Raw genomic sequence first — 115,343 nt, 5'->3', positions numbered from 1 at the left:
CCCGGAGGCGATCGAGCTGTTCCACGCCGCCCCCGGCGGGGTACGCACCACGGAGCCGTTCTCCACCACCAACCGCTGGTCCACACTGGACACCGACGCGGCCGGGGGCTGCATCAGGGACCGGGAGCACGCCTACACCGCCGACGGCGGGCTGGCGATCCTGCACGGCAACCTGGCCCCGGACGGCGCGGTGGTGAAGACCGCCGGGGTGCCGGCCGAGTGCCTGACCTTCCGGGGTCCGGCCAAGGTCTACGAGTCGCAGGAGGCCGCCGTCGAGGCGATCCTCGGCAAGCAGGTGGTCGCCGGTGACGTGGTGGTGATCCGCTACGAGGGCCCGAAGGGCGGGCCGGGGATGCAGGAGATGCTCTACCCCACCTCGTTCCTCAAGGGACGCGGCCTCGGCCGGGACTGCGCGCTGATCACCGACGGCCGGTTCTCCGGCGGCACCTCCGGGCTCTCCATCGGGCACGTCTCCCCCGAGGCGGCCGGCGGTGGACTGATCGCGCTGGTCGAGCCGGGCGACGAGATCGTCATCGACATTCCCAACCGCAGCATCGAGCTGGCGGTGGCGCCGGATGTGCTGGAGGCGCGCCGGATCGGGCAGGAGAAGCGGGAACGGCCGTACACGCCGGTGGACCGGGATCGGCCGGTCTCTGCCGCGCTGCGCGCGTACGCCTCGATGGCGACCTCGGCCAGCGACGGCGCCTACCGGCGCGTCCCGGAGTGAACGCTACGCCGGGTGTGGGGTCTCCGGTCGGCCGGTGACCCCACACCCGGTGGTCGAGATCAGCTCAGCCGGGCCCGCAGGGTGTTCACCATCGCCACCGCGGTCGGCACGTCCCGGCAGGTGACCAGTTGGCGGCTGCCGTCGGTCAGCCGGAGCGCCAGCGCCGGGCCGGGCAGCAGCGGCACGTCGGCGGCGGTGGCGCCGCGCAGGAACGAGCGGAGCAACCAGTCCTCCACGGCGAGGTGGTCCGGCTCGGCGGCGGCGATGGCCGAGATCGGCACCCGCCGCCGCAGCGGGCCGACCGCCACCCGGACCGCCTCGCCGTCGATGACCAGCCGGTAGCGGGTGAACGGCAGCATCGCCAGGGCGGAGACCGTCGGTGCGGCACCCGCCCAGCCGACGACGCCGACCAGCGGCACCAGTACGGCGACCATCAGCACCCCGGTCAGGGCCAGTACGCCGGTCGTCCAGAGCACCGGGCGCAGCGCCCGGATCTCCCACCAGAGCAACCGCTCGTCGGCACCGGCCGCCAGCACCGGTCCGACCGCCGGCTCCGGGATGTCGGAGCCGACCGCCGCCCGGGTCGGCGCCGGGGAGCCGGTGCCTGGTGACACCGGGGGTGCCGCGCCGGCCAGCAGGTACGCCAGCAGCCCGGCGACCGCCGCCGCGACCATCGGCAGACCCATCAGCGCGGCGAAGTAACCCCAGGAGAGGCGTACGTCGGCGGCTGTCGGCGCGTCAAGTGCGGCGGCCAACGTCATCAGCAGCACCGTGCCGGCCGCCGCGGCGGTGCCGTTCACCGCGACCTGGGCGCCGAGCCGGAGCCAGTGCCGCCCGGTGCCGGGGAGTCGACGGGACAGCGCGAAGACCAGCAGCCCGGCCATCCAGACGGTGAGCGCGGCGCCGAGCAGCACCCCGGCCAGGGTGTCGACACCGATCGTGCTGACCATCGGCCGGTCACCGACGCCACCGGAGTTGGGCAGGCTCTCCGGGAGGCGGCTCCGCCAGGCGAGGGTCACCGCCACCGCACCGCCGATCAGGGCCGCCGGCAGCAGGCCGCTGCCGATCGTCCACCGGGCACTCCTCATGCGCTCACCTCTCTCGAATACTGCTGCCGCACCAGCGCGACGGCCTCGTCCAGGCCGACGCCGGCCCGGCGGGCAACAGTCACCAACTCCCGTACCGACTCGATCACCCGGGCTCGCTCGTGCGGCACCTCTCCGGTCACCACCGCACCCCGGCCCCGGCGCAGCTCGATGAGGCCCTCCTCGCGCAGCGCCGCGTACGCCCGGAGCACGGTGTGCATGTTCACGTCGAGCGTGCCCGCGAGCTCCCGGGCGGCCGGCAGCCGGTCTCCCCGGCCGATCGCCCCGTCGGCCAGTGCCCGGCGCACGCTGCCGGCGATCTGCTCCGCCAGCGGTACGCCGCTGCCCGGTGACACCCGAAACAACATGTTCGCATTCTACTAGAACAATGGGCACTAGCCGCAAGGGGAGCCGGCTGGATCGATGTCGCCGGTTTCCTGCACCTAGCGGGCGAGGAACTCCGTGACCAGGTCTGCCAACTGGGCCGGGCGCTCGGCCACCATGGCGTGGCTGGCACCGTCCAGCGACACCACCTCCAGCCACGGGTTGTCCCGGACGGTCGCCAGCCGCTCCAGCACCCGACGCCGGTGTGCGGCGTAGAGGTCGCCGAAGGGGCGCTGTTCGGGCATGTCCACAGTGGCCAGTACGAGCAGCAGCGGGCAGCGGACGGCACGGTAGGCAGGTACGAGGTCCAACGACTCGATCGCCACCCGCAGTTCCTCGGTCAGTTCCGGATCGGGGCGCAGCCGGCTCGTCCCGTCCTCCGCCGGCACGAGGTTGCGCCGGAACGCCCGCTCCCAGACCTCCTCCGCGGCGTCGTACCGCCGGGCCATCGCCCGCTGCCCGGCGAGCGCCGCCTCGACCTGCTCGGCGCCGAGCGGCCGGGCCATCGCGGCGGACATCCCGGCGAAGACCTCGCGGAGCCGGGCGAGTTCGGCCGCCGCCTGGTCCGGGTCCAGGCCGGCGAGGTCCTCCGGCCGGCTCGGGGTGGGATTGCCGTCCAGGCTGACCGCGCCGGGACAGTCCGGGTGCCTGGCCGCCCAGAGGCTGGCGAGCATGCCGCCCAGCGACATCCCGACCACAGTCGGACGGGTCAACTCCAGCTCGTCGGCGACGGCGTCGAGGTCGTCGAGCACCTCGTCCCACTTCCACGGGCCGTCGCCGGAGCGGCCGTGACCGCGCAGGTCCACCGCGACCACCCGGTGCGCCGGGCGCAGCGCCTCGGCCAGCGCGGTCATGGTGACCAGGTTGCCGCCCGCACCGTGCAGCAGCAGCATCGGGGCGCCGGAGCCGCCGAAGTCGCGGGCGACGATCGGCACCGGGCCGGAGTGGATGGATATTTCGCTGTCGTGGGACACGTCAGACACGGCGGGGCCGCCCTTCCTCAAGTAACCGGTCGCGGACGGAGGAGGGCAGCACACCACCTTCCGGATGACGGACCAGCTTGCCCCGGTTGACCAGGTCGTGGACTCCCTGCCGGGTGATCCCGAGCATCGCCCCGGCCACCGCGTACGTCACCGAGTCGGCGGTGGGGTGCCCGACCCGCCGCGCGACGACCTGGCCCAGCGGGCTGCGCCACCAGTCGAGCGGGGGCTCGAACGGCCCGTCGCCGGGATAGAGCGTCGAGACGATCCGCATCGCGGTGCCAACCGCCTCCCGGTCGTCACCGTCGAGCAGCCGGCGCGCCCACGACTCGGCCCGGACCCGCACCACCGTGCGCAACGCCTCGACCGAGTCGTCCCCGTCGAGCAGGATCTCCAGCGGATCGAGCAGCCGGACGTCCATCGTCCGGAGGAGCTGCGCCACGAGTTCGTCACGGGTTGGCGGCATGCCACCCTCCTCACTTGACATCCAGTGTCAAGTACTTGACGAGCACTGTCAAGTACTTGTCGAACGGTGGACCGGATTGAGCAGCGCGACGAGCACCCCGTCCACCCGGGCCAGTAGCGGGCCGGTCGCACCTTCGGTCAGGGCGCTCTCCAGCACTCCGTGCAGCCCGTGCAACAGGAACTCGACGGTGAACGCGGGATCCTCGACCGCCAGCTCACCACCGCATACTCCCTGCTCGACCAGGTCGAGCAGGCCGGCCCGGATCGGCCCGAGATCGTCGCGTTCCTCGATGCCGGCCTCGTGGAACAGCAACGCGACAAGCGCGGCGTTCCGCACGCCGTACTCCGCAGCTACTCGGTCTGGGCACTTGACCGCGATCGGGGCAGCCTCGACCTCGGGGTACTCGACCACGGCGAGGGTCCGGGGGCATCCTGGGCACGCAACGCCCGGCCCGGCCAGTCGATCACCCTGTCCCGCCCCGAGGGCCGGCTGACCCTGCGGGAGTCGGCGTACCACCTCTTCGTCGGTGACGAGACAGCCGCCGTCGCCTTCGGAGCCATGCTGCGAGCGCTGCCCGCGCAGACCCCGGCGTACGGCGTGCTGGTCACCGACCGCCCCGGCGGAGAGGTGCCGCTGCCCGCCGGACGACAACTCCACTGGGTGTACCGGGGCGACGCCGACCCGGCCGACAGCGGGACACTGCTTCCGGCGTTACGCGCACTCGAACTGCCGGAGGAACCGGGCACCGCCTACCTGGCCGGCGAGGCACGCACCTGCCAGGCCGTCCGGGACCATCTGGTCCGGGACCGGCGCTGGTCCCGGCGCCAGATCGCGGTCAAACCGTTCTGGGCCCCGGGGCGCCGGGGCCTCGACTGAGGACCCCGGGCCACAGAACCCGCCCGAGCCACAGAATCGCCCTGGGCCACAGAAACCCGCCCAGGGCCACCAGAACCCGCCCGAGCGCCCGCCGGGCCGACCGGCTGGCCGGTGCCGGTCAGTAGCCGGGGAAGACCCGGCGCAGGTCGTCCAGGCCGAGCGGTCCGGTCACGGTAAGCGTGTCGGGGGTGTGCTCGGGCGCCAGCCGGCCGGCGGCCAACCGGAGGAACGCCTCGGCCGGCCCGCTGATCTCGCCGGCCGGCTGCTCCGGCCGCTCCACCAGCTCGACCCGATCGGTGAGCCGCAGCCCCAGGGAGCGCTCCGGGTCGGTCAGCAGCACCGCCAGTTCCACCGGCCGGTCGCCGACCGCCTCCGGCCGGCCGATCCAGCCGAGCAGGCCGTCGAGCCGGTCGAGCACCAGCGGCACCGCCTCCGGCGCCACCGTCGCGTGCCGGTTGAAGGCGACCTCCACGTCCCACTCGTGCAGGGCGAACTCGCTGAGCCGCATCCCTGCCGCCGTCGCCAGGTCGACCGGCTCGGGCAGGAAACCGAGATCGATCCGTACGCTGGACCGGGTGGCCGCGTCGAGCGACTCGTACCGCTCGACGAGCCGCCGGTTGGCCTCCAGGAAGCCCTCGGCGTGCTCGATAGGGGTCATCGCGTCCCATCGGGCCCAGACCTGCTTGTTGAAGTCCGCCTCCAGCGCGGGGCGACTGCCCAGCGCCACGTCGAGGGTGGCCTCGTTGATCTCGGCGCCGCTGCCGAGGTGGCTGAGCACCTGCGAGACCTGCCACTCGCTGGCCCCGGACGGCCGGGTCAGGTCGGTCGGGCCGAGGTCGCGGACCAGTGCCGCGAGTTCGTCGTGGCCCGAGCGGAGGGCGGCGATGGCCGTGTCGGCGGTAGTGGACATGTCTTCCTGTCTCCCGGGTCGTACGTCGCCGGCTCCGGATGGGCCGGCACGACACCCGCCCATCATGCCCGCTGCCCCCGACCGACCGCCGCCCTCCGCCCGCCGTGCCGTCATGACGACCTGCCGTCATGACAACGTTCCGTCGTGCCGTCATGACGACCTGCCATCGTGGCGGCCTGCCGTCAGCGCCGACGGGTCAGCCGGCGCACTCCTTGTCGATCCTCGTGCCCACCTGCACGAACTCGCCCTGGAGGAACTTCACCGGGTCATCGGCCTTCGCGCCGGACTCGATGTCGGCGACGATCCCCTCGACCAGCGCCTTGACCTTCGGGTCGGTCGCCTTGGCGGCCTCGGCCTCCAACTGTCCAGCGAGTCCGGACAGCGTGGTCTTGAGCTGCTTGTTCTGCTGCGCCACGGTCAGTCCCTTCTCGATGGCCTTCACCGAGTCGTCCGCGATCTTGACGCTGCCGTCCAGGAATATGTCGGTGACCGCCTCGCAGACCTCGCTGGTGTTCGGCGCGGCGGTCGGGCTCGGTGCGGCCGTACTCGGAGCCGTGGTCGGCGTGCCGGCCGCATCGGTAGCCGGCTCGTCCGGCTGGCAGCCGGCGCCGAGTACGGCGACAGCCGCCAACGAGATGGCGACGAGGCCGGTCCGGACAGATCGAACATTCATCGAAAACCCCCGTGATCGTGAGCAACGGCGGCGAGCGTAGCAAGAGTGATCTACCCAGGCTCGGGAGTATTTCGGTCTGTGACGGGCGGCTGCGGCTTGCTAGGAACGCTCCGCCGCGTCGTCTAGCCAGTACTCCAGCAGCAGCCGGTCGATCGAGTCCGGGTTGCCGAGCCGGCCGCGTACCGCCCGCCGGTCCCGCAACTCCGCCCGGCTGAACCACCGGGTCTCCAGCAGCTCCTCACCGTCCACAGTGGTCGACTCGTTCCGGGTGGTGGCGAGGAAGCCCACCATCAGGCCGGCCGGGAACGGCCACGGCTGGGATGCGAAGTAGCGCACCGAGTCGACGACGACCCCGGCCTCCTCGGCCACCTCCCGGCGTACCGCGTCCTCCAGGCTCTCGCCGACCTCCAGGAAGCCGGCCAGCAACGCGAACGAGTCCTCGTCCGCACCGGCGTGCCGAGCCAGCAGGCAACGCGCCGGCGATCCGGGCAGCTCCACCAACATGATTACCGCAGGGCTGATCCGGGGGAAGTGCACCTGCCCGCACCCGGTACACCCGCGGGCGGCACCACCCTCGACCGACCGGGTCGGGTCGCCGCACGTGCCGCAGAAACGCTGGTTGCGGTGCCAGTAGCAGATACCCCGGGCGTAGCCGAGCACCGCCGCTTCGGCCGGGTCGAGCCGCTGCACCAGCAGGCGTACGTCCACGGTCCGATCGGCACCGACCGCGTCGAGCGCCTCCTCCTCCGGTACGCCACTCAGGTCGACCGCGAAGACCGGCCGGTCGCCGTCGAGACCGAGGAAGACCGGCTCACCGAGCCCGGCCGGTAACCGGCGCTGGTCACCGCCGGTCAACCGGGACACCGCGTCCCGCACCACCAGACAGCGGTCCCGCCAGAGCGGTACCACCTGGGCCCGATCGCTGGCGAAGAGCCTGCGCAACCCGTCGGGGTCCCGTCGCACCCCGCACGCACGGTCGAGGGCCCCGCCCGCGTAGGCGGTGACGACGCCGCCGCTCAACATCCGGCACCTGCGGCGCGGCGGGCGGCCGGAGCAGGATCGGCCGGCGGGAATTGGCACATGATCAGCAGCACCATCGCATGGTATGCCCGCCCCCTGCGCCGCCAGCTGATCCGGGCGGGACGGGCCGCACGGTGATCCGGTCGGGCGATGAGCCGGCCACGCGATGATCCGGCGAGCGGCGCACGGCAGTCCGGGCAGACGGCAGTCCGGGCAGACGGCCGTCCGGGCAGACGGCGGCAACGGCGGGGAGCCGTCGGGCGCCGCGCGGAACAAATCGGCTGGACAGCGGCGGGATCATGAACGCGTGACGTTGCGGCTGGCCGGCGGGGTGTTGCCCGGACCGGACCGACGGATCTGGGCACCCGACCCTCGGGGCCGGGCCGTCGAGCCGGGCACCGAACTGGTGCCTGGCAGCCCTGTCGTGCTCGGACCACGCTCGGCCGGCCCGGAGGCCGCCGATCGGGCGATCACCGAACTCGCCCGGCTGGTCGCCGCCGGTGGCCCGCTGGCCGCCGGTGCCGACGTCGACCTCGGGTACGGATTCCGGTCCGCCCGCACCGAGGGTGCCGCCGGAGACCGCCGGGACGCCGTACTCGCCGCCCTGACGGTGCCGGGCTCGGCCGGGCGGCTCGGCGACCGGCGGGCGGTACTCGTCGCGCTCTTCGGTCCGGACGCGACGAAGCCGCTCGGCGCCGCCGCACAGGCCGCGCTCGACGAGGGCCGGTGGCCGGTGCTGCGTTTCGCGGTCGCGGCGAGCGACGTGCTCGGGCCGGAACAGCTTCTCCGGGTACTGGAACTGCGTGCCCCGGACGGGGTCGACCCCTTCCCCGGCGGCCTGCCGTCGGTGGTGGGCGGGCAGCTGACCCGGGTACTCCGGGAGGTGCCCCGACCACGCCGCCTCGTCCTGCTGACCGACCTGTGGCAGCGGGTCTGCGCCGACGGATCGGGTCGAGTGCGCCGGGAGCGGCTGCGCGCCTCCCAGGGCAGGGAGGACCGCATCGCCGACCTGACCGCGCGCCGCCGTCGGCACGAGGATGACGCCCTGATGGTGTGGTTGCGCTACCAGTTCGGCCCGGAGCCGACCGTGCTGGAGGCCGCACTGTGGCAGCCGCCGGCCGGGTACTGGCTCGACAGGGCCGGGCGGATGCTCCAGGACGTACTGGCGGCGACGGTGCTGGCCCGGCTCGCGGTCAGCACGGTCGATCACGGCCTTGACACCGCCCTGGCTCGACACCGACACGAGGTCGAGGCGGCCGTCGCCGGAATGTCCCAACCGGAGTCTGCGCTCTCGGCCCGCCGTCAGCCCGGCCTCACCGGCCTGCCCGCCCGCCCCGGCTCCTACCTGCGGGACATCCTCGCCCGCAGCCGGCCCGGTGAGCCGCTCAGCCCCGCCGATGTCAGCTATATCCGCCAGCGGCTGGCCCTGGCCCGTGACTACGGCAAGGTGGTACTCGACGCCGCCGACGACCTCGTCGACGCGCTCGTGACGCAGGACTCGTTGTCGCTGCGGGAGCAGCTCGCCGGGTGGGCCGGCCGGTCGCTTCGGGACTGGCGGGACGGGGTCGGCTACCTGTCGCCGGGCCGGGCGGAGTGCTGGGACCAGAATCCGCTCCTCGGTGCGGAGCCGTCCCCCACGCCGCTGGCGGAGCGGCTTCGGGCTGACCCGCAGCGCCCGGTGGTCGAGATCGAGACCACCGGCGACCTGCTCTGGTACGCGGAACTCGCCGACGCGCTCGCCCAGCTCAACGGTCACCCGCAGGCCGTACTCGTCGCGCAGCAGCATTACCCGATCGCCGACACCGACCCGGCGCAGCCCGACGAGCCACTCGTGCCCCGGTCGCAGTCGATTCCACTGGCTGTGGCCGGCGCCGCGCAGTTGGTGGACCTCGGTGCGAAGGTTCCACCCCGCTGCCGGACCTGGCCTGAACTCGTCGCCGGGCTGGTCGACGACACCACCATCGCCACCGCGCTGACCGGTGTCTTCGCCGTGCCGGCCCCGATGGCGCACCTCGACGGTACGGTGCTGCCCGGCACCGACGCCCGGATCGAGCTGGCCCGCAGCGTTCGGCATTTGGCGGACTGGGCGCAGTACATGGGAAACTGCATCGCCGCTCCGCACTACGTCGACGACGCGACCCGGGGCCGCAGTGCGCTGATCGCGCTCCGCGCGCCGGACGGCCGCATCCTGGCCAACGCCGAGCTGCGGCCGAGCGCCCGAGGTTGGCGGCTGGCGGAGATCCAGGCCCGCTTCAACACGGATCCCGACCCGACGCTCGTACGGCAGACCGGCAGCTGGCTGGCCACTCTCCCCCTGCCCGAGCCCGCGAGCCCGGCGCCGCGCCGGGTGGCCCGGCACGCCGACACCGGACCCGATCGGCCGGCCCGGGGCGGCCCGCCCCGACCCGCCGTACGGGTGCTGCGCGACCTCGGCCGCCACCTCGACGAGTTGGCGGGGGCGACGCTCGCCGAGCCGGAGTCGGCCCGGTCCGCCGAGCTGCTGGCGGTCCTCGCGACCCGGTTGGCCGGCGCGTCGCCGACGGCACCCGCCGCCGACCCGCACGACGCGCTGACCGCACTGCGCCGGGCGAGCGCGGCCACCCTGGCCCGCGCCTGCCGGCTCACTCTGGCCGATCCGGCCGGGCCCGGTCTGTCCGCGCTGTGGCAGGCGAGCGGGTACCGCCCACTGGCCCGCGCGGTGCGCACCCTGACACCGTCCGGGCCCGACACACCGGCACCGCCGACGGCGGAGCGGCTCGCCCCGCTGCTGGTGGACTCGCCGCTGCCCGGCTCGCTCCGGCCGCTGGCCCGGGTCGGGCAGGTCGCCGTCGCCCGTACCGCCGATCTGGTCGCGCTGCGGCTGCGCGCCGCCCTGGGTACGCTGCTGCGCCAGGACGCGGCCGAGCTTGCCGGAGCGGTACGGGCCCGGCCACACCTCGGACTGCTCCGGGCCGCCGCGCTGACCGTGACCACCTGGGGTGGACTGCCGGACACCGGGCACCCCGGCGCCGAGCCGTCCACTTCGGACGTCACTGTCGTGGTGCCGCGCCGCCGGGTCCGGGTGCCGGGCTATCCACAGTCGTCGCTCCGGGACGAGGGCTGGCGGTCGAGCTGGCCCGACGCGACGGAGCTGGGTGCCGTACCCGACAGGTTCGCCGACCAGATCGCCGCGCACGGGCTGCTGCTGCCCTCGTCGTGGCTGACCGACGGCGGCTGGATTCCACTCTGGGCCCGGGCCAGCACCCCGGAACGCTAGCCACGGCCCGGCGTCGCTTGCTATGGGGTCGCTGGCCCGGGGTCGTCGGCTCTGGGATGGCTGGCTCTGGGGTGCTGCCGGCTAGGGCCGGACGAAACCGGCACCGCTGATCTCCAACTCGTGGTCCGGCGGCGAGGTGAACCGCTGCCGTTGCTCGTCGAGGACCAGCAGCAGGCCGGTCGGAATGTCGAAGAAGAGCCCCTGCACCGACACCTTCCCCGACTCGATGCCACGGGCGGCGAGGAACTGCCTGAGCACGGTGACCTGGCGGGCGACGTTCACCATCGCCAACTGGTCGACCTCGGCCCGGCCGTCCCCGGCGGCGGCCAACCCGACCGGATGACCGGCCCGCCACGCCGCCAGGCTCGGTCGTCCCCACCGCAGCCACCGCCCGACGTGACTCTCCTCCTCGTCGCGCCCGCCGAGCAGCCCCTGCATCGCCCCGCAACCGGAGTGCCCGCAGACCAGCAGCGCCGGCACGGAGAGCACCTCCACGGCGTACGAGATTGCGGCGGTGACCGAGCACTCCGTCGGGTGGTCGGCGGGGACGAGGTTGCCGAGGTTGCGCACCGTGAAGAGGTCACCCGGCCCACTGCTGGTGATCACGTTGGGCACTATCAGGGCATCCGCACAGGTCAGAAAGGCGCTGTACGGCCTGTGCCGACCGTCCAGTTCGGTGAGAAACGGCCGCAGCCGGGCAGCCGAGCGACGGTGGTATTCGCGTACCCCGACGTGCAGCGGCCGGAGCGCGGCCTGCGCCGACCCGGCGACCTGCCCGGTGTGGCTCGGCTCTCCCGCTCCGTCCGGATGCCGGGCCTGCCAGCTCGACCAGGGCGAGAACCAGCGCGGCGGCACCAGCGCGTGGATCCGCCGGGACGGCCGGGGCTGGTCGCCGCGCAGGGCCGCCGGGCCGACCTCGTCGAGGCGTACCCGTCCGCCGGTGGTCTCGTGCTGGCGTACCCACGAGTCGAGATGGTCGTAGGCGGCATGGTCCAGAAAGTCGGTGACCAGTTCCAGGTCGACGGTGCTGCCCGGCGGCACCCGCCCGAGGACGACGGAGAGCCGTGGGATGGCGAGGAAGCTGAGTGTCCCCTCGACGTGCACGGACCAGTGTTCGCCTCCCGCCGGACCGCCACGCACCCGCTCGGCGTGCACCCTGGCCCAGACCACCCGGCGCAGGATCAGCACGACCGCCAGGGCGAGTCCGACAAGTACCCCCTCCAGCAGGTTGAGGACCACCACGCCGAGGGCGGTGACGACGTAGACGGCGAGTTCACGGTGCCGGCGTACCCGTCGGATGTCGGAGATCTTCACCAGTTGCAGGCCCACCACGACGAGCAGCCCGGCGAGCGCGGCCAACGGGATCCGCTCGACGAGTACGACGAGCAGCACCGCGAAGAGCAGTACCCACACCCCGTGCAGTACGGCGGAGGCCCGGGTCCGGGCTCCCGCGTTGACGTTCGTGGAGCTGCGCACGATGACGCCGGTGACGGGAAGCCCGCCGAGCAGCCCGGAGACGCCGTTCGCCAGCCCCTGGCCGATCATCTCCCGGTCGAGGTTGGTCGGACTGGTCGGGTTGCTCCGGCGGTCGTCCCTGGCCCGGTCGGCAGCCAACCGGTCGACGGCGGTGGCGGAGAGCAGACTCTCCACACTGGCGATCACGGCGACGGTCAGTACCGCGGCGGCGACCGCCGGCCAGTCCCCGGCGGGCAGCGTCGGCAGGTGCACGGCGGCGAGCAGCGACCCCGGCATCTCCACCCGGGCCAGATCGACGTCGTTCCAGACGAGCGCGGCGAGGGTGGCCAGGGTGACGGCGACGAGCGGGCCGGGTATCCGGCGTACCGGTGCCGGCAGCCGGGGCCAGATCACCAGCAGCCCGATCACCGTGAGCCCGATCAGGGCCGCGTGGTCGTGCCGGGTCGCCAGTTGGGCTGGCAGGTCGATCAGGTTCCGTACCGGCGTGCTGCCGGGTTCGCCACCGAGCAGTACGTGCAGTTGCCCGAGCACGATCGTGAGGCCGATCCCGGCGAGCATTCCGTGCACGATCGCGGGCGAGAGGGCGAGCGCGGTCCGGGCGATCCGGCACAGCCCGAACCCGACCTGCAACAGCCCGGCGGCGGCGGTGATCGCGCAGGTGGTCGCCCAGCCGAACCGGCTCACCAACTCGGCGACGACCACGGTCAGCCCGGCCGCCGGGCCGGTGACCTGGAGCGCGGACCCGCCGAACAGGCCGGCGACGATCCCGCCGACGACGGCGGCGATCAGGCCGGCGGCCACCGGGGCGTTGGAGGCGGCCGCGATGCCCAGCGACAGCGGTACCGCGACCAGGAAGACGACGAGCGAGGACGGCAGGTCGTACCGCGCGTCGTCGCGGAACCAGCGGCGGAGTCGATGGGATGCGCTCGGGGCGCGGATCGGCCCCCTCCGGTTGCCGCCGGCCAGGCCGATCGAGGTGGGCGACATGGTGCCTCCTCCGGCTCCGCCGGCCGCGCTGACGGCAGAGGGATTGTTGCCGGGCCGGCTCGCGTCCCGATTCCGGGTGCGCTGGTCGGGCTGTGGAGGGGGAACGTCGCTGTCCACGGTAATTGTAGCGTTAAGGCATCGAAAATCCCTATAGCGATGAATTGTCACTTTGGCCAATAGTGCTTCCAGGGGCAAACAAGGACGCCCGGTTGTCCGACCGGCTGCGGCCGCACCAACCGGCTGGTGGGGAATGGGAGCGAACGATCCTGCTGCCGTTGCCTGCCGGACCGAGCAGGTCGGCGGCGGTCGCGTTGACGCCGCGCAGGAGATCAGCCGGTGAGCAGCAGCCCGGCGCTGAGCAGGAATCCGGCGACGAGCATCGCGCGGATCAGCCGCTCGTGCGCGATCCAGACCAGATCCCAGCTGTTGTCGTCGCTGTAACGCAGGTTGCCGATCGTCATCGCGGACCGGCCCAGCCCGAACCCGACTCCCGCCGCCACCGCACCGAGCGGTCCGGCGAGCAGGGCGACGGTCAGCGCGGCGGCGTGTGGCAGCGCGCTCGGGGTGTACGTCCGCACGCTTGTCCCCATCTCGAAGCCGAACTGGAGCGGCCCGAAGACCCGTCCGTGCCGGTTGACGTGCTCGGGGACCAGCCGCTTGTTCTGCGGCAGCCAGAATCGGAGCACCCGGAACTCGCGCAGCGCCAGGGCGACGATCGCCACGGCGAGCACGTAGCGCCAGAGGGTCTCCGGCGCGACCAGCCGGAGCAGCGACCCGGCCAGGAGCAGGCCGAGCGCGGTGGTCAGCGCGCCGAGGACCAGCCCGGTGCAGAAGAAGTACCTAGCTTCACGACCTCGCCAGACCGACGAGTTCAGCATGAACGCCGAGTTGCGGCTTCAAACCGAGCCGCTGGTCGCGAAGCCGGCGGTCGCGCCGAGCATCGTCCACAGCAGAAAGGTGGGACCGGTGTCACGGATCGCCGTGACGGCCGCGAGGGCGGCGAGCCCGGCGAGGCAGCCGGCGACGAGCACCGGGTGCCAGCGGCGGCGTACGGGCCGGGGCGCCGGAGTGGCGCTCATGCCCGTACGTGGCGGGTGGCGTTCACACGAGTGCCCGACAGATGGTCAGGTACGGGCCGAACTTCTTGTTGTCGGACATCCGGAAGACGACGCTGTTCCCGTCCGAGCAGCGCCAGAGGCGCCCGTCGCCGGTGGCCCACCGCCACGCGTTCCGGGCCGGGTTGCCACAGACGTCGGATCTGGGGGTCATGTGCCAGCACCACTTGTTGTCGGCCGACCGGGCCCAGGTCGACCGGTGCCAGCCGGCGGAGGAGCACCAGTTCCAGCCCCGGTACGACCCGCCGTAACAGGCCGGCGGGGCGGTCGCGTAGATGCCGTGCGTGTCCGCGGTGGGGTTGTAGTTGATGCCGGCGCAGTCGTCGTGCCCGGTCAACCCGCCGGGCCCGGACTCCGCCCAGGCCAGCCTGGCGCGCCCGCCGAAGGGCCCCGCCAGGGCGAGCGCGCCGATGGTGATCCCGGCATAGCCGATGGCGCGCAGGAAGGATCGCCGATGGCGCTTCCCAGCGACGGCGGAGAGCACAGTGGTCGGCTCAGGGTTCTCCGGTGCCCTGTCGGCGTCGACGATGCTGTCCAAGGTCAGTTTCATGTCGCACTCCTCTCCGGGACCATCCCCCAGGCCGTCAGCGCGGCGGTCACGTCCCCGGGTTGTGTGGGCAGGGCCAACTCGACCACCTGACCCGTGGCGTCGACAGTCATCAGCACCGGCGGTGACAGGTGGGCGAGCAGCCGCCACGACTCCGGGTCCTGCCGGACCGTCAACGGGGTGCCGCCCCACTCCTGCGGCGCCTCGTGGGTGAGCAGTACGGACGACGGCGCCAGTTCACCGAGCTCGGCGGCGGCTCCCTGGCAGGCCGGGCAGGTGGAATCGACCGCGAGGACGACGGTCCTGCCGGGGTCGGTCGCGAACGCGGGAAGCGCGAGCCGTACGCCGGTGGCTCGGGCGCCGCCGTCGGCGCGGATCGCGGCCAGCTCGACACTGAGCCGGTTGACCCGGTGCAGCACGGCTGCCAGCCCCAGATAGAGGATGAAGAGCGCGACCCAGGTCAGCAGCGCGACCGCGAGCCAGGGGGACATCAGCCCTCCCAGCGCGGGTTGAGCTCGTAGAGCCAGTCGAGCAGGACCTCGTCCTTGACCTCCGGGTGTGGCGTTTCGTGCGGTTCGGAGGTGTCGGGGAATACGATCTCCGCGATGGCCCGGCTGGTGCCGAGCAGGTACACGTAGGTGTTGACCCCGTCGCCTTTTCTGTCCGGCAACTGGCCCTGCCGCTTCCACAGCTCCCCGTAGCGAGTCGGGGTGCCCTTGTATTCCGGTCGCAGATCGCGCGCGTTGTCGTTGGACGGCACGGTGATGGTGCCCCGGCCATCCACATAGACCGAAATCGCCTCCGCGCTCAACTCCAGATCGCCCCGGGGCTGCAGCACCATGCCCTCGGGTGAGTCCTTGAACTCGAACTGCTCGAAGAGCGAGATGATCTCCTCGCGCCGTGGTGGCGGGCCGCCGTAGATGGTGACTACCTCGTGATAGCGGTCGAGCAGTGCCACCGAGGCGTTCACCCCGTCGAGACCGATGGCAATCCGCACTTCCCGGCCGTCCACGACGAATCGGTCACGGACCTCGGCCGGCATCAGGCTCTCGTTGCCGGCCGCAAAGAAGCCCGACTGGCCAACCTGGAAAACCCGGGCGAACCTCCCGCCGACGAATCGTGCCGTCATGCTGAAAGTGGACACCGGGGGATCCGGGGGAAGTCCCAGCAGGAGGGCATTTCCGCTCGGCGCACGCAGCAGCAGATCCTGGGCCATCGACCCACCTCACTTCAGGAGTTGGCGAGATGTTAACGCAACAATCGCCAAGATCAGAATGCCTCGAATCTGCGTTGTTCCGAGCCCCGGTTGGGTGCCCTTTGTCAATTACGCGACCGATCCCTGGACATTGGACGGACGCGCCCACCGGGATCGGCTACGACGTGGCCAGCACGCCTCGAACAGACCGTTTCAGCAAGCGACTCGACCAGATACAACAGATCTGCGACAAGGATTCGTGGCAGGCACGACTTGTTCCGTCCGGCAGCTCTGATCGCTTTTGCTGGTATGCGGCCACCTTCGCCCACACCTGTTGCATTGCGCAGGCTACCGCTTGACGATTACGGCGGCGAGGCGGCGGATTCCCTCGTCGATGTCGGCCAGCGCGATGCCGCCGTACCCGATGACCAGGCCGGGCTGCGCGAGGCCTTCGGCGTAGTAGCGCGCCAGGTTCTCCACCGCGACCCCGCTCTCACGGGCCTGCGCCACCATCGCGGACGGGTCCCCGGTCGGGTCCGGGCCGGGCCGGACGGCGAGGTGGAGCCCGGCGGCCGAGGGCACCGGGTGCAGCCGTCCGGCGAGGTGTGCGGCGAGGGCGGCCAGGACCCGTTCACGGCGGGCCCCGTACTCCCGGCTGGTCCGGCGGATGTGCCGGGCGAGCAGGCCCTCGTCGATGAACTCGGCCAGCGCGCCCTGGGTGGTCAGGTCGCCGTGCCAGTCGGTGAGCTGCCGCGCGGTGCGCAGTGCGGGCCGCAGCGAGGCCGGCGCGACCAGGAATCCGACCCGCAGCATCGGCAGCAGGGTTTTGGAGAACGACCCGACGTAGACCACCCGGCCGTGCCGATCCAGGCTCTGTAACGGTTCCAGCGGGCGGCCGGCGAACCGGTACTCGCTGTCGTAGTCGTCCTCGACCACCACCGCGCCGTGCTGCCGCGCCCAGTCCAGCAGGGCGGTACGCCGGGCCAACGACATCGGTACGCCGAGCGGAAACTGGTGGGACGGGGTGACGTAGACCAGCCGGCTGTCGGCCGGCAGCGCGGCGACGTCGAGTCCCTCCGCGTCGACCGGCACCCCGGTCACCCGGGCGCCGAGGCTCCGGAACAGGCGGCGGGCCGGCGGATAGCCCGGTTCCTCCACCGCCACCCGGTCGCCCGGCTCGATCAGGACCCGACCGATCACGTCGAGCGCCTGCTGCGCGCCCTGGGTGACCAGGACGTCGTCGGCGCCGGCCCGCACCGATCGGGATACGCCGACGTGCCGGGCGATGGCCGCGCGCAGCCCGGGATGCCCGGCCGGTTCGGTGTAGGCCGGGTACCGGACGTTCGCGGCCCGCAGTTGCCGGGCGACGAGCCGCCGCCAGGTCTGCAGCGGGAACAGCGCCGGGTCGGGGGCGCCGACCCGGAAGTCGTACCTCGGGGCGGGGTGTCGAGGTGTCTCCGGTACGGAGTCCCAGACCGGACGGGGCCGGACACCTCGGCCGACCGGGGCGGTCCGGGGTCGCGCCTCGCCGATCAGCCGACGATCACCGACGTACGTCCCGGAGCCGACCCGGCCGACCAGGAAGCCCTCCGCGGTGAGCCGGTCGTACGCCGCCGTCACGGTGTTACGGGCGACGCCGAGCCGCTCCGCCAGTTCGCGGGTGGGCGGCAGCCGCTCCCCCGGTCGCAGTCGCGCGTCGAGCACGGCCTCCCGTAACTGTCGGTAGATCTGGGTGGTCAGATCGTCCCGGCCGACCAGCCGTACGTGAACCTCCACGATCCTCCAATTGGCCCAATCAGTTTGTCGAGAATTGGAGCTTAAGCACGGCCAATATGCCACCTAACGTCACGGGCAGCACAGCGAACCTCCCCGAAGGGATCCCGATGCCGCCGACCTCCGTCGACATGTGGTTCGACCCGATCTGCCCGTGGGCCTGGATCACCTCCCGCTGGCTGCTGGAGGTCCAGCGGGTGCGCGAGATCGAGGTGCGGTTCCACGTGATGAGCCTGTCGGTCCTCAACGAGGGCCGGACGGACCTGCCACAGCGGTACCGGGACCTCTTCGAGGTCGGCTGGGGACCGGTCCGGGTGGCCGTCGCCGCCGAGCGGAAGTACGGGGCGGAGGTGCTCGGTCCGCTCTACACCGCCCTCGGCACCCGGCACCATCACGACCGGCAACCGATCGGCCGGGACCTGTACGTCGCCGCGCTCACCGAGCTGGGCCTCGGGGTCGAGCTCGCCGACGCCGCCAACTCGACGGAGTACGACGAGGAACTCCGGCGTAGCCACCTTGCCGGGATGGAGCCGGTCGGGGAGGAGGTCGGCACGCCGGTGATCCACGTACCCGGGCCGGACGGCCGGCGGATCGCGTTCTTCGGGCCGGTGGTGACACCTGTCCCGCGCGGTGCGGCAGCCGGCCGACTCTGGGACGGTGTGCTGCTGGTCGCCGGAACCGACGGCTTCTTCGAACTGAAGCGGACCCGCACCCGGGACCCGGAATTCCACTGAGGAGGGTGCGATGACCAGGCGGGGTTGGCTGCTCTTCGCCCTGATGAGCGTGCTCTGGGGCATTCCGTACCTGTTGATCAAGATCGCCGTGGAGGGCGGCGTACCGGTGCCGGTGCTGGTCTTCGTCCGGACGGCGGTGGGTGCCGCCGTGCTGCTGCCGCTGGCCGTGCGCGGTGCCCGGGGACTGCACCGGCACTGGCGACCGCTGGCCGCCTTCGCGGCGCTCGAGATCATCGTCCCGTGGTGGCTGCTCACCGACGCCGAACGGCAGATCAGCAGTTCGATGACCGGGCTGCTGATCGCCGCGTCGCCGATCATCGCCGTGCTGGTCGGGCGGCTGGCCGGTGACGTCGAACGGCTGGGCGGGCGGCGCTGGGCAGGTCTGGGCGTCGGACTCGCCGGGGTGGCGGTGCTGGCCGCGCCCGGCCTGCGCGGCGGAGACGTGCGCTCGATCGTCGAGGTGCTGCTCGCCGCCCTCTGCTACGGGATCGCACCGCTGATCCTGGCGCGGCGGCTGGCCGACGTACCGGTGCTGCCGTTGACCGCCGTCTGCCTCGGCGGGGCCGCACTGGTCTACGCCACACCAGCGGCGTTGACCTGGCCGGCGGAACTGCCCACCGGCCGGGTGCTGGCTGCCCTCGCCGGGTTGGCCGTGGTCTGCACGGCAGCGGCGTTCGTGATCTTCGCCGCGCTGATCCGCGAGGTCGGGGTCAGCCGGGCACTGGTCTTCACGTACGTGAACCCGGCGGTGGCGGTCGTCGCCGGAGTACTGCTGCTCGACGAGCCGCTCACCGTCCCGGTCGTCGCCGCGTTCACGCTGATCCTCTGCGGCTCTGTGCTGGCCACCCGAGGCGACACCGCGCGACGCGACACCACCCGACGCGACACCAGCACACCGGCCAACACACCGGCCGCCGCCCCAGCCGCCGTCCGCTCAACGCCCGGCCCGACGGCAGCGCCTCCGCTCAGATGAGCCCGTGGGCGAGCATCGCCTCGGCGACGAGCCGGAAGCCGTCGATGTTGGCTCCAGCGACGTAATTACCGGGCATGCCGTACTCCTCGGCGGTGGCGTAGCAGCGCTCGTGGATGGTCCCCATGATCTCCCGCAGTCGCTGCTCGGAGTGGGCGAAGGTCCACGAGTCGCGGCTCGCGTTCTGCTGCATCTCCAGCGCGCTGGCCGCGACTCCACCCGCATTGGCCGCCTTGCCGGGCGCGAACCGCACCCCGGCCTGGGCGAAGGCTCGCACCGCCTCCGGCGTGGTGGGCATGTTGGCCCCCTCCACCACGATGGTGCAGCCACCCGCGATCAGGGTGAGCGCGTCGGCGGCGGTGAGTTCGTTCTGCGTCGCGGCGGGGATCGCCACCTGGCAGGGCACGTCCCAGACCGGGCGACCGGCGACGAACGTGGAGTGCGGCCGGGCCTCGACGTACTCGCCGATCCGTGCCCGGCGGACCTCCTTGACCTGCTTGAGCACCTCGACGTTGATGCCCTTCTCGTCATGGATGTAGCCGGACGAGTCCGAGCAGGCCACCACTGTGCCGCCGAGCTGGTGCACCTTCTCGATCGCGTAGATCGCCACGTTGCCCGAGCCGGAGACCACCACCCGTTTCCCGTCGAAGCTGTCGCCGCCGTCGACCCGGAGCATCTCCTCGGCGAAGAACACCGCCCCGTAGCCGGTGGCCTCCCGGCGCACCTGGGCACCGCCGTAACTGAGGCCCTTGCCGGTCAGCACCCCGGACTCGTACCGGTTGGTGATCCGCTTGTACTGCCCGAACAGGTAGCCGATCTCCCGGCCCCCGACTCCGATGTCACCAGCCGGTACGTCCGTGTACTCGCCGATGTGCCGGTACAGCTCGGTCATGAACGACTGACAGAACCGCATCACCTCCCGATCGGAGCGACCTTTGGGGTCGAAATCCGACCCGCCCTTGCCGCCACCGATCGGCATCCCGGTCAACGCGTTCTTGAACAGTTGTTCGAACCCGAGGAACTTCACGATCCCCAGATAGACCGAGGGATGGAAGCGAAGCCCACCCTTGTACGGGCCCAGCGCGCTGTTGAACTCCACCCGGAAGCCACGGTTGATGTGAACCTCGCCGCGATCGTCCTCCCACGGCACCCGGAAGATGATCTGCCGCTCCGGCTCGCAGATCCGCTCGATGATCTTCGCTTCGGCGTACTCGGGATGCCTGACCAGGGCCGGAACGACGCTGTCGAGCACCTCCCGCACCGACTGGTGGAACTCGCTCTCACCAGGGTTGCGCCGTACCACCGACGTGAAGATCGACTCTAGCTTGTCCTCTACCGACACGCATGCTCCTCGGCGTTGCACCCGTGGCCGCCGCACGGCAACGCGTCGGGCGACCCTCGGATCGCCGACACCGCCACGGCCACGTCAAACTCATAATGTCGCTCTGGGTAGCGACATGTCGCGGTACGGCTGATTCCGCCTTGTGGGTGAGAATCGCCGGCAGGGACGGATCTTCGCACCGACCCCGTCCCGCACCGCACCCGGCATGATCCAGTGTGACATTTCCGCTGCTCATCGGCGCCGGCGTCGGTGAGTTGGCGGGATTGGCGGGAGCGCCGACTGGCGGCAGGAGGCCGCCCGGTTGATCCCCCTCCATCAGCAGCGGCATCTGGAGGCAGGTCCAGCTCCCCCAAACCATAGCAGAGCTATGCTATGTAATGTGTTGGCATGGCGCGGACGAAGGATCCTGCGGTACGCGTACTGCTCATCGAACGCGCCGCACACATGCTCCGGACCCGCGAGCCCATCACCCTGCGCTCCCTGGTCGCCGGGACCGGCGTGTCGACGATGGCCGTCTACACCTACTTCGGCGGCATGGACGGCCTGTGGAAGGCCCTGCGTCAGGAGGGCTTCACCCGCCTGACGGCCAGGTTCGCCACGGTCGCCACGTCCGAGGATCCGGTGCAGGACCTGGCGGCCCTGGTCGCCGCCTACCTCGACAACGCCCTGGAGCACCCCGACCTCTACCGGGTCATGTTCGACGCGAGCTTCGACCTCGAAGACTTGAAGGCCGCGGACGCCACCCTGGAGTGTCTGGTCCAGGCCGCCCGACGGGCCAGAGACGTCAACCGCTTCCGCCCCGAGATCGAACCGCTGGAAGTGGCGATCCAGAGCTGGGTCATCGGCCATGGACTGGTCTCGCTGGTCGCCAACGGTCCGCTGCCCCGCGAGACGCTCGACCACGGCGTCTCCATGCTCACCGCGTTGTTCATCGGCATGGGCGACGAGCCCGACAGGTGTCGTTCATCGGTAGCGAACGGCTGGCAGCATCTGCACCCGCCCGAGCGCCTGCCGGGCGGTGGCCGGCACGGATCTGGGCTGGTTGAGGGGATTTAGATCCAGAACACCTTCGATCTGAGGACCGCCCGGCAGGCAGGCCGGAGATCCGCCCACTGCTATTGTGGCGCTGCTCGATGGGTGCTGCGCACACAGCGGGGGCTGATATGACGATCCGGGTCAACCCTGACGAGGTACGCCGCCTGGGCGGCCAGGTCATTGCCGTGGCTGGCGACCTGAAGAACAACGCTTCCTCGGTCGAGGGGAAACTGGCCCCGCCGCCGGGTCCCGGCTCGGCCGGCTGGTCCACCTCCACCGCCGCCGGCACCGCCGCCAAGGGCTGGCACGACTATCTGACCGGGCTGGTCGGCAGGCTGGAGAAGAGCGGTCAGTCCATGATCGACGCCGCGAACAACTACCGGTCGTCGGACGACCGGGCGTCGAGCCGTACCGGCGGAGTGCGGCCGAGCTGATGAGCGGACTGACCTTCGAAGCGCTGCTGAACGCCGACCCTGCCGTCTTCCGGGCCGCCGCCGTCGCCTGGGGCGATCTGGCCCAGGCCATCGACGACCGGGCCGACGCGTTGGACCCGACCGTGAAGCGGATTCCGGACGCCTGGGAGGGGCAAGCGGGCAGCAGCGCCTCCACGCACCTCCAGGGCGTCCGGAAGGAACTGGACCTGGCGTACGTTCCGGCGCTGACGATCTCCCAGGCCCTGTACCGGCATGCCGACGGGGTGGAGTCGCTGCGTTCCCAGGCCCAGGCGTTGGTGGCCAGCGGCAAGAAGGCCGACGTCACCATCAACCCGGACGGCTCGATGGTGCTCGGCCCGTCGGCGCGGAACGAGTCCGGCGCTCGCTCGCTCTCCGCCCTGGTGCATCAGCGAGACGAGCTGATGGCGGCTGCCGCCCGGCTGGACGGCGAGGTCGCGAAGACGATCGGCGAGAACACCGCGACCGGCTCCGGCGTCCCGGCGTCCCGAGTGGACCGGACGGCGGTGCCGGCCAAGGGCACCGACCCGAAGGCGGTGAAGGCCTGGTGGGACTCGTTGTCCCCCGCCGAGCGGCGCTACGTTATCGCGGAGTACCCGGAACTGGTCGGCAACCTGGACGGAATCCCGATCGCCTCACGCGACGTCGCCAACCGGATCGTGCTGGACCGCGACCACGACGCGCTCACGGCCCGGCGGGACGAGTTGGACGACCGGGAGGCGTACATCAAGAAGATGATCGACCAGGGGCGGGGGGCCGAACTCTATCCGAACGCCGGCAACCCGGCCGGGATGGCTTTCGCCGAGCTGGAGAAGCTCAAGGAGGAACGCGAGAGCATCGACGGCAAGCTACGCGGGATCGACGCCATCTCCAAGCGGCTCGACGACACTCCCGGCCGCCCGCCCGCGTTCCTGATCGGTTTCAGCTCGGCCGATGACGGCAAGGCGATCGTGTCGGTAGGCAACCCGGACTACGCGGACAACATCGTGACGTACGTGCCGGGCACCGGGACCGACCTCGCCACCGTCGGCGGCAACGTCGAGCGCGCCGACCGGATGGCCGCCGACGCCGCGAAGAAGGCGCCGGACGAGGAGACCGCGGCGATCATGTGGCTGGGGTACGACGCCCCGGACACCATCCCGGACGCCATGCTGGACAAGTACGCCGAGGGTGGCTCCGGTGACCTGCGCAACTTCCAGTCGGGGCTGCGGGTCACCCACGACGGCGAACCGTCGCACAACGTCGTGCTGGGCCACAGCTACGGCACCACCGTGATCGGGCACGGCGCCTCGGACGGCGCCACCCTGAACGCCGACGATGTGGTCCTGGTCGCGAGCCCGGGCGTGGACGTCAGCGGCGCCAAGGACCTGAGCATCACCGGAGGCGACCCGACCCAGCACGTCTGGGCGACCACGGCGAAAAACGACTTCATCCAGGACACCGGTCTGGACGACAACCTGATCCACGGCGAGAATCCGGCCGGTGCGGGCTTCGGTGGCCAGGTCTTCAAGAGCGCCGACGGTACCCCGTTGTGGAACTGGCGGGATCCGTTCGGCGCCGACTTCAGCGCCCACTCCGAGTACTGGGATCCGAACAACATCGCCCGGGACAACATCGCCAACATCGTGACCGGCAACTACGGGAATGTGACCCGATGACCGCTATCCGAGGGCGACGACTGCTGGCGACCGTGATGGCCGCCAGCCTGTTCGTCGCCGGCTGTAGTCAGGACGACGATCCGGGGGATGACGTGCGAGAGACGATGAGCCTCGCCCAGGCGACCGTACGCGTCGAGGAGAGTGTCCGGGAGGCGCAGGCGGCCCTGCCGCCCGGCACCGAACTCAAGTCGCATTTCGAGGGCTCGATGCCCTGCGACGACCCGGACGACAACGGCCCCAAGGGACGTGTCTTCGCCGAGAAGCAGTACCAGCTCGTCTATCCGGCGGGCTGGCCGGTCGACGAGGCGAAGCCGAAGCTGACGCAGTACTGGCAGCAGCGCGGTTATCGGGTGATCACCGACGAGCAGGCCGGTGAGGAGGACAAGTTCTCGGTGGAGAATCCGGCCGACGGCTTCCGGACCGGCATCGAGATCTACTCCCGCAACAGCGGCCGCACAGACATCTTTCTGATCGGCAGCTCGCCCTGCGTGTGGGAGAACGGCAGCCCACCGGCCGAGTAGGCACGCCCAATTGGAATTGAGCGAAAGCGTTGGCCGGAGCGGCATGCCACTCCGGCCAACCATCTTGCTCAGCCTCCGAGCCAGTTCAATCCTTGGCGGGTTGTGCGGTATCTACCACCACGCGCCGCAGCGTGGCCCCGGCGGTGTGGGCTGGGGAAGGCAGATCCGGAGGTAGGCGCCACGCACACCGTAGTAGTAGCGCGTCTGTGGCAGCGGGTCCTCGGGCCAGTAGAGCCAGTCGACGGCTCCATCCAACGAAAACTGTACGCCGATGTAGCGATAGTTCGTCGCGGTGACGTTCAGATATCCGTTAAACCTGCCACCGCCTGCCTCGGTCCACGACTTGCAGACATCGGCGGTGTAGCTGTCTACGCGGAGTCTGGTGCATGCTGTTCCTCCCGCCTGAGCAGCCGTCGGAGACACCAGGACCAAGACAGCCGCCACCAGCACAGCGGATGCGAACGCACGTACCCTCATGGCGAACCGCCCTTCCGCTATTGGGTGAGCCTGAAGCTGACCGCGCCCTGGTAGGCATTGATTTCGTACGCCGAGAGTGTGATCTTGGAATTGTTCGGGAAGTAGGCGTTCACGGTGATGTCGACGTGTCCGAGAAACGCCGTGCAGCCACGGGCGATCGCGCTCTTGCGCTGGAAGATCTGCGACCCACCGCTGTTGTAGACGGTGACGACCCCTTGCAGGTCGCATACGTTGGTATCCGGCGGCCACGTCTCCCTGTGCCGTTCGACGGTGACACTCGAGACGTAGAGTCCACTACCATAGACACTGCCGCACACGAAGCCGGTACCCCTTCCGGCGGTGCATCCATACACGCTGGCTGACGCCGGAGCGGCCAGACCGACAGTGGCGCACATGACCACTGCCGCAACCACCGTCATGGCTCGGATGAGCCTCGACCTGATTGACCGGACCCGGCCGGTGACGCTGTCGCGTCGCATCTTCATGGTGCTCCCTCCTCTGACCATCCCGATATCTGTTCACTATTCCCGCATACGAGGTTGCCGACCCAGCCACCCGTTACGGTTGCCGAATCCGGGAACGCAGTGACGAGCTTCGTTGTACGAATAACGTTCGCGCAATGTCTGGGCGCAAGTTCGTCCAACCTCGAACGACCTCGAACAGGTCGACTCCACGAGGGATCGCCGGCTGGCCGCAGCCCTGCGGCGGCCGGCCGGGACAGCACCGCGTCCACCGGAGCGTGACCGTCACCGACCTGACCGGCCGGCTCGCCCACGCCGGCGACGTCAAGATCGTCCATGCTGTCCGCGTCGGCGAGCATCCCGACCACGATCGTGGCGACTTTCCCGGCGGGTTGGCGCCCTTGTCCGTCCCGACCGGGTCCGGCTACCGACGGAGGCTGGTCGGTCAGAGGCCGAGGGCGCCGATGGCGGCGGGCAGGGTGGGTGCGGTGGCAAGCTGGCGTACGTCGTCGTGCTCGCGGAGCCACACCTGACAGGTGACGCTGTCGTAGTGCACGGCGACGGGTTGGCCGGGGTGGTGGCGGGCGATTCGGCGCAGCAGGGGTACGGGGTCGTCGACCGCGATCGGGATCGGGGTCTGCGGCACCGGGATCGGCTCGTCGGGGTTGTCGGGGACGTTGCCGGCGATGGCGAGTTCGAGGTATTCGAGACAGAACGCGATCGCGGCTTCCGGGGTCGATCGGGTGGGTGGGTTGGCCGGGGCGGGGAGCCGGCCGAGGACGTCGACGGTGACGTCCCAGCTCTCGCCCTGGACGAGGCGGAGGTCGCCGGCATTGCGGCTGTGGTCGGTGAGGGTGATCGTGACCGTCAGGCGCAGCCCGAGGACGAGTCGGACCAGGTCGGCCAGGGGCGGCACGTCGGGTCGGCGGGCCAGGATGAAGAGCCGGCCGCCGGGTCGGCCCCGGGCAGCCCAGCGCAGGTATTCGGTCAGCGGGTCGGCGTCGGGGCGGTGCAGGGTGACGGTGCCGTCCCGTAGGTCGTGGTCGAGGCTGCCGCCGCCGTCGAGTTCGACCAGGTCTTGCGGGCGTACGCCGAAATGGTCGGCCCAGCCGGCGAGCCGGAAGTGGTCGGGGAGCTGGTGCAACGGCTTGCCGCCGGGGTGGGTCGCCACGTGTGGGGCGGGCACGTGTCGGCCGGCCCGCCAGGTCTCCTCCCCCACCGGCCGGGCCGGGCCGTCGCCCGGTCCGGCACGATCGGCCGGGCGGCCGGCGGGGTCGTCCTGCCAGGCGAATTCCCCGGTACGCCAGCCGGACGCGTCGTTACGCCAACTGAGGTGTACGACCCGGCCGGCCAGATCGGTGATCGTGATCGCCGCCTCGGCGTGGAGCCGGCGACCGCTCCGACAGGTGAAGCAGCGCAGCAGCGACGGGCTGCGGCCGGAGCCGGCACACTTCGGGCACTCGGGATCGGCACGATCGGTGCCGAGTCGACAGACGCAGCGCCGGAGTCGACTGTGCGGGTCGCAGTCGGGGCAGTCGACGTACGGGATCGACGAGTCCTGCCACGACGGTGCCGGCGGCTGCCAACCTCGGCACAGTTTCGTCGCACGCCGGCTGTAGATCTGCCCGGTCGACCACTCGGTGAGGGTTTCCGTGGTCCCGGCGGTACGCAGGCTGGTGTGCCACCAGCGGCCGTCCCGCCAGATCGCCTGCGCCCCGGCGGTCGGGTCGCCGGTGGTCAGGTCGAGACAGTCGGCGAGGATCCGCCGTTCGAGCTGGTCCAGGTCGATCGTGGGTGGGTCGGGTGGCGGCTGCCCGAAGGTCACGTGATGGGCGGGGGCGGTCAGGCCGCGCTCCTCCAGCCCGTAACAGGCGTCGAGCGCGGTCGTGGTGGTGATCGCGGCGGCCAGGTCGTCGGCGTAGCCCTGGGCCTCGGCCGGCACCGGCCCGCCCGGCATCTCGAACCGGATCGCCCAGTTCAGCCCGGCCGTGGCGATCAGACGGCGGGCCTCGACCACCAGGTCCAGGCAGAGCAGGTCGGCGAGTCGGCAGAGCCGGCCCAGCTCGGCCGCCGCCTCTCGGGGCGGCGCGGCCTCGGCCCGGCCGAGATAGAGCCGCCACGCGTCGGTGCTCTCTCCCGCGATCGCCTCGGCCTCCAGGACCTCCCGGACAGTCGCCGAGTGCTCCGGCCGCCAGGCGCGGGGCAGGAAGACGAGCGGGCCGTCCGGATCACCGGGCTGGCGGACATCCATCCACGAACCGGCGCCGACACCGACGGCGGCGGCCAGGTCGCGCAGCAGCGGAGCGAGCGGCAGATACCAACTCCCACCGCCGTCGCCGGTCCACGGCGCCGGTTCCACCACCCGGGGTACGACGTTCGCCGAAGCCACCGCCCCGGTGTCCAGGTTCGCCATCGTGAGGACGAGTTGGGCGCGGCGCCGCCCGGTCTGCCCGCAGTCGTGGCAGGGCCGGCCGACCGTGCCCACCCCCTGACACTCCAGGCAGTCCTGGTACGCCTCCCCCGCCGCCCGCCGGTCCGGCTCGCTGTCGCTTTCGTTGATCAGCAGGCGGTTGCCGCCGTAGGTGCAGCGGCACGGGTCGAGGGTGAAGGAGAGGCCGTCACACGACCGGCACTGCACCACCGGGAGCCCGGCCATCAGCGCCGCGCCAACTCGTGCGCCGTCGGCGCCTGCCGGGCCTGCCACCGCCGCAACGCATCCTTGATTCGGGCGTTCTGCTCCCGGACACCGGCCAATTCGGTGTACGCCCGGGCGAGGTCACCGGCGACCTGGTCAAGGAACTCGTTCACCTCGTCCGGATCGACTCCCCGCCGACCGAAGCCGACCGGGGTGAACCGGCGCAACCGCACCTGCGACGGCAACAACGGCCGGTACGTCACCGACCGGTACGCCGAGCCGAGCCGCCGCAGCGGCTGCCCCTCCCGCCTTCCCCGCCGGAACAACCACCGGAGCAGAGCATGCATGACCTCTCACCAGCCTCTCGGGAAAACAGGACGTGGGTGGGTGGCCCCGGCCCGACCTTCGGGTCGCCCTACCCAGGCCGAGGCCACCCCCGCCCCACCGCCGCACGCACGAGCAACACGTACGGCAGCAGGGCGTGACTCAGAAGCCGGGACGGACAACCCGTACGAGCCGGCCGTCCCGGATGGAAGATGATCACAAAGTGCTACCTAGGGATCACCCGGACAGCAACATATCGCGGTATGCGGGAGAAGTACAAGTAGTTGAACCTGGCGACCTTGCGTGATCGAATCGACCTGCTACCTAGGGAGATACGCACACATGGTCACGCCGAACTACCAGCGTGTCGCCGACGACCTGCGCGACCAGATCAAGTCTGGAGCGCTCGGTCCAGGCGATCAGCTGCCTTCGATCCGGCAGCTTCAAGCCAGGTACGGAGTCGGCAACAACGCCGTCCACATGGCGATCGTCATCCTGAAGTCCGAGGGCCTCGTCTATGGACACCAGGGCAAGGGTGTCTTCGTAACCGGGTCAAAGTAGGCGCCGCCACGACGCGATGGCAGGGAGCGACCGGCAGGGCTGCGCCCTTTGCCCCTCTCGGATAGTGTTCGATCGGCCACCTAGGAGTGATACGTCCAAGGGTGCCGTCCTTGCTGGCCCATGCACAGCTCCGGAGAGCAGGCTGCAATCCCGAGGTATCACGCAGTCGGGGTGGAGGGCCAAGGGCAGCGCCCTGGAAGGGCTCAGAACACGCGGGACTTCAAGGCTCCGAACAGCCGATCGGGTGAGGTGCGATGAACGTCGGAGATGTGAAGATCACAGTTCGACGAGGGCTCCAGTCGACTGACGCGGGACGGCGCACGATCGAAACGGTTGGGGTTGACATAGCAGACGTCACGAGTCGCGCCGGCTACACCGTGTACGACAGCAAGCACCCCGAGGTCGAAAAAGCAATGGCCTGTCTGCGGGAGGCGGCTCGCGAGGTGGGGCTCGCAAACCGTCGAATCGACGCAACCGTCGAGGAGGCCAACGAGTTCTTGAAGGCGCTGGGATGAGCAGCGTTGGCGAAGTTGTCGCTCAGCTCCGCGAGGTGATCGAGCACCTGGACCGGACCGCCATGGCAGCGGACCGCGCCCAGACGGACCTGGCGACTGGACATTCGTCGCTCATCGACGCGGGACGTGGAAGTGACCACCCGAAGATCCGCCTGGCAATCGCCGAAAGTGAGGCCGCCCGAGCGAAGGCCGGGAAGATCGCCCGCTTGTTAGCCGACGGCGCTGGCCACTTCGCGAGCTACGCCAACGTCATCGCACCCGGAAGCGCACCGCCAAGAGGTCGGGCAACTGATTCCCTACCATCGGGTGAGGACATCGTTCGGGACGCAGCCAAACGCGCCTCGATTTTCCGCAAGGCATCCAGGGCGACGACCCACAATGCAGAGCAGGTGGGTGACTACGCCAAGAAGCTTGCCGACTTCATCGACGCAGCCCGCCCGAAAGGCGCGACATCGCAGACTCAGCGCCCCGAGCCACCCCCTGCCGCGTCCTCACCCCCTACTCACGGGGAGACTGCGCAGGCACTGGTAGTGACGAGCGCCGTGCTACTAGCGGGCGCACTGCACCTCATTGACAGGTTCAGGCAGAAGCGAGAGGAAAGCCGTGACCAACCGAAGCGCACACCTCGAACTGATTCGCTTGATAGCGAAGGGTGACGCAGATAGCTATCGCCGACACTGCGCAGAACTTGATGCCAGAGGCTGGGAGGGGCTCGGGGAGGTAGTCGGCGCCGCCTTCTTCATTGCAGCCGATCGCGCCTTTCCCGCCGACGTCTCAGCCGGCGACGTAATTCGCTTTGTTGCCAATGCTAGGGCAGAGATCCAGGGTACAGGGTTTGATCTCGACCCGAAGGCGGCCGAGACGCTGATACTCGCCGCCAAGACCGGACAAGCAGAGAGGCTTGAGAAACTGGACCAACAGGCAATCATCGAAAACGAGATGCTGCTCCTCTGGAAGTTCCTCGGAGATCTTGATGACGAGAACCTTGATGAGTTTCTGACCGAGGTTGACACGCTTGCCGAGCAATGGAGCAAGGAGTAACTCCCCCACCCACCTACTACCGTCGCCTAATTGAGTTGGCTTACTTGGTGTTGTTGGTGCGGGGTCTCGTCGCGGGTACGCTTCTCGGCCCTGCCCCGGCGAGGAGGGGCTCGGACGACGACCGACCTACTTGGACGGGCGCAGCGGACCCATGGTGTCGTCGTACCGGAGTGGTGACGGCTTCCGGCGCTCCTGCCGCCACCAGTGGACCCGCAGCGCGAGCATCCCGCCGAGGAAGGTGACGAGAGCGACGAACAGGACCCAGTCCTGCGTCCTCCCGCCCTCCAGCGCCGCCCCCAGCATGGCCGCGAGAAGGGCCAGCCCAGCTACAGAGAGCCATCCCGCCCGTACCCGGTAGTAGGTGACGGGGAGCTTGCGGTTCGTGTAGCGGGCGACCGCTTCCATGACCAGAAACACCGGTGCGACGGGTACGCAGAGCAGGAACAGCACGAAGGCGTAAGTGATCCACACCGGCGGCGTACCTTTCTGGAGCCTGGTATCGCCTTGCACGGTACGTGAGCATCCAGCTATCGACACAGCCACGACCAGGACCGTCCCCGCACTGCCGGCGGACGCGACCGTCGAAGTTCCGGTGGACCACAAAACATGGAATCATATCGATGGCTTCGCACGGGGTAGGGCACGCGGATCCGCGTCGCCGGTGACTCCGGCGGTGCCGCCGTGACGTCCATTCCTGACCGAAAGGTTTCCGATGCCCGTCATTCCCGTACGCCGCCTGTCCGGTGCGGCCGGCGCGCTCGCGCTCGCCGCCGCCGCGATGGTCGCCCCCGCCGGACCGGCACAGGCCGCTGGTGCCCTCGACGACGAACTTCCGAGGGTGATCGCCGAGCCCGCCGAGACCCTGATCCCGGAGGGCACCGGCGGCTCCTTCCGGGTGCGCCTGAGTCACCGGCCGGCCGAGGCGGCCTTCCTCCAGATGAGGATGCGGGGCACCGGCAGGTGGTACAGCCAGCCGGTGATGCTCCAGTTCACTCCGACGAACTGGAGCAACTGGCAGGGATACTCGTTGGGGAGCGGTCAGGATCCGGACACGGTCGACGACGTCCTCGTCATCACCCTCAGCTTCCCCGAGTACCGCCCCGACAGCGTCACCTTCACCCAGATCGACGACGACTGACCGCTGCACCGTTGGCGACGCTGGCGTACGGTCACAGCGGCCCCAGTACGGCGTCAGGGTCCGCGTCCAGCGCCAGCGTCTCCAGCACCGTCAGAAGCTGACGTTCCTCGTACCTGAAATGCGACTCCATGATCGCCGCGACGCCCTCCAGATGCCGAGCCAGTTCCGCTGGCGGGGCGCCCCGAGCCACCGCGGTCTGAAGGCCGGTCAGCAGGTACCCGATCATCGAATGGTCCTGCCGCAGGTAGCGCAGCGTCTCCCGCAGCTCGGGATGCTGCTCGGCGATCGCCGGGAAGAGGTCCCGGTCCTCGCCCTCGTGGTGCGCGGTGAGCGCGGTGCAGAACCCGTGACAGAAGAGCAACAGCTCTCGGGTCGCCGGCTCCGCCGGCTCGCCGTCGGCCACGGCCTGCCGGGTCACGCGCAGCGCTTCGCGGAGCCGCTCATGGACGCGACGTAATTCTCGACTCCAGGCCACCAGCCTGGTCTGCTCGCCCTCACCCACAGGTGGAAGGCGAAGGGACGACTGACACGTCGTGATCCCTTCGGTCCGGCGCCTCCATGCCTGACACGGCCTGCCACCGGCACGCGACGCTGCGAGCGAAGCTATCACGAAAGCGTGGCCCGGACCGAGCCGCCGTTCGGGTACGCCAGCGTCCGGCGGGCGGACGGGTCACCCGTCGACCACTGCCCGGCTCCGAAACATCGGCAGCCGATGCACCGAAACTTTCGGTCAATTGACCGTCCGGTGGAGAGGGAACGCCCGGTCGGACAGGGCATTTCGACGAGCCCGCGTCACCCGGCTAACATTCGCGCGACTGGATCCGCGAAAGCGATTCGGAGACACCGCCATCGCCTCGTCCCGCCCGGGTAGGGAGCCCTTGATGCGCATCGGACGTAGATCTCGCGTGGGGTACCGGTCGACGGGGTGGGCCACCAGTTCCACGTCTCCCTGTCCACCCCGACCGCCAGCCTCGGCACCGCACTGGCCGCGTTCGAGAACCTGCCGGTGACCCAGGCCGTCACCGAGTTCGACGTCACCACGGGTACCCCGGTGACTAATGCGAACCTGATCGAGCAGGGCTACTACTTCCGGGACGCGTTCCGCATCTTCCGGGCGTACGCCGACGACCTGTTCGTGGTCACCGTGTGGGGCCTCACCGACGGCCGGTCCTGGCGGGTCGGCAACGGTGCCCCGCTCGTCTTCGACGACAACCTCCGGGCGAAGCCGGCGTACCACGGCGCGGTCGACGGTGAGCTTCCGGCCCGGCTGCGCACGGCGAACGTCTTCGCCGGCGACGTTCCGCTCTCCGGCACCGCCACCTCCGACCTGACCTGGAGCAAGCTTCCGCTGCACCCGGTGGAGGACCTGGCAAGGTTCCAGCTCCGCTGGGCTCCGGACCACCTGACGGCCTTCGTCACCGTCTCCGACGCCGCCGCCTCGGCCGGTGATCAGGTCAGCTTCGTGCTGGGTGAACAGACGTACACGGTGGCGCGGGACGGCAGCGGGAACGTGCCCGCCGTGGCGAAGGAGCGCAGCGGTGGCTACGACATCGTCGCCCACCTGCCGCTGACCGATGCGGCCGAGGGCGACACGCTCACCCTGGACGTCCGGGTCGGCAACGACGGTCGCACGGCAGCCTGGAACGCCCCGGGCGCGCTGGGCACCCTGGGCCTGGGCGAGGAGTTGTCGTATCTGGAGGTCACCCAGGCCCGTACGGCGCCGGTGGTCGACGGTGCGGTGGACACCGCCTGGGCCGACGCCCGCGCGGTCACCACCGGGAAGGCGGTCTCGGGCGCGGACGGCGCGGTCGCGACGGTCCGTACCCTGTGGCGGGACCAGACGCTCTACGTGCTCGCCGAGGTCGCCGACCCGGTCGTGGACGTCTCCGGGTCCGACCCCTGGACCCGGGACTCGGTGGAGATCTACGTCGACGGGGGCAACTTCAAGAACGGCCCCTACCGCTACGACGACACCCAGATCCGGATCAACGCGGATAACGGCGTCTCGTTCGGCACCGGTGACGAGGCGTTCCAGCGGGGCCGGTTGACCAGCGCGGCGGTCCGCACCGAAACCGGATACACCGTCGAGGCGGCGATCAGCCTCCTGGAGTACGGCGGCCTCGGCACGTTCCACGGCCTGGACTTCCAGGTCAACGACGCCACCGGCGGCACCCGTACCGCGATCCGGAACTGGGCCGACCAGTTGGGCACTGGCTACCAGACCACCTCCCGCTGGGGAGTGGGCCGGTTGGTCGGCCCGGCCGGCGGCAACGTCGACATCGTGGTCAAGAACTTCACCCAGTGGAACTCGGACGATGGCGGCGGCTACTGCGCGACCATCGTCGCCACGAACAGGACCGACAAGCCCGTCGACTGGTACGGCTATGTCGAACTCGACGGCGAGATCTACACGGCCTGGAACTTCGCACGGCAGATCCAGGGTGACGGCAGCTACCGGATCCACGGCGAGGGGTGGAACAAAACCCTGAAGCGGGGCGCCAGCACCTTCAGCGTGGGCTACTGCGCCAACCGGTGACCCGGGCGTGAACCGGAGCGCCGGATGCGGCGGCCGGTGAAGAGCGGGCCCTTCCTCCGCACATCGCGGCAGGAGGGGCCCGCTCCTTCCAACTGCTGCCCCTGCTATCCGCCACCGACCTGGTGCGGTCGGGCCGCCGGTGGTTGCACCAGACGGCTGGCAAGGAACGGGCTCGGCGTACCGTGCCAGAAGACGGCCAACTCGTCACGTGCCCGAGTGGCGGCGACGAAGAGCAGTGACCGATCGCGTTGACGCTCCCGCTGGTAACGCTTTGGATCAGTGCTCTGGTGTCGGCTGATCATCTGCCTGGGAACCAGTCCGTCGCTGACTCCGGCGATGATGATCCGCTGATACTCGAGTCCCTTGAACCGGTGCATCGTGCCGATGTGCACGCCATCGGGTCGCTTCGGACCGTCGGGCCCGATCTCGACCGCGGATATCCCGTCGGTCTCCAGCCGCGCGGCGACCTCGCCGGCCAGTTCCCGCGTGGGCACGGCGATCGCCACCGAGCCATCGGCCGGATTACCCCACGCCGCCAACTGCCCGACGATCAGCTCGCGCTCCTGGTGCCAGGATCCGGCGCCCCGGAATGTTGGCGCCCCGCCCCGGAGCAGCGACCGGTAACCGGCGAGATCCTCTGTGCCGCCGTCGAGATCGTCGTACGTCTCGCCGCTCATGATCTCCAGGGCCGCGGCGAGGATCTGCCGGGTGGTGCGGTAACTCAGGGTCAGCCGGGCGGACCGGCCGCGGATGTTGACACCGAGGCTGCCCAGCGTGACATGGTTGTCGTAGATGCGTTGATGGGTGTCGCCGGCCAGGAACAGGTCGTCCGGTCCGGACGCGACCATGGCGCGCAGCATCTTCCAGTGCGCGGCGCTGAGGTCCTGCGCCTCGTCCACCACGATGTGCCGGTAGCGGTGCCGCAGGAATCCGCCGGAATCCGCCGGCGGCAGTCCCGCACTGCGCGCGGCTCGGTCCATCTCCAGCCGGGCCGCCCGTTCGGCCACCTGACGCCAGGTCCACCTGCCCTGGTCGTCGAGCCACTTGGTGAACCGCTCGGTGAGCTGCCAGATCTGGTCACGTTCGGCCCGGCTGAGCGACCGACCTCGGCCGGGGCGACGCGCGGCGAAGTAGTCGGTGCGGGAGCCGAGCACCTGGCCGAGGATCACCTGGGTCCATTCGGCGGCCAGGAACTCCGCGTCCCAGACGGATTCTCCGGTCTCGAGCAGGTACTGCTGCCAGAGCTCGGGGACGGTGTTGTCATCGACGATCCGCTTGCCCACACCGGCCTTCGCCTCGGCGACGACTCGGCTGGCCAGGCGGTCGATGTTGACGATGTCCACCCGGGACACCAGTTCCTGCCCACCGAGCGCGATCAGCCGGGTTCGTAGGTCTGCCGCGAGATTCCGGTTGAAGGTGGTGAGCAGGACCGGTTTGTCCGCCCCTGGCGGAAGCTTCCGGACCAGGTGGGCGACCCGGTGCAGTGCCACGATCGTCTTGCCGGTGCCCGGGCCGCCACCCACCCGGGTGGGACCGTTGTACTGCTTCTCGACCAGTTTGCGCTGGGTGGGGTGCAGGAAGATCTGCCAGCGGTCGAACGACTCGGCGAGCATCGCCTGCAACGCTTCGTCGTCGGAGGAGACCTGTGTGGCCGGTCGTTCCACCGCCCGTCGGTAGTCGTCCGGGTCGACCACCTCGCCGGTCCGTACCGGCTCGGTGATGTGGGTGAGCACGTGCTCGAAGGACCTGCCGTCATGCAGCGACAGCAGCACGTCGGCGGTGAGCTGGGGAGCCCGCTCGGCCAGCTCCAACAGCCCGGTCTCGCTCGTCAGATCGCGAATCTGCGGCAGCAGCGGTTCGGCGACCCCCAGTTCGACGAGTTGCGCGTCGGTGAACCGCCTGAACAACGGGTCCGGCTCCACGACCGGGTCGGCCGCCCCGGGGGCGGGAGTGGGCAGCTCGTCGCCGCTGGTCGGGGTGACCACCGGCACCGCCACCGACGAGTCGGGCGACACCACCCGACCGACGATGCTGTCCCCCACCGGCTCGAGGTCGATCACCTCGATTCCGCCGGTCACCCGGTTGATCCGGTACGAGTACCGGTCCAAATTCTCGTAGACGTCCTTACGATGCCGGACCGCGACGAGCAGATAGTCCTGGTCGACGATGTGCAGCAGCAGTGCGCGGTGGTCCTGGTTGATCCGCGCCGACCAGAGCCGGGAACTGCCGGAGAGCTGCTTCAGCCGAAGCCCTGGATTACCCGGGTTGTGCCGGAACTTGTGCATGAACTCGTAGACGGCCCCGATCTCCGCCCGGGAGAGCTTCATGACCTCCTTGTCGGCCCGGTCCAGCATCCGCAACGTCGCGGCCTTGGCCATCACTGACGTCCTCCCCCACTCCTCGTCCGGAGCTGATCGGTCAACTCGTCCGCGGACCACTCCCGCGCGGTCCGGACACGCCAGCCCGCGTCGGCGTAGGCACCGTCCCGGTCGTGGACCTCGGGGTCGTCGTCGGCGCCGACGACCACCACCGCGACCCGTTGGTCCGGCCAGGCAAGCTCGGCCTGCCAGCCCTGCTCCCCGAGTTCATAGCCCACGACCGGCACCGGCAGATCGCGCCGGATGAGCGACTGCACCAGCGATTCGAGGCCGGACTCGTCCCGGTTCAGATAGTGCAGCACCTCCGCCCAGGGCGAATCGGTGCCGACGACGTCGTCGTCCGGCGAGGGCGCCTCCGGGGAGAGGCCGAGCCAGGTGGTCGTCTCCGCGTCGATTGGCATCGGCCGCTGGGTGAGCCGCAGGCCGGTGCCTTCGGAGACCGCCATCGAGGCCGGATCGAAGTCGCCCAGGGCAGTCCGGGCGAGCTGGGCACCGTCGCCGCCGCCGACCGCGAGGAACTGGACGATGTTCCCCCAGGCCAGCCAGCCGGCCCAGCGGCGACGGTGCCGCTCGCGCCGCTCGTCGCTTCCGGCGTTCACGGTCTCCGGCCGGTCGTCGACGACGGCCAACGCCGACCAGACCCGGTCGGCGGACCGGCCGTCGACGACGATGGTGACCGGGCAGTCGGCGGAATCCACCGACCGGACCAGGGTGATCCGGCCCGGCCTGGCCGGCGGCAGGGGCTCGCCACGCACACCGGCGAGGATCCGTTCGCCGATGCCGCTGGAGTCGGCCGAGCTCGGCTTCTCGGTGGCCTGTACGAGCAGGCCGGCCAGGGCCGCTTCGGCGCGACGCCGCCACCGGTCCGGATCGGGCTCGGCCAGAAACCGCAGGAGCAGGTCGACCGGGTTCGTCCAGACGTACCGCTCCAGGTCTGCGGGGTCGGCGTCGGGTACGGACTGCCGGTAGAGGTCCCGGGCCCGCTTCTTCGCCAGTCCGCCGTACGGTTCCCAGGTGGTCGCGCTCGTGCCGTCCGCGTTGTCGCGCCAGCCGTCGACGTCGTCCCAGGTGATGGCGAAGACGTAGAAGTCGTGGGCTCGGAGCCGGTTGCGCTTCTCGGCGTCGTCGGCGAGCCGGTTGTACTCCGGTGACGCGTGGTACTTGAACCCGTCGAGGTAGACCGCGATCTCCGGGGCCGGCGCGTCGAGCCTCCGGAAGTGCACGTCCGGTCGGGTGCCTCGGATGGTGTTCTGCAGTTTCATCTGCCAGTGCGTGACGTCGACCCCGTTCGGGGCGGTGAACCGCAGGTCCGCCACCCGGGCGCCGTCGTGGTCGGTACGCCGTTCGAGGCGTACGCCGGAGCCTGGCTCGGCGGCCCAGGCCAGCAGCTTGTTCAGGAACCGCATCTCCAGCTCGCTCTCCACCTGGTGGATCAGCGAGATGTCGTTGGTGCGGGTGCCCGGCAGCACCGCCCAGGTGTCGAGCAGCCGGCTCAGCATCCCCAGCGCCTCGCCCCGGTTCATCAGGTTGAACTCGCTGTTGCGGGCGTAGCGCAGCAGGCACCGGTGGCAGGCCGTTCGGCCCTCGTGCTGGCAGACGCAGCTGCCGATGATCTGACGAGCCCGCGCAAGGATCTGCCGGAACTGGTCCGGGTCGGCGAGTCGGTGCAGGTAGCCGGTGCCCTGCGGCTGGGTGTCGTAGACGACCACGTAGTTGCGGGTGCCGCCGCTGGGCGCGTCCGGCATGGTCGCCGAGAGCACCCGCAGGTGGGCCGGGTCTCCGCCGTACTCGGCGGCGATGCCGAGCCGGACGGCGGCGGCGAACGAGACGACCCGCTCCTCCACCAGCGCGGTGACCGCCGGGATCAGGATGCGCAGCGCCTCGGTCCGCAGTTCGTGGGCGAGGATCAGCGGGATGTGGTTGGCGGTGCCCGGCGACCGGCGGTGCGGGCACCAGGGCCGGTGGTGTTCGGCCTCCTTCGCCACCGCCGACCCGGCCAGGTGCGCGGCGACCTCCTGGCTCACCGTGGGCTGGCCGTCGATCGTCGTACCCCCACAGGAGTCGCAGGTGTGGAACGGGTTGATCCGCACCTCGTCGCCGGCGAAGAGTTCGCTGGCCCGGTCGTACCGCTGGGCGCCGAGGTTGAAGTGCCGGATGGTGGCGTGCCGGGTGTAGTCGACTCCGAAGGTGTCTCCGGTGTGTCGCCAGGAGGAGTCGATCCGGCCCGGGTCGACGTCGACGGTGATCGGGGTGACGTAGAAGCGGCGCTCCCGGTCGTCGTTGTCGTCGCGGATCCGGGCGTCGTCACGCCGGTCCCGGGTGAGTACCCGGGTCGGTTGCAGCACGTTGAAGACCCGGCTCTGGTCGGCCAGCCCGTCGTCGCCGCAGCGCGGGCAGGGAGTGGTGTCCTCCTGCGCCAGGTGGGTCCGGGCGTACCCGCACCGGGCGCAGATCCGCCACCGCTCGTACGCCGGCCGGTTCGCCGGGCCGAGGTCCAGCCCGGAGATCTCGTGCTTGTAGCCCCGTACGTAGTAGGCGTTGCCGGGCGCGATCTCGACCAGGGCCTGCCGGGCCGGACGGTCGTACTCGCGCAGCTCGGTGTGGAACCGCCGGCTGCCGTCCGGCATCTTCTCCTCCCAGGTGAGGGTGGCGTCCAGCAGCGTGCGGTTGTCGATCAGGGCGTAGTTGGGCAGCAGGCCGAACTCGACGAGAGTGCCGTGCGCGGCGGCGCCGGCGATCCGGTGCAGCAGCTTGCGCACCTCCCGCGCCTCCGACCTCAGCATCTTCAGCTCGCGGGCGTGGTCGGGATCGCTTTTCACCAGCGTTCCCGCGACGGCGTCGATGCCGGCCAGCCGCCGTTGCAGGTCGCCCCGGCGGTCCTCCCAGGCCGCGTCGGCCCGCTTCACCCGGTCGGTCAGCCCGGCGTCGGCGAAGTGCCGGAGCTGTGTGGCGGCGACGTCCGAGACCTTGTCGCCGAAGAGACCGAGGAATCCCTCGACCAGGCGGGCACCGTCCCGCTGGCCGGCGTCGGCGAGCGCACCGAGCCAGCCGGTGGTGCCGAACAGCAGGTGGGCGCGCCGGGGCAGCGGCAGTACGCCCGGCAGCCGGCCCCGGGCGGCGAGGTCGATCAGGTGCGCGAGGTACTGCCGGCGGAGGATCTCGACGGCGGAGAGGAAGCAGCCGGGCGGCACGATCTGGCCGGCGATCATGTCGCGCGGCTCGGTCAGGTAGTAGCGGTCCCGTTCGGAGCGGCCGACCAGGGTGAGTACGAGGGCGTTGCCGCTTTTCCGACCCGCCCGGCCGGCCCGCTGGACATAGTTCGCCGGCCCCGTCGGCAGCGACGCCAGCACCACCGCGGAGAGGGCGCCGATGTCGATGCCCATCTCCAGCGTCGGGGTGCAGGAGAGCACGTTCGGGTCGGTGTACCGGTCGCCGGTGCGGAACCGTTCCTCGACGGTCTCCCGCTGGGCCCGGGTGAGCATGCCGGTGTGTTCGCCGGTGACCACCCGGAACGCCGGACTCTCCAGATAGAGCCGCCGGTAGTAGTCGTCCGGCGCGGTGTCGTCGGGGGCGGGACGCAGCCGCCCACCGCAGCGGTACTGCCGGCACGGCTGCCCGGTCCAGCCGGCGACCCGGTCCGGGTGCTCGGTCTGCTGCCAGTGGCAGGTGTCGCAGCCGATCCCGGCCGTGATCGCGGCGGCGTCGCCGAGCAGGGTCACCCGAACGTGGCCGGGCAGCAGTCCGTACGCCCGGTTGCCGTCTTCGGTGTTGCCGGCCGCGACGATTCCGGCGGTGGCCAGCGCCGGCATCAGCCGGTCCAGATATCGGGCCGCACCGGACGCGTCGAGGCCGAGACACCGGCTGGTCCAGTCCTGGTACCAGTTGCCCTTGGCGGTGACCGCGTCGAATTCGGAGCGCGATTTGGGGCTGGCGAGCAGGAACGCCGGCCCGGAGAGCCCGCGCGGAAAGGCCGGCATCCCCTCCGGCCGACCGCCCCAGATCTGCCAGCGGGCGCCGCCGCGCCGCAGGTAGGGCAGCAGCCACTCGTGGTAGACCGCGCCCCGGGTACGCAGCCGTTCGAGCAGGCCACGCAGGAAGGCGAGGTAGCGGGCGTCGTCGGGCAGCGGACCGCCGTCGGCGCCGGGCAGGGTCAGGTGTACGTCCCGGCACAGCGCCGCCGCCACGGCCGGCTCGTCGAGCCCGACCTCGACCGCGACGGTACGGGTCAGCTCCAGGGTTCGACCCTGTCGGGCCCGCAGCCCGGTCTCCAGGATGGCGGCGAACGCGAGCCGTTCGCCGACGAGCGTCCACGCCTTGCGGTCCCGCAGGTTGTCCCCGGCCAGCAGGCTGTCCACGCCGGGCTGGTCGTGCAGGTCGGGCGGGACGACGGTGGAGAGGATCTCCGGCTCGACGGCGGCGCCGATCATTTCGACGATCAGTTCGTCCAGTCCGACCGGCCTGCCGGGTTCGAGCTGGCGGGCCAGGAGGGCGCGCAGGGAGAACGCGTACGAGCGGTTGGCGACGAAACCGGCGCGGTGCGCGGCATCCTGGACGGAGTCGTTGAAGAGCAGCGTCTTCCGTTCGGCGCCGGCCAGTTCGCCGCCGGTGAAGAGTTGGGTGATCGCCACCGAGGCGAGGGTGGCCAGGCCGGCACCGAGGTAGCGGATGCCGTGGTCGAGCTCGCAGGAGGGGCAGCGGTCCTTCTCGGCCGCGTCGAGTGCGAGCAGGTCACCGAGGACGACCGTCGACTCGTCGCCGAGCTGTCCGGTCCGATCCCGGCCAGGGTCGAACGGGCGGACCCGGCGGCCGTACTCCAGGACCAGCAGACCCCGGTCGCGGTGCTGGATCTCGTCGGCGGTGGCCGCGATGAACGCCCGGACCCGGCGCTTGTCCCGGCCGACCGAGCCCCGGTAGATCTTGTCCGGGTCGGTCTCCAACTCCTGCGGGTCCTTCTCCGGGGACAGCGCCGCCCAGCCGGAGCGCCCGCAGTGCCGGCAGTAGACGGCGGGCAGCCGCTCGTACCGGCTGTCCGCCACCACCTGGTCGATCTCCGGGGCGAACGGGTCAGCGTCGCGCTCCGGCTCGCCGTACCAGCCGAAGGTGGTTTCCGGGCCGACTCCGCGCAGCAGGCGGGAGACCGCGCGTACCCACAGATGGGTTTCGATGTTGAGCAGCGGGCGGCCCGGCGCGTCCGGATTCTCGGCGCGGGCCAGCAGGCCGACGAACCTGGCGATCGCCTGCGCGGTGACCTCGGGCCGGGTCTTCATCGCGCTGCCCCAGCCCGTCGCGTTCTTCCGCGGCAGCACCTCGATGACCTCGTCGAAGGTGCGCGGGTCGGGGCCGAGCGAGTCGAGTACCGCCTTGGTCAGCGGGTGCTTGCGCAGCAGTGCACCGAGTCCGGCCGGGTCGGCGGGCACCTCGCCGAGGACCAGCTCGGCGACCTGGTCGGTGAGCCGTTCGGTGTCGCGCCCGTCGAGCGCGGCGAGGGTCTCCGGATCGGGCAGCGGCAGGCTGAAGTCCTGTTCGGCGATGAACTCGGCCGGCTCGTAACGGTCCTCGCCGATCAGCGAGTCCGGCTCGAACGGCACCCCGAAGACCTGCTCGGCGACCTCGCGGATCGCGGTCCGGCCGTCCCGGCCCCGGCCTTCGCCCAGGGTCGCGGAGGTGGCCACCGGGCAGATCGGTCCGAGTGGCCGGTCGCCGGTGGAGACGCCGAGCGCGGCGGCGAGCCGGCGCAGCAGGATCGCCACGTCGGTGCCCTGGGCGCCGTCGTAGGTATGAAACTCGTCCAATACGACGTACGCCGGCTGGGCGCCCTCCCAGAGCGGCAGGTCGTCGGCGCGTTGCAGCAGCAGGTCGAGCATCTTGTAGTTGGTGATCAGGATGTCCGGCGGGGTACGCCGCATCTCGGACCGCTTGGTGAGCACCCTCGGGTATTCGACGGCGGCCACGTCGCCGATGTAGAGACCGGCGGTGACCTGGTGCAGTGCGGCATTCTCGACGAGCAGCTCGTTGAGTCGCTTGGTCTGGTCGGTGGCGAGCGCGTTCATCGGGTACAGCAGGATCGCCTTGACGCCCGGACCGCGCTGCCGTTTGGCCCGCCGGCAGTGGTCGAGCAGTGGGATCAGGAACGCCTCGGTCTTGCCGGAGCCCGTGCCGGTGGTGATCAGCGTCGGTTCCGCATCCTTGCCCAGTGTGGACAGTCGCCGGAACGCCTTCGCCTGGTGCAGATAGGGCGTGAACCCGGCCGGCGCCCATTCCAGTGCGGCCCGCCAGTCGTCCGACGCCGGCCGGAACGGGGTCCGGATCCTCAGGTACGGACCTCGGAAGATGCCCTGATCCGGGTGGGTGAGGAAGGCCTCCAACCCGCGCCGGACGGGCTCGTCGGTCAACCCGAAGGTGGTGGTGAGGTACTGGGTGAGCGTCCTGCGAAGGGTGTCGGCGGCGATCGTGGGCTTCATGAGCAACTCACCGCAGGCATGCTACTCGTCTATGTCTAGCGTGATCTGTCGTGATTGCGTCTACCGTGGACAGCCAAACGACGATCTCTGCGCACCAATGGTGCCGCCACCCTTCGCCGCTTGTTCCGAACTCGACTGCGCAACGCCAGCCGGCATCCGATCCCCTGGAGACGACCATCGCTCGCTGCTAGCATGTGGTCGCTCTCGGCGGTCTTTTTGCGCCGGTACCGCCAGTGAACCGCTTTGTCGTGACTCACCCTGGAGCACACCGGAATGGCAGACGAGTTGTCCCGCCGTAGGCATCCGCTGATCAACGGCCGCAGGGTCCGGGTCTCCGACCTGCTCGACGCCGGCATGCTGAACCCGGACCAGGTCCTGTCCTACCGACCTCCGCACTCCGACCTGTTACACAAGGCCGTCGTCACCAACCGGGGACGGATCAGGCTCTCCGACGGCCGCGAATTCACTACCCCGTCCGGGGCCGCCACTGCGGTCAACTCCGCCAAGGCTGTCCACGGGTGGTACGCCTGGCGCATCGACACGGACGGTCCGTTCCTGCACGAACTACGGCGACGGCTGCTGCAATCCGTGGCTGACGATCCGTCGGAGGCAGACGAATCCGAGAGCCCGGTCGATCGGGAGGGTGCGCGCCGACGGTTCGAGATGCTGAACGAGGCTTCCCGGCGGGCCGGGATGGGCGATCCGGTGAGCCTGACCGTACGAGAACTCATCCGGCTCTGGGGCTTCGAGGAACGGGACCGCGACACGAGCCAGCAGATCGACGCCGACCTGGCCAATCACGGCCTTGCCACCGCACCGGACTTCCGGGCGGTCAATCTCGACCGCACCGTCACGCTTGTGACTCTGCCGGCTCCCGGTGACACGAGTCGCAGCGGCGTCCTCGTCGGCGACGACGGCGGAACGCTCCAGGCCGAGTTGACCGACGAAGCGTCGGCCGACATCGGTCTGACCCTGGGCAACCTGCTCTCCAACGACGAGCCCTTGGTCTCCGTATCACCCTCGGCCTCCTTGCAAGAGGCCATCACCATCATGCGACTGAACGACTTCTCCCAGCTCGCCGTTCTCAACACTCCCGACGAACTACACGGTGCGGTGAGTTGGAAGTCGATCGCCCAGGCCCAGCACGCCGACCCGAACGCACCGCTGAGCAGGATGATCACCCCAGCGAAGGTGTTCGACTACGACGTACGCCTGCTCGACGTGATCGCCGACCTGCGGCGGGAGGAGTTCGTCTTCGTCCGGGACTTCGACGGCAGGATCACTGGCATCATCACCGCCTCGGATGTCGTACAGAAGTACGACGAGACCGCCAGGCCGTTCCTGTTGATCGGTGAGATCGACCAGGAGCTGCGTCGACTGATCCAGAACACCTTCGACCTGAAGACCGCCCAACAGGTCTGCAAGAACCTGAAGTCGTTCGACCACATGACCATGGGCCAGTACCAGTCCGTCATCCGCAACCCCGAGTGCTGGCAGATGCTCGGGTGGCCCCTCGACCGGGACGTCTTCGTCAAGCGACTCGACGAGATACGGCAGATCCGCAACAGGGTGATGCACTTCAACCCGGACCCGGTGAAGCCGGCCGACGTGCACCGGCTCCGGTACTTCCTGGACCTGATCCGCACCTTCAACACCTGACCGGTGCGAGGCCTCGGGCGTGCTCAGCCGATCGGAACCCGCTCCGATGCAAGCCGGGCGAGCAAGTCGATCGCATCGCGGGCCGAGTAGTTCGACAGCCACATGCTCACCGTGAACGTCCAGCGCTCGGCCTCCCGATCATCGGGCGGGCGCAGCGTGGCGGGTAGGTCCTTCACCCGGACCACCAGGGTCCAAGGGCCACCGGAGATGCCCGTGCGACTGGTCTGGATCGCGAAGAACTCCGCCTTCAGCGCGGCGATCTTCCTCTCCCGGTCCGCCAGCATCGCCTGGACGACCGCGGTGAGCTTCGCGCCGGCCGGAGCGGCCAGCATTTCAAGCGATCCTCGTTGGCGACTTTGGGGGCGTACATGCGACAAGCCGTCGGCCGGACCTTCGCCGCAGTCGGCGCGATCGGCGCGGTGGTCGCCACCTCCGCGCTGCCCTGGGCGGTGTACGGCGCATTCGAGATCTGGCTGGACAGCTTTCCAGGCTGGGGTTTCTATCTCGCGCCGTCGGCGGTGCTCAATCTGCTCACCGGATGGGTCGTGCTGACCCGCCGCAGCGACGGACGTCTGCCGCTGCTCCTCGCCGGCTGTCTGTCGGGAGCCGCCACGATTGCCGGCGCCGTCGCCGTGGCACTGCGATACGACGACAGTGGCGCCTTCTTCGGTCCGATCGTCCCGGCGGTCCTGCCGAGCGTGGGGATCGGCGCACCCGTCGCGATCGTGTCGGCGCTCGCCAGCTGTGCGGCTCTCACGGTCACGCTCGCGGGCTCGTCGAGGGCGTGACGGATTTACAAGCCAGAAGAGCCCCGCCGGTCAGCCGGTCCCGGGCGCCGGCTGGACGAGCACCCGGACGTCGAGTGCGTCGGCCGGGTAGCCGGCCAGCCGTCGCGCCACCGCCGCCGGGAGGTGCAGCAGGGTCATCGCCAAGCGTAGTTGGTGATTGTTTCCCACCGAATTGCCGAAGGCCAGCAGGATCTCGTCCGGCACCTGCGATCGGATACCGTCGAGATATCGCAGGTCCCACCGGCTGGGGACCACTTCGATCGAATCCGGATAGTGTGGCTGCAACGCGGCCCGGACCGGTTCGGGATCCGTGGCCAGTGCGATCCGCCGTCCCGTGCCCTCCTCGGTCCACGCGTCGACCAGGAGCCCTCGCTCGATCAACAGTGTCTCGGCCGGGAGCCGCCGGTCCAGCTGAAACTCACGCTCAGCCGGCGCCTTCTGCTCGACAGACCGGCTCTGCCGAGCCGAATTGTCACCACGACCAGTCATCTCTGCCGCTGCCGGGGAGGCCAGTCCGGCACCCCCAAGGGCAAGGGTGCTGACATGCAGGCGCTGGTCCCGCAGGACGCCCGTCACGCTGACCCATCGATTTCCGACTTCTGCGATGTCGGGGCGGGCGCCGTCGAATATGAGCGGGACTCCCGCCGAACCGTCCGCGTCTTCGCCAGTTGGCGCCAGAAACGGCTGGCCACTGGCGTGGACGAACCGGCCTGCCGCCCACCCCGGTTGCCCCTCTTCTAGGACGAGGGACAACCAGGGCGAGTATTCGTCAGACTCGGTGGGCACGGCTCAGCATAGCGCTGCGGCCGGAGCGGCGACCGTCACCGGATCGTGCGGGCGAGTGAGCGAGTCCAGCGACCTGACCTGGAGAATCCAACGCCAGAGCGTGCAGGGCGGCAGACCGACATTCCGCCTCTGGCATCGCAGATTGCTCAAGCTGATGTTGTATGTCCTGGCGATATACTGGCGGCGCGCCTCACAGTTCGCCGCCGAGGTGATGTGGTTGCCGTCCCAGTCGGTCCACACCGCGAGCGGCGCTACTTCCGCTGCGGGGCCGAGGCCAGCCGATAAGCCGGCTCCAGTGTCCGCCGATGCGGTTGCCGGCGGCGCGCCCATTGCCAGCGCGAAGCCGACGAGTATGGCGAGAAGACGCCTCATCCGTGCATCCATCCACTTGCAATTGAGATACTTCGATGAGGCTATCTGGCTCGGTCAAGGCGGTCAGGTAGGAGACGTCGCAGGCAGATGTCGATGGCGCCAGTTTCTTTCGTGGACGCCATTGCGGCGCCGGCACAGATGATCGATCAGAGACCGAGGGCACCGATGGCGGCGGGGAGGGTGGGCGCGGTGGCGAGCTGGCGTACGTCGTCGCGTTCGCGGAGCCACACCTGACAGGTGATGCCGTCGTAGTGGACCGCGACGGGTTGCCCTGGATGGTGGTGGGCGAGCCGGCGCAGTAGGGGTACGGGGTCGTCGACCGTGATCGGGGTCGGGGTCTGTGGCACCGGGATCGGCTGGTCGGGGTTGTCGGGGACGTTGCCGGCGATGGCGAGTTCGAGATATTCGAGGCAGAACGCGACCGCGGCTTCCGGGGTCGATCGGGTGGGCGGGTCGGCCGGGGCGGGGGGCCGGCCGAGGACATTGACTGTGACGTCCCAGCTCTCGCCCTGGACGAGGCGGAGGTCGCCGGCATTGCGGCTGTGGTCGACAAGGGTGATCGTGACCGTCAGGCGCAGCCCGAGGACGAGCCGGACCAGGTCGGCCAGCGATGGCACGTCGGGTCGGCGGGCCAGCACGAAGAGCCGGCCGCCGGGTCGACCTCGGGCAGCCCAGCGCAGGTATTCGGTCAGCGGGTCGGCGTCGGGTCGGTGCAGGGTGACGGTGCCGTCCCGGAGGCTGTGGTCGAGGCTGCCGCCGCCGTCGAGTTCGACCAGGTCCTCCGGGCGTACGCCGAAATGGTCGGCCCAGCCGGCGAGCCGGAACTGGTCGGGAAGCTGGTGCAGCGGTTTGCCGCCCGGGTGGGTTGCCACGTGTGGGGCGGGCACGTGTCGGCCGGCACGCCAGTGTTCCTCGTCTGTCGGTCTGGCCTGCCCGTCGTCCTGCCGGCCGACGGGGTCGCCGTGCTGGCCCGTGGGGCCGCCGTGCTGGCCGGTGGGGCCGCCGTGCTGGCCGGTGGGGTCGACGGGCCAGGTGAGTTCGCCGGTCTGCCAGCCGGACGGTCCGGCCCGCCAGCTCAGGTGTGCGACCCGACCGGTGAGGTCGGTGATGGTGACGGTCACCTCGGTGTGCAGGCGGTGGCTGTCCCGGCAGGTGAAGCAGCGCAGTAGGGACGGGCTGCGACCGGATCCGGCGCACTTCGAGCAGTCGGGATCGGCGCGGTCGGCGCCGAGTCGGCAGACACAGAGCCGGAGTCGGCTGTGCGGGTCGCAGTCGGGGCAGTCGACGTACCCGATGGGTGGTCCCTGCCACGATGGTGCCGGCGGCTGCCATCCGCGGCGCAGCGTCGAGGTGCGGCGGGTGTAGATCTGGCCGGTGCTCCATTCGGTGAGGGTTTCGGTCGTACCGTCGATGCGGAGGCTGGTGTGCCACCAGCGGCCGTCCCGCCAGACAGCCTGTGCCCCGGCGTGCGGGTTGCCGGTGGTGAGGTCTGTGCAGTCGGCGAGGATCCGTCGTTCGAGCTGGTCCAGATCGACCGGCGGTGGGTCGGGCGGCAGCGGCCCGATGGTGAGTTGGTGGGCGGGGACGGTCAGGCCGCGTTCGTCCAGGCCGTAGAAGGCGTCGAGGTCGCTGGTGGTGGTGATGGCGGTGATCAGGTCGTCGGCGTAGCCGTAGGTTTCGGCTGGGACCGGCCCGCCGGGCATCTCGAACCGGATCGCCCAGGTCAGCTCGTTGGTGGCGATCAGGCGGCGGGCTTCGACGACCAGGTCGAGGCAGAGCAGGCCAGCCAGCCGGCACCACCGGCCGATTACGGCGACCGGGCTCCGGTCCGGGGCGAGGGTGGTGCGGCCGAGGTAGACGCGCCATGCGTCGTTGCTCTCCCCCGCGATCGCCTCCGCCTCCAACTCCCGCCGGACCGGTTCGGGCTGCTCGGGCCGCCACGCGCGGGGCAGCAGGACCAGGGGCCCGTCCGGCTCACCGGGCGCCTGGACGTCGGTCCACGAGACCACACCGACGAGGGCGGCGAGGTCGTGCAGAAGAGGGCCGGTCGGTAGATGCCAGCTCCCGCCGCCATCGCCGGGCCACGGGACCGGTTCGGCAACTCCGGGTACGACGTTCGCCGACGCGACCGCCCCGGTGTCCAGGTTCACCATCGTCAGGACGAGTTGCGCCCGACGCCGGCCGGTCTGCCGGCAGCTGTGACACGGCCGGGCGAGGGTCCCGACGCCCTGACACTCCCGGCAGTCCTGGTATGCCTCCCCGACCGGCCGACTCCCGCCGTCGGTGTCGGTGTCCGTGTCGGTGACCAGGAGTCGGTTGCCACCGTAGGTGCAGCGGCACGGGTCGAGAGTGAAGGCGAGACCGTCACACGACCGGCACAACACCACCGGCAGCCCAGCGGCGGACTCCCCGGTCACCGGGCCGACTCCACACTCGCGCACGGCACCTCATGCTCAGCCCGCAGCACACACCGCCGACCTCGGTCGAGGAGCCGATCACAGAACAGCCTCGACTGGACCACCTGATCGTCCTCGGGCGAGACGGTCGCCTCGGCCACGTCGAACTCCGGCAACCGGCCGAGAGTCCGGGCCGCCATCCGGGCGAGCTGCCGGGCCGCGTCGGGGTCCGGCGCCGTGAAAGGCAGGTGTAGGACGTACCGGTCGGCCATCAACGGCCCGCCAGTTCCCGGGCGGACGGCACCTGCCGGGACTGCCACCGCCGCAACGCGTCCTTGATCCGGGCGTTCTGCTCCCGGACGCGAGCCAATTCGGTGTACGCCCTGGCCAGGTCACCGGCGACCTGATCCAGGAACTCGTTCACCTCGTCCGGATCGACGCCCCGGCGGCCGAAGCCGACCCGGGTGAACCGGCGCAGCCGCACCTGGGACGGCCACAACGGCCGGTACGCCGCCGACCGGTAGGCCGCCCCGAGCCGCCGCGCCGACCTCCCCTCACGCCGGAACAACCACCGAAACAGAGCACGCACAACCTCACCAACCCTTCGACGACAGCAGTAGGTGGATGGGTGGCCCCGGCCCGAATCCCCGGGCACGCTCGCCCCGGGCCGGGACCACCCCGCCCCACCAGCGCAGCCACAAGCAGCACGTACGTCAGCAGGGCGTGACTCAACAGCCGGGACGGACAACCCGTACGAGCTGGCCGTCCCGGCACAGGTGCCGGTGACTCCTGAGTCGACTGTGCAACTTGGGGGGCAAGTTGCGTTACGTCGTCATCACCAACCTGTAGTGAGTAGCATTGACGATGATCGCGTTTATATCAAGGGCATGATGCCGGCAAGTTCTCCCGTACTATCGCCATCATCCTTGCCAACAGGAGGAGTCGTGATGAACACCGGATCGTCTGGAGCGTCAAGGTCGCGTCGGTCAAAGCCGAGCCCGGTGGAGTCGCCGACCGTGCAGGCATGGGAGCTTGGCCTCCGGTTGCGCGAGCGCCGCGAGGAGCTGGGCATGACCGCCGTCGCGGCTGGTCGGGCCACCGGCATCGCCCAGGCGTACGTGTCGGGTGTGGAAGCGGGCAGGGTCAAGCTGCCTGCCGACCGCCTGGCCCAGCTCGTGCAGGTCTACGAGATCGAGCCCGACGACGCGGCAGAACTGGAGCAGCTACGGGAGTCGGCGACCAAGCGTGCCTGGTGGCACCAGTACTCCCAGCTCTTCCCCGCCGAGTTCCTCCGGTTCCTCGGCTACGAAGCCGGCGCTGACCACATCCGTAGCTACGACAGTGAGTTACTGCACGGGCTGTTGCAGACCGAGGCGTACGCCCGCGCGATCATGCGTGGCGGCAACACCTACGTTCGGCTGACCGAGGTCAACCGGCGGATCGCGGTCCGGATGGCGCGGCAGACGCGACTGACCGGAGACAACCCGATCAAGTTCACCACCGTGCTGAGCGAGGGCGTGCTTCGGCAGCAGGTCGGCGGACCAGACGTGATGCGGGACCAGCTCCAGCACCTCGCCACGCTGGTCTCCAAGCGGCCGGAGCAGATCCAGATCAGGGTCGTACCGTTCACCGCAGGCGCCTACCCCGCGCTGGGTGGACCGTTCCAGATCCTCTCCTTCCCCTCGCCCCGGCTGCCTGAGCTGGTCTGGCAGGAGATCCTGACCTCCAGCGACATCATCGACCAGTCGGCCCGGGTAGCCGACTACGTGATCACCTTCGAGGAGACCCTGGAGCGCGCGTTAAGCTCGGACGAGTCGCTGGCGTTGATCCGGCGGATCGCCAAGGAGATGACGTGACCTCCATCGAGCACACCCCCGAGCGGGACTGGTTCAAGTCCTCCCGCAGCTCCAACAACGCCGCCTGCGTCGAGGTGCGATTCGCGGGCGGGACGGTGGCCGTACGCGACTCAAAGGACGTCGACGGGCCGGTCCTCGCCTTCACCGGCCCGGCCTGGTCTGGGTTCGTCTCCACCCTCCTGACCGACCCACGCTGAACCAGTAGCCCGGAATCCTGACCGGGTCATTGTGTCCGTCGTCCTCCAGACAGGTCGTCGGGCGGGCCCACCCCGCAACTCCAGCGCTCTCGCGATCACGTGCAGGGAGTCCACCCACCACGCCGACCGAGCCCATCTACACCCGGATAGTCGCGGACATCAGAGCGAAGATCGCCTCCGGGAACTCCAGCCGGGAGACAGCTTCCCGCCGTCGCCCAGCTACCCGGTGAGTACGACGCCAGCAACACGGACGTCCGCAACGCCATGCTGGCACTCCGGGAGGCCGGGGTAGTCGAGGGACACCAGGGCAAGGGCTTGTACGTGCTGACACGGCACCAACGGAACGGCACGCAGCCGCGTCAACCTTGAAAGGCCGCACTTCTCTCGGCGGGGTGCACACCCATTATCCCTCCGAGCATCGTTCAGATGCCGTTTCCGCTGCAGGCGTTCGTTGGGTAGCGTCGTCGCGTTTGGCTGTGGCATCATCCACTATGGGCAAAAGACGTTACGAGCCTCGAAAGTCAGCATCGAATACGCCGCCAAGAATAGCCTCGCAGCGAGATCCAAGGCTGCCGGAGCCGACGCGCGATCAAATCAACGAAGCCAAACGAAATCGACGAGACCGCGAACCGCCAAGGTTCACTACCACAAAAGGATTTGACAATTACCTAAAATGGTTCGCGGCTTCGTCGGATCCATTTGCCGAGGCCTACCTTTCTTCGCAGTTGCAGTCCCGTGACGCCGTGGTGGCGCATGACGGCAGGGAGGAGGTGCCTCCGCTCCCTTTGGAGCAGGTGGAAGAGCTTAGGAGTCTGGCCACAACCTCAATTCAAAGGCTTACCGATAAACAGCAGACGGCGATGGACCATTTGAAAGGCATAGTGGAAGGTCTTGATCCACTCCCGCTGATATGCGGCATGATTTTCGCGACGCGCGCAGAGCGATGGGGTTCATATTTCGAACCTGACACTATGCCGAGAGACTTAGACCTTGAGCTGGTTGTCAGCATCGTTGCTTCTTCACCCGTTCCAGCAAGCTGGAGACCTTGCTTAGCCGATGACTGGCGGACCGTTTCGGAAGCCGCCAACGAGGTGCGCATGTGGGCATATACCTTGAGCCTCGCCTACAGCTATGCCAACGAAAGCTCGCCGGAGTCTACGTTTCGCCAGGAGATGCTTCAGCGCTGGCTCGCCTATCGTGGAGACTCGTATGCTCCGCACGCCACTTCCCTGGCCGAATCGTTGGCGCAAGGCAAGGAGAAGACACTTCTTGAACGGTGCGGATATAAAATCGACGATTTGATCAGCTTGGGCTCTGACATCAACATTCGATGGAATCAAAGACTTACCCCGGCACTCATGACAGCATGGGACACGGCGACTAAAGTGCTCAATGAAGCACCACCCAGCATCAGCGCGGCGAGCGATGATTTCAGACGTCTTTGGTATGAGGGCGTTCTCGCTGCGCTGCCGTGGGTTATGGGTATATCTTTAGATGCTCTGGGAACTGACACTGATAACGATCGAGTTCGCACCATGGTGGAGGATTTGGGATTGCGTCCAGGCGAAGCGCCAGGTTCTACTTCGGTCTTCGTCGACGTGCCTCAGCGTACGAAGCCTTTCATGATTCTGCCGTTACCCGTAGGGAAAGATGGGCCGGATGTTGCCCTCCTGGTGCATCCGGCCGCACTCACCACCGAGCTGCATCTGACCGTCGAGTCTATCCTGTCGAAGAAGATTAAGAATTGGGAGCGTGCTCGGGCCGATGCAGTCGATGCGCATGCATTAGGTCTTCTTAAGAAGGTGCTGCCCGGCAGCGTTGCATACAATCAAGTATTCATCGAACTGGCGAAGGGCAGGGCAGAAGTAGACGGCGTCTTGCTTTATGAAGATATCGTCATTGTGCTGGAAGGTAAGGGTGCGCCGCTAAAGACGGCTGCGCGACGAGGCGGGGCCAACCAGTACATTACTCAACTAAAGCTCTTGATCAGTGAAGGAGCCTCGCAGCTAGATCGGGACTATCATTATGTGGTAAATGGCCGCCCGGCGAGGCTCTACGAGACGGCAAGTAGTAGCCGACCGATGATTGAAGTGGATGGCTCAAAGGTTCGCAGGTGTTATCAATTGCTACCTACACTCGACGGCCTCGCGGATATCGGCACTCGCATCAGGAGGCTGATTGATTGGGGTGTCCTAGACGCGAAGGCTCGGCCCTGGATCGTTGGTGCGACTTATCTTAACGTTGTCACTGACACCCTACGGCGTCCAGCCGAATTTTTGGGTTACCTAGAGTTCCGAAGGCGGTGGGTCGGGCATCCGCAGCTTATGATATTGGACGAACTTGAGATGCTCGCACTCTACCTCTATCAGGTCGACTTAGAACAACGACTGACGATGCTCAGCCGCAACGTCGGATCCATAATGCACATGCCACATCAGTACGAGTTCGACGAGCAGTATGCGTATCTTGAAGGACAGGGTACATCTGTTACTCCGTTGCGGATCAGAACCACTGCCCGCGTGCGCCGTTTCGTCGATGAGCTTCAGCGCACCAGGCCCGACGGCTGGCTGGCATCTGCTACAGCCGCGTTTCAAATTCCCATTACAGTAGCTACGGCTCTAGACATAATGCAGAGCAAGCTTGCTCGTGAGGCCAAGTCGGAGGGAATCGCCACCTGGTCAGACGGTACGCATGCCATCATTGTGATTCCCTCCGACGATTTTGCGAGAACCATCTCCAGTAAACGCCTCCAGCAAGCCGCAGTACGTCACGTCGTTTCCCTAGTTCTCGCCCAAAAGGGCGGAAAGATCCACCTAAAGCACGTGATGTACAACCACAGCGCGTCAATTTTGATCCGCGAGGCGGCGGGTCAGCCTACGCGGGCTGACTGACGCATTCCTCTGCCGCAGACGGTGAGCGGCGCACTCGAACCGGTCAAGGTCGATAAACTCGTCCCACCCTGTTACGTCGGTAGGTCACCTGTCGTCTTCTAGGTAGCCCGGATCAGTGGCCAGAGCCTCGTACATGGCATGCTGCCAGCAGTTGACGGACGTCGCTGCCCAGCTGGCCGCGATCTCGCGGAGGTGTTCGCTTAGTGCTGTCGGACCGCCCTCCTGGCGTAAATGATTCAGGCGTAGCCGTTCCCCGGTTATCTGCCGTGACGCCTGCGTGCCGTACAGCGTTGACAGCCGTAACTGTGTGAACTGATGCCGGATCCGGCCCTGCATCGTTGCGCTAAAGGTCGAATCCGGTTCGGCAAAGAAAAGAAGAGAAATGGGGTCGCGCGACACCACTCGCGCGAACAACCACCGGCCGTGGCTCGCATTCTCGAAGTATGGATGCAGAATTTGGGTGGCGGTGCTGGTCGCCACCGCGTCGTTCTTGCGGTGGTTGCAGTCGAAGCAGGCCGGGACGAGGTTGTCCGGAACTACTGTCAGCAGTGGATAGGTTGCCTTCGGCAACTGATGGTCGAGGGTGCTGACGTCTCGATGCCCACAGAACGGGCAGCGACTCTGCGGAGCCCGGGCGAGTAGCTCGTCGTAGTGCCGCCGGCCGGCAACGTTCCGGACTAGACCCCGGTTGTATGCCCATAGCAGGTCCGCCCGGCCAACTTCGTCCTCAGGTTGGTCTTCGAGATCCTTCAGCCGGTGCAACTCTCCGAAGAGAGCCGCCGACTCGTAACGCTCGGCTGCTTCGACGACATCCTTGCCGAGGTTAGTAAGCCGGACGAGGCGGTCCTTCGAGCCAGAGCTGACGATACAGGCGCCGTAGAAGTTCAAGACCTCCCAGCCAGCGTATTGGGGTCGCGGAACCGGCCACATCACAGCTCTCCGCCGCTGTCCCGGATGGCGATCAAGGTCCGCGCGATGGCCTTCGCTTCGGTGCCGAGCCGACCAGAGAAATGGTCCAGCAGCGTCTCGTACGACATACCGTCGTGGACAGCGGTGCGAATAGTCCGATGGTAGCCGGAATCGGTCACCTCCAGCGAGAAGACCTCGTGCGTCAGGGTGCCGACGTTCTCCCCAAAGGTCTCCAGGGTGGGCCGTCGAGCAACGGCGACCGTACCGTGGCGATGGATAAGCGACACGCAGGAGGATGGCACCTCCTGCAGGACGACCGGCGAGTGGGTGGCGACGATCGCGACACCGTTACGGTCCAGAAGAAGGTCGGACAGCGCCCGTACGAACGCGGCGAGCAGTGGCGGGTGCAGGTGCGCCTCCGGTTCGTCCATGACGACGAGGGTGCGTTCGTGGACCCGGTCGACGAGGCGGGTGATGGTGAGCAGGACGATCGCGTGGCCGGAGCTCAGGGAGGCGAAGAGGTCAATGGCCATTGAACGGCGCCGTTCGTTGGACGCGTCTTTGAACTCGGAGATCCAGGAGTCGTTCTCCAGAAACCCAGAGCCGGAGTAACGCAGGGTTTTCACTGCTCTAGTCCAGCGTTCGGCCGCCGGACCGGTCAGGCAGGTGTCTAGGCTCATGGAGAACATTCGGGCCAACTGCTCGCGTCTGAGCGGAACCCAAGAGTCGTCGTGAGCTCCGATGTGGACGTACGGCACAGCCTGGCGCACCTGCGGGATGGACACGAACTCGTCGAAGGCGCTGAAAGAGACCGCGACGACGCCGCGGAAGGTACGTCCGGATGCGGCGTCGCTCTCGAAGATTTGCCCGGCGTCAGCCGGGTCGGCACGCTGGTCGGCGACGGCCCGAACCAGGCTGCGCAGCAGATGCGACTTGCCGACGGCGTTGCGGCCGATGAGCACATGGATATTCGTCGGCGGCTGCTCGCCGGGGGTGACGGTGAACTCCAACCTCTGTGACCATATTGGGCCGGTAGAGGGTGGGCCGTCGGCCGGCTGATACTCGAACTCGTAGGGCGTCACCCGGGCCCCGCCATGGGCGATGCGGCGGAACTGATTCTCCACGACGCCCAACGGAATCCCCCGCAGCAGTGACGTGGTGGTCACGTCGAGGGCCTCCGCACGGCGCAGCAGCGCTGCATCGTATGCCACATCCCGCAAAGCGGTAAGTACCTCGACGCGAATCTCAGGGCCGAGCCCGGCCAGCTTCTCGTAGTAGGTGTCATCCTGGCCGAGGGAGAAGTATCGATCGTCCAGGAGCTGGAACTGAAAAGGCAGGTCGGACCACGCGGTCCACCCCTCCGGAACGCCAAACCCGCCAATCTTGACACTTCCGAGTTCGTGCCAGGTCCCAGAGTCATCGACGATGAGTAGCTGGAACATGGTGACGTACCCGTAATCGTTCCACCGATCCTTCACCAGGAACGCCTGCCGTAGAGCTTGCGGAGGAAGGTCGCCCCGTCCGCGCTCGATTTGGGTGAATAGCATACGGTCTCCAAGGGTGTCTGCTGTCAGGCAGAACGCACAGGTGCAAGTCCGGTGGTGCGGGCGCTACATGGTACCCGGGACCGGTATAGCCGTCACAACCGCCGGGCCAAGCTACCGTCTTGCGCGAAGGCCCTTTTGTAGCCGCTTTAGTTGACTTACCCATCTAAACCCAATTGCCCCGAGGCCTTGCCAAAGCGCGGGAGCGGCATCGCCTTCAGATGGCCAGGCAAATTAGGTTATGCCGCATTCCTACGCCCACCCCTACGCTTCTGCGCAGCGCCGAGTGAAATCGGCGTGCGCTTGGAGATATTCTGACTCTCGATCTGCCTTATAGAAAGGTGCAGTATACCCCGTCGGTACTGGATTCCGCTCGGGCTCATCCAAGTACGCTATCAACTGCTGAAGATGTTCCTTCGTCTGTCCAAAACCAAAGGCGTATGGGTCAGCCGCGATCCTCCGACCATTCGCGTCAAACCACATGCGGCCTTCGCGCTCGACCAGTATCGGATACCGGGAATAGAGAATCGCGACCAACTCCGACGCCCTAATGCCTAGCCATACAGCAACCAGTGCGTCAATCTCCACCAGCGCCGCCCTTCGCTCTGCCTCCGTTCGCAGCGCAACGCCAGAGCTCCAGTAGGGCCTATCGATCCGGAGAGGTGAGTAGGTTTCTGGCCCCGTATTCCAGCGGTCTTCCATCCAAGTTCGATCGAACAGTTCGTGCCATATATCGAAATACGCCTCTGTCAAGCAATTTAGCCTTAAAACTCTAAGCAAGAGAGGCTCAGCAAGTGGATGATTTAGAGAATGCGCAGGCATCGCTAGGACATCACGACCGGTTAGGTCTGCCTTTCCACTCACGCGGAGGACATAGTCCATCGGTAGCGAGGACCAGAAGCCGGAGGCTATTGCCGTCTCCCGATTTGTTTGCAGGGCCATACTATTTATGGTTAATACATGGGAGGGCCCTTGCGGGATCAGAGACGCAAAAAGGGATCGCTCAGTATTGAACGCGATCATGCGGCGCCAAGCGAGACGGTAACGCTTGGTGTACCGGATATTGCCCCAGATGTCCTGGCCAGCCTTGGTGATAGCCTCTGATCCGGCGAGGGCATAGTTCGATCCGGGAATGAAGTCCGATGGAAGCTCGGTCAGATCGAGCGGCTTCCAGTCGTTGTTGCTGCGATAGGGGACCCTCGGTTCCTTGGCAAATGGTGTGGAGATGCCAAAGTGCGGCCCTTGAAGGACCAGATTCTCCAGCGAGTCTGGCGTCCCTTGATCCCAGCGAATCAGCCCGTCCTTTTTTCCGTTCGCCTCGTCGTATCCACGGCTGATCCACGGGCTGAGATCGCCGATCCGGCGTTCGACCGCAGCGAGTGCCGCAATCGCACGCTCCTCCGCCACCGTGACCGGGTGCAGCAGAGCAGCCTGCTCACCCGAAGTCGCCGACTCTCCTCGCAACCGCTGCCAAAGCTTGAGCACCTGCAGGTCAACCCGAACCACTCGTGATCGATGTGGTCGGACGTCCCAGGCGCCGTTGTATCGTTGCCCGGGCGCGGGGCCGGTCCCGTCATGTTCCAGCGACTCTGGCAAGACATGTGCGGCGTACAGGCGGCTCAGGTGATAGAAGCTGATTTCCCTCGGGCTGCCGTAGATGTGGACCCCGAACTCGATGTTCCGGCTCGCGTCGTCGAAAGCCCAGTTGGCGACGTTGACAAAGCCGCCGTGCACCCGCAGATGCCGATAGGCCGCTTCACGGAGTGCGCGTTCCTTCGTACCACCGAAGTGGGTATCCGGATGGACCAGACCAGCCGTCCCAACAGGTCCGAGATGTGACCAGACTCGACATGCCACCGCCCGATACAGGTCAGGCTGTGTGCCAACGAGCAGCGGGTAGGCCCCCGGATGCGTCAATAGCGAAACCATCCCAGCGTTCGCTGCCATCTGTCGCAGGAATTCCAGACGGGTCGAGACGCGCTGCAACCCGGCCGACTTCCGCTCTCGCCACACCTCGATCGGTGGCTTCTCAGCCAGCCGGAACCACGGATCGTGCTCGGCGAGTACGACATCCTCCAGCCACCTCGGCCGTACCCAGGGCGGGTTGCCGACCTGGAGGTCAAAGCCGCCCTTGCCGAACGCCTGGGCGAAGGTCAGTTCCCAGTGGAAGAAGCCCTGTTCCTCGGCGATCCGGGTCGCGGTGTGCAGCCAGGGGAAGCGTTCTTCGAGCCGGAAGGGGTTCTCCATCCCCATCAGCCCCTCAAGCCGCCCCTCGTACTCGCTCAGCTCGGCCAGCGAGGTGACGTGCGAGACCAGCGAGTCCTCCGGGATGTCGGCGCGGCCGAGCAGGGCTTCGGCGAAGGTGAGCCAGCCGTCCAGGTTCGCCAGCGGCACCGGTCGACGCAACTGCTCGGCGAAGCTCACCTTCCGCACCCCGGTCGGCCGGCTCGGCATCTTCAACTGCTGCGGCTCGACCGCCCCGAACAGATCCTGCTTCTCATACGACACCGGATCCTCGTACGCCGGCACCTCCCGGACGTGCGTGACCTCGACCGGCTCGGCCGGATACACCTCGGCCGACCCGTCCAGCAGCTCAGCAGCGTCGAGCGGCCAGAACCACAGCGCGCACCAGGCGTCCATCACGGTCTTCAACCGCCAGTACGGCGTGCCGGCCGCCGTCAGGTCCGCCAGGATCTTCTCCCTGGCCACCGCCCCCTCGGCCGGCGGCAACGGCCGCTCCGGCTCCACCTCCCACACCGGGATGTCCCGGCGGATCTCCCGCTCCGAGATCTCCAGCCGCCGCCGGACCAGCTTCCACAGAAACTCGACCCGCCCAGCCAGCGCCTGCAACCGCGCCACCTGCGACGGCTGCTTCTTCGTCCCCTTGGCTGACGGCACGCGCTTCATCGCCGTACGCCATTTCTTGAGCTTTTCGGTCTCGACAGGGGCCAGCTCGCGGGCCTCCTTCTCCCCCGCGACCGCGCCCCACCCGTCGGCCGGGAGCAGGAAGTGGTGGATGGTGCCCGGCTCGATCGCCCCGTCCCGGAACGGCCGGTCCTCCGGCGCCGTGTTCAGCCACGACTTGTCGGCAAGCTGTTCCGGGCGATAGAGCCGCCGCCCACCACCGATCAGCGAGTTGCCCCGCTTGAGGTGCAGCCCGAACCAGGGCGCCTGCAACCCGACGTGCATCACGTTCAGCCACAGCGACACCTCGGCCAGCTCGACGGCGGTCCGGTTCAGGTCGACGCCATAGCAGTTGTGCAGCGCGATGTATGCCTTCACCCGCTGCAACTCCAGGTGATAGTCCTCCGGTTCGAGGGTGGTCTCCAGCTCCTCCTGGCGCCGCCGCAGGTATTCGGCGGCCACCTGGTTAATCGCCTCGTTGAGGAAGGCGCCGGAGCCGAGCGCCGGCTCGCAGATCGACCAGTCGAGCATGTCCCGGGCGCGCAGCCCGTCGCCAGCCTCCTCGATCCGGTATTTCAGCGCGAGCTGGACGGTGACCTCGGTCAACGACTGTGGGGTGTAGTAGGAGGCGCTGGTCTGCCGGTCCCGCCCGGCCAGCCGATAGACGAACGAGCCCGGCTCGTAGGGGATCCGGCTCTTCGCCCCGGTGACCGGGTTCTCCTTCAACACGAAGACTTCGTCGTCGTAGTCGTCCACCTTCGACTCGGGAATCATCCACGAGCCGTCCTTCGGGTCGCCGTGCTTCGCCACCTCATAGAGCCGCTCGGTGGCGACGAATCCGGTGTACGACATCAGCCCCTCGTAGACCGCGCCGAGCTGGTTGATCCCCAACTGGGCGTACGAGATGAAGCCGCCACGCTTCCGCTTGCCGCCCTTGGTGATCATCAGTCGGCGCAGCACCTGGTAGAGGGTCCGGTTGCGCAGCCGGGTGTCCAGCTTCGGGCCGTGCGGGTCGTCCGGGTCGTCCTCGTCGCTGCCCGGCTGCGGGATCTGCCGGCCGATCAGCCGGATCGCCTCCGGCAGGAACAGGTCGGAGCGCATCGGCTCGAACCGCAGCCCCACGTCCTCACTTGTCTGCTCCCCGACCTCCTCACCCGCCCCACGCGGCCGGTGCCCCTCGTTGACCATCGAGAAGAGCAGGTCCAGCGACTCGTAGAGGTGGAAGCCCTCCTCGGCCGAGGGTGGCAGCCGCCGCGAGATCAGGTCACCGAGCCGGGCCAGGCTGTAGCCGGAGACGTACTCCGGATCGTTTACCGGCAGCACCCCCAGCTCGGGCCGGGCCTCGGCATAGAGCAGGAAGAGGATCCGGTAGAGGTAGCGCAACGCCTCCCGACTCAGGTCGCGGGCCAGTTCGTCCAGGTCGGCGACCTGCTCCGGCCGGTAGCCGGCCTGGCGGATCCGGTCCAGCACCTCGTTGGCGATCAGCTCGACCGAGGTACGCAGCCCTTCCCGCAACTCGCCGCTGACCCCGACCGCGTGCTGCCGGGAGCCGGCGACCAGGTCCGCCAGCGGTTCGCTGCCGCCCTCGGCCGGCGGACGCAGTGAGTCCGCGCCGAAGAGCGCCGCGACGACGTCCAGCTCCCGTTCGTCGTTCCGGCCGTACGCCGCGTCGAGGCTGACCGCCAGATAACGCCCCTCACCCCAGACGCTCCGGTCGGCCAGGGTGATCACCCCACCGCTCATGATCAGCACGTATCGTGGCGGCTCCTCGGTGGCGAAGAGCCAGGAGGCGAGCTTGGCCCCGGTCTCCACCCGCTCCCCGCCGGCCAGTTCCACCGGGTCGAGCAGCCGGCCCGCCTCGGTCGGGTCCTGGGCGGCGTCGGTGTCGACCGCCCAACCGCAGTCCAGCGCGACGATGCCGTGCCCGGCACCACCGGGCAGCTCGGCGTGCGCGACCGGGATCTCCTGCTCCTGCCCGGCCCGCTCGACCGTGATCGTCTGCCGTTGCGGGTCACCGAAGCCGAGCACCTCCAACAGCTCGAGGTGCAGCTTGCGCAGCCGTTCCGGGTCGAACAACTCCGCGTCGGCCAGCTCGATTTTCCGGTCGAAGTAGTCGCGCCGGAAGCCGCGCAGCCCGGCCCTCGGCGTCACCCGGCCGCCGCGCTCCTCCTCCGACCAGCGCTTGACCAGGCCACCCTTGAGGGTGGTCGGCAGCACCTCGGCCAGGTAGTGCGCGGAAAGGTACTCGCCCCGGTTGGTCAGCGACTCGAAACTCATGCCACACCCTCCGCGCTCTCCGAGGCGTCGTCGACGAGGACGGCGAGCACCCGCAACAGCGGATCGCCGACGGTTTCCAACCGGCTGACCAGGTCGGTCTGCTCCCTTACGGTGCGGTGCACCCGCTGCCGGCGGCGCTCCCGCTGGGCCGGCGCCAACTCACCGAGGAGGCTGCCCTGCTCGAATCGCTCCAGCTTGCGGCGGTGCTCACGCAGCGGCGCGGCGATCTCGGCGTCCCACTCGGCCCGCCGGGCGGCCAGGTCGCCCCGGGCCGCCTCGACAGCGGCCGGGACCAGCGCTTCGAGGCGGTCGAGCGGGATCCGTCGGCCCGGGTTCGCCATCTGCGGCCCGACCTTCGCGTCGGCCAGCGCGTCGAGCATCGGACCGACCCGGGGCGCGTCCGGCAACCCGGACACCGCCATCCACTCCACCACCGTCGGCTGGCCGAGCCGGTTGCAGTAGACGCCCTGGACCAGGAAAACCGGATCGGGTACGGCCGCCGTCAGCACCAGCGCCTGCTGCCGGCCGAGCCGGGACAGCACCTTGTCGACCAACCACTCCACCATCGGATGCACGTCGCTGAGGAAGGCGATCTCCGGCCAGGCCGGTTTCGTCGACTCCCGGGCCTCGTCCAGTTTCCGCTGCGCGAGGCGCCGGTCGAAGGTGACCTTCAACCGCAGCTCCTCCCCCTCGGCGTGCGCCCGCAGATAGGACCGGGGCAGGTCACCGAGCCGCTGCACCAGGTCGGCCGGGGCGAGGAACGACATCAGCTCGTCCTCCCGGCGCAGCCCGATCCGGTCGTCGGGCCGGTCGTCGTACAGCTCGGCGAGGGCGGTGTCGACGAAGTCGCTGGTCGCGTCGAAGAGCTTCGGCACCTGCACCCGCTTCGGCTCCGCACCGACCGGCGCCTCACCCACCGAGGCCATCAGATCGGCGAGCACGTCGACCTCGTACGCACCGGCGGCGTACGACTCGTCGACCGTCTTGCCCTCCAGCAGGTCCCGGACCAGCCGGTCCTCCTCCAGCCGGGCGTCGTATTGCCCGGTCATCGCCTCCACACTGCCGAGGCTGCGGTGTGCGGCCTCCTCGCGATCGAGCAGCTTCTCCGCCACCGTCCGGTCGTCCTTGGCATCCGGCACGTTCGAGGTGAGGATCAGCGCCCGGAACTGCGGCTCGTGCCGCTGGCCGTACCGGTCGATCCGGCCGTTGCGTTGCTCGATCCGGATCAGGCTCCACGGGATGTCGTAGTGCACCAGGTGGTGACACTGCTGGTGCAGGTTCACCCCCTCCGAGGCGACATCGCCGGTGAAGAGCAGCCGGACGGCGCTGCCGGCCAGCTCGAACTCCTGCAACACCTGCTGCTCCTCGGCGTCGGTCAGCCCGCCGTGCAGGGTGCGTACCGCCGAGGGTTTGAGGCCGAGCCGGCGCGGCACCACCTCGGCCAGCCACTTCAGCGTCGGCACCCGCTCGGAGAAGACCACCGCCCGGACCGAGCTGCCCGGCCCGACCCCGATCTTGTCCCGTAGCTCCGCCACCAGCCGGTCCAGCTTGCTGGAGTCGTCGTCGGACATCTCCGCCGTCAGCTCCGCCAGCCGGTCCAACGCCGCCCGCTCCCGGCCGGTCGCCTTCTTCGACCGGTTCGCCACCGTCGCGGCGAGCGCGACGTGCGAGGAAAGAAAGGACTTCAACAGGGTGTACGGGAAGAGCCGCTCCTGCCCCCGGATCGGCCCGTCGGTCCACTTGCCGGCCAACCACACCTCGGTCAGCTCGGCGAAGATCCGCTCCTCGGCGTCGCTGGCCGGGCAGTGCAGGGCCCGGGACGGCCCCCGGTCGGCCCAGCGGTTCCCGATCTGGTCCCGCACCTCGGGACTGATTTTCGTCCGGCGCAGGTAGAGATGGGCGATGTCCTCTGCCGAGTAGTTGTCCGGGTCGGTGATCGCCGTAGGATCGAGCAGCGAGATCAGCTCAGCGAATGACCGCTTGTCACCGTTGTGCGGGGTGGCACTGGCCAACAGCAGCGCGTCGGTCCGGGCGGCGAGCCGCCGGGCCAGTTCGTTGCGCTGGGTCCCCTTGTTGATCAGGTTGTGCGACTCGTCGATCACCACCGCGTCCCACTCGATCGCGTCGAGATGGTGCCCGAACTGCCCGGCGTCCTTGAGGGTGTCGACCGAGATGATCGCCCGCCTGAAGTAGGTGAACGGGTTCCGCCCGGCCGGGATCTCCTGCTGGATCCGCTGGATCCCGGTGGAGTCGAGCCGGACCAGCGGGATGGCGAACCGGGTCCACAGCTCGCGCTGGAACTGCTCCAGCACCTGCTGCGGCGAGACCACCAGGATCCGGTCACCGCGTCCCCGCCGGATCAGCTCGGCCAGGATCAGCCCGATCTCCAGGGTCTTGCCGAGCCCGACGACATCGGCGAGCAGGATCCGGGGGCGCAGCGCTGAGAGCGCCAGCTCGGCCGGCCGCTGCTGGTAGGTCAACGGGTCCAGCAGGAACCGGTCGGCAAGCGCCAGGCCCCGCTCCGACTGCGGCAACGGGGTACGCCGCAGCACCGCCTCCAGGAACAGCCGGCTCTTCCGGAAGCGCGACGACGTGTCCTGGACCAGAACGGTCTCCTCCGGCCGCATCGCCCGGACGTCGTCCAGCTCGGTGAAGAACGTCGCCTCGACGTCCTGGACGAACTCGGAAACTCCGACGGCCTTGACCATCGTGCCGTCCCGGGCCGGTTTGGCGGTCCGGACCAGCCATTCCTCGTCCCGGACGAGGATGCGCGATCCGGGCGCGAACTGGATGGCCGCGGGCGGGGGCGGAGGCGTCATGGGCTGGGCGTCCTTCGCGGGAGGGGATGTTCTGTTGTGTCGAGCAGGGTGGCGTCGAGCAGAGCGGTGGCGGGCGGCGAACGGGGTCAGAGGGTGGCGCGGCGGGCGTACTGCTGACGCAGTTTGTCGATCAGCCAGCCGACCTCGGCGCGTGGCCTGTCCGGCGGCTCGGGGTCGACCAGCGTGGTCGGCAGCCGTACCGGCGGATCCGGATCCACTGCGGTGTCCGGCCCGTCGTCGTCCGGGCTGCCGGCACTGTCCGGCCGGGTGTCCTCGGGATCCGTCGACGGATCGGCGAACTCCGGCGGCACCACGATCTCGGTGCTGCCGTCGAAGGTCAGCTCGCCCACCCGGCGACGCATCTCGATGACCGGTACCCCGCCAGCGGTCGCGATCGCGAGCAGCCGGGTCCGTACGGCGGCCAGGCTGGGCCGGGCGGTCGGATCGTGCGCCAGCATCGCGCCGAGCACCGGTACCGCCTCGGCCGGGACGCCGGACAGGTCCGGCAGTACGTCCGGGTCGGTGATCTGGAGCAGCAGTCCGTGCAGTCCGTGGCCGGCGGAATAGAGTTTGTGCCCGGTGAGCGCGAACACGAGCGTGGCGGCGAGACCGTAGATGTCCGGGCCGGCGGCCATGTTCCGCTCGCCCTGGATCCGTTCCGGGGACATGTAGTCGGGGGTGCCGACCAGCCCGCCGGGATCGGTCAGGTAGTCGCCCCGCTCGGTGAGCACCGCCAGCCCGAAGTCGATCAGCACCGGCCCGTCCCGACCCAGGATGATGTTGTGTGGCTTCAGGTCCCGGTGCACCAGGCCGGCCTGGTGCACCCGGTCCAATCCGTCGGCGAGCATCGCACCCGCCATCGCCACCAGCGGCATCGAGAGTGGGCCGCGCTGCTCGACGTGTTGCATCAGGGTCGAGCCTGGAACGTACTCGACCGCCAGCCAGGCGGGATCACCGAGCGGGTCGGCGGCCTCGAGGCGGGCGACCCGTGAACCCCAGACGAGTTGCAGGCTCTCCACCTCGGCGGCGAACCGCTGCCGCACCGTCGGATCGGCGAGGAGGTGCCGTCGGATGACTTTGACCGCGACCCGGTCCGCCGTCGGCGACACACCGAAGTAGACGTCTCCCATGCCTCCCGATCCCAGTGGACGGATAAGCCGGTAGTCGCCGAGCTGCTGCAACGTGGGTGGCACAGTCACGCGCCGGATCGCCTCCCCATAACGATGGCCCCCAGCACATTACCGGCGATCACTCTGGCGATGTCGTCCGATCACTCCCCCGTTGCGGCGGAATGCTCCACCCCGGACGGTATGGCGGGGGCGACGGATCATCCGATGGGGGTAGCCCGATCGCCTGTTGCCAGCGGTCGAGTGCGGGCAACGGCTCCCAGCCCACCTCCCGACGCCAGTACGCGGCATTGGCGCACCGGGCCCGCCAGGTCAACGGGTCCTGTCGGGGATCCGGACCGATGAGCTGTTCGCGCAGTTCCAGGACGGCGTCGAGCGAGTGCTGGAAGGACAGCTTCTCGCGCATCCACTCAGGACGGTGCAGTATCCAGTCCAGGTCCCTGCCCTCGCAGGTCGAGCAGCCACACCACCACAGGTTGCTGTCCGGGTGCCGTCGCTTCGTCCGGGCCACCGTGCTGAGCCGCTTGTACGACAGACAGCCGGACACGACGACGGACGGCGCTGGCGGTGACCGACGACGACGCGACGGCGTCGGAACCATGGGGTAGAGGTGACGCAGGGCGGCGCGGGTGCCGACCGCCGCCGCAACCGCGCCGCAGCAGAGCGCGCCCAACGCGGAGATGTCGCAGCGCAGTACGAGCAGCGGCACCTCGCAGTTCAACAGTTCGATCAGCCCGTCAACGACGCCCCGTACGCCGAACGGGTCGGCCTGGTGCTCGACGACGACCGCGATCGGTACGGCGAAGGCGCGCACCTGCCGTAGCAGGGCGTCCCGGGCGCCTGGCATCCTGAGCCAGGACAGGTGCAGTGGCAGCAGTGCGATCGCGTCGTCGATCATCGCCGTCCGGCCCAGGATCGCGACAAGCCCGTCGAGGTCGCCCGGCCCCACGTAGCCCGAGTCGGTGAGCACCGGCAGTCCCAGGTCCCGCTGCCGTGCCAGCCAGTCCGGGTTGAACGGGGTGGCGGCGGGCAGTCGCCCGTTCCCGCCGTACCGGTTGGCGTCCAGCAGGAGCGGACGGTCGTAGCCCTTCTCCACGAGGTAACGCGCCCAGTGGTAGATCCCGGCAAGATTGCCCTGGTAGGCGGTGACGACGAGGCCGGTACCGGGGCGGTTCACGACCCTTCTGACGTCGTCGATGTCGGCGATCCCGCACTGCGCCAGCAGCGTGCGGTCGAGCCCCTCGATGGTCCGGAACGGAGAACGGAGCGGTTGAGTCTGATCGGGCGCCACATCGACCCCTATCGACAACTCTAAGTGTCTTTAGGGTAACTCGACGCGATCAGAAGTGAAACGGTATGGCTCTCCACCGGATCGGCCGGGGGCCGTCCTGGCCGAGTTGATCCCCGCGCTGCCGGCTGACCCTCGATAGGTTGACCGCCATGTCCGCACTGGAAGAACTCGACGGGTGGGAATCGCTGTCGCCTGAGTTGCGGAAGCGACTGACTGGGGCCGACCTGCCGGAATCGCTACGACTCGACGGTGTCGACCTGTTTCTGCTCGGCCCGAACTTGAGCTTCCGAGATGGCATGTTGCGATTCGGCTACGGCACCGACGCATGGGGCGGCGAATTCTGTCTAGACCTGGGCACGGGTGCCGTACAGGTCATCGACCACCACCGGTCGCTCACGTTCGTGAACTCGTCGCTCGAGCTGTACGGCCGCTCGCTACGCCTGGTCGCCGATCTTGTGCCCGCGATCGTCGGTGGCGACCCCGACGGCTGGGAAGATGCCAAGAACGAGATGCAGTGGGTCATCGGGAAGTGGGATGCGCCGGCGACGATCGGGGACAGCTACTGGGACTGCCTCTCGTGGGACATCGCTGCCGGTAACTACGCCGACCAATCGCACCTCTGACTCTTCCTCCGGCTATCGGGAACCTGGCTGCGCCTGCATCAGCTAGGTCGGACGGTCACGGCGGTCCCAGCACCGCGGGATCGGCGTCCAGCGCCAGCGTCTCCAGCACCGTCAGAAGCTGGCGTTCCTCGTACCGGAATTGGGACTCCATGATGGCCGCCACGCCCTCCAGGTAGCGCAGCGTCTACCGCAGCTCGGGATGCCGCCCGGCGATCGCCGGGAACAGGTCCCGATCCTCGCCCTCGTGATGGCGGTCCTCCACCGAGGCCGGTTGCGGGCGGATGCCCGCCCCGCAACCGGCCAACCCGGCTCATTCGGCGCGCAGGTGGTAGTAGTTGTTGGTCCCGGCGAACCGGAACCGCTTGCCGTCGAGCACGAGCTGGTCACCCTTGCGGACGACGAACCCTCCCGATGATCGGCCTGACGCGACGGGCTTTCCGGCGGCGACGGAGGCGGGCGAGCCGCTCGGGGCGGCGGGGTCGGGCGAGCCGCTCGGGGCGGCGGGGTCGGGTGAGCCGCTCGGGGCGGCGGAGGTGGGTGCCGGGGAGGCCGCGAGCAGCAGCCCGACCAGCCCCAGCAGCAGCGGAACGTGGCGCTTCATGGCGGTGGTGATCCTTCCGGGAGCGGTGTCCGGGAACAGGGGTATGGATCAGTGCGACGAGCCAGAGCGACGGATCAGTGCCGCGACACCATGTCGTTGACGCAGCGGAGCACCGGACGGGTGGTCAGCGCCGTCGGGTCCAGCGGTGCCCCGGACCGTACGGTGAAGGTGGTCGACTCCCCCGGCAACAGCGTGACGAGCGCCTCGTCGACCTCCGCCGCCGGATCGAGCCGGTCCGGGGCGAGCACCAGGTCGCGCAGGATCGTCCGGGCGGTCACCCGGACGCGTACCCCCTCCGGCGACGGCTCGACCGTGGCGTCGTACTCGGCCGGCGGATAGGCCAGCTCGTGATCCTCGGCGAAGAACCAGAAGCTCCGCTCACCGTCCCCACCGGGATCGGCGACCAGCAATTCGGCGCGCGGGTCCTCCGGGCCGGCGACGTCCGCCGGCAACGGCCAGGTGATTTCCGAGTACGGCGGTACGGCCAACTCGACCGACGACTTGCTCCTCGGCTCGCCGGCCAGGGTCACCCGGGTCACGTCGACCCGACCGGTCCACGGTGCACCCCCGTCGTTCACCGCGATCAGTGCCAGCCCGCCCTGCCTCGGCTGGATCGTCAACAGCCGGTCGGCGTACGCGCGACGCAACGCGTACCAGAGGGGTTTGCGGCGGCCGTCCCCGTCGACGGCGGCCCACGAGGTGACCGGCCAGCAGTCGTTGAGCTGCCAGACGACGCTGCCCATGCAGATCGGCCGGTACGACCGCAGGTGCTCCACCCCGACGCTCATCGCCCGGGCCTGGTTGAGCTGGGTCAGGTAGTGCCAGTCGTCGAAGTCGCGCGGTGCCGGCAGGTGCGCCGCCAGCCCTCGGGCCAGTTTGAGCCGGCCGTCGCCGGCCTTCTGCCGGTGCGCCATCGCGGCCGAGTCCTCGGCCAGCCCGCCCGGGTCGGAGATGGCCCGGCGCAGCGTGGCGTAGCTGGCCGGCCCCTGCCAGCCGAACTCGGCGACGAACCGGGGCAGGTGGTCCCGGTAGTGCGCGTAGTCGAGCTGGTTCCAGACCGTCCAGATGTGCATGCTGCCGTGTGCCGGGTCGTTCGGGTGGATCTCCGGCCGTCCCGACCACGGGCTGCCCGGCCAGTACGGTCGACTCGGGTCCAGTTCGGCGAGCAGGCCGGGCAGCAGCTCGAAGTAGTAGCCGGCACCCCAGCTGCGGTCGGCCAACTCCTCCTGCCAGCCCCAGTCGTGCCAGCCCCAGATGTTCTCGTTGTTGCCGAACCAGAGCACCAGACTGGGATGGCTGGCCAGCCGGACGATCTGCTCGGCCGCCTCGGCGCGTACCTCGGTGCGGAACGGCTCCTCCTCCGGATAGGCGGCACAGGAGAAGAGGAAGTCCTGCCCGACCAGCAGTCCCAGCTCGTCGGCGAGGTCGTAGAAGTCCTCGGACTCGTACCGGCCGCCGCCCCAGATCCGCAGGAAGTTGACGTTTGCGTCAGACGCCTGGCGGAGGCGTTCGGCGTAGCGCTGCCGGGTGACCTGGTGCGGGAAGCAGTCGTCCGGGATCCAGTTGACGCCCCGGGCGAAGACCGGCAGGTCGTTGACGACGAGTGTGAACGCCGAGCCGTGCTCGTCGGTGGCGGTGTCGAGGCGTACCGAGCGGAAGCCGATGTTCCGTTGCCAGCCGTCCAGCTCCTGCTCCCCTGAGTGCAGGGTGACGGTCAGCGGATAGCGCGGCTGGTCGCCGTACCCCCGGGGCCACCACAGCTCGGGGTCGGCGACGGTGACGGTCAGGTCGGCGCCGCGCTGCCCGCGTGCGAGTACCGTCTCGGCGACCTCGCCGGCCACGATGGCCCGCACGGTGAGCGGCTCGGCGGCGTCGCCCTCGTCGTCGGCCCGGTCGACCTCGACGCGTACCCCGACCCGCCCCTCGGTGCCGGCGACGGTGACCTGCGGGCGGACCTCGGCCAGCCGCGCGGTCCGCCAGGTGCGCAGCCCGATCTCCTGCCAGATCCCTGCGGTGACCAGCTCCGGGCCCCAGTCCCAGCCGAAGTTGCAGGCCATCTTGCGGATGAAGTTGAACGGCGTCGGGTACGCCTTCGGCCGGGTGCCGAGCCGCCGCTGCTCCGCCTCGGCATACCGGTACGCCGAGTCGAACCGCACCCGCAGCACGTTGTCGCCGACCCGCAGCACCGCGCGTACGTCGAAGGAGTAGCTGCGGTGCATGTTGGCGGTCCGGCCCAACTCGACGTCGTTGAGGGTGACCGTCGCCACCGTGTCGAGGCCGGCGCAGACCAGCTCGACCCGGTCGCCGCCCTCGCCGCCCTCGCCGCCCTCTCCGCTACCGTCCCATTGGAAGGTGGTCTGGTAGCACCAGTCGGTACGGCCGATCCAGCCCAGCGCGAGTTCGTGCTGGTCGAGGTAGGGATCCGGGATCAGTCCGGCGGCGAGCAGGTCGGTGTGCACACAGCCGGGCACGGTGGCCGGGACCGGGGCGGACGCGACCGCCTCCGGGACGTCCGGGTTGCCGATCGCGGTAAGCGACCAACCGTCGTGCAGGCTCTGCCAGGACGTCACGGGCACCTCATCTTGACCACGACCTCGGGGGCGCCGTCCCTGGTGGAAGGCGCCGTCGCCGCACCGGGAGACACAATCAGGACATCGAGAAATGTCGACTGAACCGGATAAGTAACGTCACCGTACGGGCGCCTCTCCGCCATGTCAACGGTCCCGGAAAGGGCCGGGAATGGCCGACAATCCGCAGGCCTGCACGGCCGGCCGGCACTGTCGGCAAGATTGCCGCATCGCTATGCTTAACCGGAAAAGTTCACTCCCGTGGCCCGCACGGGCTCTGCTGCGCCGTGCGGCAGCACGACGCAGTGTGCGGGTGACCGACCGGCCCGGCTGCGGATTCGGGTCGGCGCAGACGAAGGAGCGCCGGGTGAAGCGGCCGACGATCGCGGATGTGGCCCGCCGGGCCGGGGTTTCCAAGGGCGCCGTCTCCTACGCCCTGAACGGGCAGCCCGGCGTCTCGGACGCCACCCGGCAACGCATTCTCGCGATCGCCCAGGAGATCGGCTTCAACCCGAACAGCGCCGCCCGGGCCCTCTCCGGCGCCACCGCCAACGCGGTCGGGCTGGCGCTCTGCCGGCCGGCCCGCATCCTCGGCGTCGAGCCGTTCTTCATGGAGCTGATCAGTGGCGTCGAGGCGGAACTCTCCGCCCGGTCGTACGCGCTGACCCTCCAGGTGGTGGCGAGTCCGGAAGCCGAGATCGCGGTCTACCGGCGCTGGTGGGGCGAGCGGCGGGTCGACGGCGTACTCGTCTGCGACCTGCGGGTCGACGACCGCCGGCTGCCGGTGCTGACGGAGCTGGGCCTGCCGGCGGTGGTGATCGGCGGGCCGGGCGAGCGCGGCGGACCGGACTACGTCTGGTCGGACGAGTCGGCGGCCCTGACCGAGGTGCTCGAATACCTCGTCGCGCTCGGCCACCGCCAGATCGCCCGGATCGGCGGCCTGCCCGGGCTGCTGCACACCGAGATCCGCACCGAGGCGTTCGGCACCGCCTGCCGCCGGCTCGGCCTGGACCGCACCGTCACCGTCTCGTCCGACTACAGCGGCGAGGAGGGCGCACGGGCCACCCGACGCCTGCTCAGCTCCGCCGACCGACCGACCGCCATCGTGTACGACAACGACGTGATGGCGATCGCCGGCCTCTCGGTGGCCCAGGAGATGGGGCTGACCGTGCCGACCGACGTCTCCATCGTCGCCTGGGACGACTCGCCGCTCTGCCAGCTCGTGCACCCCTCGCTGACCGCGCTGCACCGGGACATCCCGGCGTACGGGGCGCACGCCGCCGGCCGGCTCCTCGCCGCCATCGCCGGGCAGCCCCTCGGCGACTTCCAGGACGAGACCGCGCACCTCATCCCGCGCGGCAGCACCGCACCACCCCGCCAGCCCTGAGCCGCGGGTCGGTGGGAATTGCGGCAAGGACGGGCCCTCGATGCTCGAGAACCCGCCCTCGACCTGCCGCTCTGTATACAGCTCCGGCCTTACACCGCTACCCCTCGGTCGCGGCGCGGTCGCTCGCGATGATGAGGTCGAGCAGGTCCTTGCCCAGCCCGGCCGGGACCCGGACACGTCCACCGCCGGTCGAGATCGCCTGCGGGCATGTCGCGTCGCCCAGCACCACGGTGATGTCGCCGAGGCCGATTCCGACCGAACCGGGCTTCTGCAGTGTGCATTCCTCACCGGCGGGCACGGGGTCGCGCAGGTCGGCGAGGGCTGTCCGGATCTGGGTCAGGGTCCTGGCATCCGTCGCGTTGACCATGCCGTTGCTGACGGGCCGGTCGGTGACGGCGTAGGCGATGCGGTCGGGCAACGCCAGGCCGCCGGAGGCGGGGGCCGCCGGGCCGGCGGGCCAGGTGACGCGCTTGAGTAGCTCCTCGCGATCGGCCTCGTCCCCGGAGATGAAGGCCGTCGTCGCCTCGATCGTCGTCGCCTCGATCTCGGTGAAGGCGCGGTAGGTCCACACAGACTTGAGCCTGTGCTCATCGACCTGCGCGACCTCAATCAGCTGCTTGTCCTTGAACCCCAGCCGGTTCGGGCTGACGGACTGAAGGACGCCCTTCTGCACGACAGCCATCCACGCCTGCCCTTCCGAGCTGCACTTGAAGGGTGTGCTCCCGGACCGACCAGACTTTGGCCGCAAGGCCTGGGAATCCCACCGCTCGGCGAGGTAGACGGTGCGCGGCGCGGCGGTGCAGGGGTCGAACGTCGTGACCTCACGCGTCCGCCAGCCCTCCGGCACGGCGACCGACAGACCGCCCAGGCTCACCTTGTTGCCGGGCGCCCCGGCGGCCTCGGGCCGGTCCGGGGCCGCCGTCCCGACGGGCAGGGCCACGACGGCCGCGACCACGGCGGCGACGGCGACGGCGACGGAGCCGGCAGTTCCCCAGGCCCGGCGGCGCACGCTGCGCTGCCCGAGGCTGACCAGCCGGGTGGCGGGATCGGTCTCGATCGGCGTCACGGAGCCGGCCGCGCGTTGGAGTAGTTCCCTGGCATGGATGTGATTCACGAGGTCTCCTTGGCGGATCCGACGAACAGGCCGCTGGCGCGCAACGTCGCCAGGGCACGGGACGTGCGGCTCTTGACCGTTCCCAGAGCAAGATTGAGGGTCTGCGCCACCTCGGCCTCGGAGGCGTCGGCCCAGAACCGCAACACGAGCACCACCCGCTGGTCGGCGGGTAGCCGGCGCAGAATGGCGAGCACCTGCACGCTCAGATCCGACTGATCCGCGAAACCAGGACCAGACGGCTCCGGCAACTCCTCGGTCGGTACCTCGCCGCGCCAGCGCCGCCGCTTGGCCCGCATCGCGGTCCGGACCATCACCTGCCGGACGTACGCCTCCGGTCGCCCGTCCGGGGCGCCCAACCGATGCCACGCCCGATAGGCCGCGATCAGACCCTCCTGGGCGAGATCCTCGCCCAGTCGGCCGTCACCGGTCAGCAGCGCGCCGAACCGAACGATTTCGCGGTACCGGCTGGTCACGAAGTCCTCATAGCCAGCGGGTCCCGCCTTGCGAAGCAACCCCATGCCTACTTAATGGGTCTGGACCCGCCAGAAGGTTCCCCTTGCCTGGCCGCTGGCGTCCCGCTGGTGGGACACGCACCGCGTCGGGTGCGCCGCCGGCCGCCGACGGCGGACCGATAGCATCGGCGGCAAGGCGGAGACCAGCCAGGAGGACGACCACCGTGCACGTACCACCGATTCCCAGCCTGACCACCGCCGATCCGGAGTTGGCAGGCCTAATCGAGTCCGAGGCGACCCGGCAGCACGACAAGCTGCGGATGATCGCCTCCGAGAACTACGTCTCGACCGCCGTACTCGAGGCCAGCGGCACGGTGCTGACCAACAAATACTCCGAGGGCTACCCCGGTCGCCGCTACTACGAGGGTCAGCAGTTCGTCGACCCGATCGAGACGCTCGCGGTGACCCGGGCCCGGGAACTCTTCGGGGTCGAGCACGCCAACGTGCAGCCGTACTCCGGCTCGCCGGCCAACCTCGCCGTCTACCTGGCGTTCCTCTCCCCCGGCGACACGGTGCTCGGGATGGCGCTGCCGATGGGCGGCCACCTCACGCACGGCTGGTCGGTCTCGGCCACCGGCAAGTGGTTCAACCCGGTCCGGTACGGCGTCTCCGCCGAGACCGGCCGGATCGACCTCGACGAGGTACGCGACCTGGCCCGCCGGGAACGCCCCAAGCTGATCTTCTGCGGCGGTACCGCCGTGCCCCGCACCATCGACTTCGCCGGCTTCGCCGAGATCGCCCGCGAGGTCGGCGCGGTGCTGGTCGCCGACATCGCGCACATCGCCGGTCTGGTCGCCGGTGGCGCCCATCCGTCGCCGGTCGGGCACGCCGACGTGATCACCACCACCACGCACAAGACGCTGCGCGGCCCGCGCGGCGCCATGATCATGACGACCGCCGAGCACGCCGCCGCGGTCGACAAGGCCGTCTTCCCCGGCCTGCAGGGCGGCCCGCACAACCACACCACCGCCGGCATCGCGGTCGCGCTGCGGGAGGCCGGCACCGAGGAGTTCCGCCGGTACGCCCACCAGGTCGTCGCGAACGCCAAGGCACTGGCGGCGGCACTGGTCGAGCGGGGCTTCACGCTCTCCTCCGGCGGCACCGACAACCACCTGATCCTCGCCGACCTGACCGGCAAGGGCATCGCCGGCAAGCCGGCCGCGCAGGCGCTGGACCGGGCCGGCATCGAACTCAACTACAACACGGTGCCGTACGACCCGCGCAAGCCGTTCGACCCCTCCGGCATCCGGCTCGGCACACCCGCGCTCACCACCCGGGGACTGACCGAGGAGCAGATGCCGCAGGTCGCCGCCTGGATGGACGAGGCGGTCAGCGCGGCGATCAAGGACGACGAGGCCACCCTCGACCGGATCGCCGGCGAGGTGCGGGACCTGCTGGCGGCGTACCCGATGCCTGGTTACGCGGCCGGCTGACCGGCTCGGTCGGTAACGTCGCCGGCTGCCGCGTGCTCGGTCGGCCGAGCACGCGGGAGCCGGTCAGCGGGACGGGCTCGGGAACTCCTCAAGGTACGCCTCGACCCGCTCGGCCGGAGCGGGTCGGGACAGGGCGTACCCCTGGCCGAGCTTGCAGCCCGCCCGCCGGGCCTGTTCGACCTGCCCCGGCGACTCCAGGCCCTCGGCGATGATCTCCAGGCCGAACCTCTTCCCGAGACTGACCAGTACGTCGATGAAGGGCTTGCTCTCGCCGTCCCGGGTGCCGCCCTCGGTGACCAGGGTCCGGTCGACCTTGAGGAAGTCGACCGGCAGCCGGCGAAGCTGGGCCAGTGACGCCTGCCCGCTGCCGAAGTCGTCCAACGCGGTCCGTACCCCGAGCGCCCGCACCCCGGCGAGCTGGGTCACCACCGCCGGCACCTCCACCCCGCCCCGGGGTTCGGCGATCTCCAGCACCAGCCGGTCCGGCTCGACCCGGTGCTCGGCCAACGAGGTGCCCACCCAGCGTACGAAGTCCGGGGCGATCAGCTCCCGGGACGAGATGTTCACCGACATCCAGAGTCGTCGGGACCGCTGCGACCAGGCAGCCAACTGCCGGCAGGCGGTGTCCAGCACCCAGCGGCCCAGCTCCTCGACCAGCATCAGGTCTTCGGCCACCGGCAGGAACTCGGCCGGCAGCACGGTGCCGAGCACCGGGTTTCGCCAGCGCAGCAGCGCCTCGGTCCCGACCGGCTGCTGGTCGTCGAGGTCGAGTACCGGCTGGTAGACCAGATCCAGCTCGCCCCGTTGCAGCGCGCCGGGCAGCTCGCGCTCCAGGTCGAGCCGCCGGGTGAACTGCTCCTCCAGCTCGTCGTCGTACCACTCGACGCGGTTGCGGCCGAGCTGCCGGGCCCGCAACCGGGCCAGATCCGCCCGCCGGAGTACGTCGTCGACACCGTCCCCGCCGGAGAGGTCGGCCAGGCCGATGCTGGTGCCGAGGTGCAGCACCGCACCGGGCATCTGGTACGGCTCGGTGAGCGCGGTCAGCAGCCGGGTCGCCATCGCGTATGCCAGCACCGGCCGGTCCACGGTCACCACCGCGAACTCGTCCCCGCCCAGCCGGGCGACCACGTCGGCAGCACCGACCCCGGTCTTGAGCCGCCTGCCCGCCTCGGCGAGTACGGCGTCACCCATCTGCCGACCGTGCGAGTCGTTGATCCCGGACATGCCGTGCAGGTCGATCACCAGCAGCGCGCCGCTGCGGCCGGGTACCGCCCGCTGGGTGACTATCGTCCGCATCAGTTCCCGGCGGTTGGCCAGCCCGGTGAGTTCGTCGGTGAAGGCCAACTCGTTGAGCTTGCGTTCCAGCCGCTGCCGTTCGCTGACGTCCCGGACGTGCACCACCAGCGCCGCCACCTCGGGCACCGCCCGCTGGTCGCTGACGGTCGACTCGGTGTCCCGCCAGGCGCCGTGCCCGTCGCGCAGCCGGGCGGTCACCAGTTGCGGGCGGCCGGTCGGCACGTCACGCCCGGCGAGCACGTCGGTGAGTACCCGGGTGACGTCGGCGGCGTCGTCCGGATGCATCAGGTTCGGGAACGCCCGCCCCAGCACGTCGGCGTCGGCGAGCCCGAAGAGCCGGGCAGCCGTCGGCGACTGCCAGCGGATGAGCAGGTCCTCGCCGACGACCATCGTCAGGTCGTTGGCCCCGGAGACCAGTGAGCGAAAGTGCGCCTCCTGCTCCGCCAGCCGCCTGGCGTACCGGCGGATGTCCAGCATCACCAGCACCTCCCGGACGACAAGGGTCGGGATCACGGCCAGGCCCAGCAGGATCGAGGTGGCGTCGAAGTGGCCGACGGTGGCCAGGTGCCAGAGTGCGGAGAGCGTCGCCAGGATCGCCGGGATTGTCAGCAGCGGATAGGCGGTCAGGGTGGCCTGCGGCTCGATCGGCGCCCCGTTCGGCTGGGCCACCGGGTTGGCCCGGCGGGCACCGGCGGCGATCAGCGCCGGGCCGGCGACCAGCAGGATGGCGACCAGCGGCAGCATGGTCACCGGTGCGCCGTAGGCGATCAGCGCCGCGATCAGCGAGTGCCCGAAGACCGCGAGTCCGGCGCCGATGCCGCAGAACGTGGCGGAGCGGCGGTGCTCGTACGCCCGCAGGGTGGTGATGGTGACCACCGGCAGGCCGACGACGGTGAAGAGCGCCGCGACCATGGCCAGCGGCGGCAGCGCGCGGGTCGGGATCACCCAGGCGGAGAAGGCGAGACTGATGCCGAGGCTCAGCCCGTCGAAGGCACGACGCAGCCGTACCGGCACCGTGCTCGCGGCGCCCGGCAGCATCCGCATGCCGAACAGGTAGAGGGCGAACGCCAGCACCAGCCCGCCGAGTGCCACCGCCGCCCTGTCGCCGGCCGGCGACAGGAAGAGGACGAGCGTGGAGAGCGCGCTGGCCACCATGCCGAAGCCGAGGAATCCGGCGCCCCGGCACGGGCCGAAGCCGGTACCGCCCCGGTGGAGCATGATCGCCAGGTGGACCAGCCGGGCGGCGGCCACGGCGGCGACCATGCCGACGGCTCCCGCGACGGCGGCGTAGGGCGGCAGCGCGCCGGCGTGAGCGGCAAGCAGGATGGCTACGGCGAGAACCGGGGCACCGCTCTCGGTGACCTGGACGACCAGCCGGCGGGCTCGGCCGTCCGCGATGTGCGCCACGAACATGGCGGGATGCCTTCGCAGAGGGGGCACGGACGTGGTGCAGGTCAGGTCCGGTCCGACCGAACGGCCGAAACCAGTCCTATCAACCCCCAACGATCGGCAGGGGGCGTGGTTACGTATCGAACCCTTTCCGACCTTCCGGTGCGGTTCCGTCCGGTCGCGGATGTAGGCCGGAACGGGTACGCCGGGTTGCCAGGTCGAAGAGGGTCGATGGTAGGGGTCTCCCACTCCGGGTCGCTCGGGAAATCTTGCCTCAGCCGGTCCCGCCCGCTCCACCCCGGCCCGGCCGACGGTTCCGGCCACCCGGCCGACCCCACTCAACCCGCCCGGCCGAGGCCAACGGCCGACCCGCCGGACCGGGGTGCGAAAATCGCCGGGTGGGTAAGACCGGCACAGTCCGCTTCCGGCACAGCCAGGCGATCTGGGTGGCAGCGCTGATCGCGTTCCTCGGCACCCTGCCGCTGGCCAGCTCTCGCTGGTATCTGCTCCCGCTGCTGCTGGTGCCGCTGGCGGTGGGCGTCTGGGCCTGGCGGGCCGGCACCGACGCCGACCGTGCAGGGGTGCGGATCCGGGCCCTGCTGGGCCAGCGCAGCATCGCCTGGTCCGAGATCGTGGAACTGGCCGCCGACCCGCGCGGCCAGGCGGTGGTACGGCTCCGGGACGGCCGGACGACGGCCCTGCCCGCGGTACGCGCCGAGGACCTGCCCGGCCTGGTCGCCGCCAGCGGCCAGCAGCTCGGCGAGCCCCGCCCCACCCCGGACCAGCCGCCCGCCGACTGACTCCCCCGGCTCAGGGCTCCCGACCCGGCTCAGTACCCGTCGACGACTCCCCGGCTCAGCACCGTTGACGACCCGGCTCAGTACCCGTCGACGACCTCGTTGATCAGCGGGGTGCCGGCCACGAACCGGCGCAACTGCTCGCCGGCCAGCCGGTAGCCCCTGGGCAGCAGCCCGCGTACCGAGCCGCCGACGTGCGGGGTGAGCAGCACGTTGGGCATGTCCCAGAGCGGGTGCCCGGACGGCAGCGGCTCGGGCTCGGTGACGTCGAGCGCGGCCGAGATGCGACCGGTTTCCAGTTCGGCGACCAGTGCGTCGGTGTCGACCACCGGCCCACGGGCGGCGTTGACCAGCAGGGCACCGTCCGGCATCGCGGCGAGGAACCGGGCGTCGACCAGGCCCCGGGTGGCCTCGGTGAGCGGCACCAGCAGCACCACCACGTCCGCCTCGGGCAGCAGCGTCGGCAGGTCGTCGACGCCGTACACCTCCTCGGCGGGACGGGCGGTCCGGGCGACCATGGTCAGGCTCACCTCGAACGGCTCCAGCCGGGCCCGGGTGGCCGCCCCGATCGAACCCGCGCCGACGACGAGTACCCGCTTGCCGGCCAGTTCGTCGGTCGGGTTGACCCGGTCGTACGACCACTCGTGGCGGGCCTGGGCGCGGGCGAAGACCGGGAACGACCGCAGGTACGACAGGATCGCCGCGACCACCCACTCGGCGGTGGACGAGTCGTGCACCCCGCGCGCGTCGCAGAGGGTGACGTGCTCGGGCAGGCGGCCGGCCCAGGTGTCCGCCCCGGCCGAGAGCAACTGCACCACCCGCAGGTCGGGCAGCTTGGCCGCGATCGGCACCGCGGCGGCCTGGGCGAGGAACGGCGGCACCCAGAACCGGACCCCGGCCGGATCCGAGGGGAGCCGGTCCGGTGCCGGGGCGATCTCCACGGTGACGCCGTCCGGGATCTCGCCGAGCAGTTCCAGACCTCTGGGATGGGGGATCCACACCTTCACGGGGCCCGACGATAGTCCCCGGCTGCCGGGCGCCGGCGGTCGCCCTCGCCACCGGCGGCCGGCAAAGCGCCTGGCCGGGCCCTGTCGAACCGTGCCACTGCGCGGCGCCGCGCCAGTACCGGCCGGTCTCAGCGCAGCGGCAGGCCGACCGGCCCGGCCGGCTGGTAGACGTGGTGTCCGGCCACGGTGCTGACGGTGAACGGCAGGCCGCGCTCGCCCAGGTGTGCCCGGACAGCGGTGTCCAGCGCGGACCGCTCGGCGAGCACGAACGCCGGCCGGTCCGCGTCGGCGACGAGCCCCGGATAGCGGGGATGACGGTCCCAGCCGGGCCGCAGGTCGGCGCCGAGCACGCCGCAGACGATCCGTTCCCGGCTGAGGAAGATGACGTCGTAGCAGGTCCAGTAGTCGGTGTAGAACCGGTGCACGCCCAGCCGGTCGAGCCCGGCGACCAGGTCCCGGCGCTGGGCGGTCCTCCCGGCCAGTTCCGGGGCGGCCGCGACCAGGGCGGCGCTGGCCAGCAACATGCTGACGGCGAGTCCGGCGAGCGGGGCCGCCGCCGCCAGCCGTGCCGCCGCCGCCAGCCGGGGACGGCTTGGGATCGGGTTGCCGGGCGGCCGGGCCAGCACCGACCAGAGCGGCCAGATCACGGCCGGAGTCGAGATCAGCAGTGCCGAGAGGTAGCGGGCGCTCTCCACCGGAGTCGACGCGGCGGCGCCGCTGGTGGCGTACGCCAGCAGGGTCAGCGCCGCACCGGCGAGCAGGGCGAGTCGACCGGCCTGCCGGACCCGCTCCGCCGTGCCGGGGCCGGCGGGCCGGTCGCGATCCGGCCGGTCGGTGGCGCCGCGCAACGCCCGCCAGGCCAGCCAGGCGGCGACGGCCAGCAGCACCGGGTAGCCGACTCCCCAGCCGAACTGCCAGGGCGCGCACCGGCCGGGCGGGCAGAGTCCGGTACCCATCGGCACTCCGAACAGGACGCCGCCGTGCAGCCGCTCCGGCCAGGAACCGGTGCCGCCGCCGAGCGAGGCGTAGACGGCCAGCGAGCGGTTTCCGGGCGCGGCGGTCAGGTTGTGCGCCACGATCGGGACGAGTCCGACCGCCAGCCCGGCACCGAGTGCCAGCCCGGCCCGGCCGGCCAGCGCCCGCCAGCGGAATCCGAGCAGCACCGCGGCTGCCGCGCCGACGTACGGCAGGATCAGCCAGTCGTCCCAGAGGGTGAGCCCGGCGACCAGCCCGAAGCCCGCGTACGCCGGGGCGGGTCGGCGGAACGCGCCGAGGCCCAGGTTGACCGCCAGCAGGACGAGCAGGGCGCCGGCCGGGTTCATCTCCGGATAGCCACCGCCCGCGATGAGCTGGTTCTTCACGATCCGGTCCGAGCCGAGGGCGAGCAGACCGACGGTGACCGTCGCCAGCCAGGGGGTGTAGAGCCGGCGGGTGAGCTGCCACATCAGCGCCAGGAAGGCGGCGTAGAGCAGCAGGTTGGGCAGCCGTAGCAGCAGGGTCGACGAGCCGAGCAGCGCGAAGAGCGGCGCGGCGAGATAGGACTCCAGGGCACCCATGTAGTACTGGCCGTAGAAGAAGAGCGGAAACTCCCGCCCCTGCGCGATGTGCCGGGCCACCAGTCCGGTGACCGCCTCGTCGCTGTTGCCCGGTGGTACGTCGCCGAGCAGCAGCACCAACCGGTAGCCGACCCCGAGCACGCCGAGTACGGCGGCGACGCCCCCGGGAGTGGGCCGACGCCGGGCCGGCCGGGATGGCGCACCGGTCAGCTCCGGCGAGGTGGCGAGCGCCATGCCGGGGAGTCTCGCACGACCGGACCGGTGAATCGCCCGGCGACATGCCCGATTGGTCTCCTAAGCGCCGTTCATCGTCACGACGCTCCGGGAACCTGCCCCGGGCGGCGCGACTCGTCCCGCTGACGGGCGCCGATCCCGGCGTCCGGGCGGGGCGACCTGCCGGCCCGACCACGCCGGCCGGCGCCGGCGAGCAGCGACGACTCCGGAAGATCGGTGGAATGATCGAGCGACCCGACGGCACGCGGTGGGATCGGACTACGCTGGGCCGGGTGAGCGCTCGCCCGTACCCCAGACCCAGCCGTCGACGCGCGGCGGTCGCGCTCTGTGCGGCGGCCGTGCTCCTCACCAGTGGTTGTGCCTTCGGCGAGCCGGAACCGGATCCGGCCGGCGAACCGCCGAGGTTTCCCACCCCCTCCGTCTCGCCCAGCCAGACCGGGGCCGGTCAGCAGGTCGCGGCGACGGTACTGGCCACGGGGTTGCAGATCCCGTGGGGGATCGCGTTCCTGCCCGACGGCGGCGCGCTGGTGACCGAGCGGGACACTGCCAAGATCCTGAAGGTCGGGCCGGAGTCCGACACGAAGGGCCTCAAGGTCAGCACCGTGCAGACCCTCGACGAGGTCGACGCGGCCGGCGAGGGCGGCCTGCTCGGGATCGCCGTCTCCCCGGCCTACCAGCGGGACAAAACGGTCTTCGTCTACTACTCGACATCCGAGGACAACCGGATCGCCAAGCTGACCCTGGGCGCCCGGCCGACGCCTATCGTCACCGGCATCCCGCTCTCCGGCATCCACAACGGCGGGCGGCTCGGCTTCGGCCCGGACGGATTCCTCTACGCCACCACCGGGGATGCCTCGGAACGCGGCCTCTCCCAGGACCTCAAGAGCCTCGGTGGCAAGATCCTCCGGATGACCCCGGCCGGCAAGCCGGCCCCGGGCAACCCGTTCCCGAACTCCCTGGTCTGGTCCTACGGGCACCGCAACGTGCAGGGCATCGCCTGGGACGCCGACAAGCGGCTCTACGCCACCGAGTTCGGGCAGAACCAGTGGGACGAGGTCAACCTGATCACCCCGGGCAAGAACTACGGCTGGCCCGAGGTCGAGGGGCGGGGCGGAAACGGCGCCGATGCCGAGAAGTACGTCGATCCGCTCGTCACCTGGAGCACCGCCGAGGCGTCCTGTTCCGGGGCGGCGATGATCGAACGCGTCTTCGTGGCCGCCTGCCTGCGGGGCGAACGGCTCTGGCTCGTGGAACTCACCGCGAAAGGCACCGTACTGGGCCAGCCCCGTCCGCTGCTCGTCGGCGAGTACGGCCGGCTCCGCGCCGCGGCCGCCGCGCCTGACGGCTCGTTGTGGATCTCCACGTCCAACCACGACGGCAAGCGCGACCCCGCCCCGGAGGACGACCGGATCTTCCGGCTGGTCTTCTCCGGCGGAGCGGCCGGCCGGAGCTGACCCCTTCCGCCGGGCGGGCGGGGAATCCTTCCGGCGGGCGGACGCGGCTGGTGAGTTGGCTCATACCCGCGGTGGAAATGGCCCGGCACCTGCGGCGGGTTTCGAAGATGTCGCTATGGGCAGGTGATGATGGAGCATGGACAGGCGGAGGAATGACACCCGGGCCGCCGGCGGCACGATGCCGCCGGCGGCTCGGCGTGTGCTGGGCTGGTCGCGTACCGCCGTACGGGGCTGCCGCACCGTCCTGACCTCGAAACCGAGCCGTCGGGCCGGAGTTGCCCTGTCGATCATCGGCGTCACGGTGGTCGGGATCGTCGTCGGCGCCCTGCTCGGTGGACGGATGCAGACCGACATCGGGCCGTTCCGGGCGGAAATGGCGATCACCCCCTCGGTAGAGGGCGGCACCACCGTCACCATCCCGCCGCTCGGCGCACTCCAGCTCAGCAGCCACGCCGGCCCCGCGCACCTCTCCGTCCGGCTCGGCTCGCTCGACCAGCGCCGCACCGAGGCACTCATCGACGATCCGGCAAGCATCAGCCGGGCCAGCCAGTCCGCCGTCGGCGACGTGACGAACGGGGTGATCCGGGTCGGGATCCGCACCGTCGCGGTCTCCGTACTGGCCAGCATGATCCTGGCGGCGCTGGTCTTCCGGCGTACCCGCCGGGTTGCCTGGGCCGGCGGGCTGGCGCTGGTGATCACCGGTGGCAGCCTCGGCATCGCCGCGCTTACCTTCCGGCCGGACTCGATCGAGGAGCCGCGTTACGAGGGGTTGCTGGTCAACGCCCCGGCGATCGTCGGCGACGCCCGGCGGATCGCCAACGACTACGGCCGGTACGCCGACCAGCTCCAGCGGATGGTCGGCAACGTCAGCCAGCTCTACACCACCGTCTCCACCCTGCCGGTCTTCGACCAGGAGCAGGGCACCGTACGGGTGCTGCACGTCTCGGACCTGCACCTGAACCCGACCGCCTGGCAGGTGGTCCGGACCGTTGTCGAACAGTTCAAGATCGACGTGGTGATCGACACCGGCGACATGACCGACTGGGGCAGCGAGCCGGAGGCGTCCTTCGTCGGCTCCATCGGCCTGCTGAAGGTCCCGTACCTCTTCATCCGCGGCAACCACGACTCGCCGGCCACCGCCGCCGCCGTCGGCCGGCAGCCGAACGCGATCGTGCTGGACAACTCGATAGTCGACGTCGCCGGGTTGCGGATCGCCGGCATCGGGGACCCCCGGTTCACCCCGGACAAGGAGACCTCACCGGCCGGCTCCGGCGCCCTGCCACAGACCGTCGACCAGGTCGCCGGGGCCGGGGCACGGCTCGCCTCGACGATCCGGGCCGCGGGCGAGCCGGTCGACATCGCCCTGGTGCACGACCCGGCGTCGGCCGACGCGCTCTCCGGCGTCGTACCGCTGGTGCTGGCCGGGCACACCCACAACCGCGAGGTACGCGAGCTGCCGCAGGTGCCGGACGCGATGCCGACCCAGCTACAGGTGCAGGGTTCCACCGGCGGGGCGGGGCTGCGCGGCCTGGAGGGGGACAAGCCGACCCCGCTGGCGATGTCGGTGCTCTACTTCAACGAGCAGCGGGCGCTCCAGGCGTACGACGACATCCTGCTCGGCGGCACCGGTGAGGCGCAGGTCAACCTGGAACGGCACGTCGTGCGGGAGCCGGAGCCGCCGATACCGGCCACCCCGACCCCCGGTACGCCAACTCCGACGTCTCCCGGCGCGCCGACCCCGGCCAGCCCGACCCCCACCGGCTGACCTCGCCCGCCCAGGGTGTAAGGAAGGGCCCCCGCTACAACAGAAAACGATAAGCGGGGGCCCTTCCTTACACCTCAGCCCTCGACGCCGAGCCGGGACAGGATCAGCGAGCGGACGGTCTTGGCGTCCGCTCCCCGGGTGCTCTTCATGACGGCACCGACCAGAGCACCGGCCGCCGCCACCTTGCCGTCGCGCACCTTCGCCGCGATCTCCGGGTTGGCCGCGATCGCCTCGTCCACGGCGGCGGTCAGCGCACCGGTGTCGGAGACCACCTCCAGGCCCCGGGCGGTCATGATCTCGCTCGGCGAGCCCTCGCCGGCCACCACACCCTCCAGCACGGTACGGGCCAGCTTGTCGTTGAGCTTCCCCGCGTCGACCAGCTTCTGCAGCTCGGCGACCTGGGCCGGGGTGGCGCCGACGGCGGCCAGCTCGACACCGGCCTCGTTGGCCCGCCGGGACAGCTCGCCGAGCCACCACTTCCGGGCACCCGCCGGGGTGGTGCCGGCGGCCACGGTCTGCTCGATCAGCTCGACCGCACCGGCGTTCAGCACCGACTGCATGTCGTGGTCGTTGAGCCCCCACTCCTGCTGCAACCGTCGCCGGTGCACCCGGGGCAGCTCCGGAAGGCCCGCCTTCAGCTCGGCGACCCAGGCCGAATCCGGGGCCAGCGGCACCAGGTCCGGCTCGGGGAAGTAGCGGTAGTCGGTGGCGGTCTCCTTGGACCGGCCCGGCGTGGTGTCGCCGGTGTCCTCGTGGAAGTGCCGGGTCTCCTGCACGATCCGGCCACCCGAGTCGAGTACGGCCGCCTGGCGCAACATCTCCGAACGGACCGCCCGCTCGACCGAGCGCAGCGAGTTGACGTTCTTGGTCTCGGTCCGGGTGCCCCACTCGGCGGAGCCGGCCGGCGACAGCGACGTGTTCACGTCGCAGCGCAGCGAGCCCTCCTCCATCCGGACGTCGGAGACGCCGAGCGAGCGGATCACGTCCCGCAGCTCGGTGACGTACGCCCGGGCCACGATCGGGGCCTTGGCGCCGGTACCCGGGATCGGCTTGGTGACGATCTCGACCAGCGGGATGCCGGCCCGGTTGTAGTCGACAAGCGACTCGGTCGCGCCGTGGATCCGCCCGGTGGCACCGCCGACGTGCAGCGTCTTGCCGGTGTCCTCCTCCAGGTGCACCCGCTCGATGCCGACCCGGAACAGCTCGGGCTCACCGCTCTCGCCGACGATCTCCACATCGAGCCAGCCGTCCACGCAGAGCGGCTCGTCGTACTGGCTGATCTGGTAGTTCTTCGGCATGTCCGGGTAGAAGTAGTTCTTCCGGGCGAACCGGCTCCACGGCGCGATCGAGCAGTTCAGCGCGAGCCCGATCCGGATCGTCGCCTCGATCGCGGCCTTGTTCGCCACCGGCAGCGAGCCGGGCAGCCCGAGGCAGACCGGGCAGACCCGGGTGTTCGGCTCGCCGCCGAAGTCGGTCGGGCAACCGCAGAACATCTTGGTCTTCGTGCCCAGTTCGACGTGGGTCTCCAGGCCGATCACCGGGGCGTAGCGCTCGACGACGTCGTCGTACGAGGGCAGGACGGTCGTGCTCATCAAGACTCCAGCTCTCGGGCGGCAGCCGGCCCCCCGGCGGCATCCGGACAGAACCCTGCAAGCCTAATCGTTGCCCCGACCCGGGCTCGCCCGGGTTTCGCCGCCGGTCCCGGAAACAGCGATCAGGGATCAGGGATCAGGGCCTACGCACGGCCACCAGGTATCCGTCGATCGTCGTGCTGTCGAAGTGCTCCGCCCCGATCAGCCGGACCGGTATCCGGACGGTCCGACTCCTGGTGCCGAACGGGAAGGCGTCGTCGGAACTGTGGAAAATCAGATGCTCCTTCTCGACGCGCAGCACCAGGACGTCGATCCGGTCGTACGGGTTGTCCGCCGTCCGGTCGGCGAACTCGGCCGGGCCGCCCGCCCGGGCCGCCTCGTCCAGGAAGTCCAGCCGGTCGTGATAGCGGGCGGTCGGATGGGAGTAGTTGGCGGTCCACTGCACGAACCCGTAGTAGGGGTAGAAGGCGAAGAGGTTCGCCCGGTCCGAGAGCACGACCGGATGCCCGGAGCCCTGGTACCGCTCGGAGATCGCCGCGTGCACCGCCTCCGCCGCCGGCAGTTTCGGCTTCGCCTCCTCGTCGTGGAAGCCGGGCAGCCGGCCGTCCGGAAACGTCTCGTTGTGCGCCACCCGGATGCGGTCGTCGTCGACCACCGTGGTGACGAACCGGTCGGTGGCGAATACCGCGAGCAGCACGCCGCCGAGGGCCACCACCCGCCAGAACTGCCCGGTGGACACGGCCGCGGCCGGCAGCCGGTCGACTGCGTACCGGGCCAGCCTGACCAGCCCCAACGCCGCTCCGGCCAGCAGCACCACCGGGACCAGTGCCTTCATCCGGAACGACATCAGCGGCATGTCGACGGCGGTGAAGAGCCAGCCCAGCGCGTGCCAGACATAGAGGGAGACGAGGATGATCAGCAGGGACCGGGACAGCGCCTCCCGGAGCGTCACGACCAGGAATCCGAGGCCGAAGAGACACAGCGCGCCGAGCACCGAGGGCGAGAGCATCGGCAGGGCCAGGTCGCCGGAGTTCAGGGTGATCCACCGGTTGTTCAGCGACTCGAACTGCGTGGCGGTCAGGAAGTTCCAGGCCAGCGGCGCCCAGTACGGCGCGGCTCCGGCCGCTGCGATGCCCAGCACCCCGAGGCCCCGCCCGGCGACCCGCCAACTGAACTCCCCGCGCCACCGCTGCACCGCCAGGAACAGGGCGAACACGATGACGAAGCCGAAAAAGTAGTAGTAGTAGACGCAGAACAGCAGCGCACCGATCAGGCCGAGTACGACCGGGTGCCGGGGCCGCAGGCCGGGTCGGGTCAGCCCGTGCACCGCCTCCAGCCACCACGGCACGATAGCGACCAGGACCAGCCAGCCGTACGACTCGTACAGCTCGGGGGCGACCAGCGGCACGGCGGAGATGAGCGCCGCGACCCGCAGCGGCACCAGGCGGCGCCAGAGCAGGTACGAGATGAGCGGTGTGAGGAAAGCGGTCGCGATCAGGCCGTACTTGAGCATCTTCCACGGCGCCACCCCGGCCAGGTCGGCGGCCCGGCCGAGCAGCCAGAAGAAGCCGGGCGCGTAGTAGGCCGGCAGGTCCCGGTAGGTGTAGTCGGCGAGCTGCCACGAGTCGGCGAACCGGGTGACGATCGCGGTCCGGAACGTCTGGTCACCCTGCAACCCGTTGGCGTCGAACGGGGTGCCGTGCAACGCGGTCATCAGCGTCAACGCGGCGAGGCCGCCGAAGAGCGCCGGCAGCAGGTCGGCGTCCCAGCTCTGGCCCCGCCGCCGGGCCCACCAGACGGCGAGCACGGCGAGAGCGGCGACGACAAGCGCGGCGGTGTGCAGTCCGTACTCGGTACGCCCGGACCGAGGGCTGACCCCGGCCCGTACCGCCATGGCGTGGATGGCCAGCACCACCAGTCCGGCGGCACCGGCGAAGAGCAGTGGTCGGAGCGCCGACAGGCCGCGCCGGACGAACCCGGCGGCCGGAGAGGTTCGGGGAGGTTCCGGTCGCGTCGCCGATCGTTCGGGTGTGCGGGTGGGCTGTTCCTGAGTGGCGACACCGTGCTCCACGTATCCCGCCAATCTCCCCTGTGGATGTGACCGGATGCAGGCTAGCCGAATCCGGCGGCCGCTACGGTTCCGCTGTTCCACCGATGCCCGTCGATCGAACGGCTACCCGACCTGCTCCGGCCGGCCGGGTTCAACCTGGCGGTTCGGCCGGGGTGCCGGGGCGGACCAGGCCGGTCTCGTACGCCACGATCACCAACTGGACCCGGTCCCGGACGCCGAGCTTGGCGATCGCCCGGCTGATGTGGGTCTTGGCGGTCAGCGGGCTGATGAAGAGGCGCCCGGCGATCTGCTCGTTGGACAGCCCGGTGGCGACCAGCCGGAGCACCTCGCGCTCCCGTTCGGTGAGCACCGCCAGCCGTGCCTCGGTGTCGGTGGCCGCCACCGGCCGGTGTGCGAACTGTTCGATGACCCGGCGGGTGACGCTCGGCGAGAGCAGCGCCTCGCCCGCGGCGACGATCCCGACCGCGTGGCGCAGCTGGGCTGGCTCGATCTCCTTCGTGAGGAAGCCGCTCGCGCCGGCCCGCAGGGCGGCGAAGACGTACTCGTCGGTCTCGAAGGTGGTCAGGATGATCACCCGGCAGCCGGACATCTCCGGATCGGTCACGATCCGTTCGGTGGCGGCGAGACCGTCCAACCCCGGCATCCGGATGTCCATCAGCACCACGTCCGGGCGCAGGCTACGAGCCAGCCGGACCGCCTCGTCGCCGCTGCCCGCCTCGCCCACCACCTCGATCTCCCGGCCCCGGCGCAGCAGGCTGCGGAATCCGGCCCGCACCAGGGCCTGGTCGTCGGCGAGCAGCACCCTGGTCGTCACGGTCGGAAGCCTGCCACAGGGATCGTGGCGCGCACCGCGTAGCCGCCACCGTCGGCCGCTCCGGCGGAGAAGGTGCCGCCGAGGGCCGCGACCCGCTCCCGCATCCCGTTGATCCCGTGCCCCGGCACCGCCGCCGGGCCGGGGCCGCCGCCGTCGTCGCGCACCTCCAGCCGTACCGACCCGGTGCCGATCGCCAACCGCACGGTGGCCCGGCGGGCACCAGCGTGCTGCACCGCGTTGGTCAGGGCTTCCTGGATCACCCGGTGGCAGGCCAGCGCCACCGGCGCGGCGACAGTTCCGGGGTCGCCGGTGACATCGACGGCCACCTCCAGGCCGCTGGCCCGGGTGCGGGCGGCGAGTTCGGCCAGGCCGTCCAGGTCGGGCTGCGGGGCCGGCACGGCGTCCGCGTCGGGCCGGTCGCCCGGGGCGCGCAGCACGTCGATCAGCGACCGCAGGTCCGCCACCGCCTTGGCCCGGACCTCCTGGGCGGTACGCAGCGCGGCCCGCGCCTCGTCGGTGGAGTCGTCCAGCGCCTCGTCCACCACCCGCAACTGCACCCCCACCACGGTCAGCGTGTGCGCCACCACGTCGTGCAGCTCACGGGCGATCTGCAACCGCTCCTCGGCGGCCCGGCGATCCGCCTCCAGCCGCCGTTCCTGCTCTGCGTGGGCCAGTCCGGCGGCGAGTTCGGTGCGCCAGCGAAGCCAGTTCCGGAACGCGACCGCGACCGCGATGGTCAGGGCCAGGCCGAGCGCCTCCCCGCCGACCTCGCCGATCGCCCGCTGCACGTCCTGGCCCTCGACCGTCCACTGCCAGTTGACCGCGAAGGTCAGCTGGAACAGCCCGGCCCCGACCGCCCAGCGCAGGCCGTGGCGTCGTGGGGTGTCGTCGGCGGCGAGCTGGAAGAAGATCACCGAGGCCGGCCAGACCCAGCCGGCGTCGGTCAGCTCGGCGATCCGGAACGCGGTGACCGCCGACAGGCTGGCCAGCAGGGTCGCCACCGGCCAGCGGCGGCGCAGCAGCAGGAACAGCGCCAGCCAGCTGGCCAGCGGCAGGGTGCCCTCGTAGGTGATCGGCGCACCGGCGACCGCGGTGCCGACAGGTACCCCGAGCAGGGTCAGCGCGACCAGGCCCAAGGTGGTCCAGACCGGCCGGCGCCGCATGGCGGGACCGTCGGCCGGGTCTGCGTTCCGGGCCGGTGTCCGCTGGTCGGCTCCGACCACCGCCCGCACCGGCTCCGGCGATCGCGGGACCGTCGTTGTCATCCTGACCTCCTCGTCGGCAAGCCTGCCCCACACCTCGTGAGGTCGACGAGACCGACGCTAGGCGGCAGGGGCCGGCCGCGCGTCAGCCCACGGCCGACGCCCGGGGCTGCTTGCCTGGAGCACCGCGTACACCGGATGGCGTACCGGCCGGGCGGTGGCGGTCAGGAGGGGTTGCCGCGACCGAGCAGTACGGTGACGACGAGTACGCAGAGCAGCGCCACCGGCAGACTCCAGCGGACGAGCCGCCGGGTACGCAGGTCCGGGCGATCCGCTGCGGCTTCCGGGCCCGCCCCGGCGGGCGGGCCGACGGAGAGCCGCCCGGCGGCGAGCGGCCACCAGGCGGCCACCAGCAGCAGTACGCCGGCACCGAGCGGCAACCACCCGGGGACGCGTACCACCACCTGTTGCCAGACCAGCCCGGGTACCGCCGTCAGGGCTGTCGCGGCAGTCCCCACCAGGCCGAACCGCCAGTCCAGAGCCGGCCGGTACGCCCGCCCGGGCCGGAACAGCAGGGCGACGACGATGACGATCCCGGCGACTCCGGCGAGGGCGGAGACGAACTGACCGGCGCGCAGTTCGGCGGTGCCGTACCCGGTGACCGCCTCCACCCCGGCGAGCAGTGCCATCACCCCGACCAGGGTGCTGGCGGCGACGAAGCCGCCCAGCCACGGTGACCGCCGCCCGGGCGGGGCCGGCGCCGCCGTGCGGAGCCCGTGCGCGAGCGCCGCCGCGTACTCGGCCGGCTCGCCGAACGCCTCGGCCGGACCGGTCGCCGGGTCGGCGCAGTACGCGTCCACCTCGGCGAGCGCCGCGCGGATCTCCGCACCGGGTACCCCGAGCCGGCGGGCCTCGGCCGCGAACGCCGTACGCCAGTCGTCCGGCCCGGAGCCTCTGGCGGTGTGACCGGTCGTGGCGAAGCTCTCCGACGCTGTCGGGTCTGCCGTCGACCCGTCACCTGAACCGCCAGTCATGCCAAGGCACCCTAGTGGAGACGCTTGACCGACGGCCTGCGGCGTAATGCGCCCACCAGCACCGTCGGCGGCGCCGCCCGGGGCGGCCGGTCCACCGGCCCACCCCGGACAGCGCCGTTGCGGCGACCTGTCGAACGGTCAGAGGTTCCTGGTCTGGTTGTAGAGGTTCAGCGCGGTGTTGTCGAAGAACGGCGAGATCATGATCGTCGGGCTGACGATCCGGTCGATCCGGCTGTTGACGCCGTACAGGAAGCCGAAGTTGCCGTCCCAGTTGAGCAGCCAGCCACCGCCGCTGGAGCCCCGGGTCATGTCGCAGGGGATCCGGATGGTCTGGGTGGCACCGGGAGACTCCGGCTGCGAGGTACCGGAGCAGCGGAGCAGGTTTCCGCCGTCGAAGGGCGCCTCCTGCGGATAGCCGAAGGCGTTGATCGCCACGTTCAGGCCCCGGTTGACGTCCAGGCCCTGGCCGCCGAGCCGGGCGACGATGTGCTGCCCGTTGAGGGTGTTCATGATCGCCACCGCCATGTCCTCGGCAAAGTTGGAGCTGGCGGTCCAACCCGGCGCCGGAACGAGCCGGGACGCCGTCCAGGTGCCGAACGGTCGGGGATTGGCGAGGTCGTCGTCGAAGGCGGGCACGAAGGCCCAGTTGGTGGCCAGCGCACCACCCGGACCGCCCGGGTGGGTGCAGTGCCCGGCCGTCCAGACGGTGTCCTGACCCTCGGAGTTGACCACCGTCCCGGAGCAGACGAAGTTGCCGGTGGGCAGGGTGAAGAAGACCTTTCCACTGGTACGCGCCGTCGGGTGGTTGGACGCGAAGTTCGGGTTGAGTGCCGCCGGTACCGGACCGGGCTGCGGGGTACCCAGCTCACCGGCGGCCGGCGGGATCGTCAGCCGGGCACCCCGGTCGACCGCCTGACGGGTGGACTGTCCACTGTCGACGTACCGCTTGACCGCCTGCCGGTAGGCGGGTGACTCCTCGACCGGCTGCGCCGCCCGCATCCGCTCCGGCGTCCAGTACGCCTCGATCGCCTGGTGCTCGGTGGCGCCCGGCCCGTACGCGGCCCGGCCGGCCGCCCACGCCTCGGCGGTGGCACCCGGGTCCAGCCCCGGTGCGGCGTTCGGCGCGGGTGCGGCGTTCGCCGGCAGGGACAGCGTCAGCGCCGGTGCTGCCGCCACCATCAGGGCGACCGCCACCGACGTCAGCCAACCGGCCCGCTTCGGTAGGACTCTCATGGATCGACTCCTCCTCGGTACGCACGTGCGCCGGACGACGCCGACGCATCTGTTGGAGGAGAGAGTCATCGATGTCCGGTGGCGTCGCCGGCCATCCTGGACCCGGTTGGACCCGGTTGGACAAGGCTGGACGCCGGCCGCCGTCCGACGACGACCCGGACGACCCGATCGCCGCCCGACGGCAACCCCGGACGGCCCGACCGCCGTCCGGTGCACGCCAGCACCGCACCCCGGAGCTACCTGCGGTACGCCCCGGAGACGTCGGCGTGCACGATCCAGCCGAGGGTGCGATAGAGAGCGCGCCCGTCGTCGGTGGCGACCAGGATGCCGGTACGCAGTCCGCGGGCCACCGCCCGCGCGGCAAGGGTACGCATCACGACGCCGCCGAGCCCTCGCCGCCGGTGCGCCGGCTCGGTCTCGACCTGGTCGACGATGCCGTACTCCCCGGCCGGCGCCAGCCGCCCCGCAGCCGCCCTGTCCCCGGCCCGGTCGTGCACCGTGGCGACGAGTACGCCGCTGTCGCGCTCGGCGTCGACCCGGACCGCGTACCCCGGAGGCGCCTCGACGGTCTCCTCGCGGAACCGCACGCTCATCAGGTAGCCGGCCGCTTCCATCGTCCAGCCGTCGGAGAGGGCGGCTCGGAACCCGGCCGGATCACCACTGGCCTTGAGACAGGTGCCGGTGGCGGTCAGTTCGCTGGCCAGCCGGGTGAGCGAGCCGACGTCGTAGGTGTGCAGCACGTGGCGTACCCGATGGTGCGGCAGGCCGACGTCGACCCGGAAGCCGCCGGGCACCTCGACCGGCGCGGGCGTCCCTCGGGAGAGTGCCCAGCCACGCCCCCAGGCCATCACCAGTTCCGGAACGGAGTGGGTGTCAGGGGTGGGGGCGAGGCTGGTGGAGCCGAACGGCATGGATGTCTCCGCGTCGAGGGGTCGGCACGATCCGACCTTATTGCCAAGGGTTGGCAATAAGGTACCGCGCTCCCCCGCTCTCCCGAGCCACCGGGTCGCCCGGGGTCAGGTGCGGCCCCGACTCAGAGTTCCGGTGGGGTGAGGGTGCCGATCACCGACTCCAGCGCGGCACCGACCCGGTACATCCGGTCGTCCGCCATCGTCGGCGCCATGATCTGCAGGCCCACCGGCAGCCCTTCGGAGAGTCCACACGGCACCGAGATGCCCGGCCCGCCGTAGAGGTTGGTCGGGATGGTGAAGAGGTCGGCCAGGTACATCTGGTAGGGGTCCGCCGTGCGCGAGCCGAACGGGAACGCCACGAACGGCGTGGTCGGCGAGATCAGCACGTCGGCCTGCTCGAACGCGGCGGTGAAGTCGCGGGTGATCAGGGTACGCACCTTCTGCGCCTGCCCGTAGTAGGCGTCGTAGTAGCCGGACGAGAGCGCGTACGTGCCGAGCATGATCCGCCGCTTGACCTCGGGGCCGAAGCCGGCGTCCCGGGTCAGCGACATGACCTCCTCCAGCGAGTGCACGCCGTCGTCACCGACCCGCAGCCCGAACCGCACCCCGTCGAACCGGGCGAGGTTCGACGAGCACTCGCTCGGCGCGATCAGGTAGTAGGCCGGCAGCGCGTACTGGAAGTGCGGGCAGGAGACCTCGACGACCTCGGCACCGAGCTTGGTAAGCGCGTCGACGGCGTCCCGGAAGGCGGCCATCACCCCCGGCTCGGCACCCTCGCCGGAGAACTCGGTGACCAGGCCCAGCCTGACCCCGGTCAGGTCGCCGGAGGCACCGGCCCGGGCGGCGGCGACCACGTCCGGCACCGGCGCCGGGATCGAGGTGGAGTCGCGCGGGTCGTGCCCGCCGATCACCTCGTGCAGCAGCGCGGCGTCCAGCACGGTACGCGCACACGGGCCGGGGGTGTCCAGCGACGAGGAGAAGGCGACCAGTCCGTACCGGGAGGTGCCGCCGTAGGTCGGCTTCGCCCCGACGGTACCGGTCACCGCACCCGGCTGCCGGATCGAGCCACCGGTGTCCGAGCCGATCGCCAGCGGCGCCTCGTACGCGGCAAGCGCGGCCGAGCTGCCCCCACCGGAGCCGCCCGGAATCCGGCCCAGGTCCCACGGGTTCCCCGTCGGCCCGTACGCCGAGTATTCCGTCGACGAGCCCATCGCGAACTCGTCCATGTTGGTCTTGCCCAGCATCACCGTGCCGGCCGCCCGGAGCCGTTGCACGATCGTCGAGTCGTACGGCGGGCGCCAGCCCTCAAGGATCTTCGACCCGACCGTGGTCGGTACGCCCCTGGTGGCGAGTACGTCCTTGACCGCCACCGGTACCCCGGCCAGCGGGCCCAACTCCTCCCCGGCGGCCCGCTTCGCGTCGACCGCGCGGGCCGCCTCCAGCGCGCCCTCGGTGTCGACGTGCAGGAAGGCGTGCACCCGGTCGTCGACCGCGGCGATCCGATCCAGGTGCGCCTGGGTCACCTCGACCGCGGACGCCTCGCCGGTGGCGATGAGGGCCGCGACCTCGGTCGCGGTCATCCTGGTCACGTCAGCCATGGTGGTCACGCGTTCCCTTCCGCCGGGCCCTCACCACGAGGGCTGGGCGGCTCGTCCTCGTCCAGGATGCGCGGCACCCGGAACCGGTCCTCCTCGCTGTCCGGTGCCCCGGAGAGCGCCTCCGCCCGGGTCAGCCCGGGCACCACCACGTCGTCGCGCAGCACGTTCGTCAGCGGCACGGAGTGCGAGGTGGGCGGGATGTCGGCGGCGGCCACCTCGCCGACCCGCGCGACGGCCTGGAGGATCACGTCGAGCTGGCCGGCGAAGGTGTCCAGCTCCTCCTCGGTGACGGCGAGCCGCGACAGTCGCGCCAGGTGCGCGACCTCCTCGCGGGAGATGGCGGACATCGGTGCCCCCTTCATGCCTTGACGTCTACGCGGCTTCCGCCGTCGACTTTCCCGGCGCAGCGTGGCACGCGCGCCGCGACCTCAGCGAGTCTATTTGTCACCCCGAGCGCCGCCGTCCCCGACTCCCCCGCACCCCGAACCGCCCCCGGCCACTCTCCGCGAACCGTCCCGGCCGTCCTCCCCGGCCGCCTTCCGCGGACCGTCCCGGCCATCCTCCCCGGCCGCCGTGCGCGGACCGTCCCGGCCGTCCTCCGCGAACCGTCCCCGACCGCCCTCCCCGGCCGCCGGGGTCACTCCACGCTCGGGTGGAGCCGGGCCGCGGCCTCCGCCTTCGCCGGTCCGCCGCTCGCCGCCACCGGCGCAGCCGGGTCGACCGGTGCGGCCAGCACGTCCGGCTCGGTCGTCGGCGTCTCCACCTCTTCGCCGGCACCGCGCCGGCCATCCGGCCCACCGGCCGGCCGGTCCGGCTGCCCGGGCCGTCCGCCGAGCTGCGCCGCACCGTCGCCGTTACGCACCGCCCGTCCGCCGAGCTGCGCGGCCCCATCCTCGTTGCGCACCGCCGGCTCAGCGAGCTGCGCCGCACCGTCGCCGTTGTGCACCGCCCGCTCGCCGAACTGCGCCACCCGGCGATCGTCGCGCCCGGGTCGGCCGTCGTCCCGCCCGGCCGGGGCGCCGGAGCCGGTCCGCTCCGCGCCGGTCGGGGCGGGGCCGCCGGCGCCGACCCGGGCGGCGGGGCTGATCGGCCGGTACCGCGACAGCCAGGTGACCAGCTCCTCCGCCGGCATCGGCCGGGCGAAGAACCAGCCCTGGGCTACCTCGCAGCCGGCCTCGTGCAGCAGTCGCCAGGTGCGCTCGTCCTCCACCCCCTCGGCGACGACCCGCAACCCCAGGGCACCGGCCAGCTCGATCACCGACCTGACGATCGCCGCGTCGTCGGCGTCGGCAACCATCCCGAGTACGAACGAACGGTCGACCTTCACCTCGGCCAGCGGCAACCGGCGCAGGTGCTGCATCGAGGAGTAACCGGTGCCGAAGTCGTCCATCGAGATCGCCACGCCGATCCGGTCCAGCCGGGTGATGGTGGCCAGCACCCGGCGCGGGTCGGCCATCAGCGCGCCCTCGGTCATCTCCAGCTGGATCCGCGACGGCGGTACGCCGTACCTGGCGAGCCGCTCCGCGATCTGGTCGGCGATCTCCCCGGTGTGCAGGTCGCGGACGCTGACGTTCACCGCCGCCCGCAGCTCCAGCCCGGCGGCGGACCACTTGGCGAGCTGCTCCACGACGTCTTCGACGACCCGACGGGTCAGCAGCCGCATCACCGCGCTCTGCTCGGCGACCCGGATCAGCTCCTCCGGGTCGACCATCCCGCGCCGGGGGTGCCGCCAGCGCAGCAGCGCCTCCACCCCGACCACCTCGCCAGTGGCGATCGCGATCTGCGGCTGGTAGTAGAGGGTGATCTCACCGGCGTCGTCGGCCCCGGTCTCCAGTACCCGACGCAGGTCGGCAAGCAGGCTCAGCCGCTCCGCCGAGTTGTGGTCGGACTCGGCGGCGTAGACCGCCACCGGGTCGCCCCGGTGCTTCGCGTCGTACATCGCCACGTCGGCGTGCCGCATCAGGGTGGCGAAATCGGCGCCGTGCTCCGGGTAGAGCGCTATCCCGATCGAGCCGCCGACGTCCAGTGGCAGCCCGTCCAGCGGTACCGGATCGGTCAGCTCCCCGACCACCCGGTCGGCGACCCGCCGAGCGTCGGCCACCCCGTCGAGCCGGGTGGCGAGGATGGCGAACTCGTCCCCGCCGAGCCGGGCGATCACGTGCGGTGGGGGTACGGCGGCGGTGAGCCGGTCGGCGACCTCGACCAGCAGCCGGTCCCCGACGGCGTGCCCGAGAGCGTCGTTCACGTGCTTGAAGCGGTCCAGGTCGAGCAGGAGCAGCGCGAGCTGCCCGCCCGGGGCCTGCTTGCCGGCCAGCTCGGCGTGTACCGCCACCTGCTCGGTCACCTCGACCCGCAGCGCCTCCCGGTTGGCCAGCCCGGTCAGCGGGTCCTGCCGGGCGAGCTGTTCCCGCTCGGCGGAGAGCCGGGCCATCCGGGAGACCGCGTAGAGCGGCAGCACCATCATCGGCACCAGTGCCGGGCTGGTCCGGGCGGCGGCGACCAGCACCGGGGCGAGCAGCAGCAGCGAACCGGTGGCGAGCAGTTCGAAGCCGAGTCCCTGCCGGATCCGGGTCCACCACCGGCCGCCGAAGCGCAGCCGGACGGCGGTGGCGACCAGTCCGTGGTTGACGGTCAGCCAGGCGCCCGCCGCGCCGACCGCGACGAGCACGTCGAGCGGCCGGAGCCGACCGTTCGCACCGAACCCGTCACCGGGTACCAGCCGGACGACCGCGTCGGCGGCGACGAGCGCGCAGGCGTACTGGGCGATGTTGAAGATCGTGCGCCACGGCGCGTACCGCATCCGCCAGCCGGAGACCAGCACGGCGGCGGCCTGTACCGCGATGGCCGGCCCCGGCCCCCACTCCAGTGCCACGGCGAAGGTGAAGCAGATCGACGGGAAGACCGACATGCTGCGCCGCTCGGCGTGCGGGCTGAACGGGCGGGCGTCGAAGGTGACCGCGAGGGCGGCCATCAGCCAGAACGCCAGTGGCAGCCGGGGCAACTCGCCGGGGAGGTCGAGCAGCGACACGGCGGAGACCCCGGCGGCCAGGCCGACGACAGCCCAGACGAAGCCGAAGAACGGCGCCGTCCGATCTGGAGGAACGGAGTTCCGCAGCGCGGCGGCCTCCATGTGACCTCCCGAGCCTCTCGGTACTGGGCGCGGCGGTTGCCGCGCGACGTCTCCCATGAAACGCCCTGACCCGCGCCGGGCGGGAGACGACAGACGCGAATCGGGCCTAGTCGTGACTAACTTGAAATACGACGCATCTTGCCCAGGAGCTTCTGTTACTGAGAGCTGATCGACCCATTACTAATCGTCACTTAGTACGAGCCTACCCGCGGCCTCCGGCCCCTCCGTGAGCAGCGCCACGAAACCGGCCTCGTCGAGCATAGGCACCTTCAGCGCGGCCGCCTTCTCCGCCTTCGACCCCGGGTTGTCGCCGACCACCACGAAGTCTGTCCTCTTCGACACGGAGCCGCTGACCTTGGCGCCCCGCAGCCGTAGCTCCTCGGCCGCCCGGTCCCGGGTGTACTCCGACAGCGTCCCGGTCACCACCACCGTCAACCCCTCCAGCGGGCGCGGACCCTCCTCGACCCGCTCCTCGGCCATCCGTACGCCCGCCTCGGCCCACTTGCGCAGCACCTCGCGGTGCCAGTCCACCTCGAACCACTCCCGCAGGCTGACCGCGATCGTCGGCCCGACACCGTCCACCGCCGACAGTTCCGGCTCGCCGGCCGCCTCGATCGCCGCGATCGAACCGAACTCCCGGGCCAGCGCCTCGGCGGCGGTCGGACCCACGTGCCGGACGGAGAGCGCCACCAGCACCCGGGCCAGCGGCCGGTCCTTCGCCGCGGCGAGGCTCTCCAGCAACTTCTGCGCGTTGCGGCCCAGCGTGCCGTCCTTCTTCACGAAGAACGGCACCCGGGCCAGCCGCTCCTCGTCCAGATAGAAGAGATCACCCTCGTCGGTGACCACTCCCGCGTCGAGCAGCGCGCCGACCGCCTTGAAGCCGAGCACCTCGATGTCCAGCGCCTCCCGGCTGGCCAGATAAAAGATCCGTTCGCGCAGCTGCGCCGGGCAGGTACGCGCGTTCGGGCAGCGGATGTCGACGTCACCGGTACGGGACGGTGCCAGCGCGGTGCCGCAGGCCGGGCAGCGGGTCGGCATCTCGAACCGGCGGGCGTCCGGCGGGCGCAGTTCCACGATCGGCCCGAGCACCTCCGGGATCACGTCACCGGCCTTGCGGATCACCACCGTGTCGCCGATCAGCACCCCCTTGCGCTCCACCTCGTGCGCGTTGTGCAGGGTGGCCCGGGCCACCGTCGAGCCGGCCACCTTCACCGGCCGCAACTCGGCGAACGGGGTCACCCGGCCGGTCCGGCCGACGTTCACCTCGATGTCGAGCAGCTCGGTGGTGACCTCCTCCGGCGGGTACTTGAAGGCGATCGCCCAGCGGGGTGCCCGGCTGGTCGAGCCGAGCCGGCCCTGGATGGCCACCGGGTCGACCTTGACCACCACCCCGTCGATCTCGTGCTCGACGTCGTGCCGGTGCTCGGCGTAGTACTCGACGTACTCGGTGATGCCGGCCAGATCCGGCACCACCCGCCAACGGTCGCTGGTCGGCAGCCCCCAGCCGCGCAGCGCCGCGTACGCCTCGGACTGGGTGGCCGGGGCGAACCCCTGCCGCGCCCCCAGCCCGTGCACCACCAGCCGCAGCGGCCGGCTCGCCGTGATCCGGGGATCCTTCTGCCGCAGGCTGCCCGCCGCCGCGTTGCGCGGGTTGGCGAACGGCGGCTTCCCCTGCTCGACCAGCCCCGCGTTCAGGTCGGCGAAGGCGGCCACCGGGAAGTAGATCTCGCCCCGCACCTCCAGCAGCTCGGGTACGGGTTCGGTGCCGTCGGTCAGCCGCTCCGGCACCTCCCTGAGGGTCCGTACGTTCGCCGTGACGTCCTCACCGATCCGGGTGTCGCCCCGGGTCGCGGCCCGGACCAGCCGGCCCTTCTCGTAGGTGAGGTTGATCGCCAGCCCGTCGACCTTCAGCTCGCACAGGTATTCCACCGGACCGCCGGCATCCCGCTCGATCCGCTCCACCCAGCCCGCCAACTGCTCGGGGGTGAAGGCGTTGTCCAGCGACATCATCCGCTCGATGTGCGGGACCGGGGTGAAGAGCGTGGAGAAGGTGCCGCCGACCCGCTGCGTCGGCGACTCCGGGGTACGCAGCGCCGGATAGCGCTCCTCCAACGCCTCCAGCTCGCGCAGCAGCGCGTCGAACTCGGCGTCGGAGACGATCGGCGCGTCGAGCACGTAGTACCGGTACTGGTGGTCGGTGATCTCGGTGCTCAGCTCCGCGTGCCGGTCCCGCGCCTCGGCGGTCGGCTCCTCGCCGGCCGCCGCCTCCTGCTCCGGCCCGACCTGCTGCGGGATCGCTTCCTCGGACACCTCGACCTCCTCCAACCTCCCCGCAAACCTAACCGCCACGCAAGGAAGGGCCCCCCGTTATCGCTTTCGGTTGTAGAAGGGGCCCTTCCTAACCGGTGTGGTGGCGGGTGGCGGGTCAGTCCCAGCTGGCGCCGAGGGCGGCGAGCTGGTCGGCGTACTCGATGCGGTCGTGCCAGTCGGCGGGCCAGGCCGCCATCCCGTACGCCGCACCGACGAACGCCCCGGCCAGGCAGGCGATCGAGTCCGAGTCGCCGGAGGTGGTGGCGCCCCGGGCCAGCGCCGACACCGGGTCGTCGGAGTGCCGGATCGCGCAGTACAGGGCGGTGGCGAGCGCCTCCTCGGCGATCCAGCCGGCACCGGTGGCCGCACACGGATCGGTACCGTAGTCCGGGGAGGCCAACGCCGCGTCCAGCGCGTCGAGTACTCCGAGGCACTCGTCCCAGCCCCGGGCGATGAAGGTGACCGGGTCGTCGACACCGGGCCGCTGCCACAGGTCACCGAGCCAGTCGGTCCGGTAGACGGTGCGCTGCCGTACCGCCCGGTCGCGCAGCAGGGCCGGCAGCTCGGCCAGGGCCGCGCCGTCGCGCAGCACCCGGACCGCGTACGCGGTCAGTTCGCTCGCGGCGAGCCCGGTCGGGTGGCCGTGGGTCAGCCCGGCCTGCAACTGGGCGACCCCGGCCAGCGTCTCCAGGTCGTAGCCGGGGACCAGGCCGACCGGGGTGACCCGCATGTTGGCGCCGCAGCCCTTCGAGCCGGCGACCGTCGCCGCCTGCCAGCGCAGCCCCTCGGCCAGCCCGCCGCAGGCGCGCAGGCAGGTCGCCCCGGGAGCGCGATCGTTCTCCGGGCTCCGCGCCCAGGCGACGAAGCGCTGCCGGAGCAACGGCTCCAGCAGCTCGGGGGTGACCGTCGGGCCGGCGTCGTGCAGCGCCCAGCCGACCGCCAGCCCCATCTGGGTGTCGTCAGTGACCCGGGCCGGCTGGCCGACCAGCTCGCGGGGACCGGTCGGGCCGTACCGCCGGTGGATCTCGGCGACCGGCAGGAACTCGGTCGGCGCCCCGAGTGCGTCACCGTAGGCCAGCCCGAACAGTGAGCCGGAGGCGCGGGCGGGAGATGGCGAGGCGGTCACCGGATCAGGCATGGCGGCCATCTTCCCGGAGTCGTTCCGGCCCCGCCACCCGCCCGGTCAGCTCGGTCGGCGCCGCAAAGCCCACCTGGTCGAGGATCGTCGGGCCTGCAGGACCTGATCGATGGGTCAGTCGTCCCAGCAGAGGCAGAACGGGTGGCCGGCCGGATCGGCGTAGACCCGCCAGCCCTGGCCCGAGCCGGGCAACCGGGTCGCACCCAACGCCAGCACCCTGGCCTCGGCCGCCTCGATGTCGTCGACGGTGACGTCCAGGTGGAACTGCTGGGGGCGGTCCGGGTCCGGCCAGCGCGGCTCCCGCAGGTTGACGGCCCGCTGGAAGGCGAGCCGAGGTTGCCGCCCCGGCTCGCCGCCGAGCACCACCCAGCCGTCCTCGTCGTCGGCCATCCGATCGTCGACGGGCAGGCCGAGCAGCTCCGAATAGAAGCCGGCCAGGGCACGCGGATCAGGACAGTCGACGACCACGGAACGCAGTTGACCGATCATGCACCCATCCTGCCCGTGCGGTGTGACAGGAAACCTTCACTCCTCGGCGAGGCGGCGACCCGCGTCCCGGCAGGCGGTGAGGACGGTCCGGGCGTACTCGGCGGTGGCGCCGGCCAGCCCGCAGGCGGGGGTCACCACCACCTGCTCCGCGAGCCGGGCACGGGGGAAGCCGAGGCGGTCCCAGAGTTGGCGTACCCGATCGGCGACCTCGGCCGACGACGGCCCGCGCCCGCCCGGCGGCGGCAGCGTCGGTGCCGCCCCGGCGAAGAGCCCGAGCCCGGCGTCGATCGCCTCGCCGACCGGGTCGAGCCGGTCCACCAGGGCCAGGTCGAGCGCGACCGCGACCGCGCCGGCCGACCGGACCAGTTCCAGCGGCACGTCCCGGGCACAGCAGTGCAGCACCACCGGCGCGTCCACCGCCGAGACCACGGTACGGAGCAGCCCGGTCGCCGTCGCCGACTCGACCGGCCGGTACGCCCCCAGCCCGCTCTCGGTCGGAATCCGCCCGGCCAGTACGGCGGGCAGCGCCGGCTCGTCCAGTTGCAGCAACACAGTGGCCCGGGGCAGTCGACGGCGGACCTGTGCCACGTGTGTGCGCAGCCCGTCGGCGAGCGACTCGGTCAGGTCCCGGACCGCCCCGGGGTCGCGGAGCATCCAGCCGCCGACCGGCAGCTCGACGTTTGCGGCCAGGGTGAGCGGGCCGGCCGCCTGCACCTTGAAGGTGCCGGTGAACTCGCCGGCCTGTTCGGTCATCTGGTCCAGGTCACGTTCCAGCAGGTCGAGGGCGCGACGCCGGTCCCGCCCCGGACGACCGGCGATCCGCCACCGGGCGGCGTACAGCTCGACCGGCAGGTCCACCAGCAGCCCGGCGCTCCGGCCGACCAGGTCGGCACCGGGTCCCCGGGCGGGCAGTTCGGGCAGGTGCGGCACGGGCAGCTCGCCGAGCACGATGCGCTGGGCCTCGGCGTTCTCGGTGCCGGGCATCGACCCGATGCCGGAGGCGGCCCCGGCCGGCCACGGCCACGCCGATCCGGTCGCCGCCGTCGACTCCGCCGGTTGGTCAGGCACCTGCTGTTGATCGGTCACGTCGGCAGGTTATCCCGCCACCGGCAGCCCACCCCGCACCGGCAGCCCGTCAGACACCGCCGGCCCGTCCGGCGACCGACCCGCCGCCCCGTCCGACACCGGCAGCCCGTCCGGCGACCGACCCGCCGCCCCGTCGGAACGCCTCGAAGAGCCCCGACCCCGACCCCGACCCCGACCCCGGCCCGGCACCGGCGCCGGAGCGGGCGAGCGACGACGTTGTCAGGCGGCGGCGCTGATGGTGGCGGAGCCGAGCACGACGTCGCCGTCCGGATCGGGCCGGTACGCCACGACTGCCTGCCCGGCCGCCACCCCACGGACCGGCTCGCGCAGCTCGGCGCGCAGCTCCGCCCCGTCCAGCCGTACGGTGGCCGGCACCACCTGACCGTGTGCCCGCAACTGCACCTCGCAGTCGAACGCGCCGGTCGGCACCGGTCCACCGGTCCAGACCGGACGTTCGCCGGTCACCGTGGAGACCTCAAGCGCCTCGGCCGGGCCCACCGTCACGGTGTTGGTCTTCGGGGTGATCGAGAGCACGTACCGGGGCTTCCCGTCCGGGGCGGGTACCCCGAGCGCCAGCCCCTTGCGCTGCCCCACCGTGTAGGCGTACGCCCCGCTGTGCGCGCCGACCACCGCACCGGTACGGACGTCGACGACCTCGCCGGGCGCCTCGCCCAGCCGCTCGGCGAGGAACCGCCGGGTGTCGCCGTCGGCGATGAAGCAGATGTCGTGCGAGTCGGGCTTGTCGGCGACCGCCAGACCCCGCTCGGCCGCTTCGGCGCGTACCTGTGCCTTCGTCGAGTCGCCGAGCGGGAAGATCGACCGGTCGAGCTGCTCCCGGGTCAGCACCGCCAGCACGTACGACTGGTCCTTGCCGAGGTCGACGCTGCGCCGGAGCAGCCCGTCCGGGCCGAGCCGGGCGTGGTGACCGGTGACCACGGCGTCGAAGCCGAGCGCCACCGCCCGGTCCAGTACGGCGGCGAACTTGATCTTCTCGTTGCAGCGCAGGCAGGGGTTCGGGGTACGCCCCGCCGCGTACTCCGCGACGAAGGTCTCCACCACATCCTCGTGGAACCGGTCGGCCAGGTCCCACACGTAGAACGGGATGCCGAGCACGTCCGCCGCCCGCCGGGCGTCCCGGGAGTCCTCCAGCGTGCAGCAGCCCCGAGCGCCGGTCCGGTACGTCTGCGGATTGCGCGCCAGCGCCAGGTGTACGCCTGTGACGTCGTGTCCGGCCTCCACCGCCCGCGCGGCGGCGACCGCCGAGTCGACGCCGCCGGACATCGCTGCCAGTACCCTCACCCTGCCGAGCCTAGCCGGTGAGGAAGGGCCCCTTCATATCGCCTTTCGCAGGTGCGGGGGCCCTTCCTAACACTTTGCGGGGTTCAGCTCCGGGCGGCCTTCACCGCGCCGGCCCGGCGGGCCCGCTCGACCACTCCGGGCAGCGCGGCGACCAGCGCGTCGACGTCCTCGGCGGTGGAGGTGTGCCCGAGCGAGAAGCGCAGCGACGACCGCGCCCGGTCGTCGTCGGCACCCATCGCCAGCAGTACGTGCGAGGGCTGTGCCACCCCCGCCGAGCAGGCCGACCCGGTCGAGCAGGCGATCCCCTGCGCGTCCAGGAGCATGAGCAGGGCGTCCCCCTCGCAGCCGGGGAAGGAGAAGTGCGCGTTTCCGGGGAGCCGCTCGGTCGGATCGCCGTTGAAGAGCGCCTCCGGCACCGCCTGCCGGACCCGGGCCACCAGGTCGTCGCGGAGCGCGGCGACCTGCGTCGCGTACTCCTGCTGGGCCTTGACCGCCGCCTCGACCGCGACCGCGAAGGCGACGATTCCGGCCGCGTCCAGGGTGCCGGAGCGGACGTCCCGCTCCTGTCCGCCGCCGTGCAGCACAGGCGTGCAGGCGACGTCCCGGCCGAGCAGCAGCGCGCCGACCCCGACCGGTCCGCCGAGCTTGTGCCCGGTGACGGTGAGCGCGGCGGCCCCGCTGGCGGCGAAGTCGACGGGTACCTGGCCGACCGCCTGCACCGCGTCGGTGTGGAACGGGATGCCGTACGCGGCGGCCACCTCGGCGAGCGCGGCGACCGGCTGGAGACTGCCCACCTCGTTGTTCGCCCACATGGCGGTGACCAGGGCCACCTCGTCGGCGTGCCCGTCGAGTTCCGCCGCCAGCCGGTCGGGGTCGATCCGACCGGTCTGGTCGACCGGCAGCCAGCTCGCGGTCGCGCCTTCGCGGGCGGCCAGCCACTCGACCGAGTCCAGTACCGCGTGGTGTTCCACGGCGCTGGCCACCACCCGTACCCGACCCGGGTCGGCGGCCCGGCGTGCCCAGAACAGGCCCTTGACCGCGAGGTTGTCGCTCTCGGTACCGCCACCGGTGAAGATCACCTCGGACGGCCGGGCACCCATGGCGGCGGCGACCCGTTCCCGGGACTCCTCGACCCGGCGCCGGGCACACCGGCCGGCGGCGTGCAGTGACGACGGGTTGCCGACCTCGCGAGCGGTCGCGACGTACGCCTCCAACGCCTCTTCGAGCATCGGAGTGGTGGCCGCGTGATCAAGGTAAGTCATCAGCGTCCAGCCTAGTGCCAGGCTCCGGGCTGCCCACCCGGCCGCCCGGCCGGGCGACACCGGCCCACCGGCACCACCCCGAGCGCAGATGACACACCTGTGACACACCTGGGCAGCAACGAAACCCGGCCGGATGCCCTGAGGGCACCCGGCCGGGTAGCGCACGTCACAACACCGTCGGCGGGGGTTGCTCACCCGACCCGAGGGCGTACCCCGGCTACCGCCGCTTGCGGATCTCCTCGGCGGCCTGCGGTACGACCTTGAACAGGTCGCCGACCACACCGAAGTCGGCCAGCTCGAAGATCGGCGCCTCCTCGTCCTTGTTCACCGCGACGATCGTCTTCGAGGTCTGCATCCCGGCCCGGTGCTGGATCGCCCCGGAGATGCCGAGCGCCACATAGAGCTGCGGCGAGACGGTCTTGCCGGTCTGGCCCACCTGGAACTGGTGCGGATAGAAGCCGGAGTCGACCGCCGCCCGGGAGGCGCCCACCGCACCGCCGAGCAGGTCGGCCAGCTCCTCGACCAGCTTGAAGTTGTCGGCGTTGCCGACGCCGCGCCCGCCGGAGACCACCACCGACGCCTCGGTCAGCTCCGGGCGGCTGCCCTTCTGCTCGGCCACCCGCTCGACCACCCGGGCCAGCCGGTCGGTCTCGCCGAGGTTGACGTCGAGCTGCTCGACGGTGGGGGTGGCGGCGGCCGGGCTCGGGGTGACCGAGTTCGGCCGCAGGGTCACCAGCGGCAGGCCCCGGGTCACCTTCGAGTTGACGATTGTCGAGCCGGCGAAGGCGACCTGGGTGGCGGTGCCGTCGGCGGCGAGTCCGACCACGTCGGTGAGGATGCCGTTGTCCAGCTTGACCGCCAGCCGGGCGGCGATCTCCTTGCCCTCCTGGCTGGAGGCGAGCAGCACGGCGGCCGGCTGTACCCGGCGGACCAGCTCGGCCAGCACGGTCGCCTTCGGCGCCACCAGGTGGCCGTCGATCTCCTCGTGCTCGGCCGCGTAGATCTTCTCCGCGCCGTACTCGCCCAGCCGGTCGCCGAGCGCGGCGGCGGCACCGGGACCGCCGAGCACGACCGCTGCCGGCGTACCCAGTTCGCGGGCGAGGGTGAGCAGTTCGAGCGTGACCTTCTTGACGCCGAACTCGCGGGTCGCCTCGACGATGACGAGAACCTCGGTCATGACTTCTCCTCCTGATTCCCGGTCGCGCTCAGACGAACTTCTCGGTGGCGAGGAACTCGACCAGCTTCGTGCCGCCGGTCCCGTCGTCGGTGATCCGCTCGCCACCGGACCGCTCGGGGCGGCGGCTGTGTTCGAGCACCGTGCTGGTGGCGCCGGCGAAGCCGACCTCGTCAGCGGCGATGCCCAGGTCGGCCAGGGAGAGCGTCTGCACCGGCTTCTTCTTGGCCGCCATGATGCCCTTGAAGGAGGGGTAGCGCGGTTCGTTGATGGTGTCCCAGACCGAGACCACGGCCGGGGTCGCGGCGGTGACCACCTCGTAGCCCTCCTCGGTCTGCCGCTCCACCGTGAGGTTGCCGCCCTCCACGGTCAGCTTGCGGGCGCCGGTCAGCGCGGCGATGCCCAGCCGCTCGGCGAGCATGTGCGGCATGACCTGCACCCGGCCGTCGGTGGATTCCGCACCGCAGAGCACCAGGTCGGCGTCGAGCTGACCGAGGGCGGTGGCGAGCACCTTGGAGGTGGCCACGGCACAGGAACCGTGCAGGGCGTCGTCGAGTACGTGCACCGCCTTGTCCGGCCCCATCGACAGTGCCTTGCGGATCGACTCGGCGGCCTTGTCCGGGCCCATGGTCAGCACGGTCACCTCGCCGCCCTGCGCCTCCTTGATCCGCAACGCCTCCTCGATGGCGTACTCGTCCATCTCGTTGATGACGTTGTTTGCCGACCCCCGGTCGACGGTGTTGTCGTCACTGCGCAGGTTCCGGTCCGCGCCCGAGTCGGGCACCTGCTTGACGAGTACGACGATGTTCATCGCGCTTCGACGACCCTCCTGTGAATGCCGATCCCCGCTGATCGTGGCGATCCCGCCGGGTTGCTCGGGAGCAGCCTCCCGCGTTCCTTAACGCTCGGTCAACCAAAGACCGACGAGCCGGGGCGGGAGAAGGTGTGGCGTTACTTACGGGCAATGTTACCCGCAAGTAGGGTAGGGCCCGGGTCAACCCAGAGTGAGCCAGCTCACCGTAACCGAGCGCATCGGCCGGGTCACCGGATCAGCCACTCAACCGGCCGCGTCCAGCGCCTCCCGCACGCTCGCCATCGCTTCCGCCTCGCTCGGGCTGATCCCGTCGTGCGCCCGGGCCGCATCCTCGGCGGCCCGCAGCACCGCCGAGCGATAGCTGGCCACCTCGTCGGGTGCCTTCGACCGGAGGATCTCCATCGACCGGCGCAGCGCGGGCAGCACCGTCGCCGGCAGCTCCGCCGGCCTGCCGGGCAGCCGGGGCAGGGCACCGGTGGTGAGCAGCTCCCGAACCAGACCGGTGGTGCCGGCGAACGCGTCCGACGCGGCCAGGCTCTCCTTGATCATGGAGAACACGCCCGGTTCGGCGTTCGACACCAGGAAGACAGCACCGAAGGCGGCACCCTTCAGGGTCGCCCGCTCCTCCTCGGTCAGCGGTTGCGTCACGAATTCGGAGTGTAGACGTACGGCGTGGTGGTGGTGACCGGGACGAAGCCGAGCCGCTGGAGAATCGGCCGGCTCTGCGCCGAGGCGTCCACCTGCAACAGGCTGAAACCCCTGGCGTCGGCCAGCCGGGCCCGGTGGGCCAGCAGCGACCGGTAGATGCCCCGGCGACGCCAGTGCGGCAGCGTCGCCCCGCCCCACAGGGTGGCGAACCGGGTACCGGAGACGAACCGGACCCAGGCGGCGCTCACCAGCTCGTCGTCGGTCTCGGCCACCACGATCGTCAGCGGCGGCTGGTCCAGCTCCGCCCCGGCGGCCAGCTCCCGCTCCAACCCGTCGGCCAGCCAGCTCCCGTCGTCGTCGCCACCCCAGACCCGCGTCTTCAGCTCCGCGATCCGGTCCAGGTCCGCGCGCTCGGTCACCTCACGCAGGCGTACCCCTTCGGGCGGCACCGGCAGCGTCGCCGCCAGCGACGCGACCGGGCCGATCAGCACGGTCTCCGGCTCCTCCGGCACGAAACCGGCGGCCACCAACCGGTCCGGCAGGTCGGCCGGCAGGTCGTGGCCGTGCAGCTTCCACTCCACCGGCTCGCCCTGCCCGGCGAAGAAGTTCCGCTGCCGCACGATCAACTCGTCCAGCGCCGCACCGGTCAGCCCGCCCAGATCCCGGTACGTCAGAAAGCCGCCCCGGTCCAGCCCCTGCATCCGCAGCAGCGGACCGTCCCGGTCCACCGTCACCCCCGGCGGCACCGGCTCCGGCGGGCGGGCCCGCAACTGGCTGTCGTAGGTCGTCCGCAGCAGATCGGCATCGAGATCATCCACCCGCCCAGGCTACGGGCGATGTCCAGCCGATAATCTCCGAACGTGTACCAGGCGGTCCGGCGGTGGTTCGACCCGCGTGAGCTGCGAGAAGTCGGCGAGAGGCCGGACTACCGCTTCTCGCTGGCCAACGAACGCACCTTTCTGGCCTGGCTGCGTACCGGACTGGCGCTGATCGCCGGTGGACTCGCCGTCGCGCAGTTCCTGCCCCCGATGCCGGTACCGCACCTGCGCGAGGCGATCGCCGTCGCACTTCTGCTGCTCGGCGGCACGGTGGCGGTCCGGGCGGTGGACCACTGGGCGCGTACCGAGCGGGCGATCCGGCTCGGCCACGATCTTCCCGTCTCCCGGTTTCCCGCCGTACTCGCCCTGCTGGTCGGGTTCGGTGCCGTACTGCTCGTGGTGGCGGTGCTGATCCAGGCCGGCCGGGACCGGTGAGCCCGGGACGGGGCGGGTCCGGGCACCCGCCACCGGGGCAGGACGCCGGACTGGCCGTCGAGCGGACCAGGCTGGCGTGGCGGCGCACAGTACTCGCGGTCGGCGTGGTGGCGGTGCTCGCCGCCCGGCTGGCCCTGTCGAACGGTACGGTCGGAGCGCTGGTCAGCGCGCTGGCCGGGCTGGGCTGGCTCGGCGTACTGGTGGTGACCTTTCCGCGTACCACCGGCCGGCCGTTGCACACCGCCCGGGCGCTACCGGTGACCGCCCTGATCACCGCCGGTTTCGCCGTACTCGGCCTGCTGCTGGTGCTGGCGTCGGTGCACTGACGCCGACCGGTACGTCATCATGGCCAGATGGTCCGCCTCTACGCGCTCCTCGCCATCGGCCAGCTCATCCTGACCGTCGTCGCTCTGATCAGCTGTCTGTCGGCCGAGGAGGACGAGATCCGCGCGCTCCCCCGGTTCGCCTGGGTCCTGATCATCCTGTTCTTCCCACTGGTCGGCTCGATCGCCTGGTTCGTCGCCGGCCGGCCGGCCCCAGCCGATCAGCCGGGCGCCGGTGGGCGTCCGGCCGGTGGGCGTCCGGGCGGTGGGCGTCCGGGCGGTGGGCGTCCGGGCGGTGGCCGTCCGGGCGGTGGCCGGGACCGTCGGCCGCTCGCCCCGGACGACGACCCGGAGTTCCTGCGCTCCCTGGACGCCGAGCGGTCGAAGCAGGACCGCGAACTCTTCGACAACTGGGAGCGGGACCTCCGGCGCCGGGAGGAGGAGTTGCGACGCCGCGACAGCGAGCCGCCCCGCGAGGAGGACAAGCCCGACGCCTGACCGGCGCTCGGCCGGTACCGCGCACATCCCACTGTCGCCGCCGCACCGCCCCGTCCGGTCGCCGCGCCGCCTCGCTACCGGGGCAGCCGACGGACTCGGCCGTTCCGAAGACCTGCGACCGGTAACGGCCTTAGCATTGCCCAGATCGGTGCCACCACCCCTCGCACCGCTGGTCGGCGCGGTCGCGCCCGGGGCGAAGGACGACAGGGATGGCACACGGGGTGGTGACCGGGCCGGCATGGCCGGCGGACGGCTCGCCGGAGCCCGACGACCGCCGGCCGGGGTGGCTCGGCGACCGGCCGACCAGGCTCGGCGTACTGACCTTCGGGCTGGCCCAGGCGGTACTGCTGTTCTGGTGGGCCGCCCGCTATCCCGGCCTGTTCAGCCCGGACTCGCTCGACCACGTCTGGCAGGCCACCACCGGCAACTGGAACACCCACCACCCGGTCAGCTACACCGGCCTGGTCTGGTTGTCGGTACGGCTGACCGGCGGAATCGGCGCGCTCACCCTGTTGCAGACCACCGCCCTGGCCGCCGGGCTGGCGTACGCGGTCACCGGGCTGCGCCGGATCGGCGGCCCGGCCTGGGCCTGGGGCACCGCCGCCGTGGTGGTGGTCGCGCTGCCTCCGGTCGGCACCTTCGCGGTCTGCGTCTGGAAGGACGTGCCGTACGTCGTCTGCCACGTCTTCCTGCTCGGCACGATCGCCCGGTTGCTCCTCGCACGCCGAACGGAAACCACCGGCGCAGGAGCGCGGGCGTCCCGGGGCCTGCTCTGCGCCCTCGCCGCCGAGCTGACCCTGAGCTGCCTGTTCCGGCAGAACGGCTTCGTGGTGGCGGCGATCGTCACCGTGCTGCTGGCACTGCTGCTGCGCGGGATGGCGCTGCGGGTACTGCTCGCCGGGGTGGTGGCCGCCACGGTCGCGCTGCTGACGAACTGGGCCCTGCTGCCCGCCCTCGGGGTACGCGACAGCGAGTCCATCGTGGCCTACGAGGCCTTCCTCGCCGACCTCGCCATCGGGTACGCCGAGCAGCCGGCCGACTTCCCCGCCGCCGATCTGGCCCTGTTGACGAAGGTGGCGCCGTTGACCCACTGGCGCCAGTCGGCGGACTGCTACACCGTCGACTCCACGGTCTACCACCCCGACTTCGACCGCCGGGCCGCCGCGGCGCACCACGACGAACTGCTGTCGGCGTGGTGGCGGCTGGTACGCCGGTCACCGGAGACGGTGCTCGCCGCGAGGATCTGCCGGGGGTCGATCGCGTGGCGGCCCACTCCGGCGGGCGGGTTGCGGGCCAATCCGACCGCCTGGGCACTGCCGATCTACCTGGAACGGGACCCGCGGTTCCAGCGGGCGGAGGTGCTGGCCGTGGCGTACAGCCGGCCGCTCGGCGAGCCGGTCAGCGACGCGGCGGACGTGCTCGCCAGCCGGGTCGGCCAGCCCGAGTGGCTGCTGTGGCGCGGCGCCACCTGGGCCTACCTGGCGTACCTGACGGTCGGGCTGATGGCCTGGCGGCGCCGGGACCGGGCACTGCTGGCCCTGGCCACGCTGAGCCTCGGCAACCAGGTATCGGTACTGGTCGTCAACAACGCGCAGGCCGCCCGCTACATGGCCGCGCCGTTCGTCCTCGGGGTGCTGCTGCTGCCGTTGCTCGCGGCCCGCCGCCCCGAGCCGGCCGGCCCCGGCGAACGGGACGCGCACCGGGCCTGGTGGACCGGCGGATCGGGCAGGGCGGAGGCGGAGCCGCCGCTGCGGGTCACCGACCTGACAGTGGTCGCCGGGCTCGGCGTTCCCGCTCCGGGCAGGCACCTCGACCCGGCACAGGATCACGACCCGACGCACCAGCTCGACACTCAGATTCTCGACCCGACGCAGAATCTCGACGCGACGGGGCGGCTCGACCCGGCGTACCGGCCGGCGCAGCTGGTCGAGCCGGCGGACGAGACCGAGTTCCGAGCTCCGCCGATCGGCCCGGCCGAGTGGTGGAGCGACCCCGCCGACCGGTCCCGCTGACCGGCCGGAACGCCGCGCGTCCGGGTCGGCCAGGACCCGCGCGGACTGGACCGGCGCACGGCCAGGACCCGCGCGGACTGGACCGGCGCACGGCCAGGACCCGCGCGGACTGGACCGGCGCACGGCCGGGATCAGGCGTCCGGGGTCAGGCGAGGTTGGACGAGCGCGGGTAGGCGTCGGCCGGGTCGGTCAGCACGTTCACCAGGTACGGCACGTTCGCCTCGAAGGCCCGCTCCAGCGCCGGTCCCAGGTCGGCAGCCTTCGCCACCGTCTCACCCGCACCGCCGAGCGCGGTCACCACGTGGTCGTAGCGCAGCTCGGGCTGGAGGTCGGCGGCGACGTCGTAGCCGTACATGCCGCGCATCGGGTGCTTCTCCAGGCCCCAGATGCCGTTGTTGCCGACCACGATCACCACGGGCAGCTTCTGCCGGACCAGCGACTCGACGTCCATCAACGAGAAGCCGGCCGCACCGTCGCCCATGAGTACACAGATCTGCCGGTCCGGGTAGCTGACCCTGGCGCCCATCGCGTAGCCCATGCCGGTGCCGAGGCAGCCGTACGGGCCGGGGTCGAGCCAGGTGCCGGGCTGGGCGGGCTCCAGGTAGCGCCCGGCGTACGAGACGAAGTCGCCGCCGTCGCCGATGGTGACCGCGTCCGGAGCGAGTACCCGACGCAGCTCGCCGTAGACCCGGGCCGGCTTGATCGGGTCGGTCTCGGCCGCCATCGCCGCCTCGTCCCTGGCCCGCGCCGCCTCCTCGGCGGTACGCAGCCCCTCGATCCACGACTGGTGGTCGGCCCGGTCACCGGAGTACTCGGCGAAGGCGGTCAGGATCAGCCGCAGGTCGCCGGCCGGGCTGACGGCCGGCTCGACGTGTCCGGCCCGCTGGCTCGGCGCGTCGACCACGTGCACGACCTTGGCGTCACCGAAGTCACCGAAGCCGAGCCGGAAGTCCAGCGGGGTGCCGACCACGACGACCAGGTCGGCGCCGCCGAGCGCGGCCCGGCGGGCCTTGGCGAAGCTGAGCGGGTGGCCGGGTGGCAGCGCGCCCCGGCCCATCCCGTTGGTGAAGACGGGCACCCGGAGCGCCTCGGCGGCGGCCCGCAACGCCTCGACGGCGTCCCCCGCGTAGACGTCGGAACCGGCGACGATCACCGGCCGCTCCGCCTCGGCGATCATCCGGGCGGCCTTCGCCACCTCCTCCGGGTCCGGCTCGACGGGCGGGATCGCCGGTCCGTCCGGTGCCGTCACGTCACCGGTGGAGAAGATCACCTCCAGTGGCAGGTCCAGGAAGACCGGGCCCCGGTGCGGGGTCAGCGCCGTGGTCAGTGCATCGGCGACCGCCCCCGGTACGTCGTCGGTCGACCAGACCGTGCCGGCGTGCTTGGTCACCGGGGCGACCAGCGGGACGTGGTCGATCTCCTGGAGGCTGCCCGAACCCCAGCGGAAGGCCGGCGCCCGGCCGCCGAGCACCAGCACCGGGGAGGCGTTGAAAAAGGCACTGGTCAGCCCGGAGATCCCGTTGGTGACCCCGGGACCGGCGGTCAGTACGGCCAGCCCCGGCCGACGCTGCAACTTGGCGACCGCCTCGGCGGCGAAGACGGCGGACTGCTCGTGCCGGACGTCGTAGATCGGAAAGTCGGTACGGTGCGCCGCATCGTACAGCGGGAAGACGTGGCCGCCGGAGAGAGTGAACATCTCCCGCACGCCGTACGCCCGCAGTGCCGCCAGGGCCAGGTCGCCGCCGTGTCCCTCGATCCGTTCCGTCATCGCCGCTCCTGTCGTCCGCCGTGGCCGCCGCCCGTGCCGCCGGGTTCCTGCGAGGTTACCGGTCGGTCGGAAAGAACGTGAGAGACACTCGCCTATCCGCCGCCGGCCTGTCGGGACGGGTTCCGGGTCACCGGCCGGTGAAGTCGGGGCGGCGCTTCTCGACGAAGGCGGCCATCCCCTCCCGGCGGTCGTCGGTGGCGAAGAGCGCGGCGAAGAGCTGGCTCTCCCAGGCGAGCCCGGAGGCGAGATCCATCTCCAGCCCGCCGTCCACCGCCTGCTTCGCCGCCCGCAGCGCCTGGGCCGGGCCGTTCAGATACGGCCGGACCAGCGCCACCGCCTCGGCGTAGACCCGATCGGCCGGGGCCACCCGGTCGGCGAGACCGATCCGGAGCGCCTCGGTGGCGTCGACCATCCGGCCGGACATGATCAGGTCCTTGGCCCGGGCCGGGCCGACCAGCCGAGCCAGCCGCTGGGTGCCGCCCGCACCGGGGATGATGCCGAGCTTGATCTCCGGCTGACCGAGCTTCGCGTCCTCGGCGACCACCCGCCAGTCACAGGCCAGCGCGAGTTCGCAGCCGCCACCGAGGGCGTACCCGGTGATCGCCGCGACCACCGGCTTCGGGATCCGGGCCAGCGCACCGAGCGCGCTGGAGAGGTCGGCGGCCCGCTCCGCCATGTCGACGTACGACATGTCGGCCATCTCCTTGATGTCCGCGCCGGCCGCGAAGACCTTCTCCCCGCCGTACACGATGACCGCGCGGACGTCCGGATCGGCGGAGACCGCGGTGGCGGCGGCGCGCAACTCCTCCTGCACCTGTGTGTTCAGCGCGTTCATCGGCGGGCGGTCCAGCCGGATCGTGCCGATGCCCTCGTTGATGTCCACCCGGACCAAGTCGCCCACAGCCCACCTCCACGTCGAAGTCGCGAGGCTCACCCTAACGGGCGTTCGGCCAGCCCCGGCAGGTCGGTGTGGATTCGGGGCGGCAGCGGCGGGGTACCGATGGGGATAGGCTGAACACGTCGGACTCACCGAGTGGAACGGCGATGACCACGTACTACGACGACCGCACGATACGGATCACCTCGGAGGCGATCCGCGTCGACGGTCGGGCCTATCCGCTGGCCGAGGTCGCCCGGGTCTGGCACGTCCGGGGCGCCCGCTCCTGGGGCACCCTCGCCGGCCGGGGCGCGCTGCTGGCCGGGCTCGCCGGCCCGCTGGTCGCCGCCGCCCTCGGCATCCTGATCGCGGTACGCCTGCACACCTCGCTCACCGCCACCATCGCGATCGTCGGCGCCTCGATCCTCGTCGGGCTGGCCGCCGCACCGGTCGCCGACTATCTGCTGGAGCACGTCGACCGCAGCTATGCCAGGGGCGCGCACCGGCTGGAGATCTGGGCACAGTGGCGCGGGGTGCCGGTCCGACT

General features: G+C 70.6%; 93 protein-coding genes and 2 pseudogenes (2 of these 95 only partly in view). 31 read left to right on the top strand and 64 right to left on the bottom strand.

The window, feature by feature from the left end; all coding sequences use genetic code 11:
• On the top strand, positions 1 to 727 hold the final stretch of the coding sequence (ilvD, locus tag CLT71_RS31085; protein ID WP_101370232.1) for a dihydroxy-acid dehydratase. Its footprint begins 1,121 nt before the window's first position; only the last 727 of its 1,848 coding nucleotides appear in the window; its start codon lies off the left edge, out of view; the stop codon is at positions 725 to 727.
• Positions 728 to 786: 59 nt separating this feature from the next.
• On the opposite strand, the gene CLT71_RS31080 is transcribed toward ilvD, so the two are convergent.
• The 5 genes from CLT71_RS31080 to CLT71_RS37185 form a co-directional block, all read right to left on the bottom strand.
• A complete protein-coding gene (locus tag CLT71_RS31080; protein ID WP_101370231.1) occupies positions 787 to 1,815 on the bottom strand; it encodes a hypothetical protein in 1,029 nt (342 codons plus the stop codon).
• Positions 1,812 to 2,180 carry a GntR family transcriptional regulator gene (locus tag CLT71_RS31075; RefSeq protein WP_101370230.1) on the bottom strand — a complete coding sequence of 123 codons (369 nt, stop codon included), beginning with the start codon at positions 2,178 to 2,180 and terminating at the stop codon, positions 1,812 to 1,814. Before CLT71_RS31075 ends, CLT71_RS31080 begins: the two co-directional genes overlap by 4 nt.
• Before the next feature lie 75 nt (positions 2,181 to 2,255).
• Positions 2,256 to 3,179, bottom strand: coding sequence for an alpha/beta fold hydrolase (locus CLT71_RS31070; RefSeq protein WP_486483554.1), 924 nt, complete (start codon positions 3,177 to 3,179; stop codon positions 2,256 to 2,258).
• Positions 3,172 to 3,642, bottom strand: coding sequence for a hypothetical protein (locus CLT71_RS31065; protein ID WP_101370229.1), 471 nt, complete (start codon positions 3,640 to 3,642; stop codon positions 3,172 to 3,174). The genes CLT71_RS31070 and CLT71_RS31065 overlap by 8 nt, the downstream gene beginning before the upstream one ends.
• A gap of 48 nt (positions 3,643 to 3,690) precedes the next feature.
• On the bottom strand, positions 3,691 to 3,978 hold the full coding sequence (locus CLT71_RS37185; RefSeq protein WP_158242340.1) for a hypothetical protein: 288 nt from the start codon (positions 3,976 to 3,978) through the stop codon (positions 3,691 to 3,693).
• On the opposite strand from CLT71_RS37185, the gene CLT71_RS31060 reads away from it, so the two are divergent.
• Positions 3,943 to 4,518 (top strand): siderophore-interacting protein, encoded by a 576-nt coding sequence (locus tag CLT71_RS31060; RefSeq protein ID WP_158242339.1) that lies wholly within the window; start codon positions 3,943 to 3,945, stop codon positions 4,516 to 4,518. The genes CLT71_RS37185 and CLT71_RS31060 overlap by 36 nt on opposite strands.
• 118 nt (positions 4,519 to 4,636) lie before the next feature.
• Here CLT71_RS31060 and CLT71_RS31055 read toward each other — a convergent pair whose 3' ends face one another.
• From CLT71_RS31055 to nudC, 3 genes are all read right to left on the bottom strand, one after another.
• Positions 4,637 to 5,428 carry a maleylpyruvate isomerase family mycothiol-dependent enzyme gene (locus tag CLT71_RS31055; RefSeq protein WP_101370227.1) on the bottom strand — a complete coding sequence of 264 codons (792 nt, stop codon included), beginning with the start codon at positions 5,426 to 5,428 and terminating at the stop codon, positions 4,637 to 4,639.
• A 196-nt stretch (positions 5,429 to 5,624) separates the two neighbouring features.
• Positions 5,625 to 6,101 (bottom strand): hypothetical protein, encoded by a 477-nt coding sequence (locus CLT71_RS31050; protein ID WP_143743687.1) that lies wholly within the window; start codon positions 6,099 to 6,101, stop codon positions 5,625 to 5,627.
• 99 nt (positions 6,102 to 6,200) lie between these two features.
• Positions 6,201 to 7,124 (bottom strand): NAD(+) diphosphatase, encoded by a 924-nt coding sequence (gene nudC / locus CLT71_RS31045; RefSeq protein WP_101370225.1) that lies wholly within the window; start codon positions 7,122 to 7,124, stop codon positions 6,201 to 6,203.
• A gap of 304 nt (positions 7,125 to 7,428) precedes the next feature.
• Between nudC and CLT71_RS31040 the strand changes: the two genes are divergently transcribed.
• Positions 7,429 to 10,377 carry a hypothetical protein gene (locus CLT71_RS31040; protein WP_101370224.1) on the top strand — a complete coding sequence of 983 codons (2,949 nt, stop codon included), beginning with the start codon at positions 7,429 to 7,431 and terminating at the stop codon, positions 10,375 to 10,377.
• An 81-nt stretch (positions 10,378 to 10,458) separates the two neighbouring features.
• Here the strand turns inward: CLT71_RS31040 and CLT71_RS31035 are convergent, their stop codons facing one another.
• From CLT71_RS31035 to pdxR, 7 genes are all read right to left on the bottom strand, one after another.
• A complete protein-coding gene (locus tag CLT71_RS31035) occupies positions 10,459 to 12,840 on the bottom strand; it encodes a SulP family inorganic anion transporter (RefSeq protein WP_101370223.1) in 2,382 nt (793 codons plus the stop codon).
• A gap of 329 nt (positions 12,841 to 13,169) precedes the next feature.
• Entirely contained in the window at positions 13,170 to 13,718 is a 549-nt protein-coding gene (locus tag CLT71_RS31030; protein WP_101370222.1) for a hypothetical protein, read from the bottom strand.
• Between the two features lie 18 nt (positions 13,719 to 13,736).
• A complete protein-coding gene (locus CLT71_RS31025; RefSeq protein WP_101370221.1) occupies positions 13,737 to 13,919 on the bottom strand; it encodes a hypothetical protein in 183 nt (60 codons plus the stop codon).
• Between the two features lie 22 nt (positions 13,920 to 13,941).
• Complete coding sequence (locus CLT71_RS31020; RefSeq protein WP_101370220.1) at positions 13,942 to 14,505, bottom strand: hypothetical protein; 564 nt, start codon at positions 14,503 to 14,505, stop codon at positions 13,942 to 13,944.
• Positions 14,502 to 14,993, bottom strand: coding sequence for a hypothetical protein (locus CLT71_RS31015; RefSeq protein WP_101370219.1), 492 nt, complete (start codon positions 14,991 to 14,993; stop codon positions 14,502 to 14,504). Before CLT71_RS31015 ends, CLT71_RS31020 begins: the two co-directional genes overlap by 4 nt.
• Entirely contained in the window at positions 14,993 to 15,718 is a 726-nt protein-coding gene (locus tag CLT71_RS31010; RefSeq protein ID WP_143743686.1) for a hypothetical protein, read from the bottom strand. The genes CLT71_RS31015 and CLT71_RS31010 overlap by 1 nt, the downstream gene beginning before the upstream one ends.
• 327 nt (positions 15,719 to 16,045) lie before the next feature.
• Complete coding sequence (pdxR, locus tag CLT71_RS31005) at positions 16,046 to 17,473, bottom strand: MocR-like pyridoxine biosynthesis transcription factor PdxR (RefSeq protein ID WP_101370217.1); 1,428 nt, start codon at positions 17,471 to 17,473, stop codon at positions 16,046 to 16,048.
• A gap of 107 nt (positions 17,474 to 17,580) precedes the next feature.
• Between pdxR and CLT71_RS31000 the strand changes: the two genes are divergently transcribed.
• Both CLT71_RS31000 and CLT71_RS30995 read left to right on the top strand, forming a co-directional pair.
• Complete coding sequence (locus CLT71_RS31000) at positions 17,581 to 18,204, top strand: mycothiol-dependent nitroreductase Rv2466c family protein (protein ID WP_101370216.1); 624 nt, start codon at positions 17,581 to 17,583, stop codon at positions 18,202 to 18,204.
• Between the two features lie 10 nt (positions 18,205 to 18,214).
• Positions 18,215 to 19,177, top strand: coding sequence for a DMT family transporter (locus tag CLT71_RS30995; RefSeq protein WP_101370215.1), 963 nt, complete (start codon positions 18,215 to 18,217; stop codon positions 19,175 to 19,177).
• Here the strand turns inward: CLT71_RS30995 and gdhA are convergent.
• Complete coding sequence (gdhA, locus tag CLT71_RS30990) at positions 19,170 to 20,516, bottom strand: NADP-specific glutamate dehydrogenase (protein WP_101370214.1); 1,347 nt, start codon at positions 20,514 to 20,516, stop codon at positions 19,170 to 19,172. The two genes, CLT71_RS30995 and gdhA, sit on opposite strands and share 8 nt — an antisense overlap.
• 387 nt (positions 20,517 to 20,903) lie before the next feature.
• Between gdhA and CLT71_RS30985 the strand changes: the two genes are divergently transcribed.
• The 4 genes from CLT71_RS30985 (at position 20,904) to CLT71_RS30970 (ending at position 24,182) form a co-directional block, all read left to right on the top strand.
• Entirely contained in the window at positions 20,904 to 21,572 is a 669-nt protein-coding gene (locus CLT71_RS30985) for a TetR-like C-terminal domain-containing protein (protein ID WP_101370213.1), read from the top strand.
• 107 nt (positions 21,573 to 21,679) lie between these two features.
• A complete protein-coding gene (locus CLT71_RS30980; protein WP_101370212.1) occupies positions 21,680 to 21,985 on the top strand; it encodes a WXG100 family type VII secretion target in 306 nt (101 codons plus the stop codon).
• Positions 21,985 to 23,661 (top strand): alpha/beta hydrolase, encoded by a 1,677-nt coding sequence (locus tag CLT71_RS30975; RefSeq protein WP_101370211.1) that lies wholly within the window; start codon positions 21,985 to 21,987, stop codon positions 23,659 to 23,661. The genes CLT71_RS30980 and CLT71_RS30975 overlap by 1 nt, the downstream gene beginning before the upstream one ends.
• Complete coding sequence (locus CLT71_RS30970; protein WP_143743684.1) at positions 23,658 to 24,182, top strand: hypothetical protein; 525 nt, start codon at positions 23,658 to 23,660, stop codon at positions 24,180 to 24,182. The genes CLT71_RS30975 and CLT71_RS30970 overlap by 4 nt, the downstream gene beginning before the upstream one ends.
• A gap of 494 nt (positions 24,183 to 24,676) precedes the next feature.
• Here the strand turns inward: CLT71_RS30970 and CLT71_RS30965 are convergent, their stop codons facing one another.
• The 3 genes from CLT71_RS30965 to CLT71_RS30955 all read right to left on the bottom strand — a co-directional run bounded on the left by CLT71_RS30965 (position 24,677) and on the right by CLT71_RS30955 (position 28,102).
• The gene (locus CLT71_RS30965; protein WP_101370209.1) at positions 24,677 to 25,144 is read right to left on the bottom strand and encodes a hypothetical protein; all 468 of its coding nucleotides are present in this window, start codon (positions 25,142 to 25,144) and stop codon (positions 24,677 to 24,679) included.
• Positions 25,145 to 25,565: 421 nt separating this feature from the next.
• On the bottom strand, positions 25,566 to 27,824 hold the full coding sequence (locus CLT71_RS30960) for a hypothetical protein (protein ID WP_143743683.1): 2,259 nt from the start codon (positions 27,822 to 27,824) through the stop codon (positions 25,566 to 25,568).
• Entirely contained in the window at positions 27,776 to 28,102 is a 327-nt protein-coding gene (locus CLT71_RS30955) for a DivIVA domain-containing protein (protein ID WP_101370207.1), read from the bottom strand. The genes CLT71_RS30960 and CLT71_RS30955 overlap by 49 nt, the downstream gene beginning before the upstream one ends.
• A gap of 319 nt (positions 28,103 to 28,421) precedes the next feature.
• Here CLT71_RS30955 and CLT71_RS30950 point away from each other — a divergent pair, with 319 nt between their 5' ends.
• The 3 genes from CLT71_RS30950 to CLT71_RS30940 all read left to right on the top strand — a co-directional run bounded on the left by CLT71_RS30950 (position 28,422) and on the right by CLT71_RS30940 (position 30,196).
• Positions 28,422 to 28,640, top strand: a complete 219-nt coding sequence (locus tag CLT71_RS30950; protein WP_101370206.1) for a winged helix-turn-helix domain-containing protein — start codon at positions 28,422 to 28,424, stop codon at positions 28,638 to 28,640.
• Between the two features lie 254 nt (positions 28,641 to 28,894).
• Entirely contained in the window at positions 28,895 to 29,155 is a 261-nt protein-coding gene (locus CLT71_RS30945) for a hypothetical protein (RefSeq protein WP_101370205.1), read from the top strand.
• A 603-nt stretch (positions 29,156 to 29,758) separates the two neighbouring features.
• A complete protein-coding gene (locus CLT71_RS30940) occupies positions 29,759 to 30,196 on the top strand; it encodes a hypothetical protein (RefSeq protein WP_101370204.1) in 438 nt (145 codons plus the stop codon).
• A gap of 126 nt (positions 30,197 to 30,322) precedes the next feature.
• Here CLT71_RS30940 and CLT71_RS30935 read toward each other — a convergent pair whose 3' ends face one another.
• Entirely contained in the window at positions 30,323 to 30,667 is a 345-nt protein-coding gene (locus CLT71_RS30935) for a hypothetical protein (protein ID WP_101370203.1), read from the bottom strand.
• 241 nt (positions 30,668 to 30,908) lie between these two features.
• On the opposite strand from CLT71_RS30935, the gene CLT71_RS30930 reads away from it, so the two are divergent.
• The gene (locus tag CLT71_RS30930; RefSeq protein WP_101370202.1) at positions 30,909 to 31,334 is read left to right on the top strand and encodes a hypothetical protein; all 426 of its coding nucleotides are present in this window, start codon (positions 30,909 to 30,911) and stop codon (positions 31,332 to 31,334) included.
• A 31-nt stretch (positions 31,335 to 31,365) separates the two neighbouring features.
• Here CLT71_RS30930 and CLT71_RS30925 read toward each other — a convergent pair whose 3' ends face one another.
• A complete protein-coding gene (locus CLT71_RS30925) occupies positions 31,366 to 31,836 on the bottom strand; it encodes a hemerythrin domain-containing protein (RefSeq protein ID WP_101370201.1) in 471 nt (156 codons plus the stop codon).
• A gap of 396 nt (positions 31,837 to 32,232) precedes the next feature.
• On the opposite strand from CLT71_RS30925, the gene CLT71_RS30920 reads away from it, so the two are divergent.
• Positions 32,233 to 33,870: a sugar-binding protein gene (locus CLT71_RS30920; RefSeq protein WP_486483735.1), complete on the top strand. Its 1,638-nt coding sequence runs from the start codon at positions 32,233 to 32,235 to the stop codon at positions 33,868 to 33,870.
• A gap of 104 nt (positions 33,871 to 33,974) precedes the next feature.
• Here the strand turns inward: CLT71_RS30920 and CLT71_RS30915 are convergent, their stop codons facing one another.
• Both CLT71_RS30915 and CLT71_RS30910 read right to left on the bottom strand, forming a co-directional pair.
• The gene (locus CLT71_RS30915; RefSeq protein WP_101370199.1) at positions 33,975 to 36,248 is read right to left on the bottom strand and encodes a UvrD-helicase domain-containing protein; all 2,274 of its coding nucleotides are present in this window, start codon (positions 36,246 to 36,248) and stop codon (positions 33,975 to 33,977) included.
• Positions 36,248 to 42,709 (bottom strand): DEAD/DEAH box helicase, encoded by a 6,462-nt coding sequence (locus CLT71_RS30910; protein ID WP_101370198.1) that lies wholly within the window; start codon positions 42,707 to 42,709, stop codon positions 36,248 to 36,250. The genes CLT71_RS30915 and CLT71_RS30910 overlap by 1 nt, the downstream gene beginning before the upstream one ends.
• Positions 42,710 to 42,982: 273 nt before the next feature.
• Here CLT71_RS30910 and CLT71_RS30905 point away from each other — a divergent pair, with 273 nt between their 5' ends.
• Positions 42,983 to 44,368: a CBS domain-containing anti-phage protein gene (locus CLT71_RS30905; RefSeq protein WP_101370197.1), complete on the top strand. Its 1,386-nt coding sequence runs from the start codon at positions 42,983 to 42,985 to the stop codon at positions 44,366 to 44,368.
• Positions 44,369 to 44,391: 23 nt separating this feature from the next.
• Here the strand turns inward: CLT71_RS30905 and CLT71_RS30900 are convergent, their stop codons facing one another.
• Positions 44,392 to 44,700: a hypothetical protein gene (locus CLT71_RS30900; protein ID WP_101370196.1), complete on the bottom strand. Its 309-nt coding sequence runs from the start codon at positions 44,698 to 44,700 to the stop codon at positions 44,392 to 44,394.
• A 36-nt stretch (positions 44,701 to 44,736) separates the two neighbouring features.
• On the opposite strand from CLT71_RS30900, the gene CLT71_RS30895 reads away from it, so the two are divergent.
• Complete coding sequence (locus tag CLT71_RS30895; protein ID WP_101370195.1) at positions 44,737 to 45,156, top strand: hypothetical protein; 420 nt, start codon at positions 44,737 to 44,739, stop codon at positions 45,154 to 45,156.
• A 30-nt stretch (positions 45,157 to 45,186) separates the two neighbouring features.
• Here CLT71_RS30895 and CLT71_RS36715 read toward each other — a convergent pair whose 3' ends face one another.
• The 5 genes from CLT71_RS36715 to CLT71_RS30875 all read right to left on the bottom strand — a co-directional run bounded on the left by CLT71_RS36715 (position 45,187) and on the right by CLT71_RS30875 (position 49,299).
• Positions 45,187 to 45,942, bottom strand: coding sequence for a hypothetical protein (locus CLT71_RS36715; RefSeq protein ID WP_143743681.1), 756 nt, complete (start codon positions 45,940 to 45,942; stop codon positions 45,187 to 45,189).
• A gap of 3 nt (positions 45,943 to 45,945) precedes the next feature.
• Entirely contained in the window at positions 45,946 to 46,314 is a 369-nt protein-coding gene (locus tag CLT71_RS36710) for a hypothetical protein (protein WP_143743680.1), read from the bottom strand.
• Between the two features lie 146 nt (positions 46,315 to 46,460).
• On the bottom strand, positions 46,461 to 48,731 hold the full coding sequence (locus tag CLT71_RS30885) for a hypothetical protein (RefSeq protein ID WP_143743679.1): 2,271 nt from the start codon (positions 48,729 to 48,731) through the stop codon (positions 46,461 to 46,463).
• Complete coding sequence (locus tag CLT71_RS30880; protein WP_101370192.1) at positions 48,728 to 48,982, bottom strand: hypothetical protein; 255 nt, start codon at positions 48,980 to 48,982, stop codon at positions 48,728 to 48,730. Before CLT71_RS30880 ends, CLT71_RS30885 begins: the two co-directional genes overlap by 4 nt.
• On the bottom strand, positions 48,982 to 49,299 hold the full coding sequence (locus tag CLT71_RS30875) for a DivIVA domain-containing protein (protein ID WP_101370191.1): 318 nt from the start codon (positions 49,297 to 49,299) through the stop codon (positions 48,982 to 48,984). The genes CLT71_RS30880 and CLT71_RS30875 overlap by 1 nt, the downstream gene beginning before the upstream one ends.
• 298 nt (positions 49,300 to 49,597) lie before the next feature.
• On the opposite strand from CLT71_RS30875, the gene CLT71_RS30870 reads away from it, so the two are divergent.
• The 4 genes and pseudogenes from CLT71_RS30870 (at position 49,598) to CLT71_RS36700 (ending at position 53,654) form a co-directional block, all read left to right on the top strand.
• Positions 49,598 to 50,566: a helix-turn-helix domain-containing protein gene (locus CLT71_RS30870; protein ID WP_486483553.1), complete on the top strand. Its 969-nt coding sequence runs from the start codon at positions 49,598 to 49,600 to the stop codon at positions 50,564 to 50,566.
• On the top strand, positions 50,563 to 50,763 hold the full coding sequence (locus tag CLT71_RS30865; protein WP_101370189.1) for a DUF397 domain-containing protein: 201 nt from the start codon (positions 50,563 to 50,565) through the stop codon (positions 50,761 to 50,763). Before CLT71_RS30870 ends, CLT71_RS30865 begins: the two co-directional genes overlap by 4 nt.
• A gap of 201 nt (positions 50,764 to 50,964) precedes the next feature.
• Positions 50,965 to 51,132, top strand: a pseudogene (locus tag CLT71_RS36705) (GntR family transcriptional regulator); the annotation flags it as partial.
• A 107-nt stretch (positions 51,133 to 51,239) separates the two neighbouring features.
• Positions 51,240 to 53,654 carry a hypothetical protein gene (locus CLT71_RS36700; RefSeq protein WP_486483552.1) on the top strand — a complete coding sequence of 805 codons (2,415 nt, stop codon included), beginning with the start codon at positions 51,240 to 51,242 and terminating at the stop codon, positions 53,652 to 53,654.
• An 84-nt stretch (positions 53,655 to 53,738) separates the two neighbouring features.
• On the opposite strand, the gene CLT71_RS30850 is transcribed toward CLT71_RS36700, so the two are convergent.
• The 6 genes from CLT71_RS30850 to CLT71_RS30825 form a co-directional block, all read right to left on the bottom strand.
• On the bottom strand, positions 53,739 to 54,542 hold the full coding sequence (locus CLT71_RS30850; protein ID WP_143743677.1) for an HNH endonuclease signature motif containing protein: 804 nt from the start codon (positions 54,540 to 54,542) through the stop codon (positions 53,739 to 53,741).
• 41 nt (positions 54,543 to 54,583) lie between these two features.
• Positions 54,584 to 56,110 carry an AAA family ATPase gene (locus CLT71_RS30845; protein ID WP_101370185.1) on the bottom strand — a complete coding sequence of 509 codons (1,527 nt, stop codon included), beginning with the start codon at positions 56,108 to 56,110 and terminating at the stop codon, positions 54,584 to 54,586.
• Between the two features lie 261 nt (positions 56,111 to 56,371).
• On the bottom strand, positions 56,372 to 61,228 hold the full coding sequence (locus CLT71_RS30840; protein WP_486483551.1) for a DNA methyltransferase family protein: 4,857 nt from the start codon (positions 61,226 to 61,228) through the stop codon (positions 56,372 to 56,374).
• A gap of 56 nt (positions 61,229 to 61,284) precedes the next feature.
• Positions 61,285 to 64,107: a DEAD/DEAH box helicase gene (locus CLT71_RS30835; RefSeq protein WP_101370183.1), complete on the bottom strand. Its 2,823-nt coding sequence runs from the start codon at positions 64,105 to 64,107 to the stop codon at positions 61,285 to 61,287.
• Between the two features lie 86 nt (positions 64,108 to 64,193).
• Entirely contained in the window at positions 64,194 to 65,306 is a 1,113-nt protein-coding gene (locus CLT71_RS30830; RefSeq protein ID WP_486483550.1) for a serine/threonine-protein kinase, read from the bottom strand.
• Positions 65,307 to 65,355: 49 nt separating this feature from the next.
• Positions 65,356 to 66,525: a hypothetical protein gene (locus tag CLT71_RS30825; RefSeq protein WP_101370181.1), complete on the bottom strand. Its 1,170-nt coding sequence runs from the start codon at positions 66,523 to 66,525 to the stop codon at positions 65,356 to 65,358.
• Between the two features lie 149 nt (positions 66,526 to 66,674).
• On the opposite strand from CLT71_RS30825, the gene CLT71_RS30820 reads away from it, so the two are divergent.
• Positions 66,675 to 67,148, top strand: a complete 474-nt coding sequence (locus CLT71_RS30820) for an SUKH-4 family immunity protein (RefSeq protein ID WP_101370180.1) — start codon at positions 66,675 to 66,677, stop codon at positions 67,146 to 67,148.
• A gap of 310 nt (positions 67,149 to 67,458) precedes the next feature.
• On the opposite strand, the gene CLT71_RS30810 is transcribed toward CLT71_RS30820, so the two are convergent.
• Both CLT71_RS30810 and CLT71_RS30805 read right to left on the bottom strand, forming a co-directional pair.
• A complete protein-coding gene (locus CLT71_RS30810; RefSeq protein WP_101370179.1) occupies positions 67,459 to 67,749 on the bottom strand; it encodes a hypothetical protein in 291 nt (96 codons plus the stop codon).
• 74 nt (positions 67,750 to 67,823) lie between these two features.
• A complete protein-coding gene (locus tag CLT71_RS30805; RefSeq protein WP_101370178.1) occupies positions 67,824 to 70,319 on the bottom strand; it encodes a glycosyl hydrolase 2 galactose-binding domain-containing protein in 2,496 nt (831 codons plus the stop codon).
• Between the two features lie 364 nt (positions 70,320 to 70,683).
• Between CLT71_RS30805 and CLT71_RS30800 the strand changes: the two genes are divergently transcribed.
• Positions 70,684 to 71,703 carry a LacI family DNA-binding transcriptional regulator gene (locus CLT71_RS30800; RefSeq protein ID WP_101371943.1) on the top strand — a complete coding sequence of 340 codons (1,020 nt, stop codon included), beginning with the start codon at positions 70,684 to 70,686 and terminating at the stop codon, positions 71,701 to 71,703.
• Between the two features lie 97 nt (positions 71,704 to 71,800).
• Here the strand turns inward: CLT71_RS30800 and CLT71_RS37180 are convergent, their stop codons facing one another.
• Together CLT71_RS37180 and CLT71_RS30785 are read right to left on the bottom strand one after the other, a co-directional pair.
• A complete protein-coding gene (locus CLT71_RS37180; protein WP_158242338.1) occupies positions 71,801 to 72,817 on the bottom strand; it encodes a hypothetical protein in 1,017 nt (338 codons plus the stop codon).
• Positions 72,814 to 73,335, bottom strand: a complete 522-nt coding sequence (locus CLT71_RS30785; protein ID WP_101370175.1) for a SigE family RNA polymerase sigma factor — start codon at positions 73,333 to 73,335, stop codon at positions 72,814 to 72,816. Before CLT71_RS30785 ends, CLT71_RS37180 begins: the two co-directional genes overlap by 4 nt.
• 158 nt (positions 73,336 to 73,493) lie before the next feature.
• Between CLT71_RS30785 and CLT71_RS30780 the strand changes: the two genes are divergently transcribed.
• On the top strand, positions 73,494 to 74,762 hold the full coding sequence (locus tag CLT71_RS30780) for a serine hydroxymethyltransferase (RefSeq protein ID WP_101370174.1): 1,269 nt from the start codon (positions 73,494 to 73,496) through the stop codon (positions 74,760 to 74,762).
• 63 nt (positions 74,763 to 74,825) lie between these two features.
• Here CLT71_RS30780 and CLT71_RS30775 read toward each other — a convergent pair whose 3' ends face one another.
• The gene (locus CLT71_RS30775) at positions 74,826 to 77,471 is read right to left on the bottom strand and encodes a GGDEF domain-containing phosphodiesterase (protein ID WP_486483549.1); all 2,646 of its coding nucleotides are present in this window, start codon (positions 77,469 to 77,471) and stop codon (positions 74,826 to 74,828) included.
• 374 nt (positions 77,472 to 77,845) lie between these two features.
• Here CLT71_RS30775 and CLT71_RS30770 point away from each other — a divergent pair, with 374 nt between their 5' ends.
• Positions 77,846 to 78,247, top strand: coding sequence for a PH domain-containing protein (locus tag CLT71_RS30770; protein ID WP_101370173.1), 402 nt, complete (start codon positions 77,846 to 77,848; stop codon positions 78,245 to 78,247).
• 77 nt (positions 78,248 to 78,324) lie between these two features.
• Here CLT71_RS30770 and CLT71_RS30765 read toward each other — a convergent pair whose 3' ends face one another.
• Positions 78,325 to 79,251: a 2-hydroxyacid dehydrogenase gene (locus CLT71_RS30765; protein ID WP_101370172.1), complete on the bottom strand. Its 927-nt coding sequence runs from the start codon at positions 79,249 to 79,251 to the stop codon at positions 78,325 to 78,327.
• A 128-nt stretch (positions 79,252 to 79,379) separates the two neighbouring features.
• Positions 79,380 to 81,041, bottom strand: coding sequence for a hypothetical protein (locus tag CLT71_RS30760; RefSeq protein WP_486483548.1), 1,662 nt, complete (start codon positions 81,039 to 81,041; stop codon positions 79,380 to 79,382).
• Between the two features lie 272 nt (positions 81,042 to 81,313).
• Here CLT71_RS30760 and CLT71_RS30755 point away from each other — a divergent pair, with 272 nt between their 5' ends.
• Positions 81,314 to 82,495, top strand: coding sequence for a PQQ-dependent sugar dehydrogenase (locus CLT71_RS30755; RefSeq protein ID WP_101371940.1), 1,182 nt, complete (start codon positions 81,314 to 81,316; stop codon positions 82,493 to 82,495).
• Between the two features lie 136 nt (positions 82,496 to 82,631).
• Positions 82,632 to 84,260, top strand: a complete 1,629-nt coding sequence (locus CLT71_RS30750; protein ID WP_101370171.1) for a metallophosphoesterase — start codon at positions 82,632 to 82,634, stop codon at positions 84,258 to 84,260.
• 74 nt (positions 84,261 to 84,334) lie between these two features.
• Here CLT71_RS30750 and gatB read toward each other — a convergent pair whose 3' ends face one another.
• The 20 genes and pseudogenes from gatB to CLT71_RS30650 form a co-directional block, all read right to left on the bottom strand.
• Positions 84,335 to 85,852: an Asp-tRNA(Asn)/Glu-tRNA(Gln) amidotransferase subunit GatB gene (gatB, locus tag CLT71_RS30745; protein ID WP_101370170.1), complete on the bottom strand. Its 1,518-nt coding sequence runs from the start codon at positions 85,850 to 85,852 to the stop codon at positions 84,335 to 84,337.
• 136 nt (positions 85,853 to 85,988) lie between these two features.
• Positions 85,989 to 87,923 carry an arabinofuranosyltransferase gene (locus CLT71_RS30740; protein ID WP_101370169.1) on the bottom strand — a complete coding sequence of 645 codons (1,935 nt, stop codon included), beginning with the start codon at positions 87,921 to 87,923 and terminating at the stop codon, positions 85,989 to 85,991.
• Between the two features lie 130 nt (positions 87,924 to 88,053).
• Positions 88,054 to 88,737 (bottom strand): response regulator transcription factor, encoded by a 684-nt coding sequence (locus CLT71_RS30735; RefSeq protein WP_101370168.1) that lies wholly within the window; start codon positions 88,735 to 88,737, stop codon positions 88,054 to 88,056.
• Positions 88,734 to 90,002, bottom strand: a complete 1,269-nt coding sequence (locus tag CLT71_RS30730) for a sensor histidine kinase (RefSeq protein ID WP_486483547.1) — start codon at positions 90,000 to 90,002, stop codon at positions 88,734 to 88,736. The genes CLT71_RS30735 and CLT71_RS30730 overlap by 4 nt, the downstream gene beginning before the upstream one ends.
• Before the next feature lie 161 nt (positions 90,003 to 90,163).
• On the bottom strand, positions 90,164 to 90,973 hold the full coding sequence (locus CLT71_RS30725; RefSeq protein WP_101370167.1) for a DUF1129 domain-containing protein: 810 nt from the start codon (positions 90,971 to 90,973) through the stop codon (positions 90,164 to 90,166).
• Between the two features lie 138 nt (positions 90,974 to 91,111).
• A complete protein-coding gene (locus CLT71_RS30720; RefSeq protein WP_143743675.1) occupies positions 91,112 to 92,206 on the bottom strand; it encodes a hypothetical protein in 1,095 nt (364 codons plus the stop codon).
• 236 nt (positions 92,207 to 92,442) lie between these two features.
• Positions 92,443 to 93,117, bottom strand: a complete 675-nt coding sequence (locus CLT71_RS30715; protein WP_101370165.1) for a GNAT family N-acetyltransferase — start codon at positions 93,115 to 93,117, stop codon at positions 92,443 to 92,445.
• 122 nt (positions 93,118 to 93,239) lie between these two features.
• The gene (gene gatA, locus CLT71_RS30710; protein WP_101371938.1) at positions 93,240 to 94,715 is read right to left on the bottom strand and encodes an Asp-tRNA(Asn)/Glu-tRNA(Gln) amidotransferase subunit GatA; all 1,476 of its coding nucleotides are present in this window, start codon (positions 94,713 to 94,715) and stop codon (positions 93,240 to 93,242) included.
• A 5-nt stretch (positions 94,716 to 94,720) separates the two neighbouring features.
• Positions 94,721 to 95,062 (bottom strand): Asp-tRNA(Asn)/Glu-tRNA(Gln) amidotransferase subunit GatC, encoded by a 342-nt coding sequence (gene gatC / locus CLT71_RS30705; RefSeq protein WP_101371937.1) that lies wholly within the window; start codon positions 95,060 to 95,062, stop codon positions 94,721 to 94,723.
• Positions 95,063 to 95,750: 688 nt separating this feature from the next.
• A pseudogene (locus CLT71_RS30700) lies at positions 95,751 to 97,845 on the bottom strand (putative bifunctional diguanylate cyclase/phosphodiesterase); the annotation flags it as partial.
• 180 nt (positions 97,846 to 98,025) lie between these two features.
• Positions 98,026 to 100,155 carry an NAD-dependent DNA ligase LigA gene (gene ligA, locus CLT71_RS30695; RefSeq protein ID WP_101371936.1) on the bottom strand — a complete coding sequence of 710 codons (2,130 nt, stop codon included), beginning with the start codon at positions 100,153 to 100,155 and terminating at the stop codon, positions 98,026 to 98,028.
• 115 nt (positions 100,156 to 100,270) lie between these two features.
• Complete coding sequence (locus tag CLT71_RS30690; RefSeq protein ID WP_101371935.1) at positions 100,271 to 101,293, bottom strand: ADP-ribosylglycohydrolase family protein; 1,023 nt, start codon at positions 101,291 to 101,293, stop codon at positions 100,271 to 100,273.
• A gap of 114 nt (positions 101,294 to 101,407) precedes the next feature.
• A complete protein-coding gene (locus CLT71_RS30685) occupies positions 101,408 to 101,782 on the bottom strand; it encodes a VOC family protein (RefSeq protein WP_101370163.1) in 375 nt (124 codons plus the stop codon).
• A gap of 36 nt (positions 101,783 to 101,818) precedes the next feature.
• Positions 101,819 to 102,766, bottom strand: a complete 948-nt coding sequence (locus CLT71_RS30680) for a uroporphyrinogen decarboxylase/cobalamine-independent methonine synthase family protein (RefSeq protein WP_101371934.1) — start codon at positions 102,764 to 102,766, stop codon at positions 101,819 to 101,821.
• Between the two features lie 321 nt (positions 102,767 to 103,087).
• On the bottom strand, positions 103,088 to 104,167 hold the full coding sequence (gene mnmA, locus CLT71_RS30675) for a tRNA 2-thiouridine(34) synthase MnmA (RefSeq protein WP_101370162.1): 1,080 nt from the start codon (positions 104,165 to 104,167) through the stop codon (positions 103,088 to 103,090).
• Between the two features lie 83 nt (positions 104,168 to 104,250).
• Complete coding sequence (locus tag CLT71_RS30670) at positions 104,251 to 105,429, bottom strand: cysteine desulfurase family protein (RefSeq protein WP_101370161.1); 1,179 nt, start codon at positions 105,427 to 105,429, stop codon at positions 104,251 to 104,253.
• A 217-nt stretch (positions 105,430 to 105,646) separates the two neighbouring features.
• Positions 105,647 to 106,606 (bottom strand): electron transfer flavoprotein subunit alpha/FixB family protein, encoded by a 960-nt coding sequence (locus CLT71_RS30665; RefSeq protein WP_101370160.1) that lies wholly within the window; start codon positions 106,604 to 106,606, stop codon positions 105,647 to 105,649.
• A gap of 28 nt (positions 106,607 to 106,634) precedes the next feature.
• Positions 106,635 to 107,414, bottom strand: a complete 780-nt coding sequence (locus CLT71_RS30660; RefSeq protein WP_101370159.1) for an electron transfer flavoprotein subunit beta/FixA family protein — start codon at positions 107,412 to 107,414, stop codon at positions 106,635 to 106,637.
• Between the two features lie 246 nt (positions 107,415 to 107,660).
• Complete coding sequence (locus tag CLT71_RS30655; RefSeq protein ID WP_101370158.1) at positions 107,661 to 108,065, bottom strand: hypothetical protein; 405 nt, start codon at positions 108,063 to 108,065, stop codon at positions 107,661 to 107,663.
• Positions 108,062 to 108,883 (bottom strand): GNAT family N-acetyltransferase, encoded by an 822-nt coding sequence (locus tag CLT71_RS30650; RefSeq protein WP_101370157.1) that lies wholly within the window; start codon positions 108,881 to 108,883, stop codon positions 108,062 to 108,064. The genes CLT71_RS30655 and CLT71_RS30650 overlap by 4 nt, the downstream gene beginning before the upstream one ends.
• 42 nt (positions 108,884 to 108,925) lie before the next feature.
• On the opposite strand from CLT71_RS30650, the gene CLT71_RS30645 reads away from it, so the two are divergent.
• The 4 genes from CLT71_RS30645 (at position 108,926) to CLT71_RS30630 (ending at position 112,151) form a co-directional block, all read left to right on the top strand.
• Complete coding sequence (locus tag CLT71_RS30645; protein WP_101370156.1) at positions 108,926 to 109,318, top strand: DUF202 domain-containing protein; 393 nt, start codon at positions 108,926 to 108,928, stop codon at positions 109,316 to 109,318.
• Positions 109,315 to 109,644: a DUF202 domain-containing protein gene (locus tag CLT71_RS30640; RefSeq protein ID WP_101370155.1), complete on the top strand. Its 330-nt coding sequence runs from the start codon at positions 109,315 to 109,317 to the stop codon at positions 109,642 to 109,644. Before CLT71_RS30645 ends, CLT71_RS30640 begins: the two co-directional genes overlap by 4 nt.
• A 27-nt stretch (positions 109,645 to 109,671) precedes the next feature.
• Positions 109,672 to 110,139 carry a PLD nuclease N-terminal domain-containing protein gene (locus tag CLT71_RS30635; protein WP_101370154.1) on the top strand — a complete coding sequence of 156 codons (468 nt, stop codon included), beginning with the start codon at positions 109,672 to 109,674 and terminating at the stop codon, positions 110,137 to 110,139.
• A gap of 209 nt (positions 110,140 to 110,348) precedes the next feature.
• Entirely contained in the window at positions 110,349 to 112,151 is a 1,803-nt protein-coding gene (locus CLT71_RS30630) for a hypothetical protein (protein WP_101370153.1), read from the top strand.
• Between the two features lie 145 nt (positions 112,152 to 112,296).
• Here CLT71_RS30630 and CLT71_RS30625 read toward each other — a convergent pair whose 3' ends face one another.
• Together CLT71_RS30625 and CLT71_RS30620 are read right to left on the bottom strand one after the other, a co-directional pair.
• Complete coding sequence (locus CLT71_RS30625; RefSeq protein WP_101370152.1) at positions 112,297 to 113,919, bottom strand: acetolactate synthase; 1,623 nt, start codon at positions 113,917 to 113,919, stop codon at positions 112,297 to 112,299.
• A 127-nt stretch (positions 113,920 to 114,046) separates the two neighbouring features.
• A complete protein-coding gene (locus CLT71_RS30620) occupies positions 114,047 to 114,820 on the bottom strand; it encodes an enoyl-CoA hydratase-related protein (protein WP_101370151.1) in 774 nt (257 codons plus the stop codon).
• Positions 114,821 to 114,963: 143 nt separating this feature from the next.
• On the opposite strand from CLT71_RS30620, the gene CLT71_RS30615 reads away from it, so the two are divergent.
• On the top strand, positions 114,964 to 115,343 hold the 5' portion of the coding sequence (locus CLT71_RS30615; RefSeq protein ID WP_101370150.1) for a DUF6232 family protein. Its footprint extends 100 nt past the window's final position; the window shows 380 of its 480 coding nt (coding positions 1-380); the start codon lies at positions 114,964 to 114,966; the stop codon falls past the right edge of the window.

This window comes from Plantactinospora sp. CNZ320, from assembly GCF_002846275.1.
Note: the sequence above shows the minus strand (reverse complement) of the source record. Positions and strands in the feature narration are given on the sequence as shown.

What these genes read in the sequence shown, in the direction of transcription:
- CLT71_RS30945 (WP_101370205.1), top strand. Translation starts at nt 28,895, where the DNA reads ATGAACGTCGGAGATGTGAAGATCACAGTTCGACGAGGGCTCCAGTCG.
- CLT71_RS30725 (WP_101370167.1), bottom strand. Translation starts at nt 90,973, where the DNA reads ATGACTGGCGGTTCAGGTGACGGGTCGACGGCAGACCCGACAGCGTCG.
- CLT71_RS31050 (WP_143743687.1), bottom strand. Translation starts at nt 6,101, where the DNA reads ATGAATGTTCGATCTGTCCGGACCGGCCTCGTCGCCATCTCGTTGGCG.
- CLT71_RS30995 (WP_101370215.1), top strand. Translation starts at nt 18,215, where the DNA reads ATGACCAGGCGGGGTTGGCTGCTCTTCGCCCTGATGAGCGTGCTCTGG.
- CLT71_RS30870 (WP_486483553.1), top strand. Translation starts at nt 49,598, where the DNA reads ATGATGCCGGCAAGTTCTCCCGTACTATCGCCATCATCCTTGCCAACA.
- CLT71_RS30785 (WP_101370175.1), bottom strand. Translation starts at nt 73,335, where the DNA reads ATGGGGTTGCTTCGCAAGGCGGGACCCGCTGGCTATGAGGACTTCGTG.
- CLT71_RS30980 (WP_101370212.1), top strand. Translation starts at nt 21,680, where the DNA reads ATGACGATCCGGGTCAACCCTGACGAGGTACGCCGCCTGGGCGGCCAG.
- CLT71_RS30950 (WP_101370206.1), top strand. Translation starts at nt 28,422, where the DNA reads ATGGTCACGCCGAACTACCAGCGTGTCGCCGACGACCTGCGCGACCAG.
- nudC (WP_101370225.1), bottom strand. Translation starts at nt 7,124, where the DNA reads ATGTTGAGCGGCGGCGTCGTCACCGCCTACGCGGGCGGGGCCCTCGAC.
- CLT71_RS31020 (WP_101370220.1), bottom strand. Translation starts at nt 14,505, where the DNA reads ATGAAACTGACCTTGGACAGCATCGTCGACGCCGACAGGGCACCGGAG.
- CLT71_RS30930 (WP_101370202.1), top strand. Translation starts at nt 30,909, where the DNA reads ATGCCCGTCATTCCCGTACGCCGCCTGTCCGGTGCGGCCGGCGCGCTC.
- CLT71_RS30845 (WP_101370185.1), bottom strand. Translation starts at nt 56,110, where the DNA reads ATGCTATTCACCCAAATCGAGCGCGGACGGGGCGACCTTCCTCCGCAA.
- CLT71_RS30660 (WP_101370159.1), bottom strand. Translation starts at nt 107,414, where the DNA reads ATGAACATCGTCGTACTCGTCAAGCAGGTGCCCGACTCGGGCGCGGAC.
- CLT71_RS30690 (WP_101371935.1), bottom strand. Translation starts at nt 101,293, where the DNA reads ATGCCTGATCCGGTGACCGCCTCGCCATCTCCCGCCCGCGCCTCCGGC.
- CLT71_RS30670 (WP_101370161.1), bottom strand. Translation starts at nt 105,429, where the DNA reads ATGACTTACCTTGATCACGCGGCCACCACTCCGATGCTCGAAGAGGCG.
- gatC (WP_101371937.1), bottom strand. Translation starts at nt 95,062, where the DNA reads ATGTCCGCCATCTCCCGCGAGGAGGTCGCGCACCTGGCGCGACTGTCG.
- CLT71_RS30720 (WP_143743675.1), bottom strand. Translation starts at nt 92,206, where the DNA reads ATGAGAGTCCTACCGAAGCGGGCCGGTTGGCTGACGTCGGTGGCGGTC.
- CLT71_RS30630 (WP_101370153.1), top strand. Translation starts at nt 110,349, where the DNA reads ATGGCACACGGGGTGGTGACCGGGCCGGCATGGCCGGCGGACGGCTCG.
- CLT71_RS30895 (WP_101370195.1), top strand. Translation starts at nt 44,737, where the DNA reads ATGCGACAAGCCGTCGGCCGGACCTTCGCCGCAGTCGGCGCGATCGGC.
- CLT71_RS30905 (WP_101370197.1), top strand. Translation starts at nt 42,983, where the DNA reads ATGGCAGACGAGTTGTCCCGCCGTAGGCATCCGCTGATCAACGGCCGC.
- CLT71_RS30665 (WP_101370160.1), bottom strand. Translation starts at nt 106,606, where the DNA reads ATGACCGAGGTTCTCGTCATCGTCGAGGCGACCCGCGAGTTCGGCGTC.
- CLT71_RS30775 (WP_486483549.1), bottom strand. Translation starts at nt 77,471, where the DNA reads ATGTTCGTGGCGCACATCGCGGACGGCCGAGCCCGCCGGCTGGTCGTC.
- CLT71_RS30955 (WP_101370207.1), bottom strand. Translation starts at nt 28,102, where the DNA reads ATGCATGCTCTGCTCCGGTGGTTGTTCCGGCGGGGAAGGCGGGAGGGG.
- gatA (WP_101371938.1), bottom strand. Translation starts at nt 94,715, where the DNA reads ATGGCTGACGTGACCAGGATGACCGCGACCGAGGTCGCGGCCCTCATC.
- CLT71_RS30835 (WP_101370183.1), bottom strand. Translation starts at nt 64,107, where the DNA reads ATGACGCCTCCGCCCCCGCCCGCGGCCATCCAGTTCGCGCCCGGATCG.
- CLT71_RS30965 (WP_101370209.1), bottom strand. Translation starts at nt 25,144, where the DNA reads ATGAAGATGCGACGCGACAGCGTCACCGGCCGGGTCCGGTCAATCAGG.
- CLT71_RS30970 (WP_143743684.1), top strand. Translation starts at nt 23,658, where the DNA reads ATGACCGCTATCCGAGGGCGACGACTGCTGGCGACCGTGATGGCCGCC.
- CLT71_RS30750 (WP_101370171.1), top strand. Translation starts at nt 82,632, where the DNA reads ATGGACAGGCGGAGGAATGACACCCGGGCCGCCGGCGGCACGATGCCG.
- CLT71_RS31080 (WP_101370231.1), bottom strand. Translation starts at nt 1,815, where the DNA reads ATGAGGAGTGCCCGGTGGACGATCGGCAGCGGCCTGCTGCCGGCGGCC.
- gatB (WP_101370170.1), bottom strand. Translation starts at nt 85,852, where the DNA reads ATGAGCACGACCGTCCTGCCCTCGTACGACGACGTCGTCGAGCGCTAC.
- CLT71_RS30715 (WP_101370165.1), bottom strand. Translation starts at nt 93,117, where the DNA reads ATGCCGTTCGGCTCCACCAGCCTCGCCCCCACCCCTGACACCCACTCC.
- CLT71_RS30680 (WP_101371934.1), bottom strand. Translation starts at nt 102,766, where the DNA reads ATGCCCGGCACCGAGAACGCCGAGGCCCAGCGCATCGTGCTCGGCGAG.
- CLT71_RS30910 (WP_101370198.1), bottom strand. Translation starts at nt 42,709, where the DNA reads ATGAAGCCCACGATCGCCGCCGACACCCTTCGCAGGACGCTCACCCAG.
- CLT71_RS31025 (WP_101370221.1), bottom strand. Translation starts at nt 13,919, where the DNA reads ATGAGCGCCACTCCGGCGCCCCGGCCCGTACGCCGCCGCTGGCACCCG.
- CLT71_RS31030 (WP_101370222.1), bottom strand. Translation starts at nt 13,718, where the DNA reads ATGCTGAACTCGTCGGTCTGGCGAGGTCGTGAAGCTAGGTACTTCTTC.
- CLT71_RS31015 (WP_101370219.1), bottom strand. Translation starts at nt 14,993, where the DNA reads ATGTCCCCCTGGCTCGCGGTCGCGCTGCTGACCTGGGTCGCGCTCTTC.
- CLT71_RS30900 (WP_101370196.1), bottom strand. Translation starts at nt 44,700, where the DNA reads ATGCTGGCCGCTCCGGCCGGCGCGAAGCTCACCGCGGTCGTCCAGGCG.
- CLT71_RS31010 (WP_143743686.1), bottom strand. Translation starts at nt 15,718, where the DNA reads ATGGCCCAGGATCTGCTGCTGCGTGCGCCGAGCGGAAATGCCCTCCTG.
- CLT71_RS30625 (WP_101370152.1), bottom strand. Translation starts at nt 113,919, where the DNA reads ATGACGGAACGGATCGAGGGACACGGCGGCGACCTGGCCCTGGCGGCA.
- CLT71_RS30975 (WP_101370211.1), top strand. Translation starts at nt 21,985, where the DNA reads ATGAGCGGACTGACCTTCGAAGCGCTGCTGAACGCCGACCCTGCCGTC.
- CLT71_RS30820 (WP_101370180.1), top strand. Translation starts at nt 66,675, where the DNA reads ATGTCCGCACTGGAAGAACTCGACGGGTGGGAATCGCTGTCGCCTGAG.
- CLT71_RS30880 (WP_101370192.1), bottom strand. Translation starts at nt 48,982, where the DNA reads ATGGCCGACCGGTACGTCCTACACCTGCCTTTCACGGCGCCGGACCCC.
- CLT71_RS30915 (WP_101370199.1), bottom strand. Translation starts at nt 36,248, where the DNA reads ATGGCCAAGGCCGCGACGTTGCGGATGCTGGACCGGGCCGACAAGGAG.
- CLT71_RS30985 (WP_101370213.1), top strand. Translation starts at nt 20,904, where the DNA reads ATGGCGCGGACGAAGGATCCTGCGGTACGCGTACTGCTCATCGAACGC.
- CLT71_RS30635 (WP_101370154.1), top strand. Translation starts at nt 109,672, where the DNA reads ATGGTCCGCCTCTACGCGCTCCTCGCCATCGGCCAGCTCATCCTGACC.
- CLT71_RS30810 (WP_101370179.1), bottom strand. Translation starts at nt 67,749, where the DNA reads ATGAAGCGCCACGTTCCGCTGCTGCTGGGGCTGGTCGGGCTGCTGCTC.
- CLT71_RS30730 (WP_486483547.1), bottom strand. Translation starts at nt 90,002, where the DNA reads ATGACAACGACGGTCCCGCGATCGCCGGAGCCGGTGCGGGCGGTGGTC.
- CLT71_RS31035 (WP_101370223.1), bottom strand. Translation starts at nt 12,840, where the DNA reads ATGTCGCCCACCTCGATCGGCCTGGCCGGCGGCAACCGGAGGGGGCCG.
- CLT71_RS31000 (WP_101370216.1), top strand. Translation starts at nt 17,581, where the DNA reads ATGCCGCCGACCTCCGTCGACATGTGGTTCGACCCGATCTGCCCGTGG.
- CLT71_RS30685 (WP_101370163.1), bottom strand. Translation starts at nt 101,782, where the DNA reads ATGATCGGTCAACTGCGTTCCGTGGTCGTCGACTGTCCTGATCCGCGT.
- CLT71_RS36710 (WP_143743680.1), bottom strand. Translation starts at nt 46,314, where the DNA reads ATGAGGCGTCTTCTCGCCATACTCGTCGGCTTCGCGCTGGCAATGGGC.
- CLT71_RS31065 (WP_101370229.1), bottom strand. Translation starts at nt 3,642, where the DNA reads ATGCCGCCAACCCGTGACGAACTCGTGGCGCAGCTCCTCCGGACGATG.
- CLT71_RS31055 (WP_101370227.1), bottom strand. Translation starts at nt 5,428, where the DNA reads ATGTCCACTACCGCCGACACGGCCATCGCCGCCCTCCGCTCGGGCCAC.
- CLT71_RS30760 (WP_486483548.1), bottom strand. Translation starts at nt 81,041, where the DNA reads ATGGCGCTCGCCACCTCGCCGGAGCTGACCGGTGCGCCATCCCGGCCG.
- CLT71_RS31075 (WP_101370230.1), bottom strand. Translation starts at nt 2,180, where the DNA reads ATGTTGTTTCGGGTGTCACCGGGCAGCGGCGTACCGCTGGCGGAGCAG.